The organism is Caballeronia sp. LjRoot34, assembly GCF_964253815.1.
Classification (GTDB): Bacteria; Pseudomonadota; Gammaproteobacteria; order Burkholderiales; family Burkholderiaceae; genus Caballeronia.
Genome location: NZ_CAXUSB020000002.1, coordinates 1433534 through 1548876 on the forward strand (window position 1 = coordinate 1433534; position 115343 = coordinate 1548876).

A 115343-nucleotide genomic window follows, 5' to 3' on the forward strand; every position below is an offset into this window, starting at 1 on the left:
AAAACGGTCGCAAAACCTCGTCAGTCTCCGAAAGTTCCAGCTCATGCGCCTCGGGCGTCTCGCTGGCAGATTTCGCCAATGTGCTCTCTTCCGTACCCGCGTGCTCAATCGCTCGTGCATGTCGTCGAGCTGCATCGGCGTATGTCTGCGCAAGTGGGTCACTGCTCGGCTCCAATCGCTCTGCGATTTCGAGGTACAGCGCTGTTGCGTCCGACAAACGCCCCACTGTCTCCAGGCAATGCGCAAAATTGAACGTCGCAGCGATAGGACTGCTGCCAATCAACCGGCTTGCTGAACCGGGATACTTTTCGACCTCTGCCACGATGGCGTCGACGGTCCCGTAAAGTAGCAAATCCGGCAAAAGAGTCTCCGACACCATCCTGAGTGGCGAGCGCAAATCCCCTCCCCATGATCCCATGCCCCCGGAGGCAACCCCTGCCACAACGTCTAGGGTTCCAGGCTGCCCGGCCGTCGGCCCGTCATCCAGCTCGTGTGTAAACCCAGAGTAGGTTTGCACTTCCGTGCAAACAACGTTTGCCACGACGTCGACTCGCAGCAGAACGCCCTGCCGCATACCGGGCGCGCGCCTCTCTGCGAAATACGGTGAAATCAGGGTGAAGCCATGCTGCGCCAGCTCGCGGTCCATGTAGTCCGCGAAAATCTTCAGTGTAGCGTTTAAAACTTCCATTATCGTATAAAATCAGCGTTAGTCGTTTCAATGTGACTTTCGGTCATCGGATTGCACAGATCATAACCAGGTTATTCGAGATGAGCAACATAGTATTTAACCCCGTTTAAATTTTTATACCGATGCTACTTTCGCTTTCTTTGCAACATCATCCGCTTGAAAATTTTCAAGAAAAACCCTACATGACAGTACTTTGATCGATGCCGCGCTACACCAGCCCCATTTAAATTGATAACAATTATCAAATACGCCCGAACGGTTCAATGTATAGCTTTTTATCCCACCTACAATTAACGTTATCAAATTAATAGATACGGGCTGTATAAAATTAATTTGCAGCCACCTATTGAACTGCGGGAGCATATTTGCTAATCTTTATTTAATGAATCGGTGGCAAAACTAATAGCCAATACCCGGCCATTGACACCTGCGCTGGCATCGCTCCCCGCACCGTGTAGTGCGAACGCGGGTTGCTATACGACCTGAGTTTGCTGACGGCAGGCCGCCATCAGCGCCAACGTAAAGGACAAAGAAAGTATGTATGACACCCTGGTCGCTGCGCCCGAAATCAACCCTGAACTGGTGGCCGCAATTTTCGAGCACTGCGCATCTAACCCCGACCGCACGGCTTACGTCGTGCCTCGCTCGGAGCTACGCGGGCAACCTGAGCGCCAGGACGAAAGCTTCATCGTGGCTGCGCTAACGGATATTTCTGCTAGAGAGATTGACCACGTTGACCGGCAAATTCGCGTCGAAGTCCGCAAACGTCCTGACGGAACTGACGTCGAATGTCTGGTGGTCGCTGGAGGGACAGTCGCGATATCCGGCGAGACCATTCAGGCAGCGGGTGTCGACGCTAACGACAAACTCCTTGTTGCCTGGTTGCTCGCTGACAATGCAGTCGAATTCTCTGAATATTTGCTGTCGCCCGAAGATATGGCGGACCTGCAGGCCGCTTCGCAGATTGGCCAGAGCCACGTTCATGTCGCCTTTGAGGAAACCGCAGAATTCAAGGAGACAAATAGGAATGCTATCGAGCTGTTCGAACACGTAGTCGTGGCGGTTAAACCGTTGTCGTAACGAATGCATCTGATGGCGGATGGATGATTCCCGGCGGACCACCTGGTCCGCCGTTTTTTTGCAAAGTCGAGCCGACAGGTCGGTGTTCGTGCCGAGAGAGAGATGCTGTCACCTGCCATGCCCGCACGGACTCACGATTCGTACGCCCGCTAGTCGTTGCGGCCTTTCGGCAAACATTCGATCTTCTGGTCGTGTAGCCCGAGACGCTCCGAAGCATCCAACCGGCTGCTTTGTTGCCTGATTGCTCGGTCGCGACGCGGTCGAGATATCTGAATATGTGTTGTCCGGCGAAGATCAAGAGAAGATGAAGTCCGGTACGCAGACTCCTAGCATGCTGCGGAAATACAGGCCGACTTTACTGAGCCATGAGCTTGATCAGAGTTTTCGGCGGGGGATTTTTCATAGTTTGGAATATGGACCGGTTAATTTCGCTTTTCGGACCTGTTTATGACGTTCTCTTGCGCATTTTTGGTTCACTACGGCTGCAACGCACGGAGTTGTCCCAAGGTGCGCATGCGCACGAGGTTGTACGCGGCCATCGTCAGCACGAACATCTGATCGACCTTCTTCAAGCCGCGCACCATCACCTGGCGCATACCGCCGATGCTCTTGGCCCAGCCGAAACCCTGTTCGATGAGCTTGCGCTTTTGCTGGGAAACCGCATAGCCCGCACTCCCGGCGATTGACTCGGGCACCGCCGATTGTCGCCCTGACTTGTTTTGCGCCACATGAGGCGTGACTTTCATTTCCTGGCAAGCCTTGATGAACTCTGCCGCGTCATAGCCTTTGTCTGCCCCGAGTGTGATCTCGCGTGTCGGGTCGCCAAGCGCCTGGCGGGCATCGTCGATCATCACTTTGGCCGCTTCGCGCTCAGCATAGCCATCGGCCAGCGTCACCACGGCGCTGGCGATTAGCCCATGGCGGTTGTCGCTCAACGTGTGGCCCATGTAGCGTAGCTCGCTTGCCGTTTTGCCCTTACGATACAGCCGCGAATCCGGGTCGCTCTTCGATTCATGCGTCTCGTTGCTACGCGTCTCGCCCTTGAAGTTCCCACCGTCTTCGCTATCCTGATCATCGTCTTTACGCACAAAGCTTTTATGGCCGGCCCATGCTTGAATTAACGTGCCATCGACGCTGAAGTGCTCACCGGAAAGCCAGCACTTCTTCTCGGCAATGCCCACAACCTCGTTGAAGAATTCAATGACCGCGTCGTGTTTGATCAGCCGCTCGCGGTTCTTGGTGAAGACGGTGGGCACCCAAACGGCATCGTCCATCGACAAGCCGATAAACCAACGAAACAGCAGGTTATATTGAACCTGTTCCATCAACTGCCGCTCCGAGCGAACACTATAGAGCACTTGCAACAGCATCGCGCGCAGCAGCTTCTCCGGCGCAATGCTGGGGCGCCCACCTTTGATCTCAGCCTCGTACATTCCGGCAAACAAGCGGTCCATCCTGGCCAACGCTTCGTTGGCCATCTTGCGAATCGAGCGCAACGGGTGATCGGCTGGAACAAAGTCCTCCAGCTTACGCAAGGTGAATAAATTCTCGGTAAAGGTATCGGCGCCGCGCATCGCTTCTCACAGTTGTGGGGTCTTCATTTACAACGTTTGAACTGAACTTTCGGGTGACTTCCGGAGGAAGTATTTCCGCAGCCTGCTAGGAGCCACGCGCATCTCACTCTTCAGGAATCGGCAGGATTCAAGCAAACAAAAAGACGGTACTAGTGTTTGGTGTACTGTCAACGCAACTACACCAAACACGATGTCCAGTGCCTTCTCAAAAATGAGGAGATGGCAATATCAAAACGACGGACGGACTACCGAAAGCGAATATCGCCCCATGTTCAGTCGAGCTATCTGGTGAGGCGGCAGCCTAGTCTGCTTGGCATCATCTATCGAAGCTCGTGTTTGAGCAGTCGAGTCCACGTACTGATGTGTCATTCTTTCTTGTGCGATTTCTGCACTGAGATCGTTCAGTGACGGAGGCGTCGACTGCGCAAACGACGATACGGCCGGAATTGCGACGGTGGCCGCTACAATCAATTGAGCAAGTTTCACGAATTCTCTCCAGTAGGTGGCTCACGTACAGTGCAGTACGGATCTGACGAAGGCAGCGTAGACCTGCACTCTCGCAATAACGAGCACTGCTGGCTGAATTCACTGTTGTCAATTTCCACACAAAGCTGCGACTGCCCAATTGAAGAAGACTTTCCCCTCAGATGCCATGCCTCGCGGTTCCCTTGTACCGATGCGTCGTATGCAGTGGTTGTGATCGGGCTCTCACAATCTCTGCTCTAATGCTGCCCAGCGTTCAGGAGCATCCATATCTGCCGCGTTGGTGGTCCAGTAAAAATTCGCGCGAACACTGCTCCACAGCGACCGCAAGTGTAGTGCTCCTCCACCGGCGCTGATTTCACTGCAGCCGCTCCATTGAGCATCAGGCGCTCGTGTCCAGGCTCGCCGGCCGGTCTTCCATATAGTTCAGCGCAGTCCGCGCAAGGTTGGATCCAGAATTCCACAGGTCACGTGCCGAAAATAATAAGCGGTCGCGCCGCAAGCTGATGTTCGTAATACGGCTGTTCTGTGTCATCAAGAATAACGAACATCGCCGCCGGATTTTTTGGGACGGGAGTCAACCCGCCGCCACGAATACGAAAGCCGAATGCATGCGGCGGTCAAACGTTGCGGGACTCTCACAAGCACGACCGCTCTTGGGCACATTGGGTCAGCTCGCCGGGCGTCGCCACTTCTCGTTGTCAGAGTCCTGCTGTGGCTCCCGCTAGAATGATTCATTATTGAACATCTCGGCACTCTCAGTAGCTACGGCGACGGCACCAGAAACATCGTCGCTGTTACTGGTACTCTTGCTCGGCTATCGGCCTTTGAAACGGCCATGGACAAGGAAAGAAGTGGCGCGTCGGCACCGTCGCCTTCGTGGTCCTAGTCGTGATGTCTCGCATCTCGGTGACGGTCGGGAGCGCATAACGCTCCCCATTAAGCCTAGTGCGCCTTCATGTGAGCCTTGCGCGAAAGCGTTGGCACGCGCGCGAGCAGCTCGATAGAGTTCTTCTTAACGACCTCCGTGAGCCGGTCAGTCATGAGAACACTAACCAAAACATGCTCAAGAGGAACGCCCGGTATATCGGTGGTTGCCTGGTGGTGAACCCTCCCACTTCCAGCTAATGTCGTGGCTGCCCGCACAAACTGGTTAGCCTTCTGCTTGCCGCACTCCCCTCGGAATTGCTCGACACCGTTCTGCGGGCCAGATATATCCCAGGGGATGAACGCCGCACCCTTGTCCTGAATAAGGGCAAAGCCCGCTTTGCCGCCCTTCTTCCAGGAATCAATTGTCTTCCAGACCTCTGGGTCGCTCGCGTCAGCTAACCAGTAAATCTGCAGCGTCCCAACTTGAAGCCGCATCGTAAGCAGGATGCAGTCCTCTGCCTGGAAGCAGCCAAGGCCGAAATTTCCCGCGCCCGAGCCCGCACAGTTCGCCACCATGCCGAGGTCGACGTTCGCTGTAAGCACCGGCGTGGTCGGTCGCAGCATCGCGGCTGACCTCGCGAACGGCGCGAAGTCCTTGGCCGTGCCGATTGCGCCTGTCTGGCACAGACCAAATTCGAGTTCGTTGTCAAATACATCTTCCATTTTTCTCTCCTGTGTTTCGCTACTCCGGCTTCTACGCCGTACGTATGTTTGAGACTTTGTTTCCGCCACAACTACTAGCGGCGCGCAATGACAGTCGTATTGGGACGACGTGGCTTGCCATCGCTAGATGACTTGCGATGCACCATCCATATCCAGGTCAAGAACATTCATCTCGACCGAAATGTTGTGGATGTCGTATGCGTTGACTTCGCTTTGCAGGATTCCGACAGCAAGACCCTCCAGCAGGTCTTCGTTCAATATTTCCCATACTGCTCCTTTGAATTGATTTAAATTTTGAGGTCCAGCCCTGTCACGAAACTCTTGAAACCTATTTAAATCTGGCGACTCGCATGCGTGCAGATTGGACTTGCCGCCCATCCCAAGGTAGGAAAGGTATTTTCCATGTTTTTTCCACTCATCAAAGAGCGACCAAAGCCTCTCGTCCAACACATCAGCCAGGATGAAATGGAAGGTTGTGCCCTGTCTCTTGAGAAAAATGAAAACAGGACCCTCCGGGGTGTTCATCATTGTTGTTGAATGACTGATTATAAATTCAGCTGGATCCATCCATTTTGAGGATTCGGAAAACGAGACCAAGCAAGATTTCTTAACGAACGAGTCAAGCCCTGGTCCTTCGTTACGCCAGGCCGCGATATATGCGAGAGATATTTTTTCAGGAATACTCGTTTCAATTTTTTGATTTAAAAAAGGCCGCAACAAATAGGCAGTAGATGGATGATATTAATACTCGAAGATTTTTGCAACATAGTATTTAAGCCAGTTTAAATTGTTAAACAGTATAAATATTTTACGAATTTATATTTTTATATGTTTGGGAAAATTACTTAAGAAATGCCGCTGGCAGGCCCCAGAGCGCCCTCAAGAAAGCGCCTGGTTCCATTAGCGCGTATGGCGGCCTGCTTTAACCGTCCGGCTACGCTTATCTGAAGAGCTTCTGGTGACAGCCCCGGCAGTCGGTTATGTGTGATTTCTGTTCTGCTGCAGCCCGAAGCTAGCAATTTAAATGTTTCGAACTTTTCTCGTAAAAAGATAAAACCCGTTCGCTCTACCTGTTTCCACTATCAACGGGAAACAGGATGTCAGCGCAGAACAGTATCAGTCCGACGGGCAAGCTTCGTGTTGCAGAACTATTTGCAGGTGTGGGTGGGTTCCGCCTAGGACTGGAAGCAGTACACGAAAGCCAATTTAAAATTGTGTTAAGCAACCAGTTCGAGCCTTCCCGAAAGAAACAGCATGCGAGCGAGATTTATCAGGCTCGCTGGCCCGGTGGCTCTCACATTAACGAGGACATTTTTAAGGTCCTTGAATCGGAAGATGGTATTCGGGCGATACGCGAGGCGTCGCCGGACGTCGTGGTCGGTGGCTTTCCGTGTCAGGACTTTTCCGTCGCGAAGCCTCTATCAAAATCACAGGGGCTTGCGGGCCGGAAGGGAGTGTTGTGGTGGGCCATTGCTGAACTGCTTCAGCAGCGCATTCAGGACGCGGAGCCTGCGAAATATCTGATTCTGGAAAACGTAGACCGGTTGCTTTCGAGTCCTGCTTCATGTCGAGGTCGGGATTTTGCCGTCATCCTCTCTACCCTTCACTCCCTCGGTTACGCCGTCGAATGGCGTGTCGTCAACGCCGCAGACTACGGGAACGCCCAGCGTCGCAAACGCACCTTCATCGTCGCTTATCACAAGTCGACCGGTGCTTATCAGCGAATGCGAGACGAGGGACTTGCGGCCAGCGATTCTGGATGGCTCCCGCACACAGTCCTCAACAGCGCACTCCCCTGTGTTCCAAGAAACTCGCTCGACGGCGTAGCGCCTGCCCTGAACGTGCTTGCTGACCCCTTTGACGAGCAACTGCACTATCGCCCCCTGTCCAACGGAAAGTCCCGCTTCGCCAACTGCGGACTGATGCTCGGGGGGGCCGTGCGGACCTTCACCGTTGACGCCGCCGACATTGATGACTTCCGCGAGTTTACCGGCCACGTACATCCACTGACGCTTGGGGACATCGTAAGCAAGACCGGCCCGGTACCGACCACCTTCTATATCAGGCAGGAAGACGAAGAAAAGTGGCGTGCCGCCAAGGCGGCGAAGACTATCCCACGAACAACGAACGGTTTTACGTATAACTACTCCGAAGGCGCGATGTTGTTCCCGGACCCGCTCGACCGACCATCCAGAACAATCATTACGTCGGAAGGCGGAACCACGGCGACACGAACAAAGCACGCCATACGAGAGCCGGGCGGCCTCCTTCGACGTCTCGTTCCCGAAGAGCTCGAGGCGCTAAATGGGTTTCCGCGCGGATTCACGGCCCATCCCGACGTGACGGATGCAACGCGCGCGATGCTTATGGGCAATGCGCTGGTTGTACCCCTTGTTCGTCGTATTGGTGAAGCTCTGTACAGGGCGAGCCTCAGTCTATCCTGTCGGCGAATAACTTGACGTGACACGATGAGCCATTGACGCGCGAAAGCAGGAGTCCAATTACCTGCAAGCAGGTCCGGATATGACACGAGAAAACTGCTGCAGATGCGTCTCCTTTTTCCGCGCAATCTCGTGGTGCAGCGTCATCGCTGCGCTTCGTTAGCAGCAGGAATATTTTCGGCTCGCTTCATTCATGGTGGCGTCAGGCTGAGTCGCGATCGTACCTCACCTTTTCACGGAATCAGGCGGACATCACGGTGTCTGAGCGGTGACGGTCGCGAGCGACTTCAAACAGTGGCTATGCCCGAGGTCGACTGGCCCACAGCCGTATCGCAGGCTAAAACTTAGTTCCTACAGGTTCTATAACATGCTCTGGAGCCAGATATGGAAACAAACATCGCCCGTACTCGTGTCAAAACACTCGAGGAGTCTCTAATCTACATCGTTCGCCTCCTGGCGAAAATGGACAGCATGGCCGGCTTCGGCGGGGTCGCTCTTATCCCGGATGTTTTCGTCTGGACGTTGGAACAGATGAACCCATCGCTAATTGAGCGATTAAGCAAGCTCGACCTTCTCGACACATTCAGGCTGCGTCTCGCCCAGTATCAGGAACTGCGCGTTCTAGCCGAGCCGCTTAGATTCGAGAATCACCTCCGTGCCGAAGCGGAAATGTGCACCGACCTGCAGGATTTCGGATATCTCGAACTCGGCGATATGCAGTACGCGCTTCGGTGCGGCGACTGGCGTCCCGATGACCCCTTGACCCGGCTATGTTTTGAGCGAGTCCTGCGCACAGCCTGCGCCATGCCACGCATGGAGGAGGAAGAATCCCGCGCCATAGGCAATCCTTTGCCAGTCCGCGCAGCAAGCACACTCAAAGGTACGGAACATCTTAAGGGTGTCACTGAGGACACGTCTGCCAATCTCAATGCGCCGGTGCCAGAAGCTATGGAAACAGCGCTTCAACATATTCGTCGCGAACTCATCGCAAACGACGATGGTCGCGAAGACCGGCACTGGGCGCACGTTTATACGTCCATTCTCGGCGCCTGGTTGCACGAGGATATGCCCGACGAAGTAACAAAGGTGTTGGCTGGCGGACACGCTCAGGCGTTCTTCGACGAACTCGCTCAGTTCCGCCACCAAATGGAGCAGGCGGAGCGAGTCTGGAATGCGATGGGGAAAACTGTTCGCGCGCTGGTGCTGCGCGCAGATGAACCGGCAGCGTCAATGGTCATCGCAGAGTTTGTGCGAACCGACAATACAGCTGAAGATGAAGTGCCCGCGTGGACCTCCCTTCTTCGAAACATGGTCAGGCGTCGCGGCCACGGAGATTCATCCGCCGGCCGCAAAGATATCTCTAATGTCACAGAAACGCACGACACATCTGCTGTCGTGGAAGCAATCCGGAGCGACTCTCGCGCAAAAACTGCCGGCTATCTGATATCCAGCGCCGACTTGCCGACATCGCTTCGCGGAAGCGTCCATGAGCAGCTGTGTCTAGCGGTCCGGCTACCCGAAGAGCGAGTTCACATCCCAGAAACGCTCAGCGAAGCACCCGGACTTCAATGCGTCTACTCTCAAATGGATAGGCTGAACGCCCCCTACGAGACTCAACTGTCTGTAAGCCGGGCTTTCTGGTGCAAATACGAGGCAATGTGGCCAGTGCTCTTTCGCTTTCGGCGCGCCATCCCCGTGTTGTTCGTTTTCGAAGGACGATGCGTCCTGGTCAAATACCCGTTCGAACATTTCTCTGACCTTCGGGGGGTCGCGGACGGACGAACCTATCGATGGACCGTCAACGTTTCGGAGGGCCCCTGGACGGATTGGCACGGATATAGAAGGGTAGATACGCTTCCTGACGGGGTACAACTGAAACCGGCGATGCTAGACCAGATTGTTGACCTGAGCGAAACCGTCCATGCAAACCCCTTGGGAGATGCCTACACGGCGAATCATCAGGAGAGTCTTCCTGACTGAAAAGACATCGTCGGGCATCTTACCTCGTGCGGTCTGATTTCTCTTCGCCCGTACAAGCCACACACGGTGTACTTCCGAGCACAGGCCGAATCTCATCGAGGTCGACCTCTCCACGCGCCGGGGCCCAGGGCCTCGGCTTTTCGAGGTCAGGTGTGCGTCGGACGAACGCCCCTACACGAACACATCGCGTTCGGAGATGGCCGGTACTTCCACCCCGTGCTCCCAGAGACAACAGCCGAAGCTAGACTCCTATCTTCAACACCTCCGAGGTTTGCAGACGAGCGGTCACCCGCCTTCAAATTTTCGGGCGGCGATAACTCAAAAGAAAACTAATCGGCAGGGGGCGCATATAAGTCCGACGAATGTACTAGCCGTTCTGAAAACTCGCCCGCGACCTAGAACGGCACCTCGTCGATAGCATCAGGGATATCGCTCAAAGAGCGATTGCAGCGAGCGCCGGCATAAGATACTGCATTCAAAACGCGAGATTTGACGTCGACTTTCACTGAAGTTTCATCATCGAAACTCAGCCGATCGCTGAGTACCGGGATAAGCCCGTCCAGTTCGCCAAGGTGTGCGAGAGTGGCATCAATTGACGCGCAGTCGGCGAGCCCAAAGAATTCGTGAACCGCGAGAGCGCAGATTTCTTTTCCGACGAACACAACAGGTAGCTCATCGTCGAACTGATACAGGAAGCGATTGACCTCCGCCGCATCCAGACGCACCCATCCAGAGGCGAGTTGCAACACGCATTCTTGCGCGGTTCGACAGTTATCGACAAGACCAAACGATGGCGCAGAAAAGTTCACGAAGGCGTCGCATTTGGCAATCCATGCATCTGGCACGGTAACTGCCAGGCATTTCGCCCCCGACACACCACGCTGTAGACTGACAGGAAGCCGCTCCGTGTCAAATATAAACACTGTCTCCTTCGAGTACGCACTAATCCGAATCTGTTCGATGGCGAGGGAGGAATCCCGCGTCCGAAAAACCTGCTGGTCCTTTGGAGCTTCGTCAAGCTTCGCCAAACGCGCGCCCACGGCGCATTGCAACATATGCTCGTAGGTCTCCCTAATCGTCTGCAGGCTGACCGTGTCTCGATAACGCTCGATAACGGAGATTGGCGCCTGCAACCATGCGTCATACCGCGACTCTATATCGGACGCCGAGTCGAGAGTTCTGGCCTCGTCGACAACACGCTGCAACGCGATTATTGCCGGCCACACCATGTCAAAGCACTCTGACAACTCTGCATCGAATTTCTCTCCTCTGGCGTCCCGGAGCCAATCAACGTCCTGACGCCGCCGCAACACAAGGTCGATTGCAGCGTAAGGTGTGAGACGTTCCCACCCTTCACGATAACGTTCGCTTTTCGCAGCGATGAAAACAAATTCTTCAACGATAAGTTGTAGCAGCGTAGTGAGTTTCGGCTCAGTTGTTGACAAGGAGTGGATGGTCATTAGTTAGTCCCTTGTGGATGATGGCTCTGTATAGCAGAGAGTTTTATCTGTGCAGAGGACGGTTTGCGCGTTACTTCGTCGGTAACGTAACGCGCATGGCCGAAGCGACCCAGCACCCTACCGCCATCCACCTATCGGAAGATGGCAAGCAACTCGCGTGCGGCTCCGCGCTTTTCGGAAGCAGCACTGACCGAGCGGCGGGCATCAAACGTGAAAATCTCGGCGCCTGCATAAATCTCGCGCGCCGTCTGGCAGTCGTGGTTCGATATCGCGACCGGGACTCCCTTTCGTGCCAATTCTCTCGAAATTGAGGCAAGTTCTAATTGGCGCTCCATGCTAAAGCCGCTAGGGCTATAGCCAGTGAATGTCTTCGCGCTATCTGGGTCGAGATATGGCGGGTCGCAGTAGACTACATCCCCCGAAGTAGCGGTGCACATCACCTTGGCGAAGTCTGCAGCAATGAAATCCGCGTGCTCTGCCTTCGCGGAGAAGGCGGTAATCTCTTCGAATGGAAACCGTGGGGGACGCGTGGGGTATCCGTACGGCACGTTGAAACCGCCCGCTTTGTTGTAGCGACACAGGCCGTTGAAGTTGAATCGATTCAGGTAAAGAAACTGCGCTGCTCGCGCAAGCGCATCCTGCTCAGCGTTAAATGCCGCCCTCACTGATAGATACCGTTCCGGTGTACGGAAACACTCTTCAAAGTATGCCTTTGCCATCTCCACGAATCCGTCGCGTCCATTTGCGACTGCCTGATAGAGTTCGACAAGATGTCGATTGCTGTCCGCCAGAAGATAGCTCTCGTAGTGTGTATTGAGGAAAATGGACCCACCGCCCACAAACGGCTCGACTAACCTCTTGCCGCGCGGCAGCCGGAAAACGATGTGTTGAAGGACTCTGGATTTACCGCCTACCCAACGCAGAAATGGTCGGATTGGCCTCGCTGGTGCCACTGGATTTTTGTTCATCCAGTGTGAAGCGACGGCTTTTATCCAGGCAGACGCAGGCCTGAATGTTCAGGCGAGTCGCGACTCGTGGCCTGCGCGGCCGAAATCTCTACTGAATCTTTCCCGCTCCGGTCATGCCTGTATGCGAGCTCTGCGTTCGGCTCATGTGCATTTCAATGCGAGAGAACTGCTGAACGCAAGCGTGTACGCTTGCATAAGACCGCACGTCTCAACCGGCCTGCATGCCACGTGGCTTAAGAAGTTGCCCTCGTTGAAGGCGTGTCTCTATGCCGATGCTTCTCCCTCCCGGGCAGAAGCCGCGCTGAATAGCGACTGCACCCGTCTCGGCTCGCTATGTCCAACTACGGCAAAGCGCGAGCCACTCTCAAGCGTGTAGCACAGCAATTGAGGCGGCAATACCTCGAGCTCCACTACCGTTTCAATCTCTGGTTCTGGTGACTCAGCTGAACGTGCCTGAATCACTGTTATTTTCATGTCGACGATATCCTGCGCGGCCATGAACTCAAGAATCGAACGAGCTGATGAGACGACCACTCGGACGAACCCAACTTCACCGTTCGTCTTGTCAAGGGTTAGATCGAGAAGAAAAATTGTGCCCGCAGGGAGTTGTGTAACGCCATAGCTGGCTCCCTCGCTTGAGCTCCTCTCGAGAATCGCTCTCGCCGTGACCGGTGCTCCATCGTTTCCCATTCTTGTCCTTGCATTTTCAAACCCAGGACCACCCAGTCGACGTGACTTGGGAGCCCATATCAACAATCCGTTTCGCTTCACCTGAAACTAATCAGACGAGGCGAAAGAGACACCAGTCGGCTCAACTCCCCGACTCGACGTGTTGCCGCGCGTAACCCACTCAATTGCGAACATTCATCCAGGGTTGGTACGGGTTGCTTGCGGTCGCCGGCGTCCCCAAATAGATAGAAATTCAGTTCGTCCCCTAACAGCACGCCCATCACCCAAGCATCACGCCATCACCAGCGCGTCTGGATCCGCGCGACCTGGAGAAGCATTCAGTCTTCGTACTCTCATCTCGAAGCCTTGTGAAATGGCAGCGAAATTCGCTGCGCGTCATGAAAATGCATGGCTTGCTATTCTTCAGGAAAGCATATGCGACAGCATCTTCAGCAGCACATCCAGGACTCCATCCGATGCTTCAAAGTCGACTGCTTCAACGTCGATGCGTGGCTGTCCAGCAACCAGAAGACCTGCAGAGAAGCGGTTTTTCTCTCTCACCATATCGAGACGCGCGACTGGTTGACCCACAACATCACCTGCCGACCTGAGCAGCTCAACAAAAACTGTCAGGAATGTGCTGGTCTCTGCAAACGGCGCGATGGGATATCGCCTATTGCTACGCGCTCGCAGATCCGTTACCAGAGCAAGCATGCATTCTTGTGCCTCGGCTCCAGAATCCGACTCACCCAACTCCATCGACAGATCGCGGGTGACTTCTTCCATCAATAACAGAACTTCACCATGCTTCCAGTACTCTCCTTCGTACACTCTTAGTCGCCATGCAGTCGTCGCGCCGTCGAGAGAGTCACCGTCGAGGCGGCTGCTTCTTGTCGACGCGCCTTTTCTACTGACGATGTGTCGGCGCACGATGGCCACTTCCCGGTCCGAGAAGTCAGTCATACCAGCGCGCGTCCGGGTCCGCCCAAATCTCCGGAGCCTTGGCCGCTGATATGCGTAGGTGACACCGCTCTGGGTAATGACGTAGGATCGACCGTGCCTGTTCTCGATACGTTGCGAGCGTTACGTCGCCGCATGCGTTTGCGAGGTCGCTCAACAGCTCATATGCGCGGAGCACTGAACGGGAGCGTTCAAGCGGAATGGTCATAAGGGATCCCTCTCACCTCAGTATCTAGAATGGCTTCTAAATTCGCATTCTGCTCATGTCGCCGGTTCTCACCACAAGGCTCGTCATCGCGAATTATGGATTCTCCAGTCCATGCACCCGCCTGGAAATCCTGGCAGGATGTCGACTCAATTGGGACGCTCGGAGGGCGCGTCGTAAAGCACGTTTGATCAAATGACCCAACTTCGCATCTGACATTGCAAGGATCGCAGCTGCCACCGGTGGCTGAAACGTCGTCGCTCGAAGAGCTCGCAGAATCAACCTCTTTTCCGAGAAGCTGAACGTTGGGACAATCCGGGGGACTGTGCTGATTTTTCTGCGACTTAACTTCAATCTAGGGTCCGTCCTAAGTTTGACGCGTGTCGCGGCGCCATGATCGACCCAGCACGCGTAGTCGCCTTCGCTTGCTCGAAAGCACTGACAGAAGTCATGTCATTCCCTGCCAGATTGAGGCGCAGGTTGTTCAAGCAGGCGAACAAAAATCGTCCACACCGTTTCTCCATCGTGCACCTCAACGGTGGGCAGTAGTCTTTCGGGCACCCCGACCACCCAGATACCTGCATCAACCACGACCCCGTTCGTTATCAGGTCAAGACGTCCAACCTGCTCCCATGCATTCCCGGTCTCGCGCCCAAAGGGGCCGAGTGTCTGAATCTCGACAGTCATGAATGGCTTCAGCGAGGCTGCCGTGCCTATCGCATTTGTACGCCCGGCGGTGAGGCGTGTTTCTATCTCATCGCGAACATGCGATATGACTCGCTCATTGAGCGTATCCCCATCCGAGCAACGCGGACTGAATACCGTCTCTCCGGAGATTTCAGAAACTTCCGGTGCTGGGTAGTCTGCGCCGAGGACACTTCCCTGGTATGCGCGGGCGCGCCATAGAACGGGTCGAAGAGAAATCATGCCTATTCCCATCGAGAAACGAATCCCGCGTCGCCCCAGTCCGGCAATATAAGCAGCACCGCCTTCCAGACGCGTTCGCGTTGACGCGCGACTATCGGGCCAAATGTCAGTTCGGGCTGGCCAGGAATGAGGAGTTGCGTTCTCATACTGCTATCGTCATGGGTCATGTAGAGATGGGCCAATCGTTCCCCAACCTTGTCGTCCTCTCGAGACAGACTCTCCAGCGTCACAGTCATGTCTGCTTCATCAAAAAAAATCTCGTCGACCGTTCCGTTCCGCTTCATTTTTTCCGCCAGTAACACTCGCGTTGCAATGAAGCGTTGCAATACACGGTCGTCGGGTACTGGACGGACGAACACGATCGAACCGCTGCCGGTGACAGTCGAAACCGGTTTGAGGTCGGATTGCGGGTTAGCGTGACGCCCTGCATAGGCCCTTGCGCGATACCGCATCTCACCCATCCGATACACTTCATTCGGGCCGACTGATATTTGCGACACGTCGGGATATGAGATGACCTCTCCTTCGTTATCGCCCATCGCTAATCGCTCCGCCTTCGACACCCACATTCGCCAGTCAGGGACTAGCTCAGTTGTAATATCGCGCCACTCCTTGACTTTCCATGCGCGCGCCGCGTGACTCCAAACGAACTCTGCGTCGCCATCACGCCCGGCTCGGCCGATTAGCGTGTAGGTGCTTCCGCTTTCGGTTGCTCCAGTACGTGACTCAGGATCGAAACTCACCACTGGCGTGCTTACTCTGCCCTCGTGGTCGAGAACGCTATACCCAACGAAATGACGGGTTCCGGTCTCAGTTTCCCGAATGGACCAGCGCTCGAGTACTACGGCGTCGTTGGACGAATAAACGTGTACAGACATCTAGTGGCCCTTAGGAGCGTCGCTGTCGTCAGACGCTGTCGCCCGACGTGACTTCATGACGCGAATTGAAGCAGTCTGGATTTGCATGCATAGCGCAGCTTGGGTCGAACCTATCAGGAGTACATTTGAGTTCGCGGTGCGCGATTCCGGAGTTCATCGATGAGACGGCGGTCGCCGAACGAACACAAACTTTCCCCCTGTGTTGGTATCGCGAACGCTGAGCTACCTTTGCTGGTTACGAGACGGGCTTTCTCACCGCATGCCCATTGAAAGCTGGTAGCCACCCAGCTGAACTCCACGACGCGTTGCCAGTACTCTCCCGGGAAATCGCGCCTGCTGCCTGCGATAGCCGGCCGGTCGAACGATCGCATACCCGCGAACCTACGAGCCAACATGAAGTCGCTAGCCAGCTCGTACGTCGATTCGGCTGTTGTATTGACCGAGTCGCAAATTTTCCCAATTAGCGCTCCGGGGAAGCCTTTGACATCCGCGAGCCCGCCACCGATCATCCGCCGCGTAGCGTGTACCGGGTACGCGCCTGCGAACCAATCAAGGCAAGCGGCAAGCATGGAAAGGCGCCTTTGGCCGTCGTCGATAGGCTGCAGGACGCAAACGACACTTTCTTCAATCGCTTGAACAGGATGTGCTGGTGCAATCCAGTCAACGCAAACAGGCACAAGAACCATAAATGACCTTCGAAAGCTGACGGACGCTCTGTCGTTGCACTGTCGATGACGGGCAACAGGTCTGCCTACGGGTCCAGAGAGGCAGACTAGACGATTGTAGACATATAAATTGTAAATCTCAATGTCTACAACACAAAAATTTATGACATCCGAGTTTTCAACATCGAGCTTTACAATTCGGATGTTGTAGACGAATTGCCTGCAAAGCCCAATGATGACGGCTTTTCAATGCAGGGCTGTGCATGGCGGAACTTGCGAAGCTGTTCGCGGAAGAGATGCGTGTCCGTCGGGACAAGCTGAGTCTGACCCAAGAGGCCTTCGGCGCCCCGTTAGGACTTGACCGAAGTGCGGTCAGCCGCATCGAAAAGAGCGCACCGAATCTTTCGATTTCAAAGGCCGTCCTTATAGCTAGCGCTTTAAAAACCAGCGTGAGCGAAATGGTCGGCGGCGAAAAAAGCGACAAGACTGCACAGCAGATAACCGAGGGTATGGCGACGCGTATCCGGAAGTGGCGTGCTGAGAACGGACTGAATCAGCGAGAGCTCGCCGAAAAGGTCGACGTCGACCGCAACCGGGTCAGCGCTGTGGAGTCGGGAAAGAAAAACGTCACGTTGGAGACGATCGAGAGATTTGCCAATGCTTTGGACATCTCCCCCCTCGAGTTTCTATAGCGCTTCCAGTTTCGTCCTGTTCGCGTTGCTCGCGCCCAATGCGAATCGGTGGGCAGCAGGCGAGATTGATTTGATCCGGCGATCTGCCGCACAAACATGACTGATCCCCTTCCTGCTTGCTACAGGCCTCCCTCGCAATGAGGGCCTGGATGCACTGCCGGCCTGCTTCCCGCGCAATACTCGCCATATCGAAGATTTCTGGACCTCGCCACACTTGATGTGTCGTTTGCTGCTTCAACGTTAAACGAATTAATCAATGTTTCCCTAGCGCGTCCGGTCACTACCCTTCCGTGACGGCTATGTATGGCAATCCGCAAGGTAGTGCGCCGCCAATCGGTTCGCGACCACGCTGCTGCCACAGCGGCTCTTTGACCGATTGTTTCCGTATTTACCCTCGTCACTCCAACAAATTGCAGGCTCCACCTTGCCACCGCGCGCCGGTGCAGCAAAAGCAAGACTTAAGGCGATCCCAGGGGAAACAAATACCAACGTTCATAGGCAACCGTTGTGGCCGGTGGTCAACCGATCGATCTGGTCCACGAAAGTACCAGATTTTGTCTGAACAGCGGCTCACTCGGATGGGGTGTTCAGATTTCGCAAACTAGGTGCAAGGCAAAGACTTGTTGCCCGCCTCAAAACACCCTCTCTGACAGGAAAATTCAGGTCCTCAGAATTATGTCAAATCTCGAAACGGATATTGCACAAATTTTCATGGCAAATTTAGGGCAAAAAAACGGCGCATTCGCTTAACGCGCAACGTTGCGTGGCAGTCTCCTTTCGTTTAATAGACAACTTTACGTGGATCGACGCCTGACCTTGCCACGCAAGGCTGCGTGATAACCGTTTCGCCTCGAATTCTGGAAGATTTCTGCCAGTTAGCGCCGACAATTTCTACTTTGTCGTGGGTCTACTAGAGAGGCAGGCTGAACATATGGTGAGGTGTTGATTCATCTCTTTATTTGATTTTACATAAGATAAATTATCAATGTAAAATCTGTAGCAGCAATATCCTAATGTCGTGTTTGAGCAAGATAGGAATGTCGTGTTTTGGTGCTGGTGCGATGCTGGGAGCTTCCGATCCAACGATGGGAGCTCGCCATGCAGCCAACCGACCTGGTGACGTTGAACATGCGCGAACTCGACCGACTCAAAGTGATTCAAGCTGTGATGGACCGGATGCTCAAACCGGGCCTGGCCGCCGAGCGTTTGCACCTGACGGTGCGTCAGATCGAGCGGCTGGTGCTTCGGTATAAACAGACCGGGCCGGGCGGCGTTGGATCGGCTGCCCGAGGACGTCCTGGTAATCGAAAGCTCGATGAAGCCACGGCTTACCGGGCGCTAATTTTGATCCGAGACCGCTACGCCGATTTCGGCCCGACACTGGCCTGCGAGAAGCTGCGTGAATCTCACGGTCTGACGCTTTCAAAGGAAACCGTGCGGCACCTGATGACTGACGCGGGCCTGTGGATTCCGCGCAAGCAGCGCCCGCCCAAGATCCACCAGCCGAGGAACCGGCGTTCGTGCCTGGGCGAACTGATCCAGATCGATGGCAGCGATCATCGGTGGTTTGAGGAACGCGCGCCGGCCTGCACGCTGCTGGTGTTTATTGACGACGCGACCAGTCGGCTGATGACGCTGCACTTCACCGCGACCGAGTCGACCTTCAGTTATTTCGAAGCGACGCGCCAGTACATCGAAGCGTATGGCAAACCGGTCGCACTCTACAGCGACAAGGCGAGCGTGTTCCACTGCAACCACCCGGCGAGCACGCCCGGCAAGGGTGTAACCCAATACGGACGGGCCTTGTACGAGTTGAACGTGGATACGTTATGTGCCAACAGCAGCCAGGCCAAGGGGCGCGTGGAGCGCGCCAACCTGACCTTGCAGGACCGCTTGGTGAAGGAGTTGCGACTGCGCAAGATCGACACGAAGGAAGCGGCGAACGCTTATGCGCCCCACTTCATTGCCGACTTCAATGGCCGCTTTGGCAAGGCACCGAGGAGTGCGTACAACGCGCACCGGCCGCTCAGGGCGGATGAGAATCTTGATCTGATTCTGACCTGTCGGGTCTCGCGCTGCGTGTCGGCGACGTTGACCGTCCAGTATGACCGGGTGATGTATTTGCTGGACGATACGCCGGCCAACCGCGGCCTGATTCACCACTACCTGGACGTGGTCGAATACCCCGATGGGCGCATCGAGATCCGGGCCAATGGTGCCGCCCTGACCTATCGCCAGTACGATCGCTTATCCGACATCGACCAAGGGGCGGTAGTCGACAACAAGCGGCTGGGACACGTGCTGGAGGTGGCGCGGCAGGTGCAGCTGGAGCGGGACAACCGGCGCATCTCGGGTTCGCCGTCGAGGACTAATCAGGGCGAGCCGGCGAAGCCGAAGATGCGGGCCAACAACACGCGCAAGCAGCGCGCGCTCACGCAAGCGGACCTGAACGGCATCATCTTGAGAACGGCCGAAAGGCGGGTAGCCGCGGTGGGGAAATGACCCTTTCAAGAGAGATTTAGAAGGCTGAAACCAACCTCAAACCAACCCAAAACCCGACATTTCTAATTAGCCCGCACCCCGACATCTGAATCTGGCCTCGACATTCACATTCATTTTCATTTTCATTCTTTTCATCTGTGAGGGCGACCGGCTTCGCAGGGTGCGAAAAATTTTATGAGATCAAAGCCTTAGCCGCGGGATTCGAAGTCTCGAACACTAATCGACAAATTTAATGCGAATTGACGACTTTATTTTATTCGGACTGCAAATATAAATGTCAATCTGACTCCTCGCAGTCTCGATCAAGTCAGGACTGGCATGGTTTTCGAATTGACAAAGTTCTTCGCTCCCTCGCCTATGTAACGCCCAGCTATGAACCTCGCCGGGAACTACACCGGCAGCATCGGAACGGCGGTGGCAAATCATGCGGTATTGGGATGCGCGGGGAACGGACGTATCGCCGCCACCGCGAGAAAGGATTACGCGGCTGCAGCGGCGGCTGCGCTGGCGGGTGAAAATCAGGCAGGCAAAGTGTATGAGCTGGCCGGCGACGAATCATTCAATCTCACCGAGTTTGCCGCGGAAATAGCACGTCAAAGCGGCAAGGCCGTCGAATACCGGAACCTCAGTGCCGCCGAGTACGAAGCAGCGCTGATTGGCTTCGGCCTGCCAGCGAGGTTCGCAGCACTGCTTGCCGGTTCCGAGACGGGTGCTTCCAAAGCGGGCGTGTTCGACGACTCCAAGCAACTGAGTACGCTGATCGGCCGCCCGACGCGGAGCCTGTCTGAGACGGTGAAGCTGGCTATTGCGACTCCGCCCGCACCGGGACCCCATTGAGCTCTCCGAGCACATCGAAAAGATGGGCGACAAACTTGTCGCCATATCCGAGGTTATTCGCCAGTAGAAAAAGCTGCCGAACCGCGTCCGCCACGATCGCCGTGGACGAATAAGACGCGGCCAGGCTGCCGTATGAGCGCATATCCTTGGCGGCGTTGCGCAGCGCAAATTGCTGGCCACCGTCGTCACCGTTCAGCACGAACGGAATGATCCGGTCGAAAGTCTTGCTATGTGCGCCGCTGAGCCGGCATACATCCGCAAATGCGCCCAGATCGAGCCCGGCTTTTGCCGCTGTGCCGAAGGCTTCCGCCAGCACTGCGGCATTGGCCTGCGCGATAAAGTTGTGAATCAGTTTTGCTCTGTAACCCGACCCGATCGCGCCAAGGTGATGCACTGACTCTGAATAGGTCGCAAACACCGGCCTGACTTTATCGAGCGCATCCGCATCGCCACCCACCAGCACATTCAGTCGGCCCTCTGCGGCCTCCTTCGGCGTGCGATTCACGGGTGCATCGATAAACTTCGCACCCTTTGCCGCAAGCGCCGCTTCGGCCTCCGGTGCCAGTTCCGGATCGGACGTCGAGCTATCGACGACGATAAGTCCCGGATGCGCTCCAGCGATCAAACCATCTTCACGTAAAAGGACATCCCTTACTTGGGGCGTGCCCGTCACACAGATGATCACGACGTCGGCCTTTTGCGCCATCGCTGCTGCGCTTGCCACTTCTACCGCACCTCGCGAAATCAACCGCTCGATCTTTTCCCGATTGCGATGCGCCAACACCGTCAACGGGAAGCCATGCCGCAAAAGGTTATGAGCAATCGCCTCACCCATCAAACCCAATCCGATCATGCCGACCCGCAGTGGGTTCGCGGGTGTTTCAGTCACTGCGTCAATACCAGTCATCTCGTTTGAATCCACTATGAGATACGGCGCACATTGGAAGCGGGTGCCTTGCTCGATGTAAATGGCTCGACATTGCGTGAAGGCCACGTGACATACCGGCCATCCAGATCTGCCATGTTCCGGCAACCTAGCAGTCCAATCACGCGATCCACTTCGCTTTTCAAGATAGTAACCGCGCGGGCAGCGCCTTCCGCACCACCGGCGGCGAGCCCGTAGGTTGTCGCACGTCCGCAGAGCACTGCATCGGCGCCCAGTGCAATCGCCTTTACGATGTCAGACCCGCGCCGAAAGCCGCCGTCGAGCATGACGGCGAGACAACCCCCCACCTCGGCAACGACGTCCGGCAGCACCTCCATGGACGACACCGAGCCATCGAGTTGTCTGCCGCCGTGATTCGACAGGATGATTCCGTCGGCGCCGACCTCGGCCGCCAGCGCGGCATCTTCGCGCCCCAATATGCCTTTGATGATCAGTTTATTGGGCCAGATATCGCGCAGCCACCGGATGTCATTCCACGACAACGACGGGTCCAGTTCCCGGGCGAGTGCCGACGCCGCCCCTTTGACGCTGTCTTGCCCCGGAGGCAACAAGCTCCCGAGATTCGCGAACCTGGGCGTGCCACCGGGCACCAGCACATCCATGATCCAGCGCGGATGCAGCAGTACGTTCAACTTGTTGCGCCAGTCGAGCGTCAGCGGCCGCGCGTAATTACGCAAATCCCACTCGCGCTTCCCGTAAATGGCGCTGTCGGTCGTCACGACGAGTGCCTCGATATCCGCCTGCCTCGCCCGCTCGGCCAAGTCTGCGACGAACTGGCGTGTCCGGTACATATAGACCTGCATCCAGATACGAGCGCCCACACGCCGCACAATGTCCTCGAGCGATGTCGTCGACGCGATGCTGAGGATGAAGGGTATGTCCGCCTGCGCCGCCGCACGGGCCAATAAGATGTCGCCTTCGTGCGCCAGCAAACCGCTGAAACCGGTAGGTGCAATCACGAATGGCGCCCCGCAATACTTGCCGAACAACGTTGTGCCGATGTTCCGCTCCGCAACATTGACAAGCGTACGCGGCAAGAAGCCGATGCTGTCGAAGACGCTGCGATTACGGTTCAGTGTGACCTCGTCTTCGGCGCCACCTTCAACGTACTCGAGGCAAAAGTTCGGCACGCGGCGGCGAGCAATGCCGCGTAACTCCTCGATGCTCAGCGCACGTTCCGGATCGCTGCCAGTATATAAACGGCGTTTCACTTTCATCACTCCAGCGTCATACCGGCACTTTCCGCTGATAGTTGAGCGACAGCGTGCACAAGATATGGAAGCCCGCGACCGCCACGAAGAACATCAACGCGAGGAAGTAGGAACCGGTTCGCTGAACGATGAAGCCGATGAAAATCGGTACAAAGATGCCCGCGATGTTGCCGACAAAGTTCATGATGCCGGTCAATGCACCGGTCCGTGCACGCGATGCGAGCAACGAAGGCGTCGCCCAATTGCAGCCACCGCACCACCGCACGAAGAACAGGGAGACGCACAACAAGGCCACAACCCAGAGCGGATCCTTGACATAGGCCACTGCGAACATCGACGCCGCGACACACACGGCGCCAATCGATTGCATCGAACGATAGACCAGATTGGACGAACCGCCAGCCATCTTCCATCGGTCAGCAATCTGTCCGGCAACGATTTCTCCGACGAAGCCAAAGAAAAAGATGATGAAAGTGGCACCGCCCAGCGTCTTGATATCGAAGCCGTGAACCTTGTACAGATAGGTCGGCAACCAAGTCATCAAGCCGAAGAAAATCAGATTGGTGCAGGTATGGCACAGGCACATTGCCCACACCGAACGGAAGCGGAAGAAGTTCCAGAAAGAAGAACCGGAATCGACATTGGGTTCCGCTGCATCTTCACGCGCCAGCGCGTCTTCGATATGCGCTGCTTCTGCGTCGTCGATGAACGGATGCTCGCGCGGTGAATTGCGGATGTACCACCAGGCCCAGATACCGCACAGCACGGTTCCAACACCGGCAACCAGGAATGCCTGCCGCCAGGATCCAAGCCAGGCGATCAGCGCTGCCACCACGACTGCACCGATGCCCGATCCCAACGAACAACCCGCATCGAGCAACGACGCGCCGCGCGTACGTTCGTTCGGTGTCAGCCACAGGGAGTTCAGTTTGCTGCCTGCCGGATAGATCGGCCCTTCGGCGATGCCGAGACCGAGACGCGTCAACAGCAGGAAAAACCATCCCGTGCTCAGCGCAGCCAGGCCTTGGAAAAACCCCCAACCGATCGTAGCGGCCGCGACAATGATGCGGGGCTTGAACCGATCCGACAGCAGTCCCGAAGGGATCTGCATGAGCAGATAGGTCCAGAAGAACGAACTGAAGATCAGTCCTTGTCGCTCAGGCGACAGCGAGAACTCCTGAGAGATAATCGGCATGGCGACCGATAATGCTGCCCGGTCGATGTAGTTGATCGATACCAAGGTCAACAAGATGAAAAAGATCTTCCATCGAACACTGGACATCGGTGCGACACGCGCGTATTCGGTACTCATCTGCTCGTCTCCTTACTTTTTATATACTCTTAGGTAATGGCGCTCAGTTGCCAGGGTACGAATTCGTTCTGTCCATAACCATGCTGCTCGCTGCGCGAACGTTTTCCGGAGGCTGTTTCGAGCATCAGTTGGAATAGCTCGGCACCCAACGCTTCGATCGTTTTGCTGCCTTCGAGGATTTCGCCGCAGTTCAGATCCATGTCGTCCGACTGGCGCTTCCATAATGCCGTATTCGTCGCGAGCTTCACCGACGGCGTCGGAGCGCAGCCGTAAGCCGATCCACGTCCCGTCGTAAAGCAGATCAGGTTCGCGCCACCCGCAACCTGACCCGTCGCCGAGATCGGGTCATAACCGGGCGTGTCCATGAAGACCAAACCGTGTTCACGCACCGGTTGCGCGTATTCGTACACCTCGGTGAGGTTTGTCGAACCGCCTTTGGCGATGCCGCCCAGCGATTTTTCCAACACCGTGGTCAGGCCGCCGGCCTTGTTTCCTGCAGACGGATTGTTGTTCATCTGCGCGCCGTGCCGGTCGCAATACGCTTCCCACCAGTGGATGCGATCGACCAGCTTGCGTCCGATCTCCGGCGTGCGCGCACGCCGCGTCAGCAAGTGTTCAGCACCGTAAATTTCCGGGGTTTCCGACAGGATGGCAGTCCCTCCGGCCTTCACCAGCAAATCCACTGCGGCTCCCAACACCGGGTTTGCGGTGATGCCCGAGAATCCGTCCGATCCGCCGCATTGCAGCCCCACCACCAGATGACTGGCCGGCACGAGCTGGCGATGGACGTCGTTCGCGGTGGGCAGCATGCCGGTGATCAGCTCGATACCCTTGGCAATCGTCTTGGTCGTTCCGCCCGTCTCCTGAATCGTGAACGTGCGAAGACGATCGTGTTCCTTGAGGCCCTGGGTTTCGAGCAGCTTGGAGATCTGGTTGGTTTCGCAACCGAGACCGATCACGACCACACCGGCAAAATTGGGATGAACAGCATAGCCTCCGAGCGTGCGCTGGAGCAGCGCCAGCCCTTCCCCCTCGGCGTCGACCGCGCAGCCGACGCCGTGCGTCAATGCGACCACCCCATCGACATTCGGAAAAGCAGCGAGTACTTCAGGGTGGATATCGCGCCGAAAGTAGTCGGCAATTGCGCGGGCAACGGTCGCCGAACAATTTACCGAGGTTAATATTCCGATATAGTTGCGCGTCGCCACACGACCGTCGCTACGGACGATGCCGTCGAACGTGGCGGGCGTCTTCGACGCAATCGTTTCGTGCGCATCCTGGGCGTACGCGTAGTCTCTGGCAAAATCGGCTATCGCCAGATTATGCGTATGTACGTGCTGGCCGCGATGAATCGGCTGGCTGGCGAAACCGATGATCTGCCCGTAACGGCGCACGGCCTCACCGGTCGAGATGTCGCGTGTCGCCACCTTGTGGCCCGGAGGAATCAGGCCAGAAACGGTCAACTCCTCACTAGGAATGACCATGCCTGAAACCAATTGATCGAGCGAAACGACCACATCGTCGGAACGGTTCAGGCGGATCACCCGCGCCGTGCGGTCGCTAACAGAAGCAAGCGCGACGGTCGGATCGACAAGCTTGTCTTGCATTGGGGACTCCGGTGCTTTTTAGACGTCTTTATATACTAATATATTAATCAACCAGACACCTAACCGAACATAGGGGTAAGCCCTATCGACGACCAAGGAACGTTGCGGTGAAAGTTTTGAGAAACGAGCAATGCAATGAGATCAGAGAAAGACCCTACCCAGTTCCTAGCGCGCCTCATGGCGTCCGAAAGCGTTCTTGATCGATCGCAGGCGTTGTCGCCGCAGATCTATGACTTGCTGCGCCAATCGATCATTACGATGGCCTTGGAGCCGAACGACGTCATCTATGAGCGGGCGATCTCTGAGAAATTCGGCATTTCGCGCACGCCGGTGCGTGAGGCCTTGCTGCGTTTATCGCGGGAAGAGCTGGTGGTGATCGTCGCGCAGTCGGGGACTTTTGTAGCACCGGTGAAGCGCGACCAGTTCATCGAAAGCGCGTTCATTCGCACCACGCTCGAAACCGCAGCGATCGGGCGGGCCGCCGAAATCATCACCGATGCGGAAATCGATCAACTGCACGATATCTATGAAGCGCATCGCCGTGCGATCCAGCGAGAGAACTGGGTCGCGGCGATTCGCAAGGATCATGAGTTCCACTCGACCATCGGCCGCGCGGCACGTCTGCCCAAGACGCTGCAAATGCTGGAACTGGTGCGCGTGCCGATCGACCGGGTACGGCACATCGCTGTGCGTGATGGCGTCGTTGCAAGGGTGACGCTGCTGCAACACGAGAAGGTATTGGACGCGCTCGGCAAGCGCGACCCGCTCGCGGCGCAGACGGCGCTACGCGAGCATCTTGACGATGCGTTTGCCCGGCAGTTGCAGGTTTTTGATGATCGGACGGAGCTTTTTGAGGGCACTGCAGTTTCTTAGATCCTATGTAGCAGGAGGTCGCTCAACTGACTCGTACAACTAACTGGTTGCGGGTTTCCCGATGGGGCTAAATTTGTCTGCGAGCCCCGTTGGGACTCGGTATTCGCAAAACCACTCATCTCTTCGCGTCTCACCTCTGATGATCGCCATTCATCATGGCTCGCAAGCTCTCACAACTATGCTACGGACGATCAGGCTCGAAACCCGTAACAGTTGATTGTCAACCTGAATCGGTCCTTCCTTGCTGCACCAGTATTCCGGATTGACAGAATCACGTCGAACGACGGGGCCCGCACGTTATCGCGTCGTAGTCAAGAACCCTCTTTAAAGCCAAGACCAACAGCTGCTGCGTTTCTGGCATATCGTCGCGGCGTTTCGGGACCGCTAGCGGGATATCGACAAGCAATTCCCGCTTGTCGATTGTCGTGACATCGGCGACCAGACGTCACACCGGATAGTCGCTGGCGCTCGTTACAGGCCTCGATGCAGTTCGTGGCAACCTTTCATTTATACAAAACGAAGTGGGCCCAAACAATTTGACCTGCTTCGAGATGAATGGACGCAAATCACTAGCCCGAACTTGACCACAGCGATTGAGAATGCGACGGCCGATGAATACGGGGCCGCCCCCAGATGTGTGCTCCGCTAACAAACGAGAAGGGGACGCCTGACGGCTGCCCTTTCGTTAGCGCCCCGCAGAAATTCGGCGGGGCCGGGCAGGCCAACCTATCAACGCGCGCTCGGCTGATTCCCTGAGTTGTACCTCGGACATGCCCTCCGCCGCCTGCAGAGCGAGTCCATTGAACACCATGAGCAGGTATCTTGCGAGAGCGGCTGGATCAGAGGACGCAGGGAGATCACCGTCCTCTTGCGCGCGCATGAGCCGTTCGGTGAGCAAGTCCCTCGTTCTACTACGCAGGTGGATTAGTGCGAGCGGCACATCTCCGTTATTCACCCCGGTCGACATTCCGGCCTGGATCAGCAAACAACCGCGAGGCTCGTTCGGATCGACGAGCCATTCGATTGCGCCAAAGAGCATTCGCTCCGCCACCTCGCGTGCGGTGGTGCCGGCCAGCAAATACTCCCGGTGTCCGGCGCGTCGCTCACGGTACCGATCCAGAACCGCATCGAAGAGGCCGCGCTTGCTGCCAAAGGCCGCATAGATGCTGGGCGAATTGAGCCCCATCGCCTTCGTCAGCTCGGCCATCGAAGCGCCTTCGTAGCCATGGCGCCAGAACACCTCCATCGCACGATCGAGCACGTCTGCTTCTTCAAAAACCCGGGGTCGCGCCATCGTGAGCCCATTCCGATAAATTTTATGATCGTTACATAATTCACTTGCCCAGTCCATTCGAGCATGGTTATATGACGATCATCACAAAACTGGAGGGTTCGATGGGTACATCTCTGCAAGGCAAAGTGGCTCTCATCACAGGCGGGGGTGAAGGCATCGGTCTGGCCTCCGCGAAGCGGATGGTCGAAGAAGGTGCTTCGGTCTTCATCGTCGGCCGGCGCCAGGCCATATTGGATGCGGCAGTCGCCGAAATTGGCGGCGACGTCGTGGCTCTGCAGGCCGACGTGTCCAAACCAGCGGAGCTCGATCGCGTCTACGAAGCGGTTCGCATCGCGAAGGGCAAGGTGGACATCCTGGTCGCGAACGCCGGCGTTCAGACAAGGGAAGCGCTCGGGTCGATCACGGAAGAAGGGATCGACTACCAGATAGGCATCAATTTCAAGGGCGTCATCTATACCGTTCAGCAGGCCCTGCCGCTGCTGACCGACGGCGCGTCGATTATTTTGTTGTCGTCCGCGACGGCCGTGAAGGGTTTGCCCGCCCGCACAGTTTATTCGGCGATCAAGGCCGCCATTCGCAGCTTTGCCCGGACTTGGGCCTCGGAGCTCAAAGCGCGCCGGATCCGCGTCAATGCCGTCAGCCCAGGCCCCATCCTGACACCTCTGCTGAAGGCTTCCTTGGTTGATGAAAAGGTCAAGGAAGCCTACATGACGAACATCGTCGGCGCGGTCCCGCTGGGGCGCCCGGGCGAGCCGGAGGAAATTGGGGCGATCGTGGCTTTCCTCGCTTCCGATGCGGCCAGCTATATCAACGGAGCCGACATTCAGGCGGACGGAGGCTTTGCGCAGGTTTAGGGCATTGCTCCTTCACAGAGTAAGGGGAGTCGCGGTGTCCTGCGATTCCACTTGCTCTTCCTAGTCTCACCCCTGCTCCGCCGGTTCGGGTTGAAGCATCGCGACGAAAGTGGCGATCGCCAGGATGCCCACCGAAAGCCAGAGCCCGGCCCGCAGGCCACTGGCCCCATCGGACAGCGCGCCGCTCAGCACTGGACCGATGCATTGACCCAACCCGAAAGCGATCGTCAGCGCTGCAATCGCGGCTGTCCATGCATGCGGCTTGGCCGCACGGCGCGCGAACGATGTCACAGCGGCGAGGACGGCGAGAAAAGAGCCCCCAAAGAGTATTGCAGAAAGATACGCACCGGTGACCCCGCCCCATATCAGCGGCACCGCGGCCCCGACCGTCACGCCGGCGAGCGTAGCCGCCGTTCCCCAACCGCCTTTCAGCCGGCCGAGGATTGGTCCCCACGCAAACGCGGCAACCACGGACGCGAGACCGAGTATCGACCAGAAGCGAGTGATGTCCGCGCTCGAGAATCCTTCTTCACTGCGCAGGTAGGCGATGATGAAAGTTGCATAGGCGATGTATCCGGCACCAAACAGACCGTAGGCCAGGAGCTTGCGCGCCATGAAACGTGGCGACCAGCTCCCGCGTGCCGTACCCTCCGGCGCGTAGGAAGGTTCGGGAGCGTGCCGCACCACGAGCCCGCCGAATAGTGTGGCCCCCAGCGCGAGCGCGCCCAATACGAGCCAGCCGCCGCGCCATCCGAGCGCCCCAAGCAAAGGGGGCACCGCGAGCGCGGACGCCATCACGCCGACTCCTGCGCCGGAAAAATAGAGACCCAACAGTGTCGGCGCGCGGCTTCTCGAGCCGCCCACTGCCGCTGCGGAGGTCAAGGTCGCCCCGGACACGAAGGCAAGCGCGCCAGTGAAGCCTGCTGCCAGACGCAATGCCAGTAGCACCGCAAAGTTGGCGGTCAGACCCGACGCGCCAACAGTGAGCGACGTCAACAGCAGGCTGACGACGAAAACCACCTTGTCTCCCGCACGCTTTCCCAAGGGCGCGGCCGCCAACGCTCCCACCAGATAGCCCGCCGCATTGGCGGTGCTCATCGAACCTGCGTCCGCGAAACTCCACCCGAGATCGGCGCGCATCGCAGGCAGCAGCAGCGCATAAGCGAAGCGAGCCAGGCCGAGCGCCACCGCCGGTCCCATCGCCAGGCCAATCACGACCCATAACGGCGTCAGGGCCACAACAGGCGCTCCAGTTGCCACGCGCCGTGCGGAGTCGCCGGCAGCATTGGGTGCGATGTTAGTCATCCTCGCGATCCCGTTTGAGGTTTCGGCGCTCGGTCATCCGAGTCGTTTTCTTTCTTCAAATCAACGCGTATAAGCGGCATGTCGGCCTTCCTGAACAACAGCGGTGGAGTCCCAATACGACTCGCGACAATTATCAGCATATGCTGGTGTTGTGTCAATTGGCTGCACATGCATACAATTCGTTCTGACCATGAATTGATCGGAAAAAAGCGATGACGAGACAGAAGACGGAAACGAAAGCGAACAGCGGCTGTTGCAACTGCACGGGCCTTCGCAAAGCAACGCGCCGCATATCGCAGCTTTACGACAAGGCACTGGCGCCGAGCGGCATGAAGATCACGCAACGCGCGATCCTCGCGCAAATCGGCCGTTCGGAATCCACGAGTGTCGGATTGCTGGCGGACGCGCTGGTCATGGATTCAGGCGCGCTGGCCCACACGCTCAAGCCGCTCGAACGCGGCGGCTTGATCGCAGTCGAAGTGGACCCGGCCGACCGGCGGCACCGGCTGATCAGCTTGACTGCGCAAGGCCGTGCCAAGCTCGCGGAAACGAATGCGCTTTGGGCCCAGGCAGAGAAGAACTTTGAGTCCGCGTTCGGACACGCCGAAGCAGAATCCCTGCGCACATTGGTGCAATTTCTGATTTCAGACGATTTCGCTGCTCGCTTCGAAAAGAGTCTTGCGGCTTCTGCCCGCAAGTGAAGCCGGCTCGACGACGCTGGGGCACAGAAACGTTGCTATCTGAGTCACGCTTTGCAGGTTGCACAGCAGATGCAGGCATGCTGTTCTTATTAATAAATAGGGAATTCTCATTTATTGAAAATGTCTCGATCTCACCAGCTATTTGCACCAGAGCCCGTTTTCCTACCCTGCTGGAGAGTTCGAAAAAGGCCTACCCATCGAGCTGGCCAACGGAGTCATTCACCCAGACGATGTGGCGCGGGTCAACGCGCGGATTCAGAGAACCGTCGAGAAAGGTGAACCGTATAAGTCTGAGTATCGGATAAAGCGCAACGACGGAACCTATCTGTGGATATTGGCAAGTGGTCGATGTGAGTTCGATATAGTGCCAACCGGACCACTGCCCTTCTTGGTACTTTTATCGAACAGAAGGCAGGCGTGCGCTTTTCTCGTGTCTATGTTTGGCAAATCGCGCCCAATCTCGGATTGGGCCATCGGCTGGCAAGCGACAAACGTTGAAATACGCGCGGGCGAGCGGCGCCAGGACCACTTGCCGTCGAGTTTCACCCGCGCGCCCGGTCACACCAATCTATCGCTCACGCGCGGGTGCCAAGCCGAGTCGATCTGCTGTGTTCCTGAAATCAATGTTGGTCAGCGAGCGCGGACGCTTCCCACCGTCAAAGCGACTTTCCGCACGCCTAGGCGAACGTCAGGCTACTGATGCCGCTATCAGTCGTTAGATCTCAAGCTTCGAACCCGGAGCCAGTTGCCCGCGCCGCTGAGGAAACGCAGGAAGAGAATCCGCGGGCCAGCCTCGAGAAGTACGATACCGATGCCCCGCTTCGGGTCGAGTTTGTGAAGTCCAACGCGTGCAGTACGCGCGCCGTGTCCCGAAGTTCAGCAAAAAGCTCGACTCCCGTCGCTCCACCACCGACGATGGCAATCTGACGCAGCGGACGCTGGATTTGGTTACCTCCTACGAGTCGGATGATCAGAGGCCTAACGTGAGTCTTTGTCCAGCCTCCCGACTGCGAACTCCATGAGTCGTTCATCGCGCCAATGGCGTCGAGAATCGAGTTCATCCTTGGACAAATGCTGTCGACGGTCTTGTTCGACTTGAACAATCAACTCAGCAGTCCATGGACCATCGGCCAACCGCGACTGCGCAATCTCGTAGTAGAGGGGGCCGAGCCGTTGCGCATAATCCGCTACGCCGCCGGGCGCATTGAGGTCAATGGTCTCAAACGGACCCATGAAGGACCAGCGCCATCCCAAACCGTCGCGAACGGTTTTGTCGATGTCCTCGCAGGAGGCCACTCCTTCTTTGTGAAGCGCCCATGCTTCACGGAGAAGTGCTGCCTGAAGCCGGTTGAGGACAAAGCCTTGAACTTCTTTGCGAACATGGACGACGCTTTGCCCCACATCCTTCATCAACTGGTCTACGCATTCGACTGTGAAGGCCGACGTCTGAGTCGACGGCACAAGCTCGACCACGGGAACCAAGTACGGAGGATTCACAGGGTGCGCAATGATGACTCGCGGTGAAATCCCTAGGTCGTTAGCAAAATCCGATGCGGGAATCCCAGAGCTCGAGCTGCCGATGATGACGTCTGCATCCCCAATCGCATCAAGCTCTTCCAACAGCTTGCGCTTCACGTCCGGTCTCTCGAGGACCGACTCCTGAACGTATGCTGCACCGACTACAGCTTCGCGCAAAGAATGCACAAGCTCCAGGCGGCTTGCTACCACTTCGGCGGATTCGCGAAGAAGCCCGCGCTCCTGCAGCGCGGAAAGTTGCTTCTTCGCCCACGTCATCGCCTTTTCGGACATGGCTGGGTTGGCGTCATACACGCGGACTTTCAAGCCCGCCCGCGCGAAAACAATGCCCCACCCAGCACCGACCAATCCGGCACCGACAATAGCTACAGGCTTGCTGCTCTCACAAATCGAAGTCATATGTCATTTCACCTTTGAATCATGTTCTCGGCCAAGGCTGATTTCACTGATTCGCAAGTTGTTGCTGGTAATTCTCGAAGGGAAAACGTCCCGCACACGTTCTTCGTGAATCGGAATCACGCGCTTCATCTCGTACTGTACTGCCTTCATCATCTCTTCGGTGGCGAGGATAAGGTTCGTCTGGCTGCCGACAGCAAGGCCGACCGGGGTGTAAATCTTTTCGGCATCTACAACCGACCCGTCGTTCTCCAGGTTATTAAAAGAATAAATCAAATCTCCTGCCAAGACCCAACTGTCTTGCGACGGGCTCTTACCGTCATTGCGGACATGCACCCACTGGCAACCATAAGTGTGACTGTCGAACGCCGCCCGCAGGTCGATTCCCGGCAGGACGTTCTCGCGGTCACCATCAATAACCACTAGGCGGCCCTGTTTTGCCAGGTCGACTGCGCGCAGGATGTCCGACGAGTCGACAGCCGTCATCAGCCAACGCATACGTTCTGGCAGGGACATTGCCCAAACCCATTTCGACAGCTCACGTTCCTGAATATAGAAGGTCGCGTTCGGGAAGTCGTCGGTGTTACCCATGTGGTCAAAGTGAGCATGGGTGATGAAGACGGTATCGACGTCTTCGGGTGCCACTCCGCATTCAGCGAGCACCTCTTTCGGGGAATGCCAGTTCTCAACACCGAAACGGTCGCCCAGCACGCCACCATATTCTTTGTGGTTGTAGCCGACATCGACCATCGCAATGTGTCCGTTGCCCTTGATAAGCACATAACAATACGGCAGCTTGACGTAGCCCTGATTGTGAGCACCGTAAATAACGCCGCTCTTGTGATACTTCTCGACATAACTGTATTCGAGGACCCAAATCGAGTAATCCGTGCTCATATCTAGTCTCCTTTTATGTTTTGCTAACAATCGCTTTGACAGAAATCCTTAACTGTTGCAGCAGCAACAAGCCTGACTAAAGTCGACGGGATTCATTCCCATCGAACTGTCCGAGGCCCATCGGACCATCGCATTCGCTCGCTTCAACTGTTCGCTCCAAAGCCAGACCCGCTCGCGAACTTCATTTTCACCACCGAGAGAGTGGGTGAACTGGTCTGTGACGCCATTTACGAGCCCCATCGCTCGACAGAGCACCCAGTGACGACGCTTAGCACCATTCGGGGCGTTGATTGAGCGGAGCGCGTCCGTGCACTCAAGCGCCTGCTCCAACGGAGGCTTGAACGCCTCAAAATCCGCGTCGAATCGTCCACGAGCTTGGGCGAGCAAGAGCAGGCCCGCCAATTGGCCAATCAAACGGCCGAGCTGGTTGTACTGCGGCCGCATGACTAGTGCATACGCAATAAGCTCGTCTTGCTTAACCGTAATTTCGCCGTCTAGTTCTTCGGTCTCAGATGGCGCGTCCAGCACGTCGCAGCCTGAGAAGTGAACGAGCGGCAGTTTGAATTCCGCATCGAGAAGATTTGCTTGCCCCATGTGTAACTCCTTATGCGACGCTGGTTGAGAAATCGTGGCTCAACCTGCGCCCTCAAAGCGTGTCCCGTTACTTGACCGAGGCGGCGACCTTGGTCAGCTTGTACGCATCAGCGGCTCGCGTGCATTTTTGACAATTGATGCCAGGCTCGCCTGGAGCAGCGATGACGGCGTCTGCCGGCAGCGGCTGGATAGTCGCCCCCGGAGTAGGCTCGCCGTTCAGCGCCGAGCGCAGAGAGAGTTCCGGAAGCAGGCGGGGATTGAATACTTCGGTCACGAACGAGTCAGGCACTTTGCCAGATGGGAACGCGTTGCAGCCATTCTCGAGCTTGTCACCCGTGCACAGCTTGACCTGTTCGGCAGGAACCCAAGGCAGCGGATATTCGATGTTGTGGGTTTCGAGCTTTCTTTTTCCCTGAAGAACTTCCATCATCAACTTGAAAGCGAACGCTGCGGTTGCCGGCGGCGAGCCGGAGGACACGCCTTGCAGTCCCTTGTTTCGCATGTCCGAATTGCCGAGAGCCAGACGAAAGCCGTTAGAGTTTTCTCCGGTAACGGGAACGAGCTTTTTACCGGACGCCTGGAGTGCTTTGATTGCGCCATCTTCGCCTGCCTCAGCCCAGATGCCATCGACATCTGGGTGGGCTGCAAGTGCCTTCGCCGTTTCTTGCTGCGTCGTACGGTCATCCCAATAGCCGTAGTACTCGGCAACCACGTGAATGTCCGGGTACTTCTTGAAGACGCTCATCGCGCCATCGTAATGGCGCTTGTCGACCGAGTTGCCGGGAACACCACGGCTCATGAAAATATTGCCCTTGCCATGTAGCGCATTCGCTAGTTGCTGTGCGGTATTCTCGCCAAAACCCGCTGTAATGTAGCTCACGTTATACGCGCATGGCTCGGTTACGGTCGCGTCATACATGAAGAACAGCGTTCCCTTTTCACACCCTCGCTTGACAACACGGTTGAGTGCCGTCGGCGAAATCGGGAAGCTAATCACGCCATCAGCGTTCGCAGCAATCATGCTCTCGTAAGCGGAAATCTGCGCTTGGACATCCGTTCCGGAAATGACCTCCTTGAGCTCCACCAACTTGTCGTACGGCGGCGTTTTTGCCAACGCCTTAACTACATTAGCGGCTTCCGATTGCCATGCGTTTCCGCTATAGCTAAGGCTCAGATAAATGACGTATTTATCCTTGTTCGGCTTCGCTTGGGCGTTAGCCGTCCCGACACCCCAATACCCCGCGGCGGCTATAGCGCCAACCAATGCGCCGACGCGAGCCCACTGGGCAACAGACTTCAGACTTTGCATGATGCGTCTCCTTATGACAATGCCATTTATAAAATCACTGCTGGTTCACGAAATCGGCATTTCTCTTGATGACTCGCTCTCGCGTGTAAGCACTAATTCATCGACAATTATTAGATATCCTATTCGAATTAGATCGGATTATCGTGTCATCCGATGAACAGCCTCCTAAATTATTGACGTCGCCGACCCATTGACCTAATCCAGTCAAGTGCGCCTTCGTGCTGGAGCAGGATGGCGGCAAGAATCAGACCGCCCGAAATCATGGTTCTCCAACCTTGAGCGAGTCCGAGAGACGTAATCACCATGTCGAATATCGTCAAAAGGATGGCGCCCCCGATTGTCCCGAGAAAGGTTCCTCTTCCACCGAGAATCGATGAGCCACCAATGACGACCGCGGCAATCGAAGGAAGGAGGTACGAGTCACCCATGCGCAGGGTAGCCCCGTTGGAGTAGCCCACAAGCATCATTCCCGCAAAGCCGGCAAGCGCGGATGAAAGTGCGTAGGTGATGACAGTAATGACGTTAATCCGCATGCCAGCAATCTTCGCAGCTACGGGATTACTGCCCATTGCGTAGAGCCGCTGACCAAACGAGGTGCGAGACTGCATGAAGACTGCGATTACGCAAAAGATAACGACAAAGATGTTGACACTCGGTACCCCGCCGACACGCCCCGCCATCAAGGTAGAAAGCGAATTCGGTGCAGCGCCGCTCGGCGTGCCACCGGTAGCTCCAAGACAGATGCTATAGACGATGATGCCCGATGCCAGGGTCATAATGAACGGCGGGATTCGAAGTAGCGTGACGCCTAGCCCGTTCACAACTCCAACGAGGGAGCAGGCGACGAGCACTGCCGGAATCTGCCACCAGAACTCTGCCGGAGAGAGTGTGCTCATCCATGCTGCCGCCAGGACCCCGCCGACGGTGATGACCGAAGGAATCGAAAGGTCTAGTCCTCCGATAAGAACGGTCAGGCCTTGGCCGTAGGAAACAACGATTAAGAAGGACGCAAGCGTCAGAATCGTTTGCAGCTGACGAATGCTACCGAACTCGGGGTTGATGAACTTGGAAAGAAACAACGCAAGGACGCAGACTGCATAGACGCCGATGGCGCTGACAGTCTCTCGTTGAAGTCGGACTGCTCCGCGCTTGTCCTCGCCTCGCACGAAACCTGTGCCCGCCTTACCCGACTCATCTCTTAAATTAAGCATGTTCACGATTCCTCCGCGCCATGTACGTGATGAGGTTGACGAAGATGACGGCAACAACCATGACGAATCCTTGAAAGAGTCCAGTGTAGAAAGACTGGATGCCAGAAGAGAAAAGTACTTTCTGAAGCAGCATCAGCGTCGCAGCTCCAATCATGCTGCCGTACAGACCGCCTTGTCCGCCCGTAAAGGCCGTCCCACCGAGTGCAACAGACGCGAAGACCAGCAGCAGCAGAGTTGACCCAGCGTTCGGGTCTCCCGAGGCGGTCTGCGCGGATAACATGAAGCCGGCTAGACCGTACAGAGCTCCCGCCAGTACAAAGGCGATGCATTTGGTTCGTTTGACATTGATGCCGGAGAGTGCGGCCGCGGTCTGGTCCTTGCCCACTGCATACAGCGCAACACCTGTGTTGGTACGGCGAAAGATTGCCCATAGCGCCGCAACGGCAAGAGCCACAAGCCCCGACGCCGGGACCACGCCCCAAAGGCTGTTGGTCAGCGTATCGCTAATCCAATCGGAGACACTGCCTCCAGGGGCGTCCAGTATCACCAACGCGAGGCCTCTCGTGAGAATCATCATCGCAAGAGTGACTGCTATCGACTGAAGTCCCCCGTATGCGACGAAGATTCCATTGCAAAGTCCGACTGCGGCTCCGATAGCGATTGCAATCACCACGCTCATTAGGGCGCCGCTCGCTCCGTCCATCGGGTGAGTGGCAAGCACTACGTTTACTAGCGAGAGAACGCCTGCAACGGAGAGGTCAAAGCCACCCAGCAAAATCACGAACGTCGCACCGGCCGCCGCGATGGCTAGCGGAATTGAGTTGTTCACCAGGTCGCCAAAAGCGGATGCCGAAAGTGCGCCAGCCTCCATTCGAGAGTAGACCGCGTAGAGCACTACGTAGAGGATGACCACCGTGGTCAACCCATTCGTCAGCAATCCGCGAGCGGACGTGAGTCTTGTTCCAGTAGCGGTACTCATGCTGCTCTCCTCGGTTTGCTGGCATCAAGATGCCCCGTCGCAGCAGCGACAATGCGGCGCTCTTCAATCTCTTCGCCTTCCAGTTGCGCGGTAATCCGACCGTCGTAGACCACCAGGCATTGGTCACACAACTGGACTATCTCCGACAGTTCCGACGAGTACAGCAGGACGGCGCCCCCGGCTGCCGCGTACCGCTGTATTGCTTCGTAGATGGCTTGCTTGGTGCCGACATCCACCCCGCGAGTCGGGTCGAACAACAACAGGGTTCTGGCGCCGGTGCTAAGCACTCGTGCGAGGAGCGCCTTTTGCTGGTTTCCGCCCGACAGGTCCCCGATTTGGAAGTTGAAGTAGCGGTCCGCGAGGTCCACTTCGCGCGCAACCTCCCTCATTAGTTTCAGTCCTCGTGCGCGTCGCACTACACCGAAACTCGTGACCTTGCTTAATGCGCCCAAGGTCACGTTTTTCTGCACGGAGAGGGTCGGAAAGATGCCTTGAGTTTTGCGCTCTTCCGGCAGCAAGCAGACTTCAATTCCAGCTTTTAATGCTTGCGACGGCGATTTCACTTTCACCGTCTTTCCGTCGACCTGCACGGTCCCACTTTCAATTGCGGTTAAACCAAAGAGCGCGTGAAACAGGTCACCCTGCCCTTGGCCATCAAGACCTGCAACGCCAATGATTCCGCCCACGGGGACCTCGAAGGAGGCTTTCTTAATAGCTCCAGCATGAAGGTCGGTAACCTTCAGGCGTGGTTCAGTTGCTCGATTAATGTTTGACCTATCCCGCGAAAAGGTTGCGAGGCTGGAGCCGACCATCATTTCGAAGATGGCCGCGTTATCCGTATCACAAAGGTCGGTTGTCGCGATACTGCGACCGCTCCTGAGCACGGTGCCACGGGCGCAGAGCTCACGGATTTCATTCAGCCGATGGGAGATGTACAGCACGGATGTGCCACGCCCCGTCTCTGCGCGAATGAGCGCGAATAGCCAATCGGTGGACGACAGAACGGCGGTCGGCTCGTCGAGGATGAGGAGCTTTGGCTCCTTGCTCATTGCTCGAACAATTTCGAGTCGTTGACGGTCGGCAAGCGAAAGCTGCGAGACCTGCGCACGTGGATGGAGTTGCAAGCCGTATCGGGTGAGCGTAGCCGCCGCACGGTCTTCGTTGTCACGACGCGAAATCAGCCGCATTGGCCCTTTCTCAAGCCGAGGAAGTGCCAGATTTTCTGCGACCGTCAGGTTTGGCAGGAGACTCAGCTCCTGAAACGCGGTAGCGACACCTTGGGCGCGAGCGTCCAGAATAGATTGTGGCTTGTAAGGCGAACCGACCAGCTCGGTGGCACCTGAATCAGGCCTTACGACTCCGCTCAATATTTTGACGAGCGTCGACTTCCCTGCTCCATTCTCGCCGAGAAGAGCATGAACTTCTCCCGGCAGAATCGTAAATGTTACCCCTCCTAATGCAACGGTCGGTCCGTATGATTTTTGTAGACCCGTCACGTTCAGCGTAGGAATCACCGATGCGGCATCCATCACTGCTGTCTCCTTAAATTTCGAGGCTTGATAGCCCCAAGCGCTAAGCTGCTGTCCAGCCTCCATCCAGCATCAGAGCACTTCCTGTGATGAGCGATGACGCGTCGCTCGCAAGAAAAACAACGGCACCCATCGTTTCTTCAATGCGCCCCACACGTCCAAGTGCAATCTTTGATGTGACCCAATCCTTGAAACCCGGCTTTCGGAACATGTCTTCCGTGAAGCTCGTCTCGATGAACGTCGGACACACGGTATTGACTCTGATACCGTTGGGTCCCAATTCCCACGCAAGGGCTTTAGTCATTCCTTCAATGGCATGTTTGCTAGCGCAGTAGACAGTTCGCCCTGGACTACCGACATGCCCCATCTGTGACGACACATTAATCAGTGAACCGTGCCTCTCTGCCTTGAGGAGACCTCTCGCGACCGCACGGGCCACGTAGAAAGTGGCTTTGACATTCAGCGCAATGATGGCGTCAATGTCTTCATCCTCTACGTTCACAAGCTCCATCGGGCGGTTCATTCCGGCGCTATTAACCAGCACATCGAATGGACCCCGTACCTCTAACACTTCCGAGACCCAGGCAGAGTCTGTCACGTCGAGCGCGAGGAATTCGCTCGAGCCCCCCGCGGCATTGATGGCCACACTTGCAGCTTCAATCTCTGCCGCAGTACGTGCCACCAAGGTCACGTGGGCACCCGCCTGTGCAAGAGCTGCTGCAGCGGCAAACCCAATACCCCTCCCGGCGCCCGTCACCAGAGCGGACTTGCCGTCCAGTCGGAACGTCGGCGTCATCGGTACCATTCGGAATCCTCAATTACGTAAGTTCTGCTGTCAGCACTGCGGCTTGAATTACCTAGACCGTGGTCTTCGCTATGCGCGACATCTGCCGCGCGCATTTCAGCCGACAGTGATACCGGCTTGCGCGTGCTGTGGTCCACATAAACATGAACGAACACTCCGTGAGCAAAGGACATCCCGCTATCGTCCTGAATAGGCTTATTTCGTAGGTCACACCGCTATTGCCGATTTTCGCGGCACGAAGCCAGCAGGTGACAAGGTCCAGAGAACTGGACTTCATCGAAATACTCACAACTGGCATGTACGACCAGGCCAACGACCTTGCTGCAACCGGGGCCCAGCAGACCCCGGGACAAGCCAACCATTGACGGCGGCATCGAACAGCGTGTAGTGAACTGCATTATTCACATGCCCGTAGATGTCGATGTCTTTCCACTGGGTGTTAATCGTGCAAAAACTAGTGGAAGTCGCTGCGAGGACGAGGCTCGGTCCGTGTCATGGGCATCCACGCCTGCGTTGCCGTTACGCCGGCACAGCCGTACCGTACGGGACGTCGCGGTGGCCGAATCGACGAACGCGGATGTTCGCCTGTTCACCGTGTGCAATCATCCCTTCGATGGCGCACAGCCGCGAGCAATAGGACCCAATGAGCGCGCTCGCTTCGTCGGTCAGCACCTTCTGGTACGTGCACGTCTTGATGAACTTTCCAACCCAGAGGCCACCTGTGTAACGAGCCGCTTTGCCGGTCGGCAACGTGTGATTCGTTCCGATGACCTTGTCGCCGAACGCAACGTTGGTACGTGCACCGAGGAATAGCGCACCATAGTTCTTCATGTTCTTCAGGAAGTAGTCCGGGTCTCGCGTCATGACCTGCACGTGCTCAGACGCAATTCGGTCGGCTTCCTCTACCATTTCATCGACCGTGTCCGTCACAATGACAGCACCGTAGTCGCGCCAGGATACGCCGGCTGTGTTCGCAGTCGGGAGAATCTTCAGAATGCGCTCGACCTCGGCCATCGTGTCCTTCGCCAACTGCATTGAGTTTGTGAGCAGGACGGCCGGGGTATTGAATCCATGCTCAGCCTGACCCAGTAGGTCAGTTGCGCACATCTCCGCATCGACGCTGTCATCGGCAATAATCAACGTCTCCGACGGTCCCGCGATGAGGTCAATACCAATTCGACCGAACAGTTGGCGCTTGGCTTCCGCCACATACGTGTTGCCCGGACCGACGACCATCGAAACGGAGTCAATCGTCTGGGTGCCGAGCGCCATCGCTGCGATAGCCTGCACGCCGCCGAATGTGTAGATTTCGTCAGCGCCGCCGAGATGCATAGCTGCGACAACAGCCGGGTTCGGTGTGCCGCCCACCGGAGGCGAGGCGGTGATGATGCGGGGAACGCCGGCAACCTTCGCCGTTACAACGCCCATGTGGGCCGACGCAACCAGCGGAAACTTCCCGCCCGGAACGTAGCAGGCGACACTGTCGACCGGCATGTTCTTATGTCCGAGAACAACGCCCGGAAGCGTTTCGACCTCGACATCGCGGATGGACTCGCGTTGGGCTTGCGCGAAGTTGCGGACCTGGGCTTGGGCAAATTTGATGTCGTTGAGCTGGCCTTCAGACAGCGAGCTCACACAGCGTGCAATCTCATCTTCGGACAGACGGAAACTCGCGGGAGACCAGTTGTCGAACTTTTTCGAAAGTTCGACAACTGCCGCATCTCCACGTGCATCAACGTCGGCGAGGATACCCGTGACAACATCGCGAACCTTCGCGGCGTCTTGCGAAGACTCTTCGGCACTGCGGCCGTGCTTGAGGATTTGAATTGCCATTTGCACTTCCTTTCTGAAGGTTGACCATTGCTGCCCTCCTGGCGGAAGGCGTCGTGCTGCGATGTCCGCGAATGTAGCGCAAATACTTTATGCAAAAAGTGTGCAAATAATAGACACTTACCCTAAAAGCCTTATTGCATGAGGTTTGATACTTTTTCCTTTGTCACCAATCGATGCAAAATTATGCAAACAAATGCCAAAGATGATGCGCGCTAGGAAGCCGAAGGTACGGCTTGAGGACGTTGCCCAGCGACTCGGCATCTCCGTGTCCACGGTATCGCGTTCGCTAGCGGGGCATCCTGCCATCAGCGGTGAGACGCGTGGTGCCGTGCAGGCGGTTGCAGCGGAGTTGGGATACCGAATTCCGTCGCAAGGTCGGCGGACTCGAAAGTCAGCGACGAAGTTGATTGGTGTCGTAGTCGGCGCATTGCACAACCGCTTCATGACGTTGCTGCTAACCCATCTTCACGATGCGCTTCAAGAGTTCGATTTTCAGGTAATGCTGATGATTGATTCGATGAACGACTCCGAAAATCTGCTCGCGTTTCGGCCGCTCATTGACGGTTACTTGGACGGGATGATATTTGCGACTGCCACACTCGACTCTCCCGTCGTGGCAGAGATGCAGAGGCGGGGTGTACCGCTCGTGCTGGTCGTCCGGTCCGTTGATGACGTTCGGGTCGACACGGTGGAGATTGATAATGTTCATGCAGGTGCAGTGTCTGTTGAGCACCTTTATCAACTCGGGCACCGCCGAATCGGTCTGGTCATGGGGCCGCAGAACACGTCCACGAGTCGAGACCGTACGAAGGGGGCGTTGAAGTGGCTGCAAGACGTGGGTATTCAACCAGCCTCAGTGCCATTGATTTACGGCGACTACACGAGCGAGGCAGGCTACTCCAGCGCGATAGCAATGCTTAACGACTCGAACCCTGTGACGGCCATCGTGGCAGGCAACGACACAGTCGCTCTCGGCGTGCTTGAAGCAGCAAAGAGGCAAGGTATCCACGTCCCAGAGAAGTTATCGATTATCGGTTTTGATGACATGCCGTTGGCGGGCTCGCCACTCGTAGCGCTCACCTCCATTAGACAACCTGTCGAAAGTATGGCGCGAACCGCTGCTCGGCGACTGGTAGAACGCATCCGGGCCGGCGGCATGGGAGCGCCAGTGCATGACGTGCTGCCAATTCAGTTGGTCCGCCGAGAAACAACTGGGCCGTGTCCGAAGTCTGATTAGGTGTATGCAGACGCGCTTGAGGACTGCGGCCGCGATGCACGAATCATGGACTATGTGTCGCTGTTTGCGGCCAAGCGGGTGCGGTAGAAGTTAAAGTGCCCGTCTGCCGCCTAATCTTGGAAGGGTTGGTAGCTTGTACCTCTGCGCCTTCGCCAGCGAACGGCTGCTCAGCGCGAGTGGACAGAACGAGACTGAATCCAATTTTGTCCACCGCTAGCGCCTATCGCAGTAACTGTGCAGCCGCGTTAGCTCTCGGTCATTCTCTTCGGGTATGCGCAGACCATCGACGAGCCGATTGCAGCACACGGTGGCGGTGGGCTGCTAACGTATCCACAACCGAGCGGGGGGCGCGAGCTTTCTCACTCTCACTCGCTAGCCACAAATCCCCGCCCCCCCAATATCAGTGAATGATTTGAGCGACCGTGGCGTGCGGGCGCAAAGCCGTAGACCGCATTAATAGTGTCAACGTTGAGACGATAAAAACGTCAACTTCGACACTGATTGCTCCGGCGTTAAAACAAATACATAAAGATCAATGACTTGTCTCCAATGAAATAAAATTCGTCAACGTTCATATAACGCGCAGGCGTGGGCGCGTCTGTCATAGACCGTCCGCTCGGCGGCAGACATCGTGCTCAGCTCCGACACGAACCATAGCGAATCAGTCGTCGATACTCGCGACCACCACGGGGTAGGATGGTTTTTCCGGCGTCTGAGGAAAAGCGCCGCATCTAAGATGCACCCGCGCAGCGAGCAATACGATGACGCTGCAGCCGTTCCCGTTACCCCCTATTTCTGTGTGTTGTGACCTTCTTCACGACCGTATCGGCCGTTGCCAACCGCACGCCGTCGGCGCCGCGCAATATCAGTTTCGGCACCGGCTTGCCACTTGTTCGGTTGATTAACTGAGAATGCTTTTCGCCTTGTGCGAATAGGTTAGCTTCACCCCATTGCCGCAAGGTCACAATCACCGGAAACAGAGCTTCGCCTTTCGGCGTCAGCACATATTCCTGATACGCGGAACCGTCCGACGCGGGGACCACATCGAGCACGCCTGCTTCAACAAGCAGCCGCAACCGATCGGTGAGTATATTGCGCGCGATGTCGAGACTTTCCTGGAACTCGCCGAAGCGGCGCACGCCGTCGAACGCATCGCGCACGATAAGCAACGCCCACCGCTCGCCGACGATATCAAGTGCCCGTGCGACCGGGCACGACGAATCCGCAAGACTTTTGCGTCGGGCCATTCCAACACCTCCCTATTGAAACGAAACGAAATCCGTCGAAGCTACGTGCTTGACGCTGGCAGCCACATGTTCAGACCAGTTGCATTTTAAAACAAGTCTGTCTACACTCAATCTAGTTTCATTTTGCAACTAGATAATCAGATTGACGGAGGGATGACACATGGATGCTGGAAGCGCGCACTCCGTCGAGGCGGACCGGATCGAATCTCCCGCAGTTGAGGCGCGGCACTCCGTACCGACCGCGCTCGTCTTCCTGCTGGCGGTTTCTTGTGCGGTGAGCGTCGCAAACGTCTACTACGCACAACCGCTGCTCGACTCGATTGCCGGCGACTTCCACATCAGCCATGCCGCAGTGGGCTGCGTCATCACAGCGACGCAACTCGGCTGTGCGCTGGCCTTGCTGCTGGTCGTACCGCTCGGTGACCTTCTAAACCGGAAGCGCCTGATTTGCGTGCAACTGGTGTTTCTGGTCGCCGCGTTGGCGGTAGTCGGATTCTCCCGGTCGTCGGCGACGCTACTGGTCGGCATGATAGGAGTCGGTATGCTCGGCACCGCAATGACGCAGGGATTGATCGCGTACGCAGCCACGCTCGCGCATGAATCGGAGCGCGGTCGGATTGTCGGAGCGGCGCAAAGCGGTGTGGTGATCGGCTTGTTGATGGCTCGCTCACTCGCGGGCGTCCTCACCGATCTGGCGGGCTGGCGCGCTGTGTACTTCATATCGGGGCTATTGGCGGCCATCATGTTGATCGTGCTGTGGAGTACGCTACCGACACCCCATGGGCGCCCCGTCAAACTGACCTACCTCCAACTGCTGCGATCGATGTTCACGCTGCTTGCATCGGAGCGCGTGCTGCAGGTTCGCGGTATGGTCGGGCTTCTCATGTTTGGGGCATTCAGTATCTTCTGGAGCGCTCTGGTGCTACCGCTTAGCGCGCCACCCTTCTCCATGTCGCACACGCAAATCGGTGCATTTGGGTTGGTCGGCGCGCTCGGGGCACTGACAGCCGCCAAAGCGGGACATCTGGCCGATCGCGGTCTCGGACAGTGGACAACCGGCGTCGCGCTGGTATGCCTGCTCGCGTCGTGGATACCGATCGGCTTCATGCAGCACAGCATGCTGGCTTTGATAGCAGGCATCGTGCTGCTCGATGCCGGTGGTCAGGCGATTCATGTGATCAACCAGAGCATGATTTTCAGTGTGCGGCCCGAAGCACATGGCCGTCTGGTCGGTTGTTACATGCTGTTCTATTCAGCAGGTAGCGGTCTTGGCGCAGCGGCGTCCACCTACGTTTATGTGCACACAGGCTGGATTGGCGTCTGCACCCTGGGCTTCGCGGTTAGCGTCGCCGCGCTCTCGTTGTGGGCGGTAACGTTGCCTCTTCTGATGTCAGCGCGCAGCACTTCGCCATGACCCGCCTATCCCTCGTCCGATCAGCCTCATTCAACTGAACCGCCACGCCATGTGTTGAAGTCTGTTACTAGCGCTAGCCATGTCCATAGGAACTCTAAACGCGCCCGTTAATTCCGCTAGCGCGGGTTTCCGCCTACTTCGTCCGACACAGCGTGGAGGAAGTGGTGCAGTGTTTGCTCGTTCGAAGCTACGAACTACCTTAAAACAAGATGTTTTTTTCACCTCTTCATCGTATATTATTTTCGATGGACACCACTTTGTCAGAGTCTCCAGAGAAGATGCTGGGTAGTCGAGCAGGCCGTCCGAATTACGCACGGGAGCTTCGGGACCGGCTGGCAGCAGCAGCGTGCGAGCCGGGCGTCTCGGTCGCGAGACTGGCCCGTGAGAATGGCATCAACGCGAACATGCTGTACACCCGGTGACGGCGATATCTTGCCGAGCAGCAAGCTCCGTCTACCAGCCTCCTCCCGGTCGTACCGCTGAGTGACGCGCCGACGCAGGTCGTTGCGTCATCGTCGGACGATCCGCAAGGGTCAGGTATGAAGCCGGCGTCTCCTGGGGGCACGATCGGGATCCGCATCGGCCGTGCGGTGGTTAAGGTAGACGGCCTGGTCGACGCTGACTGAACGAGAAATGAACATGATCCCTGTCCGTCCCGATCTCCAGAAACTTCACCTGGTAGCGCTCCGCAATCTCAAGGCATACCTCTTTTAGAACTTCGTCAACCCGATTGTCGAATACCGCCCGGCGGTACTTTGCCGAAAACACGAGGTGGTACAGCAACACCGTCACGTCGTGGCTCTTGTGGATGTATTCGCTCATCCACAAAGTCTACTTCTACGGCGCAAGGGGCGGGGAATTCGACCCGAAGAGATTAACGTTGACCGCCCATGCCGATCCGCCGACGCTCAATGAGCGCATCGCATTGTTTGCCGTAGAATCGACCGTCTGTGTCGATTGGGCGCCCCCGGCTCCCTTGGAGGCGGCCGGCCAACGGTCGATTTATATCGCTAGACTGGCGAAAGCATTATGTTCTTGCTCTCGTCGTTGCGTCCGAACTAGCCGGAGCGGATGATGAACGGTCATCATGGTCTGAGGGTAATTCAGACTTGCAGCCGTTAATATCGACGTGCGAGAGCAGATCGATGCTCATTTGCTCAAGACTGATTTGCCGCTTCATGGCAAGCGTGCGCAGTGCCGCGTATGCATCCCGCTCGTTGATTTGCCGCTCTCTCATCAGTTGCAATTGCGCAGAGATTACGAACCGGCGAGCCTTTACTCGCTCCTCCAACTGATCCACGCGACTTTCGAGACCCCGCCGGGAAAGATGAGCATTTTCCGCAAGCACGCATGCGGAAAGCACTCCGTCATATCGGATCGGCTTGCGCATATAGCCTGCGACGTCTTGCTCGATGATCCACTGAAGCCGCGATGGCGTCTCGGTCCCGAGTATTGCAATCCTGGGTACGTCCGGCCAACGCAACTCTTTGCCATGATTTTGCAGCGACGCATGATCTCCATCGAAAACAATGAAATCAAAGGATATTAACGTTAGCGGTTCCGGGAAAAAATTGAAGAAGTCGACCTCCGCTCCCTGTCGCCGAAGCTGCTGCTCCAGGTTGATCTGATCCTTGCTCTCGCAATAGAGTGCGCAGATTCGCTTGCCTCGCAGCGACAAGGTCGTTTTCTTCACATTACATCTCCCCGCCGTCGTGCAGCGTAGACGCAATGCCGTTCGGCTGTGCCAGGTCGGATAAATCCACCCAGGTCAGGTACGGATCAGGCTTGACCGGTTCGGGAGATTGCCAAAAGATCTCGAACTGTCCATCAGCACCACAGCGCGCTATGCGTGGCGTGAGAAAGCTGTGATTGTTGTCCGTATCGATGCGAACTTCGCCCTGGGGCGCGGCGACCGTCTGTGCATAAACCGCGTTGCGCACGGCCACGGTTTCGTCGGTCCCGCATGCGTTGATCGACCGGCTGAGAAAAACGCCGATCAGATAAGCCGCCTCCGTGTCGACCGAGGGTGAGCTTTCAGTCCCGAAGCGTTCGTGATAATCATGTAGAAACCGAATGTTTTCGGGACTGTCTATCGACTGGAAGTAGACTGACGAAACCAGATACCCCTCGACCGCCTTCGCACCGACCAGTTTGACTTCGGGCTCGCAGAGGGTCAGGCTTAGTCTCGCGACGTCATCGGATTTCAGGAACGGATGCGCGCGCTCAGCACGCTGCCAGGCGTCATAAAAACAGTAAGCAGACTCACCAACAAGCGTGTTGAGCACGATCGCGGGACGCTTCTCCACAATGTCCTCGATGATCGATTCGATCGCGCGCTCGCCTATCGGCACGAGCCGCTCGCCCGCGACCCGCCCGCCCACATCGTGCATGGCTTCTCTCGCAATCCGGTTGATCTCCCACGACCACACGTAGTTCGAGCCGACGTTATACATCTTCGATTCGTAGTGGTTCACGACGTGCCGGATCAACGGTATGACGTGTTGATTGGGAGCCGCGCCCAGATAAATGACGTTGCCGCTGCTTTCGAAACCTTCGTATCGTGGCGAGTGCCAGAGCAGCGCGTTCGCACCTTCGATCAGCGGCAATACGCGTTTCCTCGATGCAGACGTGTAGCAGCCGATCACATGCCTCACGCCGACCCCATGCAGCAACTCGCTGCAAAACGCGTAATACTGGTCGAGCGATCCGCCCGGGTCGCGAATCACCGGCTCAAGGAAGAACTCGCTCGCTTCGTGCGCGTTGGCTTGCTCAATTGCCATCAATACGCCGTTAAGCATTTCGCGGCCGATCGCACCATATGTTCCGGTCAGCGAGTACAAAATTCCGACTGGGATGATTGCGCGCCCTGCCGCTTTGGAATCTGGCGACCTCACTCCGGTCGATGCTTGCAACATTTCGGTCTCCTTTGCTTTACGGCTGGCGTCCGGTCGATGCGATCCGGACGGCTTGCCGGATCACTGCTTGATCAACGGCGCGTAGTGGTGAGGCAGTCGCATCTTCAGCAGGTCCTTGTTGCGCACTACGTTGGTTGGATAAGGTGTGTCGAGGTTACCGGTGTCGATAAGAAGCGTCGCAGTGGCTTCGTCATCGTGAACGAGCGCCTCCCGGCGCGGAAACGCGAAGGTATCGGGACCGAACACACCGGACTCCCCCAATCGGCCGCTTTCGGGATCGAAGCGGTTTGCATAGGCAAAGTAAACGTTGTTCTCGCCCGCGCGCACCCGAAAATGATGCCAGTGAAAAGGATCGGCGGACACTGGAATGGGGTGGCTCTGGCGGATAGCCGAACCTGGATGCGTTCCGGTGAACCTGCCTGCAAGTGCGCTTGGACAAGCGATGACATCGCAACCGGACAGTGCAAGCACTCGCGCTGACTCCGGGAATAATGCATCGTAGCCGATCAATATTCCTATGCGCCCAATGGCGGTGTCGAAAGTGCGCCAGGAGTCTCCCATCGACGCCCATGGCAGGTCCTCGTCGTGCAAATGAATCTTGCGGTACGACCCGATCAGTCCCTCCGGTCCCGCCAGGACCGCGCAATTGAAGCGCGCTTCCCCGGCTGCTTCAGCCATGCCTGCCACGAGATAGACGCCATGCCGCATCGCCAGCCTGACCAGGCGGTCGGTGGCCGCGCCGGGCACCGGCTCGGCCACGGGCACGGTGCCTTCGAACCCTGACATCGATAATTCCGGGAACACGATGAGCGAAGGCTTGTCATGCTCCATCACCTTCGTGATTACCGCCTCGATCTGGTCGAGGTTCACCGAGGTCCTTGCGTGACGCCGAAGCTGCACCACCATCACTTTCGAGCTTTGTCCGGCTGATAGCGGGGAGATGCCGTACAACCTGAGGAACTCGAGCGGATTCCAGGTGAACGGGTTCGTCATCAACTGAAGATACTTGTCGGGCCTGCGTCGCTCGAAAGCCGCGCGCGGACTGTCCGCTGTCATGGGAGACGAAGTAAGTCTAGCGAACACAATGCCGTCGCCATCGTCCCTCGATGCCAGCACCTTTCCGTTCTGGTCGATAACGCAACTCCCGCCGCTGAATTGCACGCCGCGCTCGAGACCCCATCGGTTGCTCTCGATAAGAAAGCAGCCGTTCTCGGCCGCGCGGCTGATCCAGTACGGCGCGGGCGTGCGTTCGGCCAACCAGTTGCTGATGTGACAGATGATCTCAGCCCCGTCCAGCGCAACGAGCCGTGCAGTCTCCACGAAGTGGATGTCCATGCAGATCAACAGCGCGATCCGGCCAATAGGCGTGGCGAATACCTGATGGCCGTAATCGCCCGACGCAGCCCATCGCGGCTCCGAAATATAAGGATGAGTCTTGCGATGAACACCCACCACGCCATCCGGCCCGATCAGCACGGCGCTGTTGTAGTACAGGTCCGTGTCGGCATCTCTCTCGGGCATGCCGATCACCACATGGCAGTCATATTGCTTGGCGATCGCGCCGAATCGATCCGTCGTGGGTCCGGGAATGATTTCGACAAAAGGCGCGACTTCTTCCCGATCAACCCAGCAGTACCCCGTGGTCGCCATCTCCGGCACTGTGATCAGGCGCGCACCCCCTTGCGCGGCTTCCTCCACAAGCGCCGCCAATGCGTCGAGGTTGGCGTCTTTGGCGAACATCGACGGTTCGAACTGGACCGCTGCAACTCTCAAATTTTCTATCATGGATTGCGTTCTCTTAAGCGTGCCTCGCCCCATACGATCTGCACGCTGGCGTTTAAAAACATGGGCAATTAAATCGCTTTACGCGGCGTTTCCCGTCATCAGCGCGACGAGGCGGCGTTCGTCCATGTCCTCGCGCTGCACGTCCGCGGCGACCGCGCCTCCATACATGACGACGCAGCGATGCGCAAGCCGCATCAGTTCGGCGAGCTCGGTCGAGTAGACGAGGACCGACCCGCCGTTCGACGCGAAATCCTCGATTGCCTGGTAGATGATTTCCTTGGTGCCAACGTCCACGCCGCGCGTAGGATCGAAGAGCAGCAGAGTCCTGGCACCGGTCAGCAGCGCCCGCGCGATTAAGGCTTTCTGCTGGTTGCCGCCAGACAGGTTGCCTATCCTGAAACGCAAATAGCGCGGCTCCAGTTCGACTTGCGGCGCGACGGTGCGGATCGACGCCGCTTCGCGCCTGGCCGAGATCGCGCCCCATCGGCTGAGTCGCCGAAGCACCGGCTGAGTGATGTTCGCCGCGGTGGAGAGATTCGGAAATATCCCTTCGCTCTTCCGGTCCTCGGCGACGAACGCAATGCCGCCTTGCGTCGCGAGCGCCTGGGCGGGATTGCTGAAGCGAACCGAACGGCCTTGCAGCACGATTTGTCCGCTCGATGGCACCATCTGCCCGGCAAGCGTGCGAAAGAGTTCGCGTTGCCCCTGCCCTTCGAGCGCAGCCACGCCAACGACTTCCCCGGCCCCCAGCTTAAGCGATACCGAATCGAAACCCTTGCCCGCGAGATCGTTCAGCACCAGCGCGTCTACACGTACCGCCTCATCCGCGCGCTGGCGGGGACGGAGATGATCATTGGCGAGTCTGCCGACCATCATTTCGAAGATCTCGGCGTCGCTTACATCGGCGAGCGCAACTGTCGATATGCTGCGGCCACTGCGCAGTACGGTAGCGGTCGTCGCGAGCTCGCGAATCTCCGCCAGTCGATGCGAGATGTACAGCACCGCGGTCCCTTGCGAGGTCGCCCGACGCACCAGGCCGAAAAGCCAGTCTACATCGGCGAGTGCGCCCGTCGGCTCGTCGAGAATGAGAAGCCGCGGTTGCCGATGCATCGCCCGAACGATCTCGAGGCGCTGGCGCGATGCAAGGGACAAGCTCTCGACGCTGGCCGTTACATCGATATCGTGCACGTTGTGATCCGCGAGGATCTGCGTGGTTGCCGACGCCATGCGTTCAATCGAACTCAATCCGCCGCGCCCTTTCAAGGACCGCGGCAGGAAGAAGTTTTGCGCCACCGATAAATTAGGCGCGAGACTCAGTTCCTGAAACGCCGTCGATACCCCCGCGTTGCGCGCGTCGAGCAAACGCGCTGGCGCGAACGGCTGGCCATCGAGCGACATGCTGCCCGTGTCCGGCTTTACGACGCCGGAAAGCACCTTCACCAGCGTCGACTTTCCTGCGCCGTTCTCGCCGAGCAGCGCCTGGATTTCTCCGGGACAAATGCGCAGCGAGACGTCTTCGAGCGCGACGGTCGCGCCGTACGACTTCGAGACCAAGCGCATTTCGACCGTGATTTGTTCTGACGTGTTCATGTCCGTCCCTCGGTTGGGTCTTGCGACAGCGACTTCACGGTTTGACGGTTGCCTTGACCACGGTTAGCTTGTACTGGTCGGGTGCGGCCTTGCAGTCGCCGCAATTGATACCCGGTTCGTTCGCCGCGACAGGTACAGCGGCTGGCAGCGGCTGGATCGTCATGCCCGGCGTGGGCAGGCCCTTGAGCGCCGAATCGAGCGTAATTTCGGGCAAGTAGTTCTTGTTGTATATCTCCGCCGAAAAGCCGTCCGGAACGAGGCCGGCCGCGAACGTGTTGCAGCCGTCTGCAATAACCTTTCCATTGCACAGTTTCATCTGGTCAGCCGTGGCCCACGGAAGCGGATACTCGACGTTCGTCGGTTTGAGATTGCGCTTTCCCGTGAGGATTTCCATCATGAGCTTGAACGCGTAGCCGGCGGTCGCAGGCGGCGATCCGGACGACACCCCTTTGAAGCCGCGTTTGACATCGTCCTGATTCAGAAAGCCCAGACGAAAGCCATTCATGTTTTCTCCAGTGATCGGCGGAATTTTTCCTTTTCCGTCGGCGAAAGCCTTGAGGACGCCCGCTTCTCCCAGTTCGGACCACACGCCGTCTACGTCCGGATGCGCGGCCAGCGCCTTTGCAGTTTCCTTTTGACTTACGCGGTCGTCCCACATGCCGTAGTACTCCGAAACGACCTTGATGCCCGGGTACTGGGAAAATATGTGCTTGGCGCCGTCGGCGTGCCGCTTGTCGACCGACGTTCCCGGCACGCCGCGATTCATGAAGATCGTGCCTTTGCCACCAAGTTCGTTGACGAGCGCTTGCGCCGTATTTTCTCCGAACCCGGCGGAGATGTAACTCACGTTGTAGGCGCATGGCTCGGTGACGGTCGAGTCGTACATGAAGAACTTCACGCCCTTCTCACAGCCGCGCTTTACGGTCCGGTTCAATGCCGTGGGGGATATCGGAAAACTGATGATCCCGTCGGCCTTCGCGTCGATCATGCTTTCGTATGCCGCGATCTGCGCTTGTGGATCCGTACCCGAAATGACCACTTTCAAATCGACCATCTTGTCGTAGGGCGGAGTGGCCGCGAGCGCCTTGATCTCGTTCGACGTCTCGCTCATCCAGTTGTTTCCGGAGTAGCTGAGGCTCAGGAATATCTTGTACTTCTTCCCGGCGGGAGGAGTCTGGGCGGAAGCCGTCGATACCGCTCCGGCCAAGGTGACCGCTGCCATCGCGGCGCTCAACACGTTGAGCCATGATTTAACTTTCATATGTTATCCTAATCGATATGGATTGAGTAGTTTCTAAATTGGATCGGGGTTTATCTGAACAGGTCGAGTGCCTTTTTACGCAATCCCGCAAGCGGTCCGCCAGGCGACGTCTGCAGCAACAGCGCGATGACGATCACAAGACCCGAGACAATCAGGCGCCAACCCTGTTCGAGTCCGGTTGCCGAGATGAGGGAATCGAGCGTGGTCAGGAACAGTGTGCCGACCATGGTGCCGACAAACGTTCCGCGACCTCCCAGGATGGAAGAGCCGCCAACCACCACTGCCGCAATGGAAGGAAGCAAATAGGGCTCGCCCATGCTGAGCGTCGCGCCTCCGGAGTATCCGGTGAGCAGGATCCCGCCAGCCGCCGCGCACATGGCGCTCACCGCGTAGGCCAGGACCAGCGTGCGCGTCACGGGCACGCCGGAGACGCGCGCCGCACCCGGGCTGCCGCCGACAGCGTATAGATTGCGCCCGAACACGGTGCGGGTCTGGACCAGCAGGCCAACCACGCAGATCGACACGAACAGGATCACGACGTAAGGAACACCGCCCGCAGACCCCTTCATCAAATCTTCGAGGAACTGGGGCGATGCGCCCAGCGTGCTGCCGCTCGTATAACCCAGTGCGAGGGAGCCGACGATAATCCCCATGCCCATCGTCATGATGAATGGCGGGATCTTGAGGCGCGCCACGCCGACGCCGCTGATGCAACCCACTATACCGGCGGCAAGCATAACGCCGGGTATCAGATACCACGCACCCGCGTCGCCGGTTTCGACCAGTGCCGTGGTCATCACGCCGCCGAACATGAACATGGCGGCTACGGAAAGATCCAGCCCGCCGGAAAGGACCACGACACCCTGTCCAAACGATACCAGCAGCAAGAACGTTCCGAGAGTCAGGACGGTCTGCACCTGCGACCACGACCCAAGACTCGAACTGATGAGCCGCGAGCCCGCGAGCATGGCTATGGTCAACACCAAAAGCAATGCTGCAGTGACAAGGTCGGGGTCGAGCTTGCTTGCGCGCCGCGTATCGCGTCGCAATTCAACCAACGGGGAGGTATTCGATTTGGTGTTCATGCGCTGGCTCCGTTGTGGCGAATGCGATGCAGGGCGCGTTCGCAGAGAATGGCGGCGATGAGAAGCAAGCCCTGGAATAGCCCGGTATAGAACGACGAGACTCCGACCGCGAACAGCATCTTCTGCATCAGCAACAGGACGGCCGCGCCGACCATCGACCCGATCAGTCCGCCTTGTCCGCCGCCGAGACTCGTGCCGCCGAGCGCGACCGCCGCGAAGGACAGCAGTAGAAAGGGAAGCCCCGAGTTCGGATCGCCGGTGGATGTCTGCGCGCTCAGCATGAAGCCCGCGGCGCCGTAGAACACGCCGGCGATCACAAATGCAAGGCAACGTGTTTTCCTGACGGATATGCCCGAAAGCCCCGCGGCCGTTTCGTCAGCGCCTAAGGCGTAGAAAGCGATCCCCACGTCCGTGCGCCGCAATACCAGCCAGGCGATTGCGAATACTGCCACGAACATTCCGGTGACTGGAAACCCGGCGAGCGTTCCCGTGAGCGTGGTGCTGACGAAGTCCGCGACACTGCCGCCCGGCACCGGCAGGATCAGCAATGCGATTCCCTGGAAGATGATCATCGTTCCGAGCGTTGCAGCGATGGTCTGAATGCCTCGATAAGCCACCAGATAGCCGTTCAACAGTCCGATGAGCGCGCCCACCGCCAGGCAGAGAGCGAAGCTCACGGCGCCGCCCAGCGGTCCAGCGATGGGATAGGCCGCGACGATCACATTCGCCACCGAGATCGTCCCGACCAGCGACAGGTCGAAGCCTCGTGTGAGCACCACGACGGTTTGCCCCGCTGCCGCCAGAATCAGCGGCGCGGCGTTGTTCGTCAGGCTCGTGATGGAATACGGGCTGAACGCGCTGTGATCGTAGACTCCGTAAAGCGCGAACATCACGATGTAGACGAGTGCCGCGAGCGTCGCGCCTCCCGTCAACACGTCTTTCATCCGCGAAGCCTGGGGTTTGGCCGGCGCCGGTGGTTCAAGCGTATTGATCGAAGTGGTCATGGGTCGGAGGTAGCGTCAGGTTAAAAAAAAGCCCCGCGACTCCCTGAAGGAGTGCGAGGCGTCGTTGCCATATGAGCTGCTGAGTCCAGTGCCAGACAGCACGATTCGAATTAGCAGCCCATCATTGGGCCTTCAAATCCCGCCTGAACCAATATTGCTATTTGATTGCGCGCGCCGTTACCACTGCTGCGGGCTTCGGCACTGTCCGTCGGGCGGAAGATCCGTCGGACGCAGCGTGGTGGTGGTGATGGCCGTCATGATCGTGCTCGTGCTCGTGGCCCGCGGATTCCGCGGCTCTCGATGCATTCGCCAGCACCACCGGATCGCCATGCCTCGTGTTGAGATAGGCGCTGTGCCAAAGAGCCTGACGCTCGCTGACAGCTTGCTCCGATACACAGAGCCGCGCCCCGAGCATCGATTCGAGCGTGGTCATCCATTGCCGATAGTAAGCGTCGCCGACCGACTCGCCATCGCGCACGGGCTGCGATGCAATCGTCGATGAAAACGCGTCCACCCACTCGGTCCAGCTGAACACGTTCCCTCGTGAAAGCTGCAGCGCGGTTGCGAACGCCTCCGCTTGCCAGGGTTCGCCGAAGCCGAGTTCCGGTTCCTGGAGCAACCCTGCCCGCTGCTCCTTGTTCATGCTCGCATTCATGATCGACTCCTTTATAGAGCGCCCGCAATATAGTCGTCCCACAGATCCAGGTACACGCTGTGTCGCGGGGAAGCGCCGGCGCCCCAGAGTTCGGTCGCATCGAACCTGACACTATAGAGATGCTGTGGCAGCTCGCCTTTTCCATGCGCGACCGTGTCTGGATAAACGAACGATCCATAGCACTTCTGGATCGTGCCGACGCGTCCGCGCGCGTAGCGTGGCAACCGCGTATGACCGCTCGGGCTGAGGTTGGCCACCATGATCTTGTCGCCCGCCTTGAAGCGCTCGGGCCGGTCAGTCGGACGCACGTAGTCCGGGTTCGACTTGACGCGTGCGAGCACATCTTCTTTCTTGACGAGTTGCATGATCACGCTCCTTGCCTGAGTTGCTCGACCTTTGCGTCGATTTCGGCCTCGGTGAGCAGGCCGTTGTTGATCGCGAGCGTTTCCATCGCGTGGTACCAATGCACGTAGTACGAGGTGCTCAGGTATTCAGCCGGGTCCATGATCTCGACCGCGTGTCGAAATTCGTCGATGGGGCAAAGTCCCCCCGCGAAGTAGAGTCCTATAGTGGAGAAGACTTGGCGCTCCCAGTCCGACTTGAACACCGGTTCATTGGGGTCGAGCTTGATCGGACCCAGCCCATGCATGCCGCCGACATCGTGAATGCCGTTCATTTTCCTGCTCCGGAAGAAGCGTGCGTGACAGGTGTCAGCAACGCGGTGCCGATCATGGAATCCCGCGTTACCAACGAAGCAAGTTCCGCTTCACTCATGCCTTCCGAGCCCTTGGGCCGCTCCGGCATGACGATATAGCGAATCTCCGCGTTGCTGTCCCACACCCGGATCTCGACGTTGTCGGCAATCTTCACGCCGAATTCATCGAGCACGGAAACCGGGTCGATCACAGCGCGGGACCGATATTGCGGCGCCTTGAAATACGTAGGCGGCAAGCCGAGCACAGGCCACGGATAACACGAACACAGCGTGCACACGACCAGGTTGTGAACTTCCGGCGTGTTCTCCGCAACATGAAGATGGGCGCCTTCCATGCCGGTGTAACCCAGGCCATGGATCGCGGCCGTTGCATCTTCGAGCAGATACGCCTTGAATTCCGGGTCCGTCCAGGCTTTAGCAATGACCGCAGCACCATTCTTGGGTCCGAGCCGGTGCTCGAACACATCGATAATCTCGTCGACCGCAGCGGGGTCGAGTATTCCCTTCTCGATCAGCAGCGATTGGATCGCCTTGATTCGCAAGGTGGGGGGGGATGGCGGAACAGTCTTTTCATCATCGTTTTGCATGTGATTCTCCTGTTTCGAGACATTGATTGACGAGGCAGCGCAATCCAGGCGAACAACGCAGCGAGCAAAAAAAGCCCAACAACTCTTGCGAGTGCCGGGCATCGTTGCCACGCTGTACCACGCTAGATCCGTAATACAAAGGGGAGCAGATTACGACGTCTTCATGGAAAAACGCCGTTTAAAGTTCTCGATACCAACCGGCGTCGTTGCCGGAAAAGCCCGCAAAAAACTGCTTGATCGAAGCGCTATTCACAGATTCAAGTTACTGCAAAAAAATTGCCCGCAACAACGATCATTAATCTTTTTTATAAGCGCACGGGCGAACTCAACCCGCGAACAAACCCTTGCTCCTTGACGCTACGCGCGACAAGCGCGCCGAACAACAAACCGATCGTGGTCCACATCACGACCTGCATGCCGAGGGCTGCGATCCGGAACTTCCACAGCACAACGGCAGGAAACGCGGAAGGAACTTCATTGATTACTGGTAAGGAAAGCTCAATAACAGAAACGATAACGACGTAAGCCACGCATCCAGCGATAGTCGCGTTCCAGTTCCCCAGTCGTGCAATCGTTGCCAGCCTGATCCTTGACGCAAAAACCGCCGCCGCAATGGACATCGCAAGCATGGTGAAGTAAAGGCCGGTGCGCATGCCGATTGTTTCAGGGTCTCCCACCGACGGTGGATTCGCCGGGTACTTGAGACCAGGAACGACCACAATAACAACGAACGCAATAAGCGCCAGCAATGCCGACAGACCACGGGCGTCGATACGTCCAACCCGTCCGTAGGCGTAGGCCATGACCATCGAGAAGAGGCCGCCGACGGCGGCGCCGTACACCATGACCCCCGTCAGGAGCCCCAATCCTGCTTGCGTGGGGCGGCTGACCAGTTCGGGTTCGGCCGGCTCGCCTTTTGCAGCATCCATTTTCTGCTCGAACGAGATCGCCTGATCGACCTGGGGTTCGCCGACGACCCTGCCGAACGCGAACGTCACGAGGCCCGCCACGACGCCTGCCAGCATTCCGCGCAACAACCATTTTCCGACCATGGGACACCTCTTGTCAGTGGCAAGGAAATCCGAGCAAGTGCCGTCCGTCGTGGACAAACTCGTGTACATACATGCCTTTGAAGATGGCAGTCGCGCCCTGCTCCGCCCCGACGAAGTAGATCGCCAGCAAGAGCAATAGTCCGACAAACAGCGCCCACGGCAGAAGCTCGCGAACGGGTATGGGCGCGGGCAACGAAACAGGGTTGGTCACAGCTTGATTCATCATTGATAGCTCCAGGAATATCTGCGTTTCAATTATTCGGTCGCGAACCCGAACCAGGCCATAAAACACAAAAGCCCCGGCTCAGTTAAGAGTGTCGGGGCCTTGTTGCCACTGCACGAAAGTGCGTAGGATAATTTTTGGTGTCGATGCAACTCGCAGCATTACAGCGTCGGCTTCGTTGCCGATGGACCACACATGCAGGAGTTGCCAGTCACACGAGGTCGACCTGAATACTGCCAACCACGACGTAACGATATAACAGAATTCGCGACGAGGGTAGCGTTTCAAAATAAAATTCCTGGCTGTGTCCTTGGCGCCGCACTCTACTTTCTATACCGGCAATTCGCGAATCGGCACACCGTCGAGCCACGTGCCGATTGCTTCCACAATTTGCGGATACGCCACGCGGTAGGTGTTTTCGGTCACATAGCCAACATGCGGCGTCGCCAGCACATTCGGCAAAAAGCGGAACGGATGCCGGGGCGCGAGCGGTTCTTCATCGAACACATCGAGTGTTGCGCCGGCAATTCGCCCCGCCTGCAACGCGTCGATCAACGCGGCTTCCGACACGATCAGTCCCCGCGATGTATTGATCAGATAAGCACTCCGCTTCATTAGCGCAAGCTCGCTCTCGCCGACAATTCCGCGCGTGCGCTCGCCAAGTTTCAAGTGAATCGAAAGTACATCGGCGTCGCGGACGTCCACCGAAGTAATGGGTTATGTCGGGATAAGGCCATCTTGATGAGCAACCCTAAATGACAAGGACTGCTCACATAACCATCGAATAAAATTGCTCGGCGGCGGATGGACGGCTTCCATTATCGGTTTTCATTTGCCCCTTCCTGATCATATGCATTACTTCGATGCCGGACAGGATTATGCGGGCGCAACGAAAATCCTTGAAGCCCAGCATCGGTCGGGTGATGCGTTTGATGGCCCGATGGTCTTGCTCGACCACGTTATTCAGGTACTTGACTTGACGGATCGTGATGGGCGTCTCCCGCTCGGAGTTCACCCCGTGCAGCGCAGCCAGATTAGCGCCGCTTTTGTCGATGGTTATCGTCTCGGATAACTAGACGTCAATGAACGCGTCCAGGGTTGCGGCATCGACTAAACCCTTCTCGATTAATAAGGTTTCGAGAGCTTTCACACGCAAAGCTGGGTCAGTTTCGGTCGGTCCAGAATGAGGTTTTGGCATGATTCATCCTTTTTGATACACGTCAGTTGGCGCTCGGGAAGGTCATTTTTTGCAATGTGGGCAAAAGCTGCTGGACGTTGTCCTTCGTCACGATTGTCATCGGCAGGACAATCTTTTTTGGCGATGCCTTCCCCGCCCAATGATCGACAAGCGCCTCGACAGATTTTTGCCCCATCATATACGGCTGCTGCATGCCGGCAACGACCAATGAGCCATTTTCCAACATGTCGACAAATTCCGGCAGACCGTCGAATCCAGCCAGAGCCACGTCGTTTTCCCTGTGTGCTACATGAATAGCGCGAGCGGCGCCGAGCACCGGCTGATCAATCTCAACGAACACTGCATGCATGTCCGGGTGAGCGGTCATCATGTCCTGAACGAAGCGAAAGGTTTCATCGGTCGTGTAACGCTGCATTTGGTTCAGCGCAACTTCCTTTACGCCTGCTTCTCTCATCGCCCGTCGGAATCCTTCAGTACGCCATTGTCCGATTTGTCGCGCAAGTGAAATCGTGCAGATGCCGTATCCTCCCTTCTCCCAGCCTTTTGCTTTAAGCTCTTGCGCAAGTTTCTTGCCAGTTTCATACGCGCCAGTTTCATTGTCGGAGACGACGAATGAGACATATTCCCCCGAATTCGTTCCGATGTCCGCAATGACAACCGGTACTTTGGCGCGAGCGGCTACGGCAAGCACGCTCGGTGCCGTCGACGAATCGGTCGGCGAAAGGACAATACCCGCCACGCCTTGAGCGATGGCATCTTGAACGTTCTTCAGTTGCGTCGCTGCATCGTTATGCGAATCGTAGCTTGTCACCGTTCCACCATCATTTTTGGCGGTCTCGGTAACGGCTTTCGACACAGTCCGCCAGAACGGGATATCAAAACTTGGTGCCAGATAGGCGATGTGCTTTCCAGCCGCCCCTGTCCCATCAGCGAACGCTTGTGGCGATTCGATGGCCGAAACGCCGATCGTTGCGATCATCAAAGTAGTCGCACAGCGACGACCAATAAAGTTTAAAAGACGTTTCATGTAAGCTCCAGACGGGAAAAAATAAAGGTTGAGGATTTCAATGCTTTACTGGGTTTCGGCTCGTGCGACTCGAGGCGAAACGCTCGGCCAGCACCGCGATAATGATGATTGCCCCGATGGCGCTGCCCTGCCAATACGGACCAACATTCAAAAGATTCAGTGCGTTGCGGATCATGACCATGATCACAACACCTAAAAACGTTCCGATCATCGAACCGCGTCCGCCGAATAGGCTTGCCCCGCCAATGACGACAGCGGCGACCGCATCGAGCTCAAGGCCTGTCCCGGCAACGGGGTCAATCGACATCAAACGTGAACTCAACATCACGCCAGCAACGCCTGAGAGAACGCCAGAAAGTACATATGCGAGCAACATATAGAACGATACTTTTAGCCCGCTTGCTCGCGCTGCCTCAATGTTCGAGCCGATGGCGTAAATCGTTCGCCCACCTTTTGTGAACGAAAGATAGGCCCATGCGAGCGCGAACAGAATGACCACGAACAGGAAATTCAGCGGCAATCCGAAGAGCTCAGATGAACCGAGAACAGCAAAGGAATCCGGCAGCGACGAAATCGCGTTTCCGTTACTAACGATGTAGGCGAGCGACCGTCCGATAGACATCATGCCAAGCGTCACAATGAACGGCGCGATTTTTCCGAAAGTCGCGAGGACGCCATTAACCAACCCTAGTAAGCCCCCGCAAACTAATGCCGCAAGCATCGCCACGGGCACAGGAAGCCCCGTTGATGTCATCGCAAGCCCAAGGACCACTGACGAGATCCCGGTCAACGCACCGACCGACAGGTCGATGCCTGCAACAAGAATCACAAACGTTTGTCCGATCGCGACGATGCCCGTTACGACCGATTGATCCATTAGATTCGCAACGTTTCCGTATGACAGAAAGTGCGGCGATACGACGGATATAACGATGGTAAGGACGACGAGTACAGCAAACATTCGGCACTCGATCTGAAATCGATATGCGAAGGCCCTTATCGCTGGCCAGGAGTGTGTAGACATTTGCGCCTTTTCCGCATTGGTTGATAGGACTTTCATACTGTTGATTCCTTCTCACATTGCCGTATCTGAAGTTGAGAACCACAAAACTGACGCATGCTCTCCTCAACGCGCATCCAGAGCTCGTCCGAGCTGCAACGAATTGACTGGCTATCGACCGTGCTGCCGATGTAACCAAAACCATGGCCATTCTGGTTACACACAGGAAAACTGATGGTCGAGAAATGTTCGTCTTTGCAATACGAGCTGGCTATGTCGAGCTTCTGCAATGCCGTAAAGATCCCCGTGTCGTGAATTAGCGGAAAACGGTTCGGTTGCACACCGATGTCAAGAGCTTCATCTCCTGCCTTGTCAAAGCAGAACACCGTATCCCGCTCGACTTGGAACCAATAAGCGCATCCACCCGCAAATTGGGCCACGTCGTTGAGCACCTTGCGCAACCCGCTAGCCGATGAACGAGGTGCCGATAGCATCGTTAGAATTTCCGGATCGAGCAGTTCGCTCGATGTTTCGGCGACTGATGAGCCGTCGCTCAATACCACAATTCGGTCAGCGAGACCAAGCACCTCTTCAAAGTCGGATGAAACACAAATTACGCCGACGCCCTTATCTGCGATTTTCCGAATGATTTGGTAAATGACGTTTCGTGTTCCGATGTCCACCCCACGCGTCGGTTCATCGAGCAACAGCACCATCGGGCTCAGAAGCAGCCATCTTGCAAAAATGATTTTTTGTTGTTGTCCGCCACTTAAACCCAATATCGGTGCGTCTAGCACATGCGCTGGCATGTCGAGCTCAGTCAACAGCGCACGAATAGCGTCGCGATGCTTTTGGTAGTTACGTCGAAAATCACGGTCGTGTCCAAGATGAGCAAGCAGCAGGTTCTCAGTCACTGAAAAATCGGGGATGATTCCCTGCCTTCTCCTATCTTCACCGATCATTCCGAGCCCCATTGAAACTGCAGCTTTCGGCGTGCGTGCATTAAACGGGGCGCCGTTCAAAATCACTTCACCGCTGTCTCGACGCCTTAGACCAAAGAGCGTTTCAAGCGTCTCCGACCTGCCCGCGCCAACCAAGCCAGCAAGGCCTAAAATTTCCCCCGCGTGTAGCGTGAAGGAAACGTCTTTGACAGCGGGCGCACAAGCCAAATTTCGCACTGTAAGCAAAGGCTGGCGCTTAGCTAATTCTTGCCCTGTGGGATGTTTGCGCTCGTAAAGATTCTCGATGTCTCGACCGACCATCATCCGAACAAGACTATTCGGCGTGAGGCTCGCAATTGGTACGCTCGCCTCTATCGTCCGACCGTCACGCATCACTGTTACCGCGTCGGTGATATCGAAAATCTCTTCAAGCCGGTGTGACACAAATGCAAGCGCTTTCCCGCGCGAACGCAACATCCGCATGACTACAAAAAGGCTCGATACCTCTGTTGGCGACAATGAGGCGGTTGGTTCGTCAAAGATGATGAGATCCGAATCCTGCTGTAACGCTCGCCCGATTTCAATGATCTGACGCTGCGCCATAGAAAGGTCGCCTGCTCGTTTGGTGAGCGATATCTGCGCCGCCTGCCCCAGCTCCTCCAAAATTTCCCGGGTCAATGAACGCATTTGAGCCCACTGGATAGCCCCCTGAATCCCGAAGCGAGGAAGGCACACGTTTTCCATGACAGACATGTCGGGAGCGATGCTCGTTTCTTGCATCACGAGTGAAACGCCTCGGCGCATCGCTTCTCTCGGGGAGGCAAAGTCAACTTCCTCGCCACGAAGAAGAAGCGTCCCTTCGGTACGGCGCACATGGCCGCTTAGGATTCGCGACAACGTCGATTTACCTGCACCGTTGACACCAACTAGCGCGTGCACCTCGCCACATCGCAAGGTCAACGACGCGTCCTTCAATGCCGCCACTGGGCCAAACATTTTGGTCACGTTGCAAGCGACGACAAGCTCTTCGATAGATTTAGGGAGCGCGGAAGTCATGACTGTTCATCCTTAGGCGTTTAATAGTCGTCGGCGACTTTTACGATCGCAAAGCGGGTGGCGTCTAATTGGTAGAGCCCAGCGTGAACTGTTCATCGCGCAACGCCAATCGCGAAGCTACTAGGTCGACGCTACTTTATGAGCGAAAGTGTCGGTTAATCGATTAAGGCAACAAAGGCGACACACGCTTGTCGATAACTAGATCGACACTCGAAAGCGCTAACACCGTCTCTATCGAGCTCGCGTAAAACTTGTCGTCACTTAGATACACAGAGCGACGCGTCTCAAAAAGAGAGAATTGCAACGTTGGACAATTTGACCGCGTCGCAGCTAATGGGCGAATTGGTCTGGGCTAGCTCTCCAAGCGAACATTTCAGCGTTCAGAACTTGAAAAAAAAGCCCTTCGCACTTACAAAGTGCAAAGGGCTTTGTCGCCACGCCTAGCGCGTCCACGCAAGGCAAGTTAGTAAAATCAGAAGAAGTCCGCCAAAATCTGCTTTCTTCCTAACAACTGCTACTTCATCTATGGCTTAATTTACAAGCTACAAAAAAATCGTGTCAACACACTTCTGCATAAAGTTTTCCGTCTAGCTAACTCTTCAGATAATGCTTTTGTATGGCAGCTCCAACTGAATATTTTGGGTCAACGAAATTTCCCAGCCGGACCTTTCCAACTTGGCTAAGAATCATGTACGCATCCCATTTGTCAAATCCATATTCCGCAGCCATCCAAAGAACGAGCTCTTTGTAGGCTATGCGAGTTGCATCTTCCAAAGGTCGGGCACTCCCTATTGTCATTAACAGATCTTCGGTTTCGAGGCGCGGCCATGCGATCTGCCAGCTCTTTATTAGATCAATATGGATAGTCGTGCGACTCGCAAACTCGACTGCCGTGCCGCAAAGCTCACCGTCACCCTGGCAGGCATGCGCGTCCCCAATGAACAATCTAGCCCCAGGTGATCGGACCGGCAGATAGGTGATGCTCCCCGGACCCATGTCCGGAACATCCATGTTGCCCCCATGATTGTCCGGCGTCAGTGAATTGATCGAATCTATCTCTGGCGAAACACTGAGAGTTCCGATGTGCGGTTTGTATGGCAGTCGCACTCGTTTGCTCCAGTACACGCCCTCCTCGTCGAGGTCGACCTTACGCGTTATTTCGGGTAACGGGTCGTTAAGAATCGCCGTATAGTCGGTTCCTGTAAGCGCTCCAAAGCCAGGAATAAGACACGTCGTCCCACGTGGATTGTCCCCTCGCGGCAGCATCGATTCGATGTACACGGCGAGAACGTCACCTTTTTCGGCGCCGTTCACCATAATCGGGCCGTTTTGTGGATTCAGAAAAGGAATCCTCAGATGCCGGCTCGGAAGGTCTTTTTCCGTCTTGAGCTTGCCTTCGTACGCATCCAATGTGTCGACGACCACCCTGTCTCCCGGGGCGATAGTCAAAACAGGAGTGGAGTACGGTCCAATTGTGTAGTGAAATTCCGCCTGGCGTTCCTCCGAAAGTTCGTGGGTTTTGCCAACTTCGCCACGCGCAACGCCGCGCGTGTGCATGATAGATGTTTTGAGCCAGTTCATCGCATGTGTCAGGAAAGGAAAAATGTTAATGGTTGAAACTATGCCCGGCCTCAACCTGTTCCGGAGTCGTTCGTTTTCCAGTCATCGAGAGATTCTCCGCATACGAGGGCGACGCATAGCTCTTCAATTGATATTGCGTGATTCATGCTAATTTCTCGAATGCGGTCAAAGGCTTGATCTTCACTGAGGTTGCACCGCTTCATTGTCTGCACCAGCGCCTTGAACACAATACGTCGGGATTTCACACGATCTTTTAAATCGTTAAGTTCCAAATCCGTCGCGCCATTTTGTTGGTGCACGTGTTCAGCCTGCATCAATGCGAGATACGTACCATTCGACCGAATCGGCTTGACTAGAAACGCGGAAATCCCTTGCAAAAAGCTCCAGTGAATGCGTTCGGGAGTTTCCAGGCCAATCAGTGCGATCAATGGAATACTCGGCTTGCCGGCAACCCAAGGAAATGCGTGCCTTCGATGCGTATCAGCGTCGAAAAAACAAACCTGCACCGCTGGCCAATCCACACCTGTTACGCTCGTTCTGCAATCGACCGTCATACCTAAACGCGCTAGCTGCGATTCCAGCGCTCGCCTATCTCGGTCGTCCTTGTGCACGATCAACGCATAGCGACCTCTGAACACGGGCATGGACGTTGTTTTCATCACACTGCCCTCAATTTCCGGTGCGGCTTTTCGTTCAGCGCGTACTGGTCCGTCGACCAACCGTGCGCGTCCCGTTTCGCATCAAACCAGACAAGGTAAGGATCGGGTTTGACCGGCTCGGGCGCCGTGTGAATAATCTCAAATTGTCCGGACTGATTGGACCTGGCGAGCCGAGGAGTAAGGAACGTATGGCGATTCTCACCGTCGACCCAGACAGGGCCTTGAGGCGCATCAAATCGGCACGCAGTCACGGCTTCGCGCACTTTCCCTGGTTCTGCCGAACCACAAGCCCTAACAGCCCGCGCCAGCAGATGTACAGCGATGTACGACGCTTCTGCGTCTGACACCGTCACGCCAGATTGACCAAATTGAGCGTGGTAAGCGTTTAGAAATTCGTGATTGGCATTCGTCTCTACGCTTTGAAAGTACACCGACGAAGCGATATGCCCGGCCCTTGCGTCTCGCGGCGCCGCATTGAGTTCCATTTCAGAGATGTTGCAGCTAGCGATAGGAGGATGCTTAGCCGTTTTATCCGACCACTGCAATCGTTGTTCGCTGTACGCAACCAGAAGCGCAGCTGTTGTCGCTCCAATCACTGACGAAAATATGAAGTCGGGCTTCAAATCATGAATCTCTTGCATCACGCGTTGCAGGTCCGTTCCTCCCAGCTCAATATGCCGCTCTGCCAAGATTCGACCGCCGTTCGACTCAACAATGTCTCGCATCACGCGATTACATTCCCAAGACCATACATAGTTAGAGCCGAGTGAATACACGCGCTTGCCGTGCGCTGACATCATGTACCCCGCTAGCGGTACGATGTGTTGGTTCGGTGCAGCGCCAAGGTAGACCACACTATCGCTGCACTCGAAGCCTTCGTAGTGCGATGGATACCAAAGCAAGGCATCCGCACGTTCAAAAACCGGAATGACTTCCTTCCGGCTCGATGATGTATAGCACCCAACGACATGGCCGATTTTTTGATTTTCAACCAACTCCCGGCTTAGCGCAAAGTATCCTTCCAGGCGCCCACCGGGATCTGCTTCGACCGGTTTAAGACAGAAGGGAAAAGACGGATCCTCATTGACCTGACGAACGGCCAGCAGCGCGCCGGAAAGCATCGCTCGACCAATGTTTCCGTAGTCGCCAGTGGTCGAACACAGAAGCCCAACGGGAATCGCCGTGCGAACTGTCATTTCATGCCTATTCATTAACAATATGGTCGAAAAAAAAGCCCATCGAGCCTGTATGGCTAGATGGGCTTTTTTGCCTCTCCTGGTCAAAAATACCGGAGCAGTTGGTCGAGCAGTGTTTGGGGCGTTGCCTGTGGCGCTTCTTGAGTATTATCATAGACTGAATATCGATGTTGTCAAAGCATTTCAAAAAAGGAGCTACTCTCTGTGCTTGAAAGCTTAGGTCTGACGGAAACGAAAATATTGGCGCTGCCCGGCGAGACCTTTCCACTCTAATCAGTTAGCGAAGCTGTTAGCAATCGTGCGCGACGTCAGCGTTGGCATTCGCAAAGACACGTGTGTTTTGTCGGTTTGAGTTGTCGATCTGACGTTGGTAGTGTGCAATTTCGATTGCTAAAGCTTAGTACTACAGCGGTAACCATTTATTCACGGTGGTGTACAGCCGAGCTTGCGATAGTGGGCTTGTTGCGCCCGGCACTGGTGGGTTCGGCGCCAGATTGACCATGACAGGATATGGTCGATCGACCAGATTGTTCGCCACAGCAGCCGACGGATCTCCTGTACGCTGAGTGGAACCACGCCGTCAGGCGTTTTTTTTACCACGTACCCGAAAGACGGCAAGCATGGCGTGAGCGAGCAGCGCGAGAGTGATATGGCGATACCAGCCCTGCCATCGACGCACTTCATACTGATCAAGTCCGCATTCGCCCTTGGCTGCTTCAAAGCCAATCTCGATCTCCCACCTACGGCCCGCGACGCTGACCAACGTCTGCCGTGTAGCCTTGCGCCGTGGCGTAGACGACGTAGTAAGCATGTTCGCGCCTCTCATCCAGGCTGCGCCTCACCAGCAGGTAATGCCCGAAGCGGCGTTCCTCAGGCGTGATCTGCAAACGCCAAAGCGGAGTAAGCGCCCAGTCGTACAGACGCTCATCTTTGGCGCCCGCGCCTGCCGAGAGACGCCGCCATGCCCTGGCCGGCAAGCTCTCTGCGATCTTGTCAGCGCGAACGTACGTCAGCCACATCGTGCACTCTCCCGCGAGCTCGTTTAGTTGCCATTCGACCTGGCTCTCCGTGCATCATGCGCAGTGCGGGGACAAGCCGCGAATCGCCTAGCGCCCGCAGCCAACCAGCAGGAAATTCTCCGGAAGCCGCAAGATGAGCGCGCAGTAGTTCGATAAACATCAACTGTGCGAGTTGCGTGGACGCTGTACCCGAGCCGGGTTTTTCCTCGGCCTGCTCGCGGACGAGCCTCTCGATCAGCCATTTCAGGTCTGCTGCATGGGCGGACGACGCCTGGACATGAATCAACGGCGGCATTGCGGTGGCGAGAAAATCCCCGTTCACTGAGTCGAGCACGATGTATCCGCCTAACTGGACACAGTCTTGTCCATCGCCGAGTGTCACAAATTTCTTCCCCGGTCCGAAAAATAGAGATTTCGCATCGAGCGGTGCAATCGCAAGGTCACTTGCGAGCACGAACGCGCGTTTCGCGGAAAGGAGCACCACGTCTCCCGTTTCGACGCGGTTGCCAGGTCGTCGCCCTCGACACGCAGCCAGCATGCGCCCTTGACCAAAGCAGCGAATTTGATCTTGTCGGGTGCCGAAAAGCGCAAGGCCCATGGATCGCCAGCAGCGAAGCCACCGGCGAGGACGGTTTGAGCGCCCACCAGCGTGAGGACATTGGAAAACAGATCGTTTGGCATGTCCGCACTATTGCGCAAGTAAAGCGGCTTTTCAAGCATTCACCGTCCGGATCTCTGCGCCTAAAGTGCTTTCTTTGGCGACGAACACGTCGCTATGACGTAACTTTATCGGGAGATAAGCCATGCGTTACATCAAGCTCATACCGGCGCACGCACATCAGCATTTCGTCAAACGAATAGTGAAGGCGCTTAAACACACGCGCTAAGGCCAGCGTAAGGGTCTGTCCCAACGGGTATTGGCTCTGTTTATCGGCGTAAATCGTAGCGTGCTGTCTTATCGCGACAGAACCTCTTGAACGTTACCGCTTTAATAACCGCTCCCCAAATTTGCAACCGCCCCCCGAACTTTTGTCATTTAAAGTGCGATTGCTCGTATTGATTTGACCGCTCTACTCCACGCTGGACATGGCATCTGGATTGACGGAATCGCGTCGAACGAAGATTGCGCCATGCGTGAGCGACAAGACGCCTTTCTTAAACAATCAATCCTTGGCCTTGATCGGCCAGACCGCTTTCTGCGCGGCGTTGAATTGCGGATCATATTCGACATCGACCTTGACCTTCTTCTTGATTGCATGGCCGTCGTACAAGATGTCGGCGATCTTCTGCTCTTGATCGATCAGACCTTTGTCGAACTTGACGAAGCTGCCACTGCGCACTTCATATTCGAACGCCGCGCGCTCGTCGGAGATTTTCAGCGTGTCCTTCAGAATGCCGATCACCTCGTCGCGGTGCGCGTCATGCCACGCCCAATAACCTGAAAGACGCGAGAAAAAATCCTGAAGCGCAGCCGTCTTCGCCGGGTCCTTCAGCACCGCCGACGTCGTGGTCCATACGTTGAGCGCCGGAATCTGCGTGTCGCGGTCGCGCAGCAGAATAGTGCCCGCGCCCGACTTGATGGTCGGCAGTATGGGGCCGAGCGCGCCTGCGTACACGTCGACTTCGCCCGCATTGAAACCTGCCGCTGACGTCGCGCCATCGGCGAACTTGATGGCATCAATGTCCTTTTCCGTCACGCCGGCCTTGACCAGCGTCGCGAGGTATTGTGAATGGTTGTAGCCGCCATAGTTGTAGCCGACCTTGTGGCCTTTGATCTCCTGCACGTTCTTGATGTTCGCGCTTGAACGAACCGCCGTGATGACCGGCGGATAATCCTTCGAATAGGCGTTGCGCCACGCGGCGACAATATGCAGCGGTGTCGAATCCTTCGTCCAATCGGTGCGCGCGTTGGCCTGTTCGATCGTGAGCGACGTGTCGCCCATATGCCCCAGGTCGATGCGGTTTGCATACAGCGCGGACAGATTGGCGGCGGGCCCAGTCAGCAGTACCCATTCGATCTGGTATGGCGTCCCGTTGACCACGCCGGACTTGCGGATCATCGCGGGGAATGCCGGGTCTTGATACGCAATCACGAGCTTGGTGCTTTTCAGGTCCGGCGCATTCTGGGCACCGGCCGTGCCGGAAAGTGTCAACGCGGTAACGGCGAAGAGACCCGCCAGGCCGGCGAGCAAAGATTTCATCAGCGACATAAATACCTTGGTTGATCTGTGGAAAATGAGCGATGGAGAAAGTCGATTGAAAAACGTCAGGAGAGACTGAGCGAGAACTGCCTGAGCAGGTCGCGTTTAAGTGAATTGAACTCTGGCGATGTCACGTCGCGCTCGCGCGCCAGATCGACGTGCGTCTCGTGACAGATCCGCCCTTTCGACAAGATCACGATGCGGTCCGCAAGCAGCAGTGCCTCATCGAGATCGTGCGTGACGATCACAACGCCGAAGCGGTATTTCGCCCATAGCTTCAGCACGAGGCTCTGGATGCTGCGGCGGGTAAACGCGTCAAGCGCGCTGAACGGTTCGTCAAGCAGCATGAGATCGGGACGGCGATACAGCGCCCGTGCAACCGCCACGCGCTGTGCCTGTCCGCCCGAAAGACTCACGGGCCAGCTTTCCAGTTTGTCTTCGAGGCCGACGTCCTGCAGCGCGGTGAGCGCGCGTTCGCGCGCATCAGGCTTGAGGGAATCGTCGAGAAGGACGTTCTTCCATACGCGCAGCGCCTGAATCAAACGCGGCTCCTGAAATACAACCGACGTGTTGCCGGTCACTTCCGTCCTGCCGCCCGACGCCGATTCGAGCCCGGCGAGCAGGCGCAGCACCGTGGTCTTGCCCGTACCCGACGGCCCGACCAGCGCGACCACCTCTCCCTTTCGAACGGTGATATCGACGTTATCGAGCACCGTGTTCTCACCATAGCGCTTCCGCACGCCGGACAGCCTTGCAACGACGGGCGTGGCCTCATGCTCCGTTTGATAAGCGAGTTCAGACATGAGCCGCCCTCCAGACCAGAACCTTGCGTTCAATGAAACGCAGCAACGCATCCACGCCGATCCCGAGAACCGCATAGACCAGAATGCCCGCGATGATGATGTCCGTGCGCTGAAATTGATTCGCGTTATTCAGGATGTAGCCAATGCCCGCGTTCGCGTTGATCTGTTCGGCCGCGACCAGCGCCAGCAGCGCAATGGCTGCCGAATAGCGCACGCCCACGAGAATGCCGGGTAACGCCGTCGGCAGGATGATGAGCCGGATCTGATGCGCGCGCGACAGCCGAAACGTGCGCCCGAGTTCCAGCAACTTCGGGTCGATGCCGCGTATGGCGTGATAAGTGCTGAGATACATCGGCGAGATGGCCGCGCCCACGATCAGCGCGATCTTGGACACTTCGCCAATGCCGAACCACACCACAAAAATAGGCACGAGCGCGATGAATGGAATAGTCCGCACCATCTGCAGGACGGTATCGAAGCCGCGCTCGGCGGACTTGCTCAGACCCGCCGCCACGCCGAGCAGCAAGCCCGCCCCGCCACCGATCAGCAAACCCACGGCCGCACGTGCCAGCGATATCCTCAGCGCATCCTGGAGATCGCCGGACTGCCACAGCTCCCGATAAGCCGCGAGCACCGACGCGGGCGCAGGCAGCACGAACTCGCTGGCCAGTCCCAGGGACGAAACAAGTTGCCACACGACAATCAGCAGCACCGGCACGACGGCCCGCAAGAGCGGCTCGCGCAATATCACGCGACGCGGCGCCGGCGCCAACGCCGGTGGAGCAAGATCCGGTGCGGCAGTCGCCTTCAAAGTGGATTCTCTGCTAGACATAAGCACCTTTGAAATGAAATAAATGAATTGAGTGACCGATACGAAGACAAGGAATGGCACTCAATAGCGTTCACGAAAGCGCTCCAGGCGTGTGCTCGATCAGGCGTGCATCGAGATCGGCATAGCGGCTTGCCGGACGCGCAAGCCCGTAGTGTTCGCGCAAGGTGGTGCCTTCGTAATCGCGGCGGAAGATGCCCTTGCGCTGCAATAGCGGCACTACGTGATCGACGAACGCCGCGAGCCCTGAAGGGAACACGTCCGCGTTGAGGTTGAAGCCATCGGCGGCACGACCGGTGAACCAGCGTTCAATATCGTCCGCGATCGTCTCGGGCGTGCCCACGATCATCCGATGTGCGCCGGGATTGCGGTCCAGCAAATCGCGCACCGTCAGGTTGTCGCTGCGTGCTAGCAGGACGGTCGCACGGATGAATCCGTTGGAGACATCGGCGCGGTTGCCTTTGTCGATTAATGCGTAGGGCAACGGTGCGTCCAGTTGCAGATCGTCAACGTCGATACCCAGCGCACGCGCGAACTTGGCGAGTTCGGCGCGGCGATCAAGCAGCGAGTCCATGTCGGCCTTGCGCTGGCGCGCTTCGGCCAGCGTCCCGCCAATGACGGGATACAGCCCCGGCAGCACGAGCAGATGATCGGCATGACGTCCCTGCGCCACGGCGCGCGCCTTGATGTCGCCATAAAATTCCTGCGCACCCTCGAACGTGGTCTGCGCGGTGAAGACCGCATCGGCGTAACGGGCGGCGAGCGCGACGCCCGCCTCCGATCCGCCGGCCTGCACGAGCACCGGCCGTCCTTGTGGACTGCGCGGAAGATTGAGCGGCCCGCGCACCTGGAAGTGATGGCCGGCGTGTTCGATCGCATGCACGCGAGCCGGATCGGCGTAGCGTCCGCTCGCGCGGTCGACGATCAGCGCGTCGTCTTCCCAGCTATCCCACAGCTTCAGCACGACATCGACAAATTCCTCGGCACGCGCATAACGCGCCGCTTTATCCGGAGCGCCCGACATGCTGAAGTTAGCTGCCGCGTTCGGGTCGTAGGTCGTCACGGCGTTCCAGGCAACCCGGCCTGCGCTCAAATGATCCACCGACGCAAAACGCCGCGCGAGGTTGTATGGATCGTTGAAAGTAGTCGATGCCGTGCCGATCAGGCCGACGTGTCGCGTAACACCCGCGAGCGCGGTGAGGAGCACGGTGGGTTCGAGCGACTGGGCCGGTCCGTGCGCGTGGCCGCTTAACGCAACGGCATCGGAGAGAAACACGGCGTCGAGCTTGCCACGCTCCGCGGTCTGCGCGATCTCGGTGAAAAATTGGAGATCGATGATCGACTTCGCGTTGTCGAGCGTACGCCAGCCGGCCGGATGACGGCCCGTGCCGGTGATGTTGGTGTTCAGATGCAAGGTTCGTGGCGCACGCATGGGTTTATCGCTTTACAAGAGGTTGGGCGAGCCTTGCAGCGCCGCGAGGCGCTGTTCGCTGCGAGCGTGCGTTGGCGTGTCGAAATCGATCACGTCGATCGACGCAATGCCATCGCGTTCGAGCTGCCCGACCAGTTGCAACTCCCACGCGAGATAAATCTGCATCTGCTTCGCCGCCTGGTCAGGGGCGTGGTGATACGGGCTGTACCACGCGTCGTCGTCGCCGGTGAGGTTGCCTTCGTCGCCGGCGGTGTGCGGCAGACCGAGCGACAGCCAGCGCTGCGTGCCGCCAAGGAGCGCCGCCACACCGTCGATACGCCCGCGCAACTGGCTGGCGAGCAGCCCGGCGAGGACGCCGTCGGAGGACGTGAGGACAAGCTGTCGCGACGGGTCGTCCCGTGGGCCGAGCCGGTCCAGCCAATCTTCCAGCGCGCTCGCCGCCACGAAGCGCGCCCCGGCAATATGCGCGGTGCGAAACGCGAGGCTGCTGTCCACGTCCACGACCTGCGCGCCGCCTGCCTCTAGTGCGAGCGCAAGCTGGTCGGCGTTGATCCAGCGCGTACGCTCAGGCGTACCGAATATCGGCACCGGCTCGGGGCCGGTTTCGAGCGCCAAGTGCGGGTCGTCGTCGGCAAGCACGAACACGTTGAGATAGCCCAGTTGCACGAGCCACGACGCCGTCATGCGTGCGCGCACGCCGTCGTCGTCGGCGAGAACGACGCGGGCATGGAGCGTGCCGACGTATTCATCGGTGGCCTGAACGAGCTGGCCGCCGGGCGCCGAACGCCAGCCCGCGCGATGACCCGCAACGTACTCCAGCGGATCGCGGACATCGAACCGGTACAGCGTCTGCACACTCGCTTCGGCTTCGAAGCACGTCAGTGTGGCGCGATCGATCTCGACCACGCCTGCTCGCGCGGCGGCGCGCTTGGCCAGCGTGCGCGCCTGTTCAAGCGCAGCGCCTTCGGCACGAGGCGCCGTGCGAATCTGGCCGTGTTCAAGGTCGAGGCCTGACAACAGCCACGACATCGATCCCCCGGAGAGTGCGGCGACCGGATTCGGAATGCCCGCGTTCACGAGCGATTGCGCGCCCAGAATGCTGCGCGTGCGCCCGGCGCAATTCACCACGATCAGCGTCTCGGGCGACGGCGCCGCCGCGAGCGCGCGATAGACCAGTTCAGCGCCCGCGCATTCGACGCCGCCCGGAATGTTCATCGTCTTGAATTCGGGGAACGGACGGCTGTCGAGCACAACGAGATCCTCGCCTGCGTCCTGCAACCGCTTGAGCGTCAATGCATCGATGTTCGGCGTTTTCAGCCGATGCTCGATCACCTCGCCGAACGCCTTGCCCGGCACGTTGGTGCCGCTGAACACTTCGAATCCGGCCGCTTCCCAGCCGCTCACGCCGCCCGCGAGTATCGACACGTCCGTATAACCGAAGCCTGCCAGCAAGGCCGCCGCGCGCGACGTATATTCGCCCGCTTCATCGACCAGGACGATGGGCGTGGCAAAGCGTGGCACCAGTTGCCCGACGAGCAGGCCCAGACGTCCAACCGGCGCGATGGACGAATAGAACAGGCGGCGGCGTGCCGTGACGCCCTCCTCGCGGACATCGAGAATGGCAAGTTCGCGGCGTTCGGCCAGCGCGGCGCGCAATGCGGCGGGAGTGATCGATGGTGTGGTCGCGTGACTCATCGTGAGGTGGCCTTGTTTGATTTAGCGATAGGGAATGACGGCTCAGAAGAACGCCGCGGAAGGCAAAGGCACGCCGTTGACCGCATGGTTGCCAATGGCGCGCGCCTTGTAGAGACCGGGGTTGTGCGAGGCGATCGTGCGGATGTTGCGCCAGTGGCGATCAAGTTGCGCGGCCTGGCGCGCGGCGGACGCGCCGCCGACATCGAATAGCCGGGTTGCCGACTGGAGCGCCAGTTGATCGATCACGACCTTGGCCTTCGCACTGCGCAGCGCGGCTTCAACGAACAACGCTTCGTCGGGCTTGCCCGCCAGCACGCTGTCGAACGCCGAGCCAAGCACGCTTGCTGCGTTCAGCACCGCGGCCTCGGCCACGAACGCCGCGCTTTGCAACTCGCCAACAGCTTCCTGCAATAGAGGGTCGTCGGCGGGACGCGCGGCCACCGCGTGGTAGTAGTTGCGTTCGCGCTTCTGCACGAGCGTCACGGCGTCCTTCGCAATGCGCCGCAGGATGCCCGCGACGATCGTCGTGAGATAAAGCTGTGCGAAGGTAGCCTGATGCGCGATCTTCGTATCGTCTGCGAGAACGAGCACGTCAACCGCCGCGACTTCGACATTCGTGAACACCGTCGTGCCGCTCGCCGTGTTGCGCTGGCCAATGCCATCCCAGTCATCCCGCACATCGACGCCCGGCTGCCTGACCGAGACGCGCGCGCCGACGAACCGACCGTCCGGCGTCTTGGCATTCACAATGATGTGATCGAAGTAAAGATTCCCCGTGCTGTAGTACTTCGTCCCCGTCAGCCGATAACCGCTTTCCGCAGGCTCGAGCCGCGTGTTGCCGTCGCCGTCGCCGATATGCTGCGTACCGAGTTCGCTCGCGCCGAGACCGAAGAGACCGCCGTCCTGCACGAGATGGTTCCATCGCTGGTATTGCGGTAGATGGCGCGCGCGCAACGCCTTTTCGATAAACGCGAAGTGATTGCGCAGGATGTGCGGAATGTTCGAATCGGCCTCGGCCAGATCCAGCACCAGCTCGTACAACTGCGGCAGCGTGGCGCCTGCCCCGCCCTCCTCTTTGGGCAAACGGAACACGCCCAGACGCGCTGCGCGCGCGAGTGCGATTGGCTCGTGCGCGTCGGCCTCGCCACGCTCGCGAGCTTCGGCGCCTGCCGCGATGGCCGCCACTAGTTCACGCAGTTCGGGTGAGCCAGGTTGCACGGCGCTGTCACGTAATGCGGCCGTCAATGTCGAATCGGTCGTTCCCATCTCTAGGATTCCTTAAAAAATGATGTGGCGTTCACGCGTCCGATTGCACGCGCACTCTGAGTCCGGCCTGTTCCATCAGCGGCAGGACAGCCTCGCCGAAATATTTGAGATCCGGCTCGAAATCGAAGAACGTCAGCTGGACGCCGTCAATACCCGCCGCCTTCAACCGCAGCAGGTCGTCCACCACGTGTTCCGGCGAACCGATGATCTGGATGTTGCCTCCCAGCACGCGCTGCTCGCGTTGATGGTTTTTCCAGGCTTTCGCGTCGCTGCGGCGACCCGTGAAACCATCGACCGCCCCGAAATCCGCGTGCGACGCGATCGCGTCGAGATAAGCGTGCGCCTCGCGCTCGGTCGGACGGCAGACGATCGTCGGATTGATGAGCGTGCGGACCTCGCGGCCATTCGCTCGCGCCGCCGCCTGAACCTGCGCGGTGTGTGCGGGCAGCACATCCAGCGCCGCGTCGATCTGCGCGCCGGCGGAACTCGTAATAAAGATCAGGTCCGAATGCTTCGCGGCGTAGTCGATCCCGGCAGCAGAACTCGTCGCGTTCACGAGCACCGGGCGCCCAAAGCGCGGCTTCGGCGAAACGAACGCATTGCGCGTGCGATACCACTTGCCGTCGAAGGTCAGGTTGTCATCGAGCGACCAGAGTTGCTGCATCAGGTCCACGAACTCGGCGGCCATTTCGTAGCGCGTGTCGTGCTCGAAGTGACCGTCGCGGCCAAACATCTCGGCTTCATCGATCGAATGCCCCGTGACCATGTTCAGGCCCCAGCGGCCGCCGGAGATATGGTCGAGCGTCGCGCCGAATTTCGCGAGATGCAGCGGATGCCAGTTGCCATAGAGAATGTGCAGCGTCGATATCAGCAGGATGCGCTCGGTGATCGACGCGAGTGACGCGAGCGTCATGAACGAGTCGAGCGATTCGCGGCGGTAACGCATGTCGCCGCCATGACCGTCTTTGCCCAGCCATTGCGCGAGACCGAAGACCAGGTCGAAGCCGAGCGCCTCGGCATGGCGCGTGAGGCGCGCGTTGTACTCGAAGGTCCAGTCGGTCGTGCGCGGCAGGGTCGACATGGACCAGCCGCCGCTCTGGATCGGCAAGAAGAGACCAAGCATCAGCGGCTGGGCGAGCGCACGAGAAAGCGGGCTATCAGGGAAACTGGCGGGAGACGGAATCGACATAACGCACCGGATAGAAAGGTGAAGCGTGAATGGGTAGTGGGCGTCAGGCTTCGCGCACGGACGCGAGTGACGAATAGGCGCCCATCGGCGAATTGCTGAAGCCGCCAATGCTCGTCGCATGGATCGCGTAGAAATGCAGTTCGAGCAGGTTGACGGAAGGCACCTGTTCCTGCGCAATCTGCTGCAACTGGTCAATGAAAGGCTTGCGCGCCACTGGGTCGCTGACCGACACCAGCCCTTCGATTGCACGGTCCATCTCGGGCGTGGAATAGCCCGTCGCATTGCTCGATGTCGAACCCGGCTTGATGGCCTTGGTCCAGTAACGGCGCGTCACGCCAAGCTGCGGATCGGCGAAGGCTGAGTACCAGTTGATGGTCGTATCGAAGTCATAGTCCGCGTAGACGCGGCGGTTGAACGTCGGCACGTCGGTTGGCACGAGCGACATTTCCACGCCGATATGGCGCAGCTCCGCCTGGATAAATTGCGCGGTCAGGACGTACTGGTTGCCGAACGGCAGCGGCAGATTGTTGATGCGCAGCCGCACGCCGTCCGCGCCCCGGCGCAAACCCGCGGCGTCGAGCAGCGCTTCGGCGCGGGCCGGATCGTAGTCGTACTGCGGCAGGCCCGGCTTGAAAAAGCGGGTCTGATAACTCGGGATCGGACCCTGCGCCGTTTTAGCGAGTCCGTACCACACGACTTTCGCCAGGGCGTCGCGGTTGATCGCATGCGCGATGGCCTGACGAACGCGAAGATCCTGAAAGGGCTTGCGACGCAGATTGAAATCGAGGAACGAGATGGGCGCGATGCCATCGAACACATGACTCGACACGACAAAACGCGAGTCGCTGCGCAACCGGACGAGATCGGGCAACGCAACGGCGTCAGTCGGCGCATAGCGCAATTCGCCGGACTGGAGCGCAGTCAGCCGCGCGCCCTGATCCGGAATGATCCGGAACACGATGCGCGCAAAATGGGGCTGGTTCGCCTTGTCCCAGTAGTCCAGATTGCGCTCCAGCACCACGTAGTTGCCGCGCACCCATTCCTTGAAAACGTACGGCCCATTGCCTACAGGATGCGCGTTGAGCGGATTCGTGAGCGGCTGGCTTCCGGCATAGAGATGCTTGGGCAAGATCTGCGTCTCGTAACCGCCGAGCGCCGACCACACGGCTGGCACGGGCGACGAAAACCGGAACACAGCCGTGTGGTCATCCGGAGTATCGACGGCGTCGAGTGTCGCGAACGTCGCATTGCCGCGCGGATGAAAATGCTTCGTGACTTCCATCAGGGAGTACTGAACATCGGCTGATGTGAATGGCTTGCCGTCGTGCCATTTGACGTCGTGACGAAGATGAAACGTGATCGTCTTGCGATCCGCCGATTCGTCCCAGGACTGCGCGAGTTGCGGCACGGGGTGGAAAGCGTCGTCGTAGGTGACGAGGCCATCGAACAGATTGACGGACACGATCACCGCCGGATTCGAGATGTTCAGCCCGGCCACCCAGCCCGCCGGTTCCGGCACGATCACGGCCTGCAGCACGTCGCTCTGCGCGGCCTCGTTTGCGACGCTCTGCGTGGCCTCGCTCGCGAATGCCACGCCCGGCACGACGGGGGCAACCGCTGCTGCTGCGGCCATCTGAAAAAACTGACGACGGGTGATCAACTCAAATACTCCTGGAAGCGGTGGTTTCGGTAACTTCATGGATCGGCCACGTTTTGCCGGCAGACGACGGCGGCAGCGCGATGTCGTCGTACAGATGACACGCGACGACATGCTCGCCGCCTAGCTCGCTCAGCGCGGGCGGCGTCTCCCGGCACACTGGCATCGCTCGCGGGCAACGCTGCTCGAAGCGGCAGCCGCGAGGCGGCGCATAAGGATTCGGCAGTTCCGCCGAAGAAGGCATGGGCAGGCGCGCGCCCCGCCCCGGAATCGATTCGATCAGCAGTTGCGTATAGGGATGCGCCGCGTGACGCCAGAGTTCATCGCGTGAAAGGATTTCGACGATCTGGCCGAGATACATCACCGCAATGCGATCGGCCACATAGCTCACTGCCGCGAGATCGTGGCTGATGAAAAGCCCCGTGATCGCACGCTCGCGCTGCAGGTCCGCAAGCAGATTGAGCACCTGTGCCTGCAGCGAGACATCCAGCGCAGACACGGGTTCGTCGCAAATCAGCACGTCGGGATCGAGACTCAGCGCACGGGCGATATTGACGCGCTGCCGCTGGCCGCCCGATAGCTCGTGCGGCAGCCGGCCGGCAAGCGCCGGCGCAAGACCGACCCGATGCAAGAGCGCATCGACGCGCTCGCGCCGTTCCGCCGAGGTACCGATACGATGAACGTCGAGCGGAATGGTCAGTGTCCTGCGCACGGTCTTGCGTGGATCGAGCGCGCTCAGCGGGTCCTGGAAGACCATCTGCATGCGTCGTCGCCATGTCAGCGATTGCCGGTGCGTGAGTCCGTTGATGTCCTTGCCGTCGAGCCGCACGGTGCCGCCGGCCAGATCGACCAGTCCCACGATCGCACGCCCGAGCGAGCTTTTTCCGCAACCCGATTCACCCACGAGTCCCAGCGTTTCGCCCCGCGCCACGCCAAGCGACAGGTCATCGACGGCGTTCAGCACGCCGCGCCGGGTCCGATAGCAAACGCTTAAATTCTCGATGTCAAGCAGCATCGCTCTTCCCTTCCGCCGCACCTTCCGCCACCACTTCCGCAAGGCGGATTCTGTCCGGCGCCACGCCAGCGGGGTTTGCGTTGACGATGCAGCTCACGCCGCCGTCGCCGAGCCGACGCCACGCAGGCACCGCTTCGCGGCATGCTGCCTGTGCAAGCTCACAGCGCGGCGCGAACGCGCAGCCATTTGCGACCGTGCCGGGCGCAGGCACCACGCCTGCTATCTCGGCGAGCCGAGTGCGCGCGCTGTCGCGCCGAGGACGAGCGGCGAGCAGGCGTTGCGTATAGGGATGGCGAGGGTCGTCGAACAATGGGGCGACAGGCCGCTCCTCGATCTTGCGTCCGGCGTACATGACCGCCACACGATGCGCGATCTGGCCCACGATCCCCAGGTCATGCGTGATCAGCAGCAGCGCCATGCCGGTCTGTTGCTGAAGTGTCGCGAGCAGCGCAAGAATCTGTGCCTGAATCGTCACGTCGAGTGCAGTGGTGGGTTCATCGGCGATAAGCAGTTGGGGACGCCCCGCGAGGGCCATCGCAATCAGCACGCGCTGACGCATGCCGCCCGAGAGCCGGTGCGGATAGTCATCCACACGCCGCGCCGGTTCCGGAATGCCCACCTGACGTAGCAGCGCCAGCGTCTCGCTGAGCGCGGCGCGCCGTGCCAGACCCTGATGCAGTTTCAGCGCCTCGCCGATCTGCTGGCCGACCGTGCGGACCGGGTTGAGTGAAGCCATCGGGTCCTGAAAGATCATGCCGATCCGGCCACCCCGCAGTTGACGCCACGACGGTTCCGGGAGATCGAGCAAGTCAGTGCCCGCAAACTGCAAACGCGTTGCGCTCACGCGTGTGCGCTCGCTATCGAGCAGGCCCATCAGCGCTAACGCGGTCGTGGATTTTCCGCAGCCTGATTCGCCCACCAGCGCGAGCGTCTCGCCCGGGCGAATGCTAAGCGACAACCCGCTCACCGCAGACGCCGGCTTGAGGCCACGCCCGGTATCAAACGCAATGTTCAAGTCTTCCACGACGAGCAGAGGCGCGGTGCTCATCGCGTCCTCCTGCGATGCGGATTCGCCAGATCGTTAAGCCCATTGCCAACGAGGTTCAGCGCGAGGACCGTGAGCAGCACCGCGCCGCCCGGCAACGCGGTCATGTACCACGCCGTTTGCAGCGCCTCCCGGCCCGAGCCGATCATGCTGCCCCAGGTGATCACGTTCGGGTCGCCCAGACCGAGAAACGACAGCACGGCTTCGGTCAGAATCGCATTGCCCGCGAGAATCGACAGCATCACGATGGCGGTGGTCGCCACGTTCGGCAGCACATGCATGAACACGATGCGCCGTTTCGTCATTCCGATGACGACGGCCGCCTCGATGAATTCCATACGGCTGACCCGCAGCGCTTCGGCGCGCACGAGCCGCGCGACCTGCGGCCAGTTCGTCAGTGCAACACCTAGCACGATAGTCGGCACGCTCGGATGCAACACGACGACCAGCACGATGGTGAAGAGGAGCGCCGGCATGGTCTGGAACAGTTCGGTGAGCCGCATCAGCAGGTTGTCGACGAGACCGCCGTAGAAGCCTGCCACCGCGCCGATCACGAGACCTGCAAGCGTGGCAAGCAAGCCCGCCGCCACACCGATTTCGAGCGACACCCGCGCGCCGTACGCAATACCGCTGAACATGTCGCGGCCCATCATGTCGGTGCCGAGCGGAAACGCCGGGTCGGAACCCGGCCACACGAAAGGCGTCCCGACCATATCGAGCGGATCGTTATGGGTCAGCCAAGGCGCGCCGAGCGCGAGCACCAGCACCGCCAACAGCATCAGCGTGCCGACGCTCAGGCTGGGTGCATGCGTCACGCGCTGCCAGAATCGCTGCGGCCAGCGCGTGGTTGCGAGCACGAGATCGCTCATCGCTCCACCTCGATACGCGGGTCGAACCAGCCATAGGCAAGATCGACGATCAGGTTGACGACGAGCACGAGCACCGAACTGAAGAACAAAATGCCGAGCAGCAGGTTCAGGTCGCGTGAGGCGACGGCGTCGAGCGCGAGTTGCCCGAGGCCGGGCCAGCTGAACACCGTTTCGATCGCGACCGATCCGCTGAAGAGCGCGCCGAACTGCAGTGCGGTCATCGTGACAATTGGCAGCAGTGCGTTCGGCACGACGTGCGCACGAATGGTCGCGACGCGCGACAGACCTTTCGCGCGCGCCGTGCGCACGAAATCGAGGCCGCTCACTTCCAGCACGGAGGCGCGCATGAGCCGTGCATAGATCGCAAGGTAATACGCCGCGAGACAGAACACCGGCAGCACCATGTGCGCCACAAGATCGCGCAGCATCGCCCAGCCGCTCGCGGCAACACCGGGCGTGAGGATGCCCCCTGCCGGCAGCCAGTGCAGATGCGCGGAGAACAACACCATCAGCATTAGTCCGAGCCAGAAGAGCGGTGTCGCGAAGCCCAGTGTGGCCAGGATGGACACGGCAACGTCGACCCACCTGTGTCGCGATACCGCCGCAATCGTTCCCGCCAGGCAACCGAGCACAAGCGCGATCACGAGCGCGCTAATCATCAGCAGCGCGGTCGCGGGCAATCGGCCGATGATCAGTTGCAGCACGGACTCGTTGTATCGGAAGGACCAGCCCAGATCGAGATGAACGATGCGCCCGAGGTACGCCAAAAACTGCAGCCCGAGCGGCTGGTCGGTGCCGAACTGGTGACGTAGCGCGGCAAGATATTCGGGCGTGGCCGCGCCCGCCTCGCCCGCCATGACATCGGCGAGATCACCGGGTGCGAGCCGCAGCCAGAAGAAATTCATCACGGCGATGACCGCGACGAGCGGCACGGCCTGAAGCAGCCTGCGCACCGGATACGGCACCGAGCGGCGCGCACGGGTTGCGCGAACGTGCAGATCAGCCACGGGCAGGCGCACCGAAATTGACGCTATCAAGCGACGCGTAGACGCCGATCGGCGTCGTGTTGACGTTCTGAAGTGTGCGCGAATAGATCCGGAAGAACTTCAGTTCGGCCAGCGAGATCGATGGCAGATCGCGCTGTGCAAGCACCTGCAACTGATGGATCGCCTGCGTGCGCTGCTCGGGGTCCTGCGCGGTCTGGATCGTTTCGACAATCGCATCCATTTCCGGCGACGTGTAGCCCGAACCGTTGCTCCACGGCGCGCCGCTAATGATGTTTTTCGACCAGAAACGGCGGATTACGCCAATCTGCGGATCGGCGAAGGCAGCGTAGAACACGTTCATCGTGTCGAAGTCGTGGTCGGTGTAGATCTTGCGCAGATAGGTCGGCAGGTCGTAGTTTTCCAGCGTGACTTCCACGCCGATGCGCTTCAACTGCTGCTGAATGAACTGGCCCGCGCGCTGAAAATCCTCGCCGTAGGTATGGTTCAAGTGATTGAAGCGCATGCGCACGCCGTCAGCGCCACGCGGGAATCCGGCGGCATCCAGCAGCGCCTCCGCCTTCTTTGGATCGTACGGATATTGCGGCGTGTCGGCCGTGTAAAAACGCGACTGATAACTGGGAACCGGTCCCGTGGCGGGCGTCGCGAAGTCGTAGAACACCGTCTTCGTCAGTTGCTTTAGGTTGATCGCATGCGCGATTGCCTGACGCACGCGCACATCCTGGAACCGCTTCTGGCGCAGATTGAAGTCCATGAAGAACATGGGAGCGTTCGAGCGCCAGCCTTTCGTATCGATAACCAGATCCGGATTCTGCTCGAGCCGCCGCGCTTCGACGAGCGACACGGGCGTGAGCGGCGCGTATTGCACATTGCCGTTCTGCAACGCGATGCTGCGCGCACTCGCATCGGGGATGATGCGAAAAATCAGCTCATCGACATGCGGCTTGCCTTTGTCCCAGTAATCCGGATTCTTCACGAGGCGAATATAGTTGCCGCGGTTCCATTCCTTGAACACGAACGCGCCCGTGCCAACCGGCTTGGCGTTATACGGATTCGTCAGTGGATCGGTTCCGGCGTAGAGATGCTTGGGGAAAATGAACGCGGAAGACGTATCGAGATACGACCAGATGACCGGCGACGGCTGCGCAAGGCGGAACACGACAGTATGCGGATCGGGCGTATCAACCGCGACGATCTGCGCGAAGGTGGGCCGTGCGATCGGATGGACCTTCTTGGAGACTTCCATGATCGAGTACTGCACGTCCGCCGATGTGAACGGCACGCCGTCGTGCCATTTCACGTCGTTGCGTAACGTGAACGTGATGGTGCGGCGATCCGCCGATTCGGTCCACGACGTGGCGAGTTGCGGCACGGGGCGAAACGCTTCGTCGTAAGTGATCAGGCCGTCGAACAGATTGCTGGACACCACGTTCGTCGGATTGGCGGGCGTCGATCCCGCTGCAAGACCGGCGGGCTCCGGCAGCGTATTCGCGACGAGCGTCGTGCCGGTTGCGGCGCTGGATGCGCTCGATGCGCTCCAGGCGCCCTGGCCGAGCAAACTCCCGCCGGTTATCATGCCGGCCTTGATCAGAAAGTCTCTTCGTGTAGACATTCGATATTCCGTTTCTATCTGTTTAGGCATACTTAATAGACATCACTCGTCCGCTGCCCTATCTACATGGCGCTCATCACCCCGTGGGGCCGCGTATGCACTGTTTCAGCTAATTAGCAGGCGTTGTACGCTGCCGGAAAGAACATCAGGCTGTACAATATTTCGGAATGATTTTTCCGTTTTTTGAATTCTATGGGGCTTTCCCCAACTCACCAACCAAGCAATTCATATATGCAATTCTGCTCAATCGGCTTTGACGCGTACCCGCAAGACTGCCGGCTTATCCCTTGCTCAGCCGGAGTTTGCTAGACATGGCGGACGTTATCCGAGACGAAAGCGTCACCGAGCGACGCGATACCGACAGCGGCGCGCTTGCCCGCGGGTTGAACATCCTTTCGCGGCTGCATGAGGCGGCCCGGCCGCTCAGTCTTCAGGAGATCGCGGACAGCGTGGCCTTGCCTGCGAGCACTTGTCACCGGCTGCTTCAGTCGCTTGATCTCGCCGGTTATGTCTACCGGGAAGGTGCGCTGTATTGCCCGACACCCCGCGCGGCGTGCCCGCTGCCACTTGAGCATCCGCTGAGTCGCTTGCGCCGGGATACGACGCCACTCATGCGTGACTTGCAGGAGCGCCATGGTCCGTCCGTGCTGTTGATCGTGTTCTTTGGCAATTTGCGGGCGACGCTGGAATGCGTCGCGGGCAACTACAGCGTCGCGCCGTATTTCGACACAACGGTTACCGCGCCGCTGCATGCGTCGGTTTCAGGAAAGATTCTGCTGAGTCATCGCACACCCGAGCAACGCGACGCGTTGATCGGACCGGAGCCCTACGCAGCGCGCACGGAACGCACCGTCACGGACCGGACCACGCTTTTTGCGGAGCTGGACTTGGTACGGGGCCGGGGCTGGGCGACTAACGACAACGAGAACGTCGCCGGTATCAGCGCAGTGGGAACGGCGCTGACCGCGCCGTCCGGCCGCGCGCTGGGCGCTATCGTCGTGACCGGTCCGAACCGGTTTTTTCACGACGGCAACGCGGCCATGCGACAAGACCTGATGAAAGCATCGGGCCTACTGAATTCCACGTCCAATGCAGTACGGGCGATGGCGCAGATGCTGGGGATTTAGGCAAACCAGCGCCACCAGATTAATCCTTACGCACATAGACCAAGAAGCAACAAAAACCCACTGCAGTTGAGATGAAAAATTATCAGTTGCGTTAGTGGCTTTTAGTTGCAAAGGACACAAGCAATGCATCCCGTGCCAACAAATTACCCCCGAACCAAATCCCATCCCCGAGAGCGACCGCGGGCATGAGTCTTTATTGCTATCGTTTTAAGCAAATGTTCGCCGGTTTTCCGAGCGCGGTGAGCAGGCGTAACAGAAGCGGCTTGGATCGCGACGGATTGTCGTAGAAATGCGAAGCGGGTGATAGCCGCTACAATCCAAAAAAATCGGTCATAACCTTATGTAAAATACAACCGCCACAAGTGTCGCCAAAACTTGCCTAGTCCTTCTTTCGGGAGTTCATGAAGACGGTAGCTTTGCAGATTCACTGATTGTTGCCGATTTCAGCGACCTCAAGGCTGCTTGGGAATGGATGGAAAGCGAGCCGTTCTATCCGGATGGCGCCTTGGCAAGCGTCAAGATGCACCGGTTCGCGAACCGGTGGTAACAGATTCTGGCGTTTCCTGTTCGTGGAGAGATGTTCGTCGCGCAGGGACACGACGTTTACGGCCTCAAAAAAAACGCGCGCACGATCGTTTCATGCGCGCGTGTACTAATGGAAAATCACCTTAGAAGCGGTGACGCATGCCCACCGCGACGACCGTCTGATTGGCGGTTGAGGACGGCGACAACGTGTTGATCGACGCAACGTTCGCACCGAAGTTGCCGAGTTCACCCGATGCGTGCTGATACACGCCTTCCAGGTACACGTCAGTACGCTTGCTCAGCGAGTAATCACCTTGCAGCGATGCTGTTTGCCACTTCGGATCGCCCGAACCGTTCGAACCCGACACCTTGCCGTCGGTGAACGTGTATGCAGCAGCAAGGCTTATGGCCGGCGTCAGCGCATAACGGCCATTCACTTCGTAGTTGTCCATATGCAGGTTCGTGCCGGCCACGCCCGGCAGCGTCGTGCCGCCGACGTTCACGCCGGTGATGCCATCCAGTTGCGTATGCGTGTACACGAGACCGACGTTAGCCGGGCCGTAAGCGTAGTTGAGTCCGGCGCCGTAGGTGCGTTGCTGTTGTGCGGCGATCGCTGCCGTGCCGTCGCCTTGTGATATAGCGCCACCCACGTTGTTGCTGCCTGAGTTGTTCAGTTGCAGGTAAGCGGCTGCGACGCTCAGCGGACCATTGCCATACGAAGCACCTGCGCTCCATGCACGATTGTTCGAGAACTGGCCGGCTGCGTTGCTGAAGCCATAGAGGCCGCCGAACTTCACGCCGCCGTAGTTCGCGCTCTGGTACTTCACTGCGTTCTTGACCGAGAACGAGTTGTCGAGGTTGTCGTTATCGAACGGGTGAGCGGCAAGGTTGTTGCCATAGCCTGCGCCGGCCTCCGACAGCGGCGCCAAATAGTCGACCACCGAGTCGTATTGACGGCCCAGCGTCACCGTACCGTACTGGTTGCTTTGCAGACCGACGAAAGCCTGACGATTGAAGATCGTATTGTTTTCGCTGAACTGGCCGTTGTTCAGGTTGAAGCCGCTTTCCAACGTGAAGATTGCGTGCAGACCGCTGCCCAGATCTTCACTGCCGCGCAAGCCGAAGTACGTGTTCGATACCGAGCCGCTGCCTTGTTGCCAGTTGCTATGGCCGCCTTGGTTGTTTGCAAACACAAGGCCGGCATCTAGCGTGCCGTAAAGCGTGACGCTGCTTTGTGCGTGAGCGGTGATGGCGAACACGCTCATGAGGCTCGCGGCGATGAGGGTTTTCTTCATGATTTTTAAAGCTCCGAAACATTGCGACAGAATCATATTCAAGTAATCGCCGATGATCTATTGGCGATCCGCTGCGCAGTGTATTCCCGCGGATGAATTCCCTTTAGGCGCGTCTCACGCAATAATGTTTTCTGAATCCGGAATAGCGAAAGCACCAGCAGATAAGTGCAGGTAGATAAAGGGGAAACTACGTTCACATCGGATGTATAAAGTTTGTGTCAAGCGCTATCCGTTGCGTATATGCCACGTCGCCGTGACAGGATTTCCCGGTAAGGCTCTACAGGATTTTGCAGATATAAACGGTGAAAAAGTTTCACATCATTTAACGCAATTAATTCTTCCTCTGATTGCTATTGTCGTGCGCGGCGCTAACTCCGACAGTAAGTCGCCCTTTGAACAAGGGTGTCTTTTTCATCTTTTTAGCGCGGCCTTTAGGCCGCGTTTTTTATATTAATTCCCGCTTATGCAAAACTAAATAGGCTGGACCGCCTAGCAGGCTGCGGAAATACAGGCCGACTTTACTGAGCCATGAGCGTGATCAGAATTTTCGGCGGGGGATGTCTCATAGTTTGGAATATGGGCCGGTTAATTTTGGTTTTCGGACCTGTTTATGACGTTCTCTTGCGCATTTTTGGTTCACTGCGGCTGCAACGCACGGAGTTGTCCCAAGGTGCGCATGCGCACGAGGTTGTACGCGGCCATCGTCAGCACGAACATCTGATCGACCTTCTTCAAGCCGCGCACCATCACCTGGCGCATACCGCCGATGCTCTTGGCCCAGCCAAAACCCTGTTCGATCAGCTTGCGCTTTTGCTGCGACACCGCATAGCCCGCACTTCCGGCGATTGACTCGGGCACTGCCGACTGGCGGCCTGACTTGTTTTGCGCCACGTGAGGCGTGATGTTCATTTCCTGGCAAGCCTTGATGAACTCTGTGAAGACGGTGGGCACCCACACGGCATCGTCCATCGACAGCCCGATAAACCAACGAAACAGCAGGTTATATTGAACCTGCTCCATCAACTGGCGCTCCGAGCGAACGCTATAGAGCACTTGCAACAGCATCGCGCGCAGCAGCTTCTCCGGGGCAATGCTGGGCCGCCCACCTTTGATATCAGCCTCGTACATGCCGGCAAACAAGCGATCCATCTTGGCCAGCGCGGCGTTGGCCATCTTGCGAATCGAGCGCAGCGGATGATCTGCTGGAACAAAGTCCTCCAGCTTACGCAAGGTGAACAAGTTCTCGGCAAACGTATCGGCGCCGCGCATCGCTTCTCTCAGTTGGGGGTCTTTACTAACGGCGAGGTCGACCGACCATGCACGTGCGTTGTCCCTATCTGCCGGGCAAATCGCCTGTCTCAGGTCACCGGCGCCGGATTGAAAAGCACCAGCGCGTTATGCAGCTTCAACTTTTCGGCGCACGTTTGTTTGCGACCGCTCGCGACGTCCAGCATCAAGCGAAAGAGCTCCCAGCCGACATCTTCGATTGTCGCGTCGCCCGTGGCGATCCGGCCCGCATCGATATCCATCAGATCGTGCCAGCGGCGGGCCAGGTCACTGCGCGTGGCCATCTTGATGACCGGGACTTCGGCCAGGCTGTAGGGCGTGCCACGCCCCGTGGTGAACACATGCAGATTGATGCCGGCTGCCAGCTGCAGCGTGCCGCAAATGAAATCACTGGCGGGCGTGGCCGCATAAATCAAGCCCTTCTGCCTGACCTTTTCTCCGGGCGAGAGCACGCCCGAGATGGCGGAGTTTCCGGACTTGATGATCGAGCCCATCGCCTTTTCGACGATGTTCGACAATCCGCCTTTCTTGTTGCCCGGTGTCGTGTTCGCACTGCGATCGGCGCCACCGCGCTTCAGGTAATCGTCGTACCACTGCATCTCGCGGATGATGGCATGCGCCACTTCCGGCGTGGCCGCCCGGCTCGTCAGTTGATCGACGCCATCACGTACCTCCGTCACCTCCGAGAACATTACGGTTGCGCCGGCGCGCACGAGCAGGTCAGTCGCAAAACCGACGGCGGGATTGGCGGTCAACCCCGAAAAAGCATCGCTGCCGCCGCATTGCACTCCGATAACCAGATCCGATGCGGGACACGTCTCGCGACGACGATTGTTCAGCCGGGCGAGATGCGATTCGGCCATTGTCATGATCGACCTAATCATGGATTCGAACCCGACGTGCTCGTCGTCCTGCAGCACCACGGTGCCGCCGTTCAATGCACCTTCGTTGTCACCGATATCAGCTACGTCATTGTCCAAGGAAGCGATCGGGATCGTGCCGGGGGGCATCAGCCGCTCGGGCTGCAGTTTCTCGCAGCCCAGGCTCACCATCATGACTTCACCGCCAAAGTTGGGGTTCAAGCTGATATTGCGGACGGTGCGAATCGGGATCATCGCGTCAGGGGCGTCGATTGCGACCCCGCACCCATAGGTGTGGCCCAGCCCCACTACGTCATCGACGTTCGGGAATCGCGGCAGCAGTTCTGTCTTGATCCGCGTCACCGCGTGCGCTACGACGTCCGCGACGCATTGCACGGTCGTTGTTATCGCCAGAATGTTGCGCGAACCGACTGAACCGTCCGCATTCCGGTAACCCTCGAACGTGTAGCCCTCAAGCGAGGGCATGTCGGGCGCCTTGCGCGTGGCAATCGGCAAATTGTTCAGCTCCGGCGGCGCCGGCATCCGGATCACATGCTCGTTAATCCAGCTGCCTTTCGGCAGCGCCCTGTTCGCGTAGCCAATCACGACGTTATAGCGAATCACCTCATCGCCTTCGGCCAAATCCACCAGTGCGACTTTATGGCCCTGCGGTACGCGCTCGCGCAGGACGAGCCCATCCGCAAACACTGCCCCTTCGCCCAGGCCGCCGTCGTTGACAACGATCGCGACGTTATCGGCGCCATGCACCAAGATGTAATGCGGAGACTGTTCCATGTGATCAAGTCCTTAACGCGCCGACTATGTACGGCACGTAGATATCATACGACATCCTATGACACCTTCGTCACCTCGGCGACATAGCGTTTACCCTTTTCGTTATATGCGTACTAGATTTTGGCTTGAATACGTTCATTTCATGTTGTACGATGACGTATAAGAAAAATGCGAACCCAAATCAAACATCTGGTGTCCATCATGACAACTCCGCAAGAACTGAAGGCGATTGTTTCCGAAGGCCTGCTCTCCTTTCCTCTCACCGACTTTGACAAGAACGGCGACTTCCGAGCCGATACGTTCGCGGAGCGGCTCGAGTGGCTCGCGCCTTACGGCGCAACCGCCCTTTTCGTAGCCGGCGGAACGGGCGAGTTTTTCTCGCTGACCCAAGCGGAATACTCCAGCGTCGTCAAGACTGCGGCAGAAACCTGCAAAGGCAAAGTACCTATCCTGGCTGGCGCCGGCGGAGCTACGCGCGTCGCAATCCAGTATGCGAAGGAAGCCGAACGCCTGGGTGCAAACGGGATCCTGCTCATGCCGCACTACCTGACCGAAGCCAGCATCGATGGAATTGCCAGGCACGTCGAGGAAGTGTGCAAGGCAGTGCCCAATATAGGCGTGATCGTCTATAACCGTGCTAACTCCAAACTGAACGCGGACGCACTCGAGCGCCTGGCGGATTCCTGCCCCAATCTGATCGGCTTTAAAGATGGCGTGGGCGAGATCGAGAACATGGTGACCATCCGTCGCCGTCTTGGCGACCGGTTTTCCTATCTGGGCGGCCTGCCGACAGCGGAAGTCTATGCGGCGGCCTATAAGGCGCTGGGGGTGCCCGTCTATTCGTCCGCCGTGTTCAACTTCATTCCGAAAACCGCGATGGACTTTTATCGCGCCATTGCAGCGGAAGACCACGTAACGACTGACAGGCTCATCGATCAGTTTTTCCTGCCCTATCTGGCCATCCGGAACCGGAAAGCGGGCTACGCCGTCAGCATTGTGAAGGCAGGCGCCACGCTGGTCGGGCACAGCGGCGGCCCGGTTCGCGCACCGCTGACGGACCTGACTGAAGACGAAATGGCGCAACTCGATGGGCTTATCAAGTCGCTCGGCGCTCAGTGACCATCAGCCGAGCTCAACCAGAGCTCAACCAGCACTATTCAGATTGAGTGGCTGCCCCGGTGCTCGCCGACGTTGTGCTGGCGGGCATTTTTTCGTGGTGACGCCACACAACCCGACACATATCAACGCGAAAAGCCCAAATGGAACTCAGCCGAACTGCCAGCTCCGCAGGCGTGGTCAAGCGCACTAAAGTCAGATACGTCATCTTGCTGATGATTTTCGTCATCACGACGTTCAATTACGCGGACCGGGCAACGCTATCCATTACCGGCTCGGCCATGCGAACCGAGTTTGGCTTTGACGCCATCAAGATGGGCTATATCTTCTCGGCCTTCAGCTGGGCGTATGTGCTCTCGCAGTTGCCTGCAGGCTGGCTTCTTGATCGATTCGGAGCCCGCCGCGTCTATGCAGCAAGCATCTTCCTTTGGTCAGTCTTCACCTTTCTGCAAAGCTCGATCGGGCTTGCCGGCACGGCTGCCAGCGCGGTGATCGCGCTGTTCGTTTTACGTTTTGCGATGGGCATGGCAGAGGCACCCGCTTTCCCCGCCAATGCGAAGGTGGTCGCAAGCTGGTTTCCAACCGCTGAACGTGGAACTGCATCCGCGATCTTTAATTCTGCTCAATATTTTGCGGCTGTCATTTTTACGCCGCTCATGGCGTGGATTACTCACACATACGGTTGGCAACATGTCTACATGGTGATGGGTGCAGGTGGAATCCTGCTGGCACTGACATGGCTTAAAGTCATGAAGAACCCGGGTGATCATCCGGGTGTCAACAAGGCGGAGCTTGAGCACATAGAGAAAGGCGGTGGTCTTGTTTCCCCTGCATCGAAGGGAAATGCCGGCGTGGCGCGCCAGGTCGGTAGCTGGTTTTACGTTCGCCAGTTGCTCACTAATCGCATGTTGCTGGGCGTTTATCTCGCCCAGTATTGCATCAATGTGCTGACCTACTTCTTCCTCACGTGGTTTCCCATCTACCTCGTGCAGGCGCGCCATATGACGATCCTGCAGGCCGGACTGACTGCTTCCCTGCCTGCGATTTGCGGATTTACCGGCGGCGTTCTCGGCGGTGTCTTTTCCGATGCATTGATACGCCGGGGTCACTCGCTCACCCTCGCACGGAAACTCCCGATCGTCGGCGGGATGCTCTTATCCGTTTCAATCATTGGCTGCAACTACGTAACGACCGACTGGGTCGTCGTTGCGTTGATGTCGCTGGCATTTTTTGGAAAGGGTATTGGCGCATTGGGCTGGGCCGTCGTTGCCGATACGTCACCTAAGGAGGCCATTGGCCTGTCCGGATCCATCTTCAACATGTTCGGCAATGTGGCAGGCATCGTCACGCCAATCGTGATCGGTTACCTGGTGGCCACGAGCGGCGGCTCTTTTAACGGCGCCCTGGTCTTTGTCGGCATCAACGCCGTGCTGACGATTTTTAGCTATCTCGTCATTGTCAAACGCATCCAGCGCGTGGTCTTGCGCGATCCGGCCATCGCATGAAATCACTGAGCGTTCTCAAACCTGAGTGAACACAAAGTCCGATTCAGGTAGGAAAGACGAGAAGAGCATCGAATCAAGCAACTTGCGATTGGCGCGCAGTTGAAACATCTTCAGCCGCGCGCGCATTGCGAGCTTTAAGTCGGGGAAGTCCGGCCTCAGACCTGATTCAAGGCCGGCCGCCCGTCCAGCACAGCGGCGATATTGTCTAGCGCCGTAAGCCCCATCTGGTCGCGGGTCTCCATCGTGGCGCTTGCCATATGGGGCGACAGAAACACGTTGTCGAGTTCTGCGAAGCGCTTGTCAACATGCGGCTCGTTCCGGTACACGTCCAGACCCGCGCTGAACAAATGTCCTGAAGTCAGGGCTTCGTAGAGCGCATCTTCGTCCACCAGGCCACCACGCGCCGCGTTAATAAAAACTGCGCCTGCGGGCAAGCGTTCAAACTCGTTTTTCGTCATCAACGGGACGCTTCCCGCCGGCACGTGCAGCGTGAGCACCTGACAATGCGGCAGCATGTCGTCGAGGCTGGCGTAAAACGTTGCGCCATTCTCCAGCGACGGAGCCGCACGGCCGATGTCCGTGTAAATCACGCGCATGCCGAAGGCTTGCGCACGCTTCGCGACGGACCGGCCGATACGCCCGAATCCGACAATGCCGAGCGTCTTGCCATTCACGCGGGTACCCAGCATCTCGGTCATGCCGAACGATTTTCCCCAGCCTTTGCGCATGATTCGTTCGTACTCCGACGCACGGCGGCAGGCGGCCAGCACAAGCAGCATGGAGAAATCGGCCGTACATTCGGTCAACGCATCGGGTGCGTTGGTGACGACGATTCCCCTCGCCCGCGCTGCAGCCACGTCCATGTGATCGAAGCCCGCGCTCGCGTTCGCAACGATCCTGACCGTCGAGGGCAGCGCCGCAATGTGCTCCGCCTGCAAACCGGACTTCTTCCCGATCAGGACAGCCGGCACGTCGTGCTTCTTGCAGAAGTCGACGACAGACCACGAGTCCATGTCCGACTCGGTGACGAAGGCATGGAATTCGGCCTCTGCGCGATTCGCCACAACGGTGGGAACCTTTCGCGCAATCAACAGCCTGGTGCGTTTATTTTCCGACATGGTTTTCCTTGGATGGAGAGATGTCGAGAGACTACGGACCCGCAGACAGCGCCGTCAATGTTGATTGAATGAATCAACTTATCGGAAATGAATCGTCCCTTATTTGCCCTGGTTCGTCACGGGGCCTCCGCTACGCCGCAATCTGCGGACACCCTCAATCCTGTAAGTGGCAATCAGCGCATCAGGAAAACCCTATGACGGCATGTGTCAGCAAGGCTTCGGATGTTGATTCATTGAATCAAGATTGCTCAATGCATGCACGAATGCAACTCTGTTTGCCATACCTAACTGACTTGTCGAGAGGAAGTGACATGCCTGCATCGAACAAATTCGCAGCCGGGACGGGCGCCGGTTCCGGCATCGGCCGCGCCGCCGCCGTGGCGCTCGCCAACGCGGGCTTCGCCGTCACGCTGATCGGGCGCAGAAGCGGCCCGCTGTCGGAAACAAAGGAGGCAATAACCACGGCCGGCGGAGAAGCACTTGTAGTCCAGGCCGACGTTGCCGACGCCGCATCAGTCGAGCATGCGTTTTCACAGATTTCCCAGGCATTCGGCCGGCTCGACGTGCTCTTCAACAATGCGGGCCGCAACGCGGGAGCCGTTCCCCTGGAAGATTACGAGGTCGATTTCTGGAACGACGTTGTAGCCACCAATCTGACCGGGGTCTTCCTGTGCGCTCAAGCGGCTTATCGCTTGATGAAAGCGCAGTCGCCTCAAGGCGGCCGGATCATCAACAACGGATCGATCTCGGCCCACTCGCCGAGGCCCCATACGATCGCGTACTCCGCAACGAAACATGCCGTCACCGGCATTACCAAATCGATTGCGCTGGACGGACGCGCATTCAACATCGCCTGTAGCCAGATCGATATTGGCAACGCGGCGACATCGCTCACGGAACGCATGAACAGCGGCGTCATGCAGGCAAATGGAAGCATGGCGCCCGAAGCAAGAATGGATGTGACGCACGTGGCGAATGCGGTTGTGCACATGGCCAGTCTTCCGCTCGATGTCAATGTTCTCAACATGACCATCATGGCGACCACCATGCCGTTTGTCGGCCGCGGATAAGTCTGCCGCTGATAAATCACCCTTTCGCCAAATAAAAAAATAACAGGCTAATGTTCAGGAGACACCGATGAAAGTCGTAGAGGAACACACCCTGCCGGCGCGACACCCGGCTTACGCGGATTCCACGAAGCGCTCCAGAGTGCGATACGTCGTGCTCTCGATGTTGCTCATGGCAACCATTCTGAATTACGTGGACCGCTCGGCACTCGGCATCGTTGCGCCCGGTCTCTCGAAGAGCTTGTCGCTCGACAAGATGCAGATGGGTGAGCTATTTGCGGCATTCGGCCTGGCTTACTCCATTGCGCTGGTGCCCGGGGGCGTGCTGACCGACATTCTCGGCTCGCGCCTCGCCTACGGCTTGTCTCTGCTCGGATGGTCATTCGCCACGCTGACCCAGGGGCTCGCGACCGGCTATCACATGCTGCTGGGATCGCGGCTCGCTATAGGCGCACTGGAAGCGCCCGCCTTCCCCTCGAACGCACGCGCCGTGACGCTGTGGTTTCCCGCTGGCGAGCGCGGCTTTGCGACCAGTGTCTATGTCATGGGGCAATATATTGGAACGCCCTTGTTTACCGGCCTGTTGCTGTGGATCTCGGCCACCTATGGCTGGCGCTCGGTCTTTTACGTGACGGGCGGCTTCGGCATTCTGTTCAGTCTTATCTGGTACCGGGTTTATCGGGATCCGCATCGGCACGGAGGCGTCAATGCTGCCGAGTTGCAATACATCAATGAAGGCGCTACGGCTGCGCGAAAGCCTCGCGAGAAGTTCAACTGGCGCGTCGCCCTCAGGTTGCTTGGCTACCGGCAAATTCTCGCCATCTGCCTGGGCAAGTTCTGCAACAACACCCTGCTGGTCTTCTTCACCACGTGGTTCATGACCTATCTGATCGAAGCGCGTCACATGTCGATCATCAAGGTCGGAATTTTCCAGGCACTTCCGTTTATTGGCGCGACGCTCGGCATTCTCTCGGCAGGCTACCTCTCGGACTTCTTCATCCGGCGCGGTGTGTCAATTTCCACTGCGCGCAAAACGCCGCTCATCATCGGCACGTTGCTCGGTGCGTCTATCGTGCTCGTCAATTTCGTCGATTCGAATGAGGGAGTGATCGCTATCCTGACGATCGCGTTCTTCGCGCAGGGTGTCGGGTCGATGTCGTGGGCTGCCGTCTCTGAAATCGCGCCTCGTCAGTATGTCGGACTGACCAGCAGCATCACCAGCCTGGCAGCCAACATCGCCGCCGTCACTACGCCGCTTATGATCGGCTACATCACCCACCACACCGGGCACTTCTACTGGGCACTCAATCTGATGGGCGCGATATGCCTGATCGGGACCCTCTCTTATTCCGTGCTGCTGGGGAAGCTTTCCCGCATCGAACTGTAACGCTCTCGACTATCAGGTGAAAACGAATGATTGAATTCAGGTGGGATCATCTGCAACTGTGCTCGGCGGACCCCGAAGCCACGGCTGCCTGGTTTGCGCGCTGTCTGAACGCCGAGATCGTGCGTCGTCCAGGGCGAGTGGATTTGCGCATTGGCAGCATTAACCTTTTCATCACGTCGATGGCGAACCCCCAAACTGTCCACCCTCATGGCGGGCAAAAGCAGGGCATCGATCATTTCGGCGTGGTCGTGGACGATCTCGATGCCGCTTTCGAGCACCTGCTGCGCTGCGAGGCGGAAATCGTCGAGCCGGTCAAGCAGGTTCGCCCGGGCGTCAGAGCCTGCTTCGTGCGATCGCCGGGAGACATTCTGGTCGAGATCCTGGAGCGACGGCCCGCCGAGATGACTTTTACCTGAAAAAACGTCAGTATTGGCACTGGATCGGTCGCGCTCCCTTGCTGGACGCGAGCCGCATCGTACTGGCTCACTGCCCTGTTCCGCCGCATCACCTTGCTTGGCCACCCTATGCGAAACTGGATCACTCTGACTGAAGCGGCTCGGCAACTCGGAGTGCAGGCGCAGACTGTCTATGCGTATGTCAGTCGAGGCACCATCGCGGTCATGCCGGATCCGCACGACCCTCGCAAGAGCCTTTATCGTGCGGAGGACGTGGTCGGTCTGTGCCGCAAAAAACAGGTGGGACGCAAGCGCGAAGCCCTTGCCGCCGGAACGATATTCGGTGCGGAGCCCTGCATCTACAGCAGCATCACCACCTTCTCAAAAGGCCGGGCGTACTACCGGGGACTCGACAGCATCCGGCTTTCGGACACAGCGACGCTCGAGGACGTGGCAACCCTTCTCTGGAATGCGAGCGCACCTGTTTCCTTCGAGGTCGGCGACGTGCCGGTACTGGGTGACGAGCGAGGCAGGCAATGCGCGTTCACATCGCTGGCAGCGCTTGCGGCCTGCGGGCATTCGACTCTTGGACGCACCGACAGCGCACTCCATGTCGAAGCCGGGCGTCTCGTGGCACTCATCGCGCAAGCATTCGGCGCGCGAAGTGACGCGAATGCACAAACGATCCATGAACGGTTCGCGCTTGGTTGGGGTCTGGATGGCGATGGCGCCGAACTCGTCCGGCGCGCCATGGTCCTCGTGGCCGATCACGAGATCACGAGTTCGGCGTTCGCCGCCAGGATTACCGCCTCCACCGGCGCGTCGTTGCCGGGATGCCTGCTGACGGGCCTCGCGACACTCTCCGGCCCGCTGCATGGAGACGCGTCGGGCCACTTGCGGGCCGTGTTCGACGACGTCTTGAGACTCGGTGCGGAGTACGTCGTTGCCCATCACTTGCAGTCGGCCATTCCGATCCCGGGGTTTGGACATCATCTGTATCCGGATGGCGATCCACGGGCAGCCGCGTTGCTCGAGGTGCTGAATCCCCCTCAGGAGCTTATGTCGTTCATGGACAAGGCGGTTGAGCTGACTGGGCTCAAGCCTAATATCGACGTTGCACTTGCTGCTTTGGCGGCGCAGCTGGAGTTGCCACGCGATGCCTCGTTCGCCTTGTTCGCAACGGCCCGAAGCGTGGGTCTGCTCGCGCATTGCATCGAGCAGCTCCGGGTGGGCAAGGTCATACGGCCAAGAGGCCGCTATACCGGCCGCGCATTGGAGGACGCCGGCCCGACGCTTCCTGCGGAAGGCGACGAGAAGACGCTTGATCCGGCCACGCTCGATAAGAATCGGTTGTTCAAGGCGGTGGAGCGTTGAGAAAAAAAACGTAAAGCCGGATCTCCGCTTAAACAAAGAGAAGCAGGCGAAAATATCGGCCTGTCATACGCAACATCGCTACGAATCGAGTTCCCTGAGGCGTTGCGAGTCGCCGGTTCGAAGGCTTACTGCTCCTCAATAGGCGCTTTCTGGCCGACCCGCACCCCGCACATCGCTGGGGTCATGACCGGTCGTAAAGTGGCCCGTGCAGACGCCCACTGGCGGCCGTTCGCGGGCCCGCTCTCGCCAGCTAGCGAGCGTCAGGCGTTCGTGATTCTGAATACGCTCTTCGCGTGGCTCGTCAACGCGGGCTACCTGGCCGGCAATCCGCTGTCTCTGTCTCGTCAACGGGCACGCAAGGCCAAGCCCCGCGTGACGCGCTTCCTCGAGGACGATCTCTGGCAGGCCGTCAAAACCTCGATCGACGCGATGCCCCGTAACACCGCACGCGAGCAGGAACACTACGCGCGGGTGCGCTGGCTGATCTCGCTCTTGTTCTTGTATTTGATGGGTCTGCGCATTTCGGAAGTCTTGAGCAATCCGATGGGCGGCTTTTTTAGGCGACGCGATCGCGACGGCCAGGACCGCTGGTGGCTGGCCATTACCGGCAAAGGCGACAAAGAACGTTTACTGCCGGCGACGACCGAACTGATGGCTGAGCTGACACGCTATCGCCGACACTACGGTCTGGCTGCCCTCCCCTATGGCGGCGAAACGACACCGCTGCTGTTGCCGATCGGCGGCACATACCGGACGATGACACGCGGCGCCGTACACCTGATCATCAAACAGGTGTTCGACAATGCGATCGGGCACTTGCAGTCGACCGGCGAAGCGCACGAGCGCGCCGCAGAACGGCTGCGCCAGGCTTCTGCCCATTGGCTGCGGCATACGACAGGCTCTCGCATGATGAACGGACAAGTCGATCTGCGATACGTCCGGGACAACCTGGGGCACGAATCGATCTCGACCACCAGCCAATATTTACATGCGGACGATGATGATCGGCATCGTGCAACCGAGGCCGGACTGACGCTCAATTGGTAGCAAGATGACTATCCTGTCGTATCCCGTCAATCGCGTGCACGAACTCCTGCCGCTGGCCCGTTAAAACACCTCTACGCCATGGACATTCTAGATTCGCTTCGGCAGGCGCCTAGCACCGAGCTATATCGTCTCTATCTTACAATCGGCAAAATGCTTGATGACCCGCGACGTATTCTCGAAATACGTCAACGCCTGCATCTGGGGATGTCCGTCAACTACATTGGCGACAACCCGCTTGGGCCGCCGGCACAAGGCACCATCGTTGAACTCCGCCAGACACAGGCAGTAATTCAAGACAGCGTAACTCGACGCCGTTGGAGCGTGCTTTACGCGGCAATCATTCCGGACACCGCGAGTGGCCCGGATCGTGTCGAACCGGCATCACCACCGAGAACGCAGCGTGATGAGTTCTTCATCGGCGACACAGTCGGTTTCACGGATAAGCACCTAACAGACTGCGGAAATACCTCACTCCGAAGTCACCCAAAAGGTCAGTTCAAACGTTGTTAGTAAAGACGCCACAACTGAGAGAAGCGATGCGCGGCGCCGATACGTTTGCCGAGAACTTGTTCACCTTGCGTAAGCTGGAGGACTTTGTTCCAGCAGATCATCCGCTGCGCTCGATTCGCAAGATGGCCAACGCCGCGCTGGCCAAGATGGATCGCTTGTTTGCCGGCATGTACGAGGCTGATATCAAAGGTGGGCGGCCCAGCATTGCCCCGGAGAAGCTGCTGCGCGCGATGCTGTTGCAAGTGCTCTATAGCGTTCGCTCGGAGCGCCAGTTGATGGAGCAGGTTCAATATAACCTGCTGTTTCGTTGGTTTATCGGGCTGTCGATGGACGATGCCGTGTGGGTGCCCACGCAATCATCGAGTTCTTCAACGAGGTTGTGAGCATTGCCGAGAAGAAGTGCTGGCTTTCCAGCGCGACGCTGTCCAAGGCTGTCGTGCGCGCTCAAGGTGAGCCAGACCATTCTCGCTGACGTGCTGGGGATCAGCGCACGTCGGCGTCGCGTTTAGTCTCGGGCGGCTATCAGCTTGAGGAGTCGCTGCGTAAGGAATGGGAAATGGCGCTTCTCTTTATGCGACTATTTCGCTCTTCGACGCAATCGTGGGATCAGGCGAAAAGGCGCAAGCCTGGCTGACGGGCGAAAATCTCGCATTAAATGCGCGTCCCGTTGATTTGATTCGTTCCGCGCAAGGACTTGTAAATGTCGTCGAATACCTGGATCTCTACCGCGGTCGCATCTGAAGCGCGGCAGTTTAGCGAACAGGCTTGGCGCGCCGTTGAAGCGCAGCACCGAGTGGCGACGATGTCGCTCGTCGACAGCCTTGCTGAGCAAGCGCAACTCGAAGCGCTTCTTGACGCGTCAAAGCCTCCCGTTCCCGCGTCCGCACTAGGACTGCATTGGTTGCTTTTCACGCCGTTTCGCTATCAGACCTCTAATCTCACTGTGTCATAAAAACGACAGTTTCTTTTATGTTTCATTCTATAATAAGGAATCCTTATTTACCAGCGGACTGCAATGGAAAATCTGGAGAAGTTCGATCGCTACATCGAGCACCTGTGCGCAGCGTTAGGGCATGAGGATCGGAACGCCGGATTGCAGGACTATTGTCGCGGGCTGATGCTGCCGATCCATCGCAAGAGCGTTGAGCCTCTGGCAGCGCATACCGATCCGCTGCACGTTGCAGCCAAGCATCAGTCACTGCATCACTTCGTGGCGAAGGCCGGATGGTCCGACCGCGCGGTGATGACGCGCATCCGCGACTGGGTTGTGCCAGACCTTGGTCTGGACAGTGGCTGCTACTGGATCGTTGATGACACGGGATTCCCGAAGAAGGGCACGCATTCAGTTGGCGTCGCGCGCCAATACTGCGGTCAACTGGGCAAACAGGACAACTGCCAGGTGGCGGTCAGTTTGTCGCTGGCCAGCGTTCGGGGCAGCGTTCCTGTTGGCTATCAACTGTATCTGCCCAAGGACTGGGCGGCTGACCCTGTGCGCCGCAAGAAAGCCGGGGTGCCCGACGAGGTGAGCTTCGCGACCAAGCCGGAAATCGCGTTGGCGCAAATGCATGAGGCGCTCGCCTCGGGCGTGCCCATGGGCGTGGTGCTGGCCGATGCTGGGTATGGCGATGAAACCGCCTTTCGCGATGGCATTACTGAATTGGGCATGCTGTATGCCGTCGGTATCAGGCCGGGAACCACGGTATGGGCACCGGGCGCCGCACCCCTGCCACCGAGGCCCTGGAGCGGTCGCGGCATACGGCCGACGAAGCTGCGCCGCGAGCCGGGTCACGAGCCGGTGTCGGTCAAGGCACTGGCCATGGCATTGCCGCGGGAGGCCTATAGTGCGCTCACCTGGCGCGAAGGTACCAACACGGATCTATCCTCGCGTTTCGCCGCTGTGCGGGTTCGTCCTGCTCACCGCGATTACCTGGGCACCGAGATGCGCGCCGAGGAGTGGCTACTGATCGAGTGGCCCGAGGGAGAAGCCGAGCCGGTGAAATACTTCCTCAGCACGGCGCCGTCCGATGCCACGCTGGAACAACTGGTCTTCGTCACCAAGATGCGCTGGCGTATTGAGCGAGACTACCAGGAGCTCAAGCAGGAGTTCGGCCTCGGGCATTACGAGGGCCGCGGCTGGCGCGGCTTCCATCACCATGCCACGCTGTGTATTGCGGCTTACGCCTTTCTCGTCACCGAGCGGCTCGGTCAGGACGGCGCAAAAAAAAACCGCGCTCGACCAGAAGCGGCTTCCCTACCCGAAGGTTACCTCCCTCGCGGCAGCCGGACGGGTCCAGCGCCACGTGCCTGACTCGATTTCGACGCTGCGAGTACTCATCGCCCGCGCGATCACCGGCAGGCTTCCGCGCTGTCCCTGCTGTGGGAATGTCAAATTAACTTTGTGACACAGTAAGACTAAACACGGCTCTCGATTTCACCGACCCTACGATCCAGGTGTTTTCTATGCGGCGCATGAACGCAGTACGGCCTGCGCGGAATTGGGGTATTGGCGCTGGAGGTTCCTCACCGAATCGCCCGCGCTAGGTTCAATCGACACCTTGCCGCAAACACTCTTCATGGTAGAAGTACAAGGCAGTGCGGTCGATGTACGGGACTCAGCGTTTTCGTCGGACGGCCCGCACTTTCTTGACAAAACCGATCACACCTATTGCCAGGCGTTAGCGGCCATCGCTCGCGAAGCTCGGATCGATGCGATTGTGTACCGGTCCGTGCGAGATTCGGCAGGGGGTGGCTGCAGCAGTACTTGCCCCTACTGCGTTAGCCAGGAAGGCGCCAATCAGCCCGGAGACCTGGAATCTTTCAGTCACTCTTGATCGTGTTATCTGGCAAAAGAATGACGTTTTGTCACCGGAAGGATTCGAATTTCCGGTGACGTTGTGGTGTTGACGGAATGCCTCGGGGTGAGCCTTTTGGCGGGTCCTAAAAATAGCCGTTTCAGCTGCGAATCGGGTGATCTGCTGCGCATCACTGATTTGCATCCGGGCGGCAATTTCATGCGGATAAACTGGAAAAAACGCAAAAAATCGACAGCCATAAGAAGTGCAACCAGCCGCACACCTTCTGGCTAGAGCCATTCAACAGATTGGGCTCCTCTGAGATTGCACAGTAACAAGCGCTATTTTCCCTCTGAGCAGTCGTCACATCGGCTGCCGGCGGTCTCACCCTTGACGCCTTCATCATGCTGCTGCGCTTCGACGCAAGGGCCGAAGAGTACAGCCGCAGCGCGCTGGAGCCCGCCGTATCCCGTGCAACGGCAGAGGTTTCCACACATCTGGCTGGTCGCATCCGCAGCACTGATCAAAGGTGCTTTCCAATAGAGCCAGGTCAGTGTCATCATCATCCCGGCCGAGCAATAGCCGCACTGGACTGCTCCACTGCGCGCCAGTGCAGTGCGAACCGGAATGCATCGGGAATCGAATTCCAGACCCTCAAGCGTTGTAATGGCCTGGCCGTCGAGCTGCCATGCCATGACGAGGCAAGCGTTGACTGGATGGTCGTTAAGCCAGACCATGCAGGCTCCGCACCGCCCTACCTCACAGCCCGGCTTCGCCGCCGGCAGCACGAAGTCCTCGCGCAGGATCGAAAGAAGCGTCCGCTCGGGTGGGCAACGAACCACGACCGGCTTCTCATTCACCCGGAAGCTGATCGGTTCAAAACGCTCCGGACTAACCGGGCCTGTCCCGACCGCGGCACTCATGTCACCCGACTCGCTCATACTTCCTGCTCCAAAAAATCCAGAACATCGTCCGGCGTAAACGGCAGCTTGAACACCGGCGTACCGAGTGCGCTGGCTATCGCGTTGGCGACTGTGGGGGCCCCGAAATTCGCACCGATTTCCCCGGCGCCACGGGGTCCATGCCTGTCGCCCGGCATCAGGTTCTCGATTGCGATGACTTCGGTTTGCGGCGCGTCCGCGAATGTCGGTATGAAATAGCTGTCGAAGTTGCGCGCGAGGTAGCGGCCTTTCGCCATAGGCAGCGCTTCAATGGTCACCAGTCCCTGACCGATCAGAGCGCCGCCTTCCATCTGCCCGAGAAAACCCTGCCTCGAAACCACCGGCCCGAGCGCCGCCGCAACGACAAGCCGATCGACTGAAATGGCGCCTGTCCAGGTGTCGATGATCACATGAGCGAGCGCCGCGCACGCACCGAAGACATAGTGCGCTCCCGCAATCTCGGTGGGCGTTTCTTCGCCGGCAAGGTCGATCGGCAGGACGGGCCGGCGCTCTCCCAGGCGCGCGGCCAATTCCACGAAGCTCATGTAACGCTCATCGTCACACCAGATGCCGCCGGGACCGAGCCGAAGCGCTGCGACAGGCACCTCGTTCAGCGAGGCGGCCTCATTGCATAGCTGTGCGCTCCAGTGCGCTCCTTCCGCAGCGATAGCCCGCCACACCAGCGTGGTAGCCCGCGAAGCGGCTACTGCGCCGCTGTCGGGCAGCGCCGAATCACCGATCACGGCGCGCACGTCGCCTGCATCGCACCCGAGTTCGAGTGCCGTCAGCCGGCAAATGCTGCCGATCAGATTCTGGCCCAGCTCGCAGAAGCTGGCGCGCAGTTCGATGCATCCATCGGCGGCCAGCGCAAGTGCCAGCTTCGCGCCATTCGGGCCGCCCTTTCCATAGCCGTCGCTGCGCTGAATCAGCGCCATGCCCACGCCGTGCAGATATCGATCGTCGCGCCATCGTCGCGGGCCCTGCCACAGCGCGTGCCGCGAAATGACGTCGAGCGCGCGAGAGGCGCCATCGAACGGCACGACGACCTGATCGAGCGGCCCGGGATCGTCCGGCTGCTTCAGATTCATACGGCGAAATTCAAGTGGATCGATCTGGGCAAGCGCTGCCAGTTGCTCGATCTGCTGCTCGAGGGCGAATTGCACCTGGACCGCACCGAATCCCCTGAACGCGCCGGCGATACCGTTGTTCGTGTAGACGAGACGAGACTCGAGCGCGACAGCGTCGTACTTGTAGGGACCGGACGAGTGTTCGCGCGCACCATCCAGCACTTCCGGGCCATAAGACGCGTAGGCGCCGGTGTCGGCAGTGATCCACGCCTCGTGAAATCGAAGCCGGCCATGCGCATCGCAACCTGTTCGCATGCGGATGGTCATCGAATGGCGCTTCACGCTCAGATCGACCGATTGAGGACGCTGTAGATGCAGGCGAACCGGGCGCCCGGTCTTCCATGCGAGCAGCGCGAGGATCGGCTGAACAGACAGCTCGTCCTTACCGCCGTGCGAACCGCCGACGGGCGAACCGACCACGCGGACGCGCTCGCTATGCAAGGCCAGCATGCCCGCGATCATCTTCCGGTCGCGCTCCGGATTGTGGCAGCCAAAGTAGATGAGGATCCCGCCATTGCCATCGGGTTCGGCGACACCGCTTTCCGTTTCAAGATACGCATGCATCTGCCGGGGAGTGCGATAGTCGCGATCGACGATGTGGTCGCACTCGAGCGCCGCTGCGGCGGTATTGCCGTGACGGTGGTGGCGTTCGTACAGCAGGTTCGGACGCTCATGCAGTTGTGGCGCATCGTGCTGCGTGGCAAGTTCGGTATCGAACACCGAAGGAAGAAGCGCGTAGCTGACATCGATCAGCGCAAGCGCCTGTTGCGCCAACTCCCGTGTGTCTGCCGCCACCGCCGCAATCGGGTCGCCTATGAAACGGCATTTGTCGATGCACAGGAATGGCCGGTCCACGATTCGCAAGCCGTGATGCTTCGAGCCGGGAATATCGGCGTGCGTGACGACCGCGTGAACGCCGGGCAAAGCCATCGCAGCACGCGTGTCGATGGCAAGAATCTTCGCGTGAGCGTGTGGGGACCCGAGGATGGCTGCGTGCAGCTGGTCCGGCCTGATGCGATCGCCCGGATATCCGGGATTCCCGCCGAGCTTGGCCAGTGCGTCGGGCCGGGGATCGTCCGGCGCACTGAGGGTCGTGTGATCGAGCATGATATGCGGCGTCATGCGGCGATCGACGGTCTGTCACCTTTCGTGGTCATCTCCCTCACATGTCCGGATATGACACGACTGGCAATCCGGGCCAGCGCAGGGTTCTCGGGTAGATCGCACCTGCATGCGTCGCGTATCACGTCGGGCGTCACGCTATGTGCAGATAGGCTCTCCATGATCCGGCACGTCTGGGCAAGCATACGGGCAACAAGCCCGGCGCCCGTGGCGGCAATGCAAACATCGCCAAGGCGTCCGCCCTCCAGCAGATTTGCTCTAAGCGCAATCGCGATTCGGGACGGTGTGAAGGCTGCGCGGCGCCCCACCTTTTCGTAGAAACCGATGAACCCCGTCGACACGCTCGATGCAGTGTCCGCGGGTCCAGTCAGCGCATGGGCGGGCAAATGGACGGCCACGATCAAAGGACACTCCTGATTCGACATCAAGATATTGAGCAACACCCTGTCCCCATTGTGCAATTCGACCGCCGCTCGCATGGCCAGCAAGGGCGCCAACGTGTCGCCGAAGCGCCAGCCGATGTTTCCACCGAGCGTTGCGAGGTTTCGGACGGACAGCGAGGCCAGTTCATCGCACGCTGCCGCTAGCAGCGGTGCCTGCTCCCGAATCAAGGGATCACGTCGCAAAGCCTCGAGCTTGATGCCACACCCGATACGAAGCCCGCCGGAATCGAAATCCTGAGTGATGTCAGTACCCAATAGCGGCGCTACATCGATAAGCGTAAGGGCAGGCGGCGGTGTTTCGCCCCACGATAGCCGCAGTGCCGTTCCGCCCGCCGCGTAGGTCGAACCGGAACCAGGGGCGGACTTGGCCTGGTGCGCTTGAGCGACGCTGGCGGGCCTCAAGATGTACATCGGACAGATGCCTGAACTGACCGCTGCGGATAGATACATCGCATGTTCGTCATGAATTCATCTCGCTCGACATGGTTAAAATCCACACGCGACGAAAGTACAGGCTGCCCCATGTCAGGTTGAGAGAGCGCTTATTCAGTAGCCCGGGTCGTTGATCCCCAAGCTCCCTTTCTCCCCGTTGAAACTCAGAACATGTGGAGCAAGCCGACGCGTACGTCTGTCTGATGACCCGTCGACGACGGCTCGAACGAGTCGCCAATGACAGCATCAGCGCCGTGTGCCCTCAGGATGTCGGTGCCCGTGTACACCGTCGTGCGCTTGGACAGAGCGTAATTCACACCAACCGAAAACTGGTTCCAGTGAGCCGATTCCAGCTTGCTGTATTGATAGTCGAGAATGCCCTGCAACGCGGGGCTGAACGCGTAGGTGCCGCCGCCTTCGTAGACACGCAATGTCGCTGTTTCACCAAAACCCTTCATTTGTGTATCGACGACATCAACCTTGCCCGTGATTTTGCCGAGCGTGTAGCTCACTCCCGCGCCAAAGATCGACTTGCTGTCGAGATTGAACGACGTCGAAGAAAACGAATCGCTCACCGTCCCGTTCGCGGAAACCGTGGCAACGGACTGGCCAAGCAGAGAGGTCACGCCCAACTGGCCATACGGGTCCACTCCGTTGAGCGTATTGGGATTGTTAATGCGTGTGTAATACCCTGCGGCATAAATCGAACCGCCCGAGTACGAAATGCCGCCGGAATAGCCGCTATTCTGATGAAAATTACCCGCGGTGTTGCCGAACGCATACATTGCCTCGACTTCAATCCCTTTCATGTCGGGACTCTGATACTTGATCGCGTTGTCGAGCCTGAGACCGAACAGTTGACCGTCCAGGTCACCCAGGTGTCCGCCATACCCGGTCACGCACGCACCAAGGCCGAGGCAGTTCGTCATGAAAAAGTCTGAACCTGCGTCGTACTGGTGACCGAGCGTCAGCGTTCCATAGGTTTGACTCCGCAAACCCACGTACGCTTGCCGGCCGAACTCCGCGCCGAACTGCCCGAGCTTGCCGGTACCAAGAGAGAAACCGTTCTCCAACTGAAAGATTGCCGCGAGGCCGCCACCCAGATCCTCGCTTCCCTTCAGACCCCAGCGATTACCATAATAGATGCCGTCGTCCTCCCGGATACTATGAGCGCCACCTTCATTGGATACGTAGGTGATGCCACTGTCGATGATGCCATAAAGGGTAACACTGCTTTGAGCGAAGGCAGGCGTCACGCAAAGACAGGACGCGAAAAACAAAACCGTCTTTTTCATAGTAATCCTAATTTAGTTATAAAAAAATACTTCGATATAAAAACGTCGCTTTTCGGTTATCGGCGTGATTCCGCCGTGCCCTCATTCACCATCTCCTCCCCGTGGCGCTCATCTCCAGGCCGATGCCGGCCACCGCTTTCCGTCATGCCCGGACTGGCTGCCTCTAATGCGAACTCATTCTCACAAATCGAGGACCAGAAGCGGTGTTTTTGAACGAGAGCAGCACACGGTCAGCATGTCGTTGCGCTCATGCTCTTCGTCCGACATGCAGTAGTCGCGATGATCGGGAACACCTTCGAGTAAGCCGGTCATGCAGCAGCCGCATATACCTTGCTCACAGGAAACCGGGATATCGATTCCGTTATCGAGCAGTACCTTTGCAATGCTATTTCCCGGAGTTACCCGAAACGTGACACCGCTGCTCGCCACCCGGACATCGAACCCGTCCGGCCCTTCATGCTCGATGGACGTCGCCGAAGCCGGGCTGAAATTCTCTTTGTGAATACAGTCCCGGTTCCATCCGGCGGCGACGGCGGCGTCGATCACCGAAGTCATGAAGCCTTCGGGACCGCAAACATAAATATCGGAATCCGTCGGGTATCGGGAAAGCACATCGGCCACTCGAAGCCGACTGTCAGCGTCGTTAAAATAAAAGTACGTGCGATCAACCAGGCCCGACGCGGCGATGCGGTCCCGAAACGCCGCGTTAGCCAATGAGCGCGCGCTGTAGTGCAAGTCGAACTCCGCGTTACGCTGCGCGAGCGCTTCCGCCATTGCGAGAATCGGCGTAATACCAATGCCGCCGGCAAACAAAATGACGCGGCGATTTCCGCGCGTCAGCATAAAAAGATTCCGCGGCACGCCGATAGTCAGGTGATCGCCCACCTGAATCTTCTCGTGGATATACGACGATCCGCCCCGTGAAGCCGGGCTGAGTAATACGCCGATCGTGTAGGCACCCGAACGTTCCCGGCATGCGAGCAGCGAATATTGCCTCACCATGCCGTCCGGCAACTTGACGTCAATATGCGCGCCTGCTTCGAAAGCCGGCAACGATCCGCCGTCCGTGCTTGCCAGTTCGAGCGCCACAATCCCCTGCGCTTCCTGTCGGCGACCGACCACCGACACTGAAAACCAGTCTTCTTTCATTTCCTTCCTCACTGGGCCGGAAGCATTGCTTCTCATGCCGGCCAAGCAGTAATGCTTATCAATGGAATCAGCGTACCGCGACAATTTATTCAGATAACTGAAAATAACCTGGACATTGAGTCAGCCAAACTTTGTCAGGACGCGATTCCGACGTTCGTCAGTCGGCGGACCCAAGTCCACGCGGAACCATATGCGCCGTCAATTCGACGCTGCCCGCGCTGGTCAGTCCGCTCAGTTGAAACGCATCCATGAATACCGACAGTCCCGTCGCGAGATCATCGATGCGCAAGCGCGGCGCGTTCCCCTGCCTGTCGACCGATAACCGGACTGCCGCGAACTCGTTGGAAAGTACTTCGCTCCAGGCAGCCGGAACAGCATCCGATGCCCGCTCGAATACTTTCACAGCAGGAACGGTGTTGCTTCCAACACCTCGTTGTTTCTAAGCAAGTTGACTTTCTTGCCGAGTATCTGCCATGTGTTATCGCGACGTTGCAGGAGAAATTCGCAACGCGCCGAATGTATGGTCTGACGATGACGCGCCAGTTCCACGAGCAGCATCATGCACGTCACTCTAAGCGTCCGGCTCTCGTCGTTCGCCTCGCCGAGTCCCACATTCGAAATGAGCCGATGCACACGCGAAGCCGGATCTTGTGCGTACGCATGCCCCGACTGCAACCGGGCGATGCGTTTCGCCAGCGCCGCCTTATCGTCGTGGATGATCGACACGTGTTGCGTTGGATCGATATCGTCATGCCCGGCGGGCACCCAGTACACCGCATTCTCATGAAAGAGCGCGAGCCAGGCGTCGAACCTGCCGGTATCCAGCAAACGCGCCTCCATGAACAAAAAATCCTCGATTTCCGGACGATCCGTATTCATGCCGCGACCTCTGCGCGAGGAACCGATGCAACATCGCTCATAAGCCGCTTCCAGTTTTGATACATGCCTCTGTGCTGGGTTTCATCGGACATGCCGCCGGTCATATAGCCGCCGCGCATCGATTCACGATCCAGGCCCCGCGAGAAAACCAGCCAATCTACGGCGCCGCTTTGCAAGCCTCGCTGGGTGCGCTCGAAGATATCCAGATCGTCGGCGAAGAAAGTACCGGCAGCGCCGAATTCAAACTCCTGGTCGCGCATGCGCCGCATGTTCACTTCGTCGGGAACGTCCTGCAAACGCACCACCTTCGTGTAGATCTCGGTACGATCGACGGCAATCGGACGAACCGTGCGAATCTGACTGCGGAGGACAATCAGATTGGGGAAAATCACCAGATTGAAGCCACCTGACAGGCCAGCGTCGGCTGGCATCGGACCCCAATCGGTGTGATCCGTTACACCGTGTCCATCCATGGCGATTACGCAGCCCTTTCCCTGCCGGTATATCTGCATCGCTTCGGGTGTGACCGCACTCGCATGCAGCGCGCCGACGTGATACGGATCGACGCCGTTTTCGAGTTGATATTTCCAGTTACCGTTGTAAGCGCACTTCTGCGTTCCCTTGAAAAGATCGATCTTCCCGGTGGGTGAAACGGCCGCATAGGCGTCGAGAAACTTCGCTACGCCACCGAGGTGTTCCAGCAGAGAGACGCCCTCCTCTTTCATGCAGCCGAAAATGAAGCCCTGGTACACGGCCACGCGGGCAACCTTGACGAGCCCAAGCGAGGACTTGTCGAACGACTTCCCGTACCCTTGAGGCATCGGGACGCCGATCAGCGCGCCCGAGTTGTCGTAGGTCCACGAATGATAAGGACATCGAAAGAACTTGCTATTGCCGCTCTCGTGTTGGCAGACCACAGGACCACGGTGCCGGCAGCGGTTAATCAACGCGGTGACCGTCCCGTCTTCGAGGCGCGACACCACGACTGGATGCTTGCCGAGGTAGGTTGTCACGTAGTCGCCCGATTGCGGCAATTCCGCCTCGTGAGCCAGATAAACCCAGGTGGTATCGAAGATGCGCGACATCTCGAGTTCGTAGACGTCCGGATCGGTGTAGACGGATCGGTGGACCGCATCGGCGCGGATCAAATTCTCCATGTCAACTGGCATGACTTCCTCGTGAGTTTGTGTCATCGGATACAGATTCAAAAATGGGCGAGATGTTGTCGAGCGACTCGAGGCTGCGCACGTGCTGGACGATTTCCTCACGACGCGCAGGCGTCATTGGGACCGACGCGTCGTCGAGATTGCGATGAAACTTGATCGCGACGTCGTCAAACGACAAGGGGCGCGACGGATGTCCGGCCGGCGCGTCGATCCGGTGCGCAAGTCTGCGGCCGTCCTTGAGCCAAAGATTCACGACACCAGGCTCCAGCCCGGTCCGATTCGCAAGCTCCGGCATGACGATATGCTCGAAACGCGCGGCCATCGACAGCACGCCGGGGTCGTTGCGCCCAGCCTCGCCGAAATCGGCTATGCCGATACGGCCCCGCACCAGCGCATGGGCCACCATGAACGGAATGCTGTTCATTGCCGCCGACGCACCCGGCGGATGGCGCCGCATCTCCGACGGTTCGCACATGACGCGGCCCCAGGGACCGACATAGAGAACGACTTTCTCTATCACGCCGGGGTCGCCGCCCGCGCTGTCGAGGAGAATCAGCGCGGCTTCGACGAACGCGTGGGCAACGAGGGTCCCCGGCATGGACTTGAAGCAGCGCGTCAGTGAACGATAATCGCGTCCCAATCCATCGGTGAGCGCTTCTGCCGCGTAGTTGCCGCCAAAGTAGGCGTTGAACAATCCGGCCACGCCTGTCAGCACATCGGCCCGCGCCTGGATCCCGAAGCTCGCCATCATCGCGCTCTGGACGCCGGCCTGATTGGACAGCCCGGAATATAAAAACTTTCCCATGCTCAACGGTGCATGAACAACCGTTTCCTCGGTTCCGGCCGCCTGCATCAACGCAAGTCCGAGGGCATCGAGCATCGACTCCTCCGACAATCGGATGATGTTTCCACAAGCGGCCGCAGCGCTGAAATAGCCGAATATCTGGCTCGCCAGCATGATCGGCAGACCCTCGCCGAAATGCGGAGCCAGCGCCGCGGCAAGACGGGCCTGCAGTTCACAGCCCACGGCAACCGCACTCAGTAGCACCCTGCCGGCGCCGGGTAGACGATGCGCCTGCGCCATGGCAACCGCTGCCGGCACCACGCAAGCCGCCACATGGATTTGCGGATATTCGATGATGTCGTCGTAATCGAGCGCCCTGGCATGCGCGGCGTTGGCAAGCGCCGCGTAGCCAGGCGCAAGACGCTGCCCGGTCGACCAGACGGTCGATGCGCCGGGCCCGGACGCCGCTGCGCAATAAGCGGTGACCGGCGCGCAGCCTGCGTTCATGCGCTCACCGGCGAGCGCCAGGCCCAGCACGTCGAGTATCGACTGCTTGGCCTGTTGCACGACTTCGGGAGGGAGCTGCGTGAACTCGAGGCCGGAAGCAAAAGCGGCAAACAGAGCCGATGCGCCGTCCCGGCGATCTGGATGAAACATGAACCCTCGCTTGATTGCATGTGCAGCCATGCGAACGCCGCCCCGCCGCGCGCATGGTTTGCTCATCTGTATGACCTGGACGCCCTTTTTTGGAAGGGCACCGGTCGAATGTAAAGGCCAACCGTTGCGCGAGGCAATTCGGATCATTAATCCGTTGCGTCAGCTTTCCTGATTCGACGCGCGAACCGTTCAGCTCACGGCTCTGGTTAAGAAAAACCAGCGGTATCGGGGCGATGAATGTGATCCAGCCGTCAGGCCTTCTGTTTTAAGCTGGACTCTTCAAACCGATGGAAGGACCTCCACGACCATGCCTCCGATCAACGCACGCTTCAACGGGATCGACCATGTCGTTTTCAAGGTGACCGATATCGGCCGTACAACGGAGTTCTACCGTTCGGTGCTGGGTCTGCGTGTCGAACGGATCTTCGAGAAGATCGGCCTGCATCAGGTGCGCTGTGGCACCAATCTGATCGACCTGCTCGAACTGCCGCCGGGCGCGGCCTTGCCTCCGCCCGCGGAGCGCGGCATCGAACATGTGTGCCTGAGTATCGAGGCGGATATGGACGAGTTGCTTCGCGACCTCGCTTCGCATGAGGTGGCTGTCATCCGGGGGCCGATGGAGGTTTATGGAGCAAGGGGATTCGGCACGTCCATCTACATTCTGGATCCCGATTCATACGAGATCGAATTGAAGGTGGGCTATTCGCAGAATCCGGCGCGCTTTGCATGACCTGGCGAACAAGGAGAGGGTGATGTCGACAGCTTTATCCGAAACATTTACGCACGATGGACTTTCCCTCCACTACCTTCGATGGGGACCGGCCGACGCTCCGCCACTCGTGCTGCTGCACGGGCTACGTGCCTACGCGTACTGGTTCGAGGAATTCGCAGAGGTGGCCGCCGCCCGCTTTCAGGTCATCTCGCTCGATCAGCGCGGCCGGGGAGCGTCCGACTGGGCGCCGGATGGGCAATACAACACCGACGCCTACGTCGCGGATCTCGCAGCACTCGCCGATCATCTGAAGCTCGACCGGTTTGTCCTGCTCGGGCACTCCATGGGCGGCACCAACGCGCTGAATTACGCGGCGAGCCATCCGGATCGCGTAGCCGCGCTGGTGATCGTCGATAGTGCCCCGGAACTCGACATGGCCGGCCTTACGCGAATCAGAAGCGAACTTGCGCGCACGCCGAACGCCTTCGGCTCGCGTGCCGAGGCGCTGACGTTCCTGCGAGAAATGCACCCGCGCGCAGGCGAGCGCAGCATTGCCACGCGCATGGAGTGGATGTTGCGGCGGCGTGAGACGGGCGAACTCGACTGGCGTATCGATCCCGCGATCTTCGACCCACGCCTGACGCCCGATCCGCCGCAGCGTTCGTGGGATGCGCTGGCAAAGGTCGCCTGTCCGACCCTGATGGTCCGCGGCGCTATCTCGGACCTCGTGACGGCACAGATCGCCGATCGGATGATCGATACGCTCCGGTCAGGCGAACGAGTGGATATAGAGCAGGCCGCGCATATGGTGGTCGAAGACAATCCCGTCGCCTTCACCTCGGCGGTGCTCGGATTCCTCGATAAAAAGGTTCCGCGCTGAGGGCCGTGCCGGACGCCGGGGCTGACGAGTACCGTCAGCCCGAAAAGTCTCTCAGCGAACTTGAACGGTCCTTAAAACGCTCCGGCAAAGTTCGGCAGAACGCCCGGCATGACGATAAATCCCCCCAGCTCCTTGAAACGGTTGATCCACCGCCACAATGCCGGATAGGGGCTCAACGAAAGCTCCGCATCCTGGGCGAGCGCCGCGCAGGGAAACACCGAGATATCCGCAATAGTAGGCTCCTCGCCAAGCAGCCATCGACGCCCCGTCAATTCCCCTTCGGCCAGATGATCCTCAAGCACTTCGAGCGCGCGGCGGGCAGCCCGGAGATCGTCTTCTGTCGCCATGCCGCGTGCCGTGATGGCGGCCATCCGCAGTCGCGATATCGTGGCGAGCTCGTGCTCGGAGAAGGCGAGCCATCCCGCGGTCTGTGCGTTACGCACGGGATCGTCGGGAAGCCATTTCCCTGTCGGATCGTAGCGTTTCGCAAGATAGACGAGAATCGCCGATGACTTCCAGATGATCTGGTGATCGTCTTCGAGAACGGGAATCTCGCCCAGGGGATTGAGCGTCAGAAATTCTGGAGACCGGTGCTCCCGGCCCGGGTGCACATCGATTTTGACGGGCGTGTACTGCAGACCCAGCATGGACAGCAGAAGACGCGCCTTGTAACAGTCGCTCGACAGGATGTAATCGTA

The 115343-nt window shown here is 58.1% G+C and carries 99 protein-coding genes and 11 pseudogenes (2 of these 110 running past the window's edge); 30 read left to right on the top strand and 80 right to left on the bottom strand.

The features are described from left to right. Nucleotides 1-688, bottom strand: partial view of a hypothetical protein gene (locus tag ACSQ36_RS25985; protein ID WP_436184175.1) — the 5' portion only. Its footprint begins 554 nt before the window's first position; 688 of the gene's 1242 nt are visible here — the first part of the coding sequence; the start codon lies at nt 686-688; its stop codon lies off the left edge, out of view. A 537-nt stretch (nt 689-1225) separates the two neighbouring features. On the opposite strand from ACSQ36_RS25985, the gene ACSQ36_RS25990 reads away from it, so the two are divergent. Then, the gene (locus ACSQ36_RS25990) at nt 1226-1768 is read left to right on the top strand and encodes a hypothetical protein (protein WP_436184176.1); all 543 of its coding nucleotides are present in this window, start codon (nt 1226-1228) and stop codon (nt 1766-1768) included. A gap of 476 nt (nt 1769-2244) precedes the next feature. Here ACSQ36_RS25990 and ACSQ36_RS25995 read toward each other — a convergent pair whose 3' ends face one another. From ACSQ36_RS25995 to ACSQ36_RS26005, 3 genes are all read right to left on the bottom strand, one after another. Then, nucleotides 2245-3342, bottom strand: coding sequence for an IS5 family transposase (locus ACSQ36_RS25995; protein WP_436184177.1), 1098 nt, complete (start codon nt 3340-3342; stop codon nt 2245-2247). Nucleotides 3343-4770: 1428 nt separating this feature from the next. Further along, on the bottom strand, nt 4771-5418 hold the full coding sequence (locus tag ACSQ36_RS26000; RefSeq protein ID WP_436184178.1) for a hypothetical protein: 648 nt from the start codon (nt 5416-5418) through the stop codon (nt 4771-4773). 123 nt (nt 5419-5541) lie between these two features. After that, a complete protein-coding gene (locus ACSQ36_RS26005; protein ID WP_436184179.1) occupies nt 5542-5985 on the bottom strand; it encodes a hypothetical protein in 444 nt (147 codons plus the stop codon). 530 nt (nt 5986-6515) lie between these two features. Here ACSQ36_RS26005 and dcm point away from each other — a divergent pair. Together dcm and ACSQ36_RS26015 are read left to right on the top strand one after the other, a co-directional pair. After that, nucleotides 6516-7877, top strand: a complete 1362-nt coding sequence (gene dcm / locus ACSQ36_RS26010; RefSeq protein WP_436184180.1) for a DNA (cytosine-5-)-methyltransferase — start codon at nt 6516-6518, stop codon at nt 7875-7877. Nucleotides 7878-8243: 366 nt separating this feature from the next. After that, the gene (locus tag ACSQ36_RS26015) at nt 8244-9839 is read left to right on the top strand and encodes a hypothetical protein (RefSeq protein ID WP_436184181.1); all 1596 of its coding nucleotides are present in this window, start codon (nt 8244-8246) and stop codon (nt 9837-9839) included. Between the two features lie 395 nt (nt 9840-10234). On the opposite strand, the gene ACSQ36_RS26020 is transcribed toward ACSQ36_RS26015, so the two are convergent. From ACSQ36_RS26020 to ACSQ36_RS26050, 7 genes are all read right to left on the bottom strand, one after another. Then, nucleotides 10235-11299, bottom strand: coding sequence for a hypothetical protein (locus ACSQ36_RS26020; protein ID WP_436184182.1), 1065 nt, complete (start codon nt 11297-11299; stop codon nt 10235-10237). A 131-nt stretch (nt 11300-11430) separates the two neighbouring features. Further along, nucleotides 11431-12267, bottom strand: a complete 837-nt coding sequence (locus tag ACSQ36_RS26025; RefSeq protein ID WP_436184183.1) for a DNA adenine methylase — start codon at nt 12265-12267, stop codon at nt 11431-11433. A 264-nt stretch (nt 12268-12531) separates the two neighbouring features. Then, nucleotides 12532-12957, bottom strand: coding sequence for a hypothetical protein (locus ACSQ36_RS26030; protein WP_436184184.1), 426 nt, complete (start codon nt 12955-12957; stop codon nt 12532-12534). A gap of 402 nt (nt 12958-13359) precedes the next feature. After that, the gene (locus ACSQ36_RS26035) at nt 13360-13899 is read right to left on the bottom strand and encodes a hypothetical protein (RefSeq protein ID WP_436184185.1); all 540 of its coding nucleotides are present in this window, start codon (nt 13897-13899) and stop codon (nt 13360-13362) included. Next, nucleotides 13892-14104: a BPSL0761 family protein gene (locus ACSQ36_RS26040; protein ID WP_436184186.1), complete on the bottom strand. Its 213-nt coding sequence runs from the start codon at nt 14102-14104 to the stop codon at nt 13892-13894. The genes ACSQ36_RS26035 and ACSQ36_RS26040 overlap by 8 nt, the downstream gene beginning before the upstream one ends. Nucleotides 14105-14554: 450 nt before the next feature. After that, entirely contained in the window at nt 14555-15028 is a 474-nt protein-coding gene (locus ACSQ36_RS26045) for a hypothetical protein (protein WP_436184187.1), read from the bottom strand. 2 nt (nt 15029-15030) lie between these two features. Then, nucleotides 15031-15567, bottom strand: a complete 537-nt coding sequence (locus ACSQ36_RS26050) for a hypothetical protein (protein ID WP_436184188.1) — start codon at nt 15565-15567, stop codon at nt 15031-15033. 1267 nt (nt 15568-16834) lie between these two features. Here ACSQ36_RS26050 and ACSQ36_RS26055 point away from each other — a divergent pair. From ACSQ36_RS26055 to ACSQ36_RS26065, 3 genes are all read left to right on the top strand, one after another. After that, on the top strand, nt 16835-17263 hold the full coding sequence (locus ACSQ36_RS26055; RefSeq protein WP_436184189.1) for a helix-turn-helix domain-containing protein: 429 nt from the start codon (nt 16835-16837) through the stop codon (nt 17261-17263). A gap of 1098 nt (nt 17264-18361) precedes the next feature. Continuing rightward, nucleotides 18362-19765: an ISNCY family transposase gene (locus ACSQ36_RS26060; RefSeq protein ID WP_436184949.1), complete on the top strand. Its 1404-nt coding sequence runs from the start codon at nt 18362-18364 to the stop codon at nt 19763-19765. A 372-nt stretch (nt 19766-20137) separates the two neighbouring features. Continuing rightward, nucleotides 20138-20602, top strand: a complete 465-nt coding sequence (locus ACSQ36_RS26065) for a hypothetical protein (protein WP_436184190.1) — start codon at nt 20138-20140, stop codon at nt 20600-20602. On the opposite strand, the gene ACSQ36_RS26070 is transcribed toward ACSQ36_RS26065, so the two are convergent. From ACSQ36_RS26070 to ACSQ36_RS26085, 4 genes are read right to left on the bottom strand one after another with little or no spacing between them, the layout of a single operon-like run. Beyond that, nucleotides 20568-21509, bottom strand: coding sequence for an NAD(P)-dependent oxidoreductase (locus ACSQ36_RS26070; protein WP_436184191.1), 942 nt, complete (start codon nt 21507-21509; stop codon nt 20568-20570). The genes ACSQ36_RS26065 and ACSQ36_RS26070 overlap by 35 nt on opposite strands. Nucleotides 21510-21523: 14 nt before the next feature. Continuing rightward, nucleotides 21524-22759, bottom strand: a complete 1236-nt coding sequence (locus tag ACSQ36_RS26075) for an alpha-hydroxy acid oxidase (protein ID WP_436184192.1) — start codon at nt 22757-22759, stop codon at nt 21524-21526. A gap of 16 nt (nt 22760-22775) precedes the next feature. Beyond that, complete coding sequence (locus tag ACSQ36_RS26080) at nt 22776-24071, bottom strand: MFS transporter (RefSeq protein ID WP_436184193.1); 1296 nt, start codon at nt 24069-24071, stop codon at nt 22776-22778. A 29-nt stretch (nt 24072-24100) separates the two neighbouring features. Continuing rightward, entirely contained in the window at nt 24101-25678 is a 1578-nt protein-coding gene (locus tag ACSQ36_RS26085; RefSeq protein ID WP_436184194.1) for a UxaA family hydrolase, read from the bottom strand. A 177-nt stretch (nt 25679-25855) separates the two neighbouring features. Here ACSQ36_RS26085 and ACSQ36_RS26090 point away from each other — a divergent pair, with 177 nt between their 5' ends. Beyond that, nucleotides 25856-26551, top strand: a complete 696-nt coding sequence (locus ACSQ36_RS26090) for a GntR family transcriptional regulator (RefSeq protein WP_436184195.1) — start codon at nt 25856-25858, stop codon at nt 26549-26551. Nucleotides 26552-27236: 685 nt separating this feature from the next. On the opposite strand, the gene ACSQ36_RS26095 is transcribed toward ACSQ36_RS26090, so the two are convergent. Beyond that, complete coding sequence (locus ACSQ36_RS26095; protein ID WP_436184196.1) at nt 27237-27902, bottom strand: TetR/AcrR family transcriptional regulator; 666 nt, start codon at nt 27900-27902, stop codon at nt 27237-27239. Nucleotides 27903-27946: 44 nt separating this feature from the next. Between ACSQ36_RS26095 and ACSQ36_RS26100 the strand changes: the two genes are divergently transcribed. Next, nucleotides 27947-28699 (top strand): SDR family NAD(P)-dependent oxidoreductase, encoded by a 753-nt coding sequence (locus ACSQ36_RS26100; protein WP_436184950.1) that lies wholly within the window; start codon nt 27947-27949, stop codon nt 28697-28699. Nucleotides 28700-28765: 66 nt separating this feature from the next. Here ACSQ36_RS26100 and ACSQ36_RS26105 read toward each other — a convergent pair whose 3' ends face one another. Further along, nucleotides 28766-30004 (bottom strand): YbfB/YjiJ family MFS transporter, encoded by a 1239-nt coding sequence (locus ACSQ36_RS26105; RefSeq protein WP_436184197.1) that lies wholly within the window; start codon nt 30002-30004, stop codon nt 28766-28768. Between the two features lie 212 nt (nt 30005-30216). Here ACSQ36_RS26105 and ACSQ36_RS26110 point away from each other — a divergent pair, with 212 nt between their 5' ends. Both ACSQ36_RS26110 and ACSQ36_RS26115 read left to right on the top strand, forming a co-directional pair. Beyond that, nucleotides 30217-30705, top strand: a complete 489-nt coding sequence (locus ACSQ36_RS26110) for a MarR family winged helix-turn-helix transcriptional regulator (protein WP_436184198.1) — start codon at nt 30217-30219, stop codon at nt 30703-30705. Nucleotides 30706-30847: 142 nt separating this feature from the next. Next, nucleotides 30848-31405: a PAS domain-containing protein gene (locus ACSQ36_RS26115; protein WP_436184199.1), complete on the top strand. Its 558-nt coding sequence runs from the start codon at nt 30848-30850 to the stop codon at nt 31403-31405. Between the two features lie 74 nt (nt 31406-31479). Here ACSQ36_RS26115 and ACSQ36_RS26120 read toward each other — a convergent pair. From ACSQ36_RS26120 to hisD, 10 genes and pseudogenes are all read right to left on the bottom strand, one after another. Next, nucleotides 31480-31640 (bottom strand): annotated as a pseudogene (locus tag ACSQ36_RS26120) (NAD(P)/FAD-dependent oxidoreductase); the annotation flags it as partial. 43 nt (nt 31641-31683) lie between these two features. Further along, nucleotides 31684-32640, bottom strand: coding sequence for a 3-hydroxyacyl-CoA dehydrogenase (locus tag ACSQ36_RS26125; RefSeq protein ID WP_436184200.1), 957 nt, complete (start codon nt 32638-32640; stop codon nt 31684-31686). A 3-nt stretch (nt 32641-32643) separates the two neighbouring features. Beyond that, nucleotides 32644-33534, bottom strand: a complete 891-nt coding sequence (locus tag ACSQ36_RS26130; RefSeq protein WP_436184201.1) for an N-acyl homoserine lactonase family protein — start codon at nt 33532-33534, stop codon at nt 32644-32646. Between the two features lie 48 nt (nt 33535-33582). Beyond that, nucleotides 33583-34128: a hypothetical protein gene (locus ACSQ36_RS26135; protein ID WP_436184202.1), complete on the bottom strand. Its 546-nt coding sequence runs from the start codon at nt 34126-34128 to the stop codon at nt 33583-33585. A 67-nt stretch (nt 34129-34195) separates the two neighbouring features. Continuing rightward, nucleotides 34196-35437 (bottom strand): sugar ABC transporter substrate-binding protein, encoded by a 1242-nt coding sequence (locus ACSQ36_RS26140; protein ID WP_436184203.1) that lies wholly within the window; start codon nt 35435-35437, stop codon nt 34196-34198. Nucleotides 35438-35607: 170 nt separating this feature from the next. Further along, the gene (locus ACSQ36_RS26145; RefSeq protein WP_436184951.1) at nt 35608-36648 is read right to left on the bottom strand and encodes an ABC transporter permease; all 1041 of its coding nucleotides are present in this window, start codon (nt 36646-36648) and stop codon (nt 35608-35610) included. Then, complete coding sequence (locus ACSQ36_RS26150; RefSeq protein WP_436184204.1) at nt 36641-37627, bottom strand: ABC transporter permease; 987 nt, start codon at nt 37625-37627, stop codon at nt 36641-36643. The genes ACSQ36_RS26145 and ACSQ36_RS26150 overlap by 8 nt, the downstream gene beginning before the upstream one ends. After that, the gene (locus ACSQ36_RS26155; protein ID WP_436184205.1) at nt 37624-39156 is read right to left on the bottom strand and encodes a sugar ABC transporter ATP-binding protein; all 1533 of its coding nucleotides are present in this window, start codon (nt 39154-39156) and stop codon (nt 37624-37626) included. Before ACSQ36_RS26155 ends, ACSQ36_RS26150 begins: the two co-directional genes overlap by 4 nt. 43 nt (nt 39157-39199) lie before the next feature. Then, on the bottom strand, nt 39200-39961 hold the full coding sequence (locus tag ACSQ36_RS26160) for an SDR family NAD(P)-dependent oxidoreductase (RefSeq protein WP_436184206.1): 762 nt from the start codon (nt 39959-39961) through the stop codon (nt 39200-39202). Nucleotides 39962-40480: 519 nt separating this feature from the next. Further along, entirely contained in the window at nt 40481-41794 is a 1314-nt protein-coding gene (gene hisD / locus ACSQ36_RS26165; protein ID WP_436184207.1) for a histidinol dehydrogenase, read from the bottom strand. 205 nt (nt 41795-41999) lie between these two features. On the opposite strand from hisD, the pseudogene ACSQ36_RS26170 reads away from it, so the two are divergent. From ACSQ36_RS26170 to ACSQ36_RS26180, 3 genes and pseudogenes are all read left to right on the top strand, one after another. Beyond that, a pseudogene (locus ACSQ36_RS26170) lies at nt 42000-42143 on the top strand (LacI family DNA-binding transcriptional regulator); the annotation flags it as partial. Continuing rightward, nucleotides 42123-43031 carry a LacI family DNA-binding transcriptional regulator gene (locus ACSQ36_RS26175; RefSeq protein WP_436184952.1) on the top strand — a complete coding sequence of 303 codons (909 nt, stop codon included), beginning with the start codon at nt 42123-42125 and terminating at the stop codon, nt 43029-43031. The pseudogene ACSQ36_RS26170 and the gene ACSQ36_RS26175, both read left to right, overlap by 21 nt. Further along, entirely contained in the window at nt 43032-43118 is an 87-nt protein-coding gene (locus ACSQ36_RS26180; protein ID WP_436184953.1) for a DUF3562 domain-containing protein, read from the top strand. Between the two features lie 695 nt (nt 43119-43813). Here the strand turns inward: ACSQ36_RS26180 and ACSQ36_RS26185 are convergent. Continuing rightward, nucleotides 43814-44278, bottom strand: a complete 465-nt coding sequence (locus tag ACSQ36_RS26185) for a winged helix-turn-helix transcriptional regulator (protein WP_436184208.1) — start codon at nt 44276-44278, stop codon at nt 43814-43816. Nucleotides 44279-44438: 160 nt separating this feature from the next. Between ACSQ36_RS26185 and ACSQ36_RS26190 the strand changes: the two genes are divergently transcribed. Next, nucleotides 44439-45692 carry an MFS transporter gene (locus ACSQ36_RS26190; RefSeq protein ID WP_436184209.1) on the top strand — a complete coding sequence of 418 codons (1254 nt, stop codon included), beginning with the start codon at nt 44439-44441 and terminating at the stop codon, nt 45690-45692. Between the two features lie 257 nt (nt 45693-45949). Continuing rightward, complete coding sequence (locus tag ACSQ36_RS26195) at nt 45950-46114, top strand: transposase (RefSeq protein ID WP_436184210.1); 165 nt, start codon at nt 45950-45952, stop codon at nt 46112-46114. A 211-nt stretch (nt 46115-46325) separates the two neighbouring features. Here ACSQ36_RS26195 and tnpA read toward each other — a convergent pair. The 38 genes and pseudogenes from tnpA to ACSQ36_RS26385 all read right to left on the bottom strand — a co-directional run. Then, nucleotides 46326-46514 (bottom strand): annotated as a pseudogene (gene tnpA, locus ACSQ36_RS26200) (IS200/IS605 family transposase); the annotation flags it as partial. A gap of 205 nt (nt 46515-46719) precedes the next feature. Beyond that, nucleotides 46720-47385 carry an ANTAR domain-containing response regulator gene (locus ACSQ36_RS26205; protein WP_436184211.1) on the bottom strand — a complete coding sequence of 222 codons (666 nt, stop codon included), beginning with the start codon at nt 47383-47385 and terminating at the stop codon, nt 46720-46722. Between the two features lies 1 nt (nt 47386). Then, nucleotides 47387-48607: a transporter substrate-binding domain-containing protein gene (locus tag ACSQ36_RS26210; protein ID WP_436184212.1), complete on the bottom strand. Its 1221-nt coding sequence runs from the start codon at nt 48605-48607 to the stop codon at nt 47387-47389. A 60-nt stretch (nt 48608-48667) separates the two neighbouring features. Next, a complete protein-coding gene (locus ACSQ36_RS26215) occupies nt 48668-50425 on the bottom strand; it encodes a nitrilase-related carbon-nitrogen hydrolase (RefSeq protein ID WP_436184213.1) in 1758 nt (585 codons plus the stop codon). Between the two features lie 45 nt (nt 50426-50470). Continuing rightward, nucleotides 50471-51982 carry a sugar ABC transporter ATP-binding protein gene (locus ACSQ36_RS26220; RefSeq protein WP_436184214.1) on the bottom strand — a complete coding sequence of 504 codons (1512 nt, stop codon included), beginning with the start codon at nt 51980-51982 and terminating at the stop codon, nt 50471-50473. A 34-nt stretch (nt 51983-52016) separates the two neighbouring features. Then, entirely contained in the window at nt 52017-53243 is a 1227-nt protein-coding gene (locus ACSQ36_RS26225) for a sugar ABC transporter substrate-binding protein (protein WP_436184215.1), read from the bottom strand. Between the two features lie 50 nt (nt 53244-53293). After that, complete coding sequence (locus ACSQ36_RS26230) at nt 53294-54328, bottom strand: ABC transporter permease (protein WP_436184216.1); 1035 nt, start codon at nt 54326-54328, stop codon at nt 53294-53296. Next, complete coding sequence (locus ACSQ36_RS26235) at nt 54325-55332, bottom strand: ABC transporter permease (RefSeq protein WP_436184217.1); 1008 nt, start codon at nt 55330-55332, stop codon at nt 54325-54327. Before ACSQ36_RS26235 ends, ACSQ36_RS26230 begins: the two co-directional genes overlap by 4 nt. 157 nt (nt 55333-55489) lie before the next feature. Further along, nucleotides 55490-55987, bottom strand: a complete 498-nt coding sequence (locus ACSQ36_RS26240) for a nitrile hydratase accessory protein (RefSeq protein WP_436184218.1) — start codon at nt 55985-55987, stop codon at nt 55490-55492. 11 nt (nt 55988-55998) lie between these two features. Continuing rightward, entirely contained in the window at nt 55999-56352 is a 354-nt protein-coding gene (locus tag ACSQ36_RS26245; RefSeq protein WP_436184219.1) for an SH3-like domain-containing protein, read from the bottom strand. Between the two features lie 2 nt (nt 56353-56354). Beyond that, complete coding sequence (locus tag ACSQ36_RS26250) at nt 56355-56663, bottom strand: hypothetical protein (RefSeq protein ID WP_436184220.1); 309 nt, start codon at nt 56661-56663, stop codon at nt 56355-56357. Next, on the bottom strand, nt 56660-57289 hold the full coding sequence (gene nthA, locus ACSQ36_RS26255; protein ID WP_436184221.1) for a nitrile hydratase subunit alpha: 630 nt from the start codon (nt 57287-57289) through the stop codon (nt 56660-56662). The genes ACSQ36_RS26250 and nthA overlap by 4 nt, the downstream gene beginning before the upstream one ends. Nucleotides 57290-57594: 305 nt before the next feature. Then, on the bottom strand, nt 57595-58341 hold the full coding sequence (locus ACSQ36_RS26260; RefSeq protein ID WP_436184222.1) for a CbtA family protein: 747 nt from the start codon (nt 58339-58341) through the stop codon (nt 57595-57597). Nucleotides 58342-58354: 13 nt separating this feature from the next. Continuing rightward, nucleotides 58355-58564 (bottom strand): CbtB domain-containing protein, encoded by a 210-nt coding sequence (locus tag ACSQ36_RS26265; protein ID WP_436184954.1) that lies wholly within the window; start codon nt 58562-58564, stop codon nt 58355-58357. A 330-nt stretch (nt 58565-58894) separates the two neighbouring features. Continuing rightward, nucleotides 58895-59269: an NAD(P)-dependent oxidoreductase gene (locus ACSQ36_RS26270; RefSeq protein WP_436184223.1), complete on the bottom strand. Its 375-nt coding sequence runs from the start codon at nt 59267-59269 to the stop codon at nt 58895-58897. A gap of 64 nt (nt 59270-59333) precedes the next feature. Next, nucleotides 59334-59630 (bottom strand): annotated as a pseudogene (locus tag ACSQ36_RS26275) (DDE-type integrase/transposase/recombinase); the annotation flags it as partial. A 154-nt stretch (nt 59631-59784) separates the two neighbouring features. Next, a complete protein-coding gene (locus ACSQ36_RS26280) occupies nt 59785-60789 on the bottom strand; it encodes a substrate-binding domain-containing protein (RefSeq protein ID WP_436184224.1) in 1005 nt (334 codons plus the stop codon). 37 nt (nt 60790-60826) lie between these two features. After that, entirely contained in the window at nt 60827-61750 is a 924-nt protein-coding gene (locus ACSQ36_RS26285; protein WP_436184225.1) for an ABC transporter permease, read from the bottom strand. A 95-nt stretch (nt 61751-61845) separates the two neighbouring features. Further along, nucleotides 61846-63786 carry a sugar ABC transporter ATP-binding protein gene (locus ACSQ36_RS26290; RefSeq protein ID WP_436184226.1) on the bottom strand — a complete coding sequence of 647 codons (1941 nt, stop codon included), beginning with the start codon at nt 63784-63786 and terminating at the stop codon, nt 61846-61848. A 591-nt stretch (nt 63787-64377) separates the two neighbouring features. After that, the gene (locus ACSQ36_RS26295; RefSeq protein WP_436184227.1) at nt 64378-65367 is read right to left on the bottom strand and encodes an acetamidase/formamidase family protein; all 990 of its coding nucleotides are present in this window, start codon (nt 65365-65367) and stop codon (nt 64378-64380) included. Nucleotides 65368-65417: 50 nt separating this feature from the next. Further along, nucleotides 65418-66026: an ANTAR domain-containing response regulator gene (locus ACSQ36_RS26300; RefSeq protein WP_436184228.1), complete on the bottom strand. Its 609-nt coding sequence runs from the start codon at nt 66024-66026 to the stop codon at nt 65418-65420. Beyond that, entirely contained in the window at nt 66026-67237 is a 1212-nt protein-coding gene (locus tag ACSQ36_RS26305; RefSeq protein WP_436184229.1) for a transporter substrate-binding domain-containing protein, read from the bottom strand. Before ACSQ36_RS26305 ends, ACSQ36_RS26300 begins: the two co-directional genes overlap by 1 nt. A 565-nt stretch (nt 67238-67802) precedes the next feature. Beyond that, a pseudogene (locus ACSQ36_RS26310) lies at nt 67803-68229 on the bottom strand (transposase); the annotation flags it as partial. After that, nucleotides 68216-68961, bottom strand: a pseudogene (locus tag ACSQ36_RS26315) (cupin domain-containing protein). The pseudogenes ACSQ36_RS26310 and ACSQ36_RS26315, both read right to left, overlap by 14 nt. A gap of 59 nt (nt 68962-69020) precedes the next feature. Further along, nucleotides 69021-69152: pseudogene (locus tag ACSQ36_RS26320) on the bottom strand (IS6 family transposase); the annotation flags it as partial. Between the two features lie 252 nt (nt 69153-69404). Further along, nucleotides 69405-70442, bottom strand: coding sequence for an ABC transporter substrate-binding protein (locus ACSQ36_RS26325; RefSeq protein ID WP_436184230.1), 1038 nt, complete (start codon nt 70440-70442; stop codon nt 69405-69407). 65 nt (nt 70443-70507) lie between these two features. Further along, on the bottom strand, nt 70508-71245 hold the full coding sequence (locus ACSQ36_RS26330) for an ABC transporter ATP-binding protein (protein WP_436184231.1): 738 nt from the start codon (nt 71243-71245) through the stop codon (nt 70508-70510). Further along, the gene (locus tag ACSQ36_RS26335; protein ID WP_436184232.1) at nt 71238-72077 is read right to left on the bottom strand and encodes an ABC transporter permease; all 840 of its coding nucleotides are present in this window, start codon (nt 72075-72077) and stop codon (nt 71238-71240) included. Before ACSQ36_RS26335 ends, ACSQ36_RS26330 begins: the two co-directional genes overlap by 8 nt. A 70-nt stretch (nt 72078-72147) precedes the next feature. Further along, the gene (locus tag ACSQ36_RS26340; RefSeq protein ID WP_436184233.1) at nt 72148-73506 is read right to left on the bottom strand and encodes an LLM class flavin-dependent oxidoreductase; all 1359 of its coding nucleotides are present in this window, start codon (nt 73504-73506) and stop codon (nt 72148-72150) included. A 12-nt stretch (nt 73507-73518) separates the two neighbouring features. Further along, nucleotides 73519-75201, bottom strand: a complete 1683-nt coding sequence (locus ACSQ36_RS26345) for a rhodanese-like domain-containing protein (protein WP_436184234.1) — start codon at nt 75199-75201, stop codon at nt 73519-73521. A 42-nt stretch (nt 75202-75243) separates the two neighbouring features. Next, nucleotides 75244-76467: an acyl-CoA dehydrogenase gene (locus ACSQ36_RS26350; RefSeq protein WP_436184235.1), complete on the bottom strand. Its 1224-nt coding sequence runs from the start codon at nt 76465-76467 to the stop codon at nt 75244-75246. A 31-nt stretch (nt 76468-76498) separates the two neighbouring features. Continuing rightward, a complete protein-coding gene (locus ACSQ36_RS26355; RefSeq protein ID WP_436184236.1) occupies nt 76499-77656 on the bottom strand; it encodes an LLM class flavin-dependent oxidoreductase in 1158 nt (385 codons plus the stop codon). Nucleotides 77657-77699: 43 nt separating this feature from the next. After that, complete coding sequence (locus ACSQ36_RS26360) at nt 77700-79316, bottom strand: ABC transporter substrate-binding protein (RefSeq protein WP_436184237.1); 1617 nt, start codon at nt 79314-79316, stop codon at nt 77700-77702. Nucleotide 79317: 1 nt separating this feature from the next. Beyond that, nucleotides 79318-80328 (bottom strand): ABC transporter ATP-binding protein, encoded by a 1011-nt coding sequence (locus tag ACSQ36_RS26365; protein WP_436184238.1) that lies wholly within the window; start codon nt 80326-80328, stop codon nt 79318-79320. Then, nucleotides 80318-81376 carry an ABC transporter ATP-binding protein gene (locus tag ACSQ36_RS26370; protein ID WP_436184239.1) on the bottom strand — a complete coding sequence of 353 codons (1059 nt, stop codon included), beginning with the start codon at nt 81374-81376 and terminating at the stop codon, nt 80318-80320. Before ACSQ36_RS26370 ends, ACSQ36_RS26365 begins: the two co-directional genes overlap by 11 nt. Continuing rightward, complete coding sequence (locus tag ACSQ36_RS26375) at nt 81373-82242, bottom strand: ABC transporter permease (protein ID WP_436184240.1); 870 nt, start codon at nt 82240-82242, stop codon at nt 81373-81375. Before ACSQ36_RS26375 ends, ACSQ36_RS26370 begins: the two co-directional genes overlap by 4 nt. Then, nucleotides 82239-83249, bottom strand: coding sequence for an ABC transporter permease (locus tag ACSQ36_RS26380; protein ID WP_436184241.1), 1011 nt, complete (start codon nt 83247-83249; stop codon nt 82239-82241). The genes ACSQ36_RS26375 and ACSQ36_RS26380 overlap by 4 nt, the downstream gene beginning before the upstream one ends. Next, complete coding sequence (locus ACSQ36_RS26385; protein WP_436184242.1) at nt 83242-84858, bottom strand: ABC transporter substrate-binding protein; 1617 nt, start codon at nt 84856-84858, stop codon at nt 83242-83244. Before ACSQ36_RS26385 ends, ACSQ36_RS26380 begins: the two co-directional genes overlap by 8 nt. Before the next feature lie 311 nt (nt 84859-85169). Between ACSQ36_RS26385 and ACSQ36_RS26390 the strand changes: the two genes are divergently transcribed. Further along, entirely contained in the window at nt 85170-85985 is an 816-nt protein-coding gene (locus ACSQ36_RS26390; RefSeq protein ID WP_213766925.1) for an IclR family transcriptional regulator, read from the top strand. 412 nt (nt 85986-86397) lie between these two features. Further along, nucleotides 86398-86532, top strand: a pseudogene (locus ACSQ36_RS26395) (YciI family protein); the annotation flags it as partial. Nucleotides 86533-86653: 121 nt separating this feature from the next. Here ACSQ36_RS26395 and ACSQ36_RS26400 read toward each other — a convergent pair. From ACSQ36_RS26400 to garD, 3 genes are all read right to left on the bottom strand, one after another. After that, entirely contained in the window at nt 86654-87805 is a 1152-nt protein-coding gene (locus ACSQ36_RS26400; protein ID WP_213769304.1) for a porin, read from the bottom strand. 636 nt (nt 87806-88441) lie between these two features. Next, complete coding sequence (locus ACSQ36_RS26405; RefSeq protein ID WP_436184243.1) at nt 88442-89074, bottom strand: transposase; 633 nt, start codon at nt 89072-89074, stop codon at nt 88442-88444. Nucleotides 89075-89163: 89 nt separating this feature from the next. After that, a complete protein-coding gene (gene garD, locus ACSQ36_RS26410; protein ID WP_436184244.1) occupies nt 89164-90747 on the bottom strand; it encodes a galactarate dehydratase in 1584 nt (527 codons plus the stop codon). Between the two features lie 201 nt (nt 90748-90948). Between garD and kdgD the strand changes: the two genes are divergently transcribed. Further along, nucleotides 90949-91866, top strand: coding sequence for a 5-dehydro-4-deoxyglucarate dehydratase (gene kdgD / locus ACSQ36_RS26415; protein ID WP_213763546.1), 918 nt, complete (start codon nt 90949-90951; stop codon nt 91864-91866). Between the two features lie 140 nt (nt 91867-92006). Continuing rightward, nucleotides 92007-93368 (top strand): MFS transporter, encoded by a 1362-nt coding sequence (locus ACSQ36_RS26420; protein WP_213763547.1) that lies wholly within the window; start codon nt 92007-92009, stop codon nt 93366-93368. A 155-nt stretch (nt 93369-93523) separates the two neighbouring features. Here ACSQ36_RS26420 and ACSQ36_RS26425 read toward each other — a convergent pair whose 3' ends face one another. Then, on the bottom strand, nt 93524-94486 hold the full coding sequence (locus tag ACSQ36_RS26425; RefSeq protein ID WP_213763548.1) for a 2-hydroxyacid dehydrogenase: 963 nt from the start codon (nt 94484-94486) through the stop codon (nt 93524-93526). A 311-nt stretch (nt 94487-94797) separates the two neighbouring features. Here ACSQ36_RS26425 and ACSQ36_RS26430 point away from each other — a divergent pair, with 311 nt between their 5' ends. The 9 genes and pseudogenes from ACSQ36_RS26430 to ACSQ36_RS26470 all read left to right on the top strand — a co-directional run. Next, on the top strand, nt 94798-95556 hold the full coding sequence (locus ACSQ36_RS26430; RefSeq protein ID WP_436184245.1) for an SDR family oxidoreductase: 759 nt from the start codon (nt 94798-94800) through the stop codon (nt 95554-95556). A 67-nt stretch (nt 95557-95623) separates the two neighbouring features. Next, the gene (locus ACSQ36_RS26435; protein WP_213763550.1) at nt 95624-96940 is read left to right on the top strand and encodes an MFS transporter; all 1317 of its coding nucleotides are present in this window, start codon (nt 95624-95626) and stop codon (nt 96938-96940) included. 26 nt (nt 96941-96966) lie between these two features. Further along, on the top strand, nt 96967-97356 hold the full coding sequence (locus ACSQ36_RS26440) for a VOC family protein (protein ID WP_436184246.1): 390 nt from the start codon (nt 96967-96969) through the stop codon (nt 97354-97356). A gap of 108 nt (nt 97357-97464) precedes the next feature. Continuing rightward, complete coding sequence (locus ACSQ36_RS26445) at nt 97465-98709, top strand: citrate/2-methylcitrate synthase (protein ID WP_436184247.1); 1245 nt, start codon at nt 97465-97467, stop codon at nt 98707-98709. Between the two features lie 128 nt (nt 98710-98837). Further along, nucleotides 98838-99756, top strand: a pseudogene (locus tag ACSQ36_RS26450) (tyrosine-type recombinase/integrase); the annotation flags it as partial. Between the two features lie 536 nt (nt 99757-100292). Continuing rightward, nucleotides 100293-100693 (top strand): annotated as a pseudogene (locus tag ACSQ36_RS26455) (transposase); the annotation flags it as partial. Nucleotides 100694-100815: 122 nt separating this feature from the next. Further along, a complete protein-coding gene (locus ACSQ36_RS26460; RefSeq protein ID WP_436184248.1) occupies nt 100816-101007 on the top strand; it encodes an MbcA/ParS/Xre antitoxin family protein in 192 nt (63 codons plus the stop codon). 274 nt (nt 101008-101281) lie between these two features. Then, entirely contained in the window at nt 101282-102574 is a 1293-nt protein-coding gene (locus tag ACSQ36_RS26465; RefSeq protein WP_436184249.1) for an IS701 family transposase, read from the top strand. A gap of 163 nt (nt 102575-102737) precedes the next feature. After that, nucleotides 102738-103097 (top strand): annotated as a pseudogene (locus tag ACSQ36_RS26470) (RES family NAD+ phosphorylase); the annotation flags it as partial. Between the two features lie 302 nt (nt 103098-103399). Here ACSQ36_RS26470 and ACSQ36_RS26475 read toward each other — a convergent pair. The 9 genes from ACSQ36_RS26475 to ACSQ36_RS26515 all read right to left on the bottom strand — a co-directional run bounded on the left by ACSQ36_RS26475 (nt 103400) and on the right by ACSQ36_RS26515 (nt 113083). Next, entirely contained in the window at nt 103400-103999 is a 600-nt protein-coding gene (locus ACSQ36_RS26475; RefSeq protein WP_436184250.1) for a (2Fe-2S)-binding protein, read from the bottom strand. Beyond that, complete coding sequence (locus tag ACSQ36_RS26480) at nt 103996-106248, bottom strand: xanthine dehydrogenase family protein molybdopterin-binding subunit (protein ID WP_436184251.1); 2253 nt, start codon at nt 106246-106248, stop codon at nt 103996-103998. The genes ACSQ36_RS26475 and ACSQ36_RS26480 overlap by 4 nt, the downstream gene beginning before the upstream one ends. Beyond that, on the bottom strand, nt 106245-107141 hold the full coding sequence (locus ACSQ36_RS26485) for an FAD binding domain-containing protein (RefSeq protein ID WP_436184252.1): 897 nt from the start codon (nt 107139-107141) through the stop codon (nt 106245-106247). Before ACSQ36_RS26485 ends, ACSQ36_RS26480 begins: the two co-directional genes overlap by 4 nt. Before the next feature lie 146 nt (nt 107142-107287). Continuing rightward, the gene (locus ACSQ36_RS26490) at nt 107288-108418 is read right to left on the bottom strand and encodes a porin (RefSeq protein WP_436184253.1); all 1131 of its coding nucleotides are present in this window, start codon (nt 108416-108418) and stop codon (nt 107288-107290) included. 180 nt (nt 108419-108598) lie between these two features. Beyond that, entirely contained in the window at nt 108599-109567 is a 969-nt protein-coding gene (locus ACSQ36_RS26495; RefSeq protein WP_436184254.1) for a PDR/VanB family oxidoreductase, read from the bottom strand. A 157-nt stretch (nt 109568-109724) separates the two neighbouring features. Continuing rightward, entirely contained in the window at nt 109725-109970 is a 246-nt protein-coding gene (locus tag ACSQ36_RS26500; RefSeq protein ID WP_436184255.1) for a hypothetical protein, read from the bottom strand. After that, on the bottom strand, nt 109967-110446 hold the full coding sequence (locus tag ACSQ36_RS26505; protein WP_436184256.1) for an aromatic-ring-hydroxylating dioxygenase subunit beta: 480 nt from the start codon (nt 110444-110446) through the stop codon (nt 109967-109969). The genes ACSQ36_RS26500 and ACSQ36_RS26505 overlap by 4 nt, the downstream gene beginning before the upstream one ends. Continuing rightward, nucleotides 110443-111615, bottom strand: a complete 1173-nt coding sequence (locus ACSQ36_RS26510; RefSeq protein WP_436184257.1) for an aromatic ring-hydroxylating oxygenase subunit alpha — start codon at nt 111613-111615, stop codon at nt 110443-110445. Before ACSQ36_RS26510 ends, ACSQ36_RS26505 begins: the two co-directional genes overlap by 4 nt. Beyond that, nucleotides 111605-113083, bottom strand: a complete 1479-nt coding sequence (locus ACSQ36_RS26515) for an MmgE/PrpD family protein (protein WP_436184258.1) — start codon at nt 113081-113083, stop codon at nt 111605-111607. Before ACSQ36_RS26515 ends, ACSQ36_RS26510 begins: the two co-directional genes overlap by 11 nt. Nucleotides 113084-113360: 277 nt before the next feature. Between ACSQ36_RS26515 and ACSQ36_RS26520 the strand changes: the two genes are divergently transcribed. Both ACSQ36_RS26520 and ACSQ36_RS26525 read left to right on the top strand, forming a co-directional pair. Continuing rightward, nucleotides 113361-113783 carry a VOC family protein gene (locus ACSQ36_RS26520; RefSeq protein ID WP_436184259.1) on the top strand — a complete coding sequence of 141 codons (423 nt, stop codon included), beginning with the start codon at nt 113361-113363 and terminating at the stop codon, nt 113781-113783. A 22-nt stretch (nt 113784-113805) separates the two neighbouring features. After that, nucleotides 113806-114645, top strand: a complete 840-nt coding sequence (locus ACSQ36_RS26525) for an alpha/beta fold hydrolase (protein ID WP_436184260.1) — start codon at nt 113806-113808, stop codon at nt 114643-114645. A 71-nt stretch (nt 114646-114716) separates the two neighbouring features. Here the strand turns inward: ACSQ36_RS26525 and ACSQ36_RS26530 are convergent, their stop codons facing one another. Next, a protein-coding gene (locus ACSQ36_RS26530; protein WP_436184261.1) for a glutathione S-transferase family protein crosses the window boundary here: on the bottom strand, nt 114717-115343 show its 3' portion. 12 nt of this gene lie beyond the right edge of the window; only the last 627 of its 639 coding nucleotides appear in the window; the start codon falls outside the window, past its right edge; its stop codon occupies nt 114717-114719.

Bases quoted from the DNA above. Each gene is read 5' to 3' on its own strand.
- ACSQ36_RS25990 (WP_436184176.1), top strand. From the start codon at position 1,226: ATGTATGACACCCTGGTCGCTGCGCCCGAAATCAACCCTGAACTGGTG.
- ACSQ36_RS25995 (WP_436184177.1), bottom strand. From the start codon at position 3,342: ATGCGCGGCGCCGATACCTTTACCGAGAATTTATTCACCTTGCGTAAG.
- ACSQ36_RS26000 (WP_436184178.1), bottom strand. From the start codon at position 5,418: ATGGAAGATGTATTTGACAACGAACTCGAATTTGGTCTGTGCCAGACA.
- ACSQ36_RS26005 (WP_436184179.1), bottom strand. From the start codon at position 5,985: ATGGATCCAGCTGAATTTATAATCAGTCATTCAACAACAATGATGAAC.
- dcm (WP_436184180.1), top strand. From the start codon at position 6,516: ATGTCAGCGCAGAACAGTATCAGTCCGACGGGCAAGCTTCGTGTTGCA.
- ACSQ36_RS26015 (WP_436184181.1), top strand. From the start codon at position 8,244: ATGGAAACAAACATCGCCCGTACTCGTGTCAAAACACTCGAGGAGTCT.
- ACSQ36_RS26020 (WP_436184182.1), bottom strand. From the start codon at position 11,299: ATGACCATCCACTCCTTGTCAACAACTGAGCCGAAACTCACTACGCTG.
- ACSQ36_RS26025 (WP_436184183.1), bottom strand. From the start codon at position 12,267: ATGAACAAAAATCCAGTGGCACCAGCGAGGCCAATCCGACCATTTCTG.
- ACSQ36_RS26030 (WP_436184184.1), bottom strand. From the start codon at position 12,957: ATGGGAAACGATGGAGCACCGGTCACGGCGAGAGCGATTCTCGAGAGG.
- ACSQ36_RS26035 (WP_436184185.1), bottom strand. From the start codon at position 13,899: ATGACTGACTTCTCGGACCGGGAAGTGGCCATCGTGCGCCGACACATC.
- ACSQ36_RS26040 (WP_436184186.1), bottom strand. From the start codon at position 14,104: ATGACCATTCCGCTTGAACGCTCCCGTTCAGTGCTCCGCGCATATGAG.
- ACSQ36_RS26045 (WP_436184187.1), bottom strand. From the start codon at position 15,028: ATGATTTCTCTTCGACCCGTTCTATGGCGCGCCCGCGCATACCAGGGA.
- ACSQ36_RS26050 (WP_436184188.1), bottom strand. From the start codon at position 15,567: ATGGGCGATAACGAAGGAGAGGTCATCTCATATCCCGACGTGTCGCAA.
- ACSQ36_RS26055 (WP_436184189.1), top strand. From the start codon at position 16,835: ATGGCGGAACTTGCGAAGCTGTTCGCGGAAGAGATGCGTGTCCGTCGG.
- ACSQ36_RS26060 (WP_436184949.1), top strand. From the start codon at position 18,362: ATGCAGCCAACCGACCTGGTGACGTTGAACATGCGCGAACTCGACCGA.
- ACSQ36_RS26065 (WP_436184190.1), top strand. From the start codon at position 20,138: ATGAACCTCGCCGGGAACTACACCGGCAGCATCGGAACGGCGGTGGCA.
- ACSQ36_RS26070 (WP_436184191.1), bottom strand. From the start codon at position 21,509: ATGACTGGTATTGACGCAGTGACTGAAACACCCGCGAACCCACTGCGG.
- ACSQ36_RS26080 (WP_436184193.1), bottom strand. From the start codon at position 24,071: ATGAGTACCGAATACGCGCGTGTCGCACCGATGTCCAGTGTTCGATGG.
- ACSQ36_RS26085 (WP_436184194.1), bottom strand. From the start codon at position 25,678: ATGCAAGACAAGCTTGTCGATCCGACCGTCGCGCTTGCTTCTGTTAGC.
- ACSQ36_RS26090 (WP_436184195.1), top strand. From the start codon at position 25,856: ATGGCGTCCGAAAGCGTTCTTGATCGATCGCAGGCGTTGTCGCCGCAG.
- ACSQ36_RS26095 (WP_436184196.1), bottom strand. From the start codon at position 27,902: ATGGACTGGGCAAGTGAATTATGTAACGATCATAAAATTTATCGGAAT.
- ACSQ36_RS26100 (WP_436184950.1), top strand. From the start codon at position 27,947: ATGGGTACATCTCTGCAAGGCAAAGTGGCTCTCATCACAGGCGGGGGT.
- ACSQ36_RS26105 (WP_436184197.1), bottom strand. From the start codon at position 30,004: ATGACTAACATCGCACCCAATGCTGCCGGCGACTCCGCACGGCGCGTG.
- ACSQ36_RS26110 (WP_436184198.1), top strand. From the start codon at position 30,217: ATGACGAGACAGAAGACGGAAACGAAAGCGAACAGCGGCTGTTGCAAC.
- ACSQ36_RS26125 (WP_436184200.1), bottom strand. From the start codon at position 32,640: ATGACTTCGATTTGTGAGAGCAGCAAGCCTGTAGCTATTGTCGGTGCC.
- ACSQ36_RS26130 (WP_436184201.1), bottom strand. From the start codon at position 33,534: ATGAGCACGGATTACTCGATTTGGGTCCTCGAATACAGTTATGTCGAG.
- ACSQ36_RS26135 (WP_436184202.1), bottom strand. From the start codon at position 34,128: ATGGGGCAAGCAAATCTTCTCGATGCGGAATTCAAACTGCCGCTCGTT.
- ACSQ36_RS26140 (WP_436184203.1), bottom strand. From the start codon at position 35,437: ATGCAAAGTCTGAAGTCTGTTGCCCAGTGGGCTCGCGTCGGCGCATTG.
- ACSQ36_RS26145 (WP_436184951.1), bottom strand. From the start codon at position 36,648: ATGCTTAATTTAAGAGATGAGTCGGGTAAGGCGGGCACAGGTTTCGTG.
- ACSQ36_RS26150 (WP_436184204.1), bottom strand. From the start codon at position 37,627: ATGAGTACCGCTACTGGAACAAGACTCACGTCCGCTCGCGGATTGCTG.
- ACSQ36_RS26155 (WP_436184205.1), bottom strand. From the start codon at position 39,156: ATGGATGCCGCATCGGTGATTCCTACGCTGAACGTGACGGGTCTACAA.
- ACSQ36_RS26160 (WP_436184206.1), bottom strand. From the start codon at position 39,961: ATGGTACCGATGACGCCGACGTTCCGACTGGACGGCAAGTCCGCTCTG.
- hisD (WP_436184207.1), bottom strand. From the start codon at position 41,794: ATGGCAATTCAAATCCTCAAGCACGGCCGCAGTGCCGAAGAGTCTTCG.
- ACSQ36_RS26185 (WP_436184208.1), bottom strand. From the start codon at position 44,278: ATGGCCCGACGCAAAAGTCTTGCGGATTCGTCGTGCCCGGTCGCACGG.
- ACSQ36_RS26190 (WP_436184209.1), top strand. From the start codon at position 44,439: ATGGATGCTGGAAGCGCGCACTCCGTCGAGGCGGACCGGATCGAATCT.
- ACSQ36_RS26210 (WP_436184212.1), bottom strand. From the start codon at position 48,607: ATGTTGCAAGCATCGACCGGAGTGAGGTCGCCAGATTCCAAAGCGGCA.
- ACSQ36_RS26215 (WP_436184213.1), bottom strand. From the start codon at position 50,425: ATGGGGCGAGGCACGCTTAAGAGAACGCAATCCATGATAGAAAATTTG.
- ACSQ36_RS26220 (WP_436184214.1), bottom strand. From the start codon at position 51,982: ATGAACACGTCAGAACAAATCACGGTCGAAATGCGCTTGGTCTCGAAG.
- ACSQ36_RS26225 (WP_436184215.1), bottom strand. From the start codon at position 53,243: ATGAAAGTTAAATCATGGCTCAACGTGTTGAGCGCCGCGATGGCAGCG.
- ACSQ36_RS26230 (WP_436184216.1), bottom strand. From the start codon at position 54,328: ATGAACACCAAATCGAATACCTCCCCGTTGGTTGAATTGCGACGCGAT.
- ACSQ36_RS26235 (WP_436184217.1), bottom strand. From the start codon at position 55,332: ATGACCACTTCGATCAATACGCTTGAACCACCGGCGCCGGCCAAACCC.
- ACSQ36_RS26240 (WP_436184218.1), bottom strand. From the start codon at position 55,987: ATGAATGCGAGCATGAACAAGGAGCAGCGGGCAGGGTTGCTCCAGGAA.
- ACSQ36_RS26245 (WP_436184219.1), bottom strand. From the start codon at position 56,352: ATGCAACTCGTCAAGAAAGAAGATGTGCTCGCACGCGTCAAGTCGAAC.
- ACSQ36_RS26250 (WP_436184220.1), bottom strand. From the start codon at position 56,663: ATGAACGGCATTCACGATGTCGGCGGCATGCATGGGCTGGGTCCGATC.
- nthA (WP_436184221.1), bottom strand. From the start codon at position 57,289: ATGCAAAACGATGATGAAAAGACTGTTCCGCCATCCCCCCCCACCTTG.
- ACSQ36_RS26260 (WP_436184222.1), bottom strand. From the start codon at position 58,341: ATGGTCGGAAAATGGTTGTTGCGCGGAATGCTGGCAGGCGTCGTGGCG.
- ACSQ36_RS26265 (WP_436184954.1), bottom strand. From the start codon at position 58,564: ATGAATCAAGCTGTGACCAACCCTGTTTCGTTGCCCGCGCCCATACCC.
- ACSQ36_RS26280 (WP_436184224.1), bottom strand. From the start codon at position 60,789: ATGAAACGTCTTTTAAACTTTATTGGTCGTCGCTGTGCGACTACTTTG.
- ACSQ36_RS26285 (WP_436184225.1), bottom strand. From the start codon at position 61,750: ATGTTTGCTGTACTCGTCGTCCTTACCATCGTTATATCCGTCGTATCG.
- ACSQ36_RS26290 (WP_436184226.1), bottom strand. From the start codon at position 63,786: ATGACTTCCGCGCTCCCTAAATCTATCGAAGAGCTTGTCGTCGCTTGC.
- ACSQ36_RS26295 (WP_436184227.1), bottom strand. From the start codon at position 65,367: ATGAACTGGCTCAAAACATCTATCATGCACACGCGCGGCGTTGCGCGT.
- ACSQ36_RS26300 (WP_436184228.1), bottom strand. From the start codon at position 66,026: ATGAAAACAACGTCCATGCCCGTGTTCAGAGGTCGCTATGCGTTGATC.
- ACSQ36_RS26305 (WP_436184229.1), bottom strand. From the start codon at position 67,237: ATGAATAGGCATGAAATGACAGTTCGCACGGCGATTCCCGTTGGGCTT.
- ACSQ36_RS26325 (WP_436184230.1), bottom strand. From the start codon at position 70,442: ATGAAATCTTTGCTCGCCGGCCTGGCGGGTCTCTTCGCCGTTACCGCG.
- ACSQ36_RS26330 (WP_436184231.1), bottom strand. From the start codon at position 71,245: ATGTCTGAACTCGCTTATCAAACGGAGCATGAGGCCACGCCCGTCGTT.
- ACSQ36_RS26335 (WP_436184232.1), bottom strand. From the start codon at position 72,077: ATGTCTAGCAGAGAATCCACTTTGAAGGCGACTGCCGCACCGGATCTT.
- ACSQ36_RS26340 (WP_436184233.1), bottom strand. From the start codon at position 73,506: ATGCGTGCGCCACGAACCTTGCATCTGAACACCAACATCACCGGCACG.
- ACSQ36_RS26345 (WP_436184234.1), bottom strand. From the start codon at position 75,201: ATGAGTCACGCGACCACACCATCGATCACTCCCGCCGCATTGCGCGCC.
- ACSQ36_RS26350 (WP_436184235.1), bottom strand. From the start codon at position 76,467: ATGGGAACGACCGATTCGACATTGACGGCCGCATTACGTGACAGCGCC.
- ACSQ36_RS26355 (WP_436184236.1), bottom strand. From the start codon at position 77,656: ATGTCGATTCCGTCTCCCGCCAGTTTCCCTGATAGCCCGCTTTCTCGT.
- ACSQ36_RS26365 (WP_436184238.1), bottom strand. From the start codon at position 80,328: ATGCTGCTTGACATCGAGAATTTAAGCGTTTGCTATCGGACCCGGCGC.
- ACSQ36_RS26370 (WP_436184239.1), bottom strand. From the start codon at position 81,376: ATGAGCACCGCGCCTCTGCTCGTCGTGGAAGACTTGAACATTGCGTTT.
- ACSQ36_RS26375 (WP_436184240.1), bottom strand. From the start codon at position 82,242: ATGAGCGATCTCGTGCTCGCAACCACGCGCTGGCCGCAGCGATTCTGG.
- ACSQ36_RS26385 (WP_436184242.1), bottom strand. From the start codon at position 84,858: ATGTCTACACGAAGAGACTTTCTGATCAAGGCCGGCATGATAACCGGC.
- ACSQ36_RS26390 (WP_213766925.1), top strand. From the start codon at position 85,170: ATGGCGGACGTTATCCGAGACGAAAGCGTCACCGAGCGACGCGATACC.
- ACSQ36_RS26400 (WP_213769304.1), bottom strand. From the start codon at position 87,805: ATGAAGAAAACCCTCATCGCCGCGAGCCTCATGAGCGTGTTCGCCATC.
- ACSQ36_RS26405 (WP_436184243.1), bottom strand. From the start codon at position 89,074: ATGCGCGGCGCCGATACGTTTGCCGAGAACTTGTTCACCTTGCGTAAG.
- garD (WP_436184244.1), bottom strand. From the start codon at position 90,747: ATGGAACAGTCTCCGCATTACATCTTGGTGCATGGCGCCGATAACGTC.
- kdgD (WP_213763546.1), top strand. From the start codon at position 90,949: ATGACAACTCCGCAAGAACTGAAGGCGATTGTTTCCGAAGGCCTGCTC.
- ACSQ36_RS26420 (WP_213763547.1), top strand. From the start codon at position 92,007: ATGGAACTCAGCCGAACTGCCAGCTCCGCAGGCGTGGTCAAGCGCACT.
- ACSQ36_RS26425 (WP_213763548.1), bottom strand. From the start codon at position 94,486: ATGTCGGAAAATAAACGCACCAGGCTGTTGATTGCGCGAAAGGTTCCC.
- ACSQ36_RS26430 (WP_436184245.1), top strand. From the start codon at position 94,798: ATGCCTGCATCGAACAAATTCGCAGCCGGGACGGGCGCCGGTTCCGGC.
- ACSQ36_RS26435 (WP_213763550.1), top strand. From the start codon at position 95,624: ATGAAAGTCGTAGAGGAACACACCCTGCCGGCGCGACACCCGGCTTAC.
- ACSQ36_RS26440 (WP_436184246.1), top strand. From the start codon at position 96,967: ATGATTGAATTCAGGTGGGATCATCTGCAACTGTGCTCGGCGGACCCC.
- ACSQ36_RS26445 (WP_436184247.1), top strand. From the start codon at position 97,465: ATGCGAAACTGGATCACTCTGACTGAAGCGGCTCGGCAACTCGGAGTG.
- ACSQ36_RS26460 (WP_436184248.1), top strand. From the start codon at position 100,816: ATGGGAAATGGCGCTTCTCTTTATGCGACTATTTCGCTCTTCGACGCA.
- ACSQ36_RS26465 (WP_436184249.1), top strand. From the start codon at position 101,282: ATGGAAAATCTGGAGAAGTTCGATCGCTACATCGAGCACCTGTGCGCA.
- ACSQ36_RS26475 (WP_436184250.1), bottom strand. From the start codon at position 103,999: ATGAGCGAGTCGGGTGACATGAGTGCCGCGGTCGGGACAGGCCCGGTT.
- ACSQ36_RS26480 (WP_436184251.1), bottom strand. From the start codon at position 106,248: ATGACGCCGCATATCATGCTCGATCACACGACCCTCAGTGCGCCGGAC.
- ACSQ36_RS26485 (WP_436184252.1), bottom strand. From the start codon at position 107,141: ATGTATCTATCCGCAGCGGTCAGTTCAGGCATCTGTCCGATGTACATC.
- ACSQ36_RS26490 (WP_436184253.1), bottom strand. From the start codon at position 108,418: ATGAAAAAGACGGTTTTGTTTTTCGCGTCCTGTCTTTGCGTGACGCCT.
- ACSQ36_RS26495 (WP_436184254.1), bottom strand. From the start codon at position 109,567: ATGAAAGAAGACTGGTTTTCAGTGTCGGTGGTCGGTCGCCGACAGGAA.
- ACSQ36_RS26505 (WP_436184256.1), bottom strand. From the start codon at position 110,446: ATGAATACGGATCGTCCGGAAATCGAGGATTTTTTGTTCATGGAGGCG.
- ACSQ36_RS26510 (WP_436184257.1), bottom strand. From the start codon at position 111,615: ATGCCAGTTGACATGGAGAATTTGATCCGCGCCGATGCGGTCCACCGA.
- ACSQ36_RS26515 (WP_436184258.1), bottom strand. From the start codon at position 113,083: ATGGCTGCACATGCAATCAAGCGAGGGTTCATGTTTCATCCAGATCGC.
- ACSQ36_RS26520 (WP_436184259.1), top strand. From the start codon at position 113,361: ATGCCTCCGATCAACGCACGCTTCAACGGGATCGACCATGTCGTTTTC.
- ACSQ36_RS26525 (WP_436184260.1), top strand. From the start codon at position 113,806: ATGTCGACAGCTTTATCCGAAACATTTACGCACGATGGACTTTCCCTC.